The 115343-nt window shown below is 69.1% G+C and carries 101 protein-coding genes and 2 pseudogenes (2 of these 103 running past the window's edge); 36 read left to right on the forward strand and 67 right to left on the reverse strand.

Going from position 1 to position 115343, the window contains the following annotated elements; translation table 11 throughout:
• On the reverse strand, positions 1–51 hold the 5' portion of the coding sequence (gene leuS, locus EV141_RS01435) for a leucine--tRNA ligase (RefSeq protein WP_130484192.1). It extends 2547 nt beyond the left edge of the window; the window shows 51 of its 2598 coding nt (coding positions 1–51); it begins with the start codon at positions 49–51; its stop codon lies beyond the left edge, outside the window.
• 84 nt (positions 52–135) lie between these two features.
• Positions 136–1611: an anthranilate synthase component I family protein gene (locus EV141_RS01440; RefSeq protein ID WP_130484193.1), complete on the reverse strand. Its 1476-nt coding sequence runs from the start codon at positions 1609–1611 to the stop codon at positions 136–138.
• Between the two features lie 12 nt (positions 1612–1623).
• Here EV141_RS01440 and EV141_RS01445 point away from each other — a divergent pair, with 12 nt between their 5' ends.
• From EV141_RS01445 to EV141_RS01460, 4 genes are all read left to right on the forward strand, one after another.
• A complete protein-coding gene (locus EV141_RS01445; RefSeq protein WP_130484194.1) occupies positions 1624–2475 on the forward strand; it encodes an aminotransferase class IV in 852 nt (283 codons plus the stop codon).
• Between the two features lie 109 nt (positions 2476–2584).
• A complete protein-coding gene (locus tag EV141_RS12285) occupies positions 2585–4384 on the forward strand; it encodes a DUF2510 domain-containing protein (RefSeq protein ID WP_198675484.1) in 1800 nt (599 codons plus the stop codon).
• A gap of 294 nt (positions 4385–4678) precedes the next feature.
• On the forward strand, positions 4679–5533 hold the full coding sequence (locus EV141_RS01455) for a DUF2510 domain-containing protein (RefSeq protein WP_130484195.1): 855 nt from the start codon (positions 4679–4681) through the stop codon (positions 5531–5533).
• A gap of 106 nt (positions 5534–5639) precedes the next feature.
• Positions 5640–5951: a tryptophan synthase subunit alpha gene (locus tag EV141_RS01460; RefSeq protein ID WP_130484196.1), complete on the forward strand. Its 312-nt coding sequence runs from the start codon at positions 5640–5642 to the stop codon at positions 5949–5951.
• A 27-nt stretch (positions 5952–5978) separates the two neighbouring features.
• On the opposite strand, the gene EV141_RS01465 is transcribed toward EV141_RS01460, so the two are convergent.
• On the reverse strand, positions 5979–8561 hold the full coding sequence (locus EV141_RS01465) for a DEAD/DEAH box helicase (protein WP_130484830.1): 2583 nt from the start codon (positions 8559–8561) through the stop codon (positions 5979–5981).
• Between the two features lie 90 nt (positions 8562–8651).
• Between EV141_RS01465 and EV141_RS01470 the strand changes: the two genes are divergently transcribed.
• The 3 genes from EV141_RS01470 to EV141_RS01480 all read left to right on the forward strand — a co-directional run bounded on the left by EV141_RS01470 (position 8652) and on the right by EV141_RS01480 (position 9763).
• Positions 8652–9071, forward strand: coding sequence for a hypothetical protein (locus EV141_RS01470; protein ID WP_130484197.1), 420 nt, complete (start codon positions 8652–8654; stop codon positions 9069–9071).
• Between the two features lie 94 nt (positions 9072–9165).
• Entirely contained in the window at positions 9166–9528 is a 363-nt protein-coding gene (locus EV141_RS01475) for a hypothetical protein (protein ID WP_130484198.1), read from the forward strand.
• Positions 9521–9763: a hypothetical protein gene (locus EV141_RS01480; protein ID WP_130484199.1), complete on the forward strand. Its 243-nt coding sequence runs from the start codon at positions 9521–9523 to the stop codon at positions 9761–9763. Before EV141_RS01475 ends, EV141_RS01480 begins: the two co-directional genes overlap by 8 nt.
• A 62-nt stretch (positions 9764–9825) precedes the next feature.
• Here the strand turns inward: EV141_RS01480 and EV141_RS01485 are convergent, their stop codons facing one another.
• Positions 9826–10668 carry a CPBP family intramembrane glutamic endopeptidase gene (locus tag EV141_RS01485; protein WP_130484200.1) on the reverse strand — a complete coding sequence of 281 codons (843 nt, stop codon included), beginning with the start codon at positions 10666–10668 and terminating at the stop codon, positions 9826–9828.
• A gap of 151 nt (positions 10669–10819) precedes the next feature.
• Between EV141_RS01485 and EV141_RS12475 the strand changes: the two are divergent.
• From EV141_RS12475 to EV141_RS01505, 5 genes and pseudogenes are all read left to right on the forward strand, one after another.
• Positions 10820–10927, forward strand: a pseudogene (locus EV141_RS12475) (DUF2510 domain-containing protein); the annotation flags it as partial.
• 582 nt (positions 10928–11509) lie between these two features.
• The gene (locus EV141_RS12390) at positions 11510–12469 is read left to right on the forward strand and encodes a hypothetical protein (RefSeq protein WP_241969059.1); all 960 of its coding nucleotides are present in this window, start codon (positions 11510–11512) and stop codon (positions 12467–12469) included.
• Entirely contained in the window at positions 12466–13530 is a 1065-nt protein-coding gene (locus tag EV141_RS01495) for a hypothetical protein (RefSeq protein ID WP_130484202.1), read from the forward strand. Before EV141_RS12390 ends, EV141_RS01495 begins: the two co-directional genes overlap by 4 nt.
• A gap of 9 nt (positions 13531–13539) precedes the next feature.
• Positions 13540–15066 carry a phytoene desaturase family protein gene (locus EV141_RS01500; RefSeq protein ID WP_130484203.1) on the forward strand — a complete coding sequence of 509 codons (1527 nt, stop codon included), beginning with the start codon at positions 13540–13542 and terminating at the stop codon, positions 15064–15066.
• Complete coding sequence (locus EV141_RS01505; RefSeq protein ID WP_130484204.1) at positions 15066–15554, forward strand: SRPBCC family protein; 489 nt, start codon at positions 15066–15068, stop codon at positions 15552–15554. Before EV141_RS01500 ends, EV141_RS01505 begins: the two co-directional genes overlap by 1 nt.
• Positions 15555–15633: 79 nt before the next feature.
• Here the strand turns inward: EV141_RS01505 and EV141_RS01510 are convergent, their stop codons facing one another.
• Entirely contained in the window at positions 15634–16443 is an 810-nt protein-coding gene (locus EV141_RS01510; RefSeq protein WP_130484205.1) for an esterase/lipase family protein, read from the reverse strand.
• A 46-nt stretch (positions 16444–16489) separates the two neighbouring features.
• Positions 16490–20158 carry a TM0106 family RecB-like putative nuclease gene (locus EV141_RS01515; protein WP_130484206.1) on the reverse strand — a complete coding sequence of 1223 codons (3669 nt, stop codon included), beginning with the start codon at positions 20156–20158 and terminating at the stop codon, positions 16490–16492.
• Positions 20159–20449: 291 nt separating this feature from the next.
• Here EV141_RS01515 and EV141_RS01520 point away from each other — a divergent pair, with 291 nt between their 5' ends.
• The gene (locus tag EV141_RS01520; protein WP_130484207.1) at positions 20450–21451 is read left to right on the forward strand and encodes a carbohydrate kinase family protein; all 1002 of its coding nucleotides are present in this window, start codon (positions 20450–20452) and stop codon (positions 21449–21451) included.
• On the opposite strand, the gene EV141_RS01525 is transcribed toward EV141_RS01520, so the two are convergent.
• On the reverse strand, positions 21448–22212 hold the full coding sequence (locus tag EV141_RS01525) for a DarT ssDNA thymidine ADP-ribosyltransferase family protein (protein ID WP_130484208.1): 765 nt from the start codon (positions 22210–22212) through the stop codon (positions 21448–21450). The two genes, EV141_RS01520 and EV141_RS01525, sit on opposite strands and share 4 nt — an antisense overlap.
• A gap of 141 nt (positions 22213–22353) precedes the next feature.
• Between EV141_RS01525 and EV141_RS01530 the strand changes: the two genes are divergently transcribed.
• Both EV141_RS01530 and EV141_RS01535 read left to right on the forward strand, forming a co-directional pair.
• Positions 22354–23259, forward strand: a complete 906-nt coding sequence (locus tag EV141_RS01530) for a DUF429 domain-containing protein (RefSeq protein ID WP_198675485.1) — start codon at positions 22354–22356, stop codon at positions 23257–23259.
• Between the two features lie 22 nt (positions 23260–23281).
• The gene (locus tag EV141_RS01535) at positions 23282–24457 is read left to right on the forward strand and encodes a DUF4190 domain-containing protein (protein WP_130484210.1); all 1176 of its coding nucleotides are present in this window, start codon (positions 23282–23284) and stop codon (positions 24455–24457) included.
• Between the two features lie 87 nt (positions 24458–24544).
• On the opposite strand, the gene EV141_RS01540 is transcribed toward EV141_RS01535, so the two are convergent.
• From EV141_RS01540 to EV141_RS01555, 4 genes are all read right to left on the reverse strand, one after another.
• Positions 24545–24904: a hypothetical protein gene (locus tag EV141_RS01540; protein WP_130484211.1), complete on the reverse strand. Its 360-nt coding sequence runs from the start codon at positions 24902–24904 to the stop codon at positions 24545–24547.
• On the reverse strand, positions 24904–25347 hold the full coding sequence (locus EV141_RS01545) for a hypothetical protein (RefSeq protein ID WP_130484212.1): 444 nt from the start codon (positions 25345–25347) through the stop codon (positions 24904–24906). Before EV141_RS01545 ends, EV141_RS01540 begins: the two co-directional genes overlap by 1 nt.
• An 87-nt stretch (positions 25348–25434) precedes the next feature.
• Positions 25435–26364 (reverse strand): hypothetical protein, encoded by a 930-nt coding sequence (locus EV141_RS01550; protein ID WP_130484213.1) that lies wholly within the window; start codon positions 26362–26364, stop codon positions 25435–25437.
• A 187-nt stretch (positions 26365–26551) separates the two neighbouring features.
• Complete coding sequence (locus EV141_RS01555) at positions 26552–27481, reverse strand: J domain-containing protein (RefSeq protein WP_130484214.1); 930 nt, start codon at positions 27479–27481, stop codon at positions 26552–26554.
• A 31-nt stretch (positions 27482–27512) separates the two neighbouring features.
• On the opposite strand from EV141_RS01555, the gene EV141_RS01560 reads away from it, so the two are divergent.
• Positions 27513–29756 (forward strand): S9 family peptidase, encoded by a 2244-nt coding sequence (locus tag EV141_RS01560; protein WP_375880258.1) that lies wholly within the window; start codon positions 27513–27515, stop codon positions 29754–29756.
• On the opposite strand, the gene EV141_RS01565 is transcribed toward EV141_RS01560, so the two are convergent.
• The 3 genes from EV141_RS01565 to EV141_RS01575 form a co-directional block, all read right to left on the reverse strand.
• The gene (locus EV141_RS01565) at positions 29665–31185 is read right to left on the reverse strand and encodes a hypothetical protein (RefSeq protein WP_130484216.1); all 1521 of its coding nucleotides are present in this window, start codon (positions 31183–31185) and stop codon (positions 29665–29667) included. The genes EV141_RS01560 and EV141_RS01565 overlap by 92 nt on opposite strands.
• A gap of 124 nt (positions 31186–31309) precedes the next feature.
• Entirely contained in the window at positions 31310–32242 is a 933-nt protein-coding gene (locus tag EV141_RS01570) for an aldo/keto reductase (RefSeq protein WP_130484217.1), read from the reverse strand.
• 50 nt (positions 32243–32292) lie between these two features.
• A complete protein-coding gene (locus tag EV141_RS01575) occupies positions 32293–32793 on the reverse strand; it encodes an 8-oxo-dGTP diphosphatase (RefSeq protein ID WP_130484218.1) in 501 nt (166 codons plus the stop codon).
• An 84-nt stretch (positions 32794–32877) separates the two neighbouring features.
• Between EV141_RS01575 and EV141_RS01580 the strand changes: the two genes are divergently transcribed.
• Positions 32878–33576, forward strand: coding sequence for a Pr6Pr family membrane protein (locus EV141_RS01580; RefSeq protein ID WP_130484219.1), 699 nt, complete (start codon positions 32878–32880; stop codon positions 33574–33576).
• Here the strand turns inward: EV141_RS01580 and EV141_RS01585 are convergent.
• The 4 genes from EV141_RS01585 to EV141_RS01600 all read right to left on the reverse strand — a co-directional run bounded on the left by EV141_RS01585 (position 33540) and on the right by EV141_RS01600 (position 37852).
• Complete coding sequence (locus EV141_RS01585) at positions 33540–34385, reverse strand: GntR family transcriptional regulator (protein WP_130484220.1); 846 nt, start codon at positions 34383–34385, stop codon at positions 33540–33542. The two genes, EV141_RS01580 and EV141_RS01585, sit on opposite strands and share 37 nt — an antisense overlap.
• Before the next feature lie 36 nt (positions 34386–34421).
• Entirely contained in the window at positions 34422–35471 is a 1050-nt protein-coding gene (pdxA, locus tag EV141_RS01590; RefSeq protein WP_130484221.1) for a 4-hydroxythreonine-4-phosphate dehydrogenase PdxA, read from the reverse strand.
• The gene (locus EV141_RS01595; RefSeq protein ID WP_130484222.1) at positions 35468–36694 is read right to left on the reverse strand and encodes a four-carbon acid sugar kinase family protein; all 1227 of its coding nucleotides are present in this window, start codon (positions 36692–36694) and stop codon (positions 35468–35470) included. Before EV141_RS01595 ends, pdxA begins: the two co-directional genes overlap by 4 nt.
• Positions 36695–36793: 99 nt before the next feature.
• On the reverse strand, positions 36794–37852 hold the full coding sequence (locus EV141_RS01600) for a 2-keto-3-deoxygluconate permease (RefSeq protein ID WP_130484223.1): 1059 nt from the start codon (positions 37850–37852) through the stop codon (positions 36794–36796).
• A gap of 135 nt (positions 37853–37987) precedes the next feature.
• On the opposite strand from EV141_RS01600, the gene EV141_RS01605 reads away from it, so the two are divergent.
• Together EV141_RS01605 and EV141_RS01610 are read left to right on the forward strand one after the other, a co-directional pair.
• A complete protein-coding gene (locus tag EV141_RS01605) occupies positions 37988–38893 on the forward strand; it encodes an aminotransferase class IV (RefSeq protein ID WP_130484224.1) in 906 nt (301 codons plus the stop codon).
• Between the two features lie 78 nt (positions 38894–38971).
• A complete protein-coding gene (locus EV141_RS01610) occupies positions 38972–40279 on the forward strand; it encodes a maltokinase N-terminal cap-like domain-containing protein (RefSeq protein WP_130484225.1) in 1308 nt (435 codons plus the stop codon).
• Between the two features lie 1037 nt (positions 40280–41316).
• On the opposite strand, the gene EV141_RS01615 is transcribed toward EV141_RS01610, so the two are convergent.
• The gene (locus tag EV141_RS01615; RefSeq protein WP_130484226.1) at positions 41317–43446 is read right to left on the reverse strand and encodes a DEAD/DEAH box helicase; all 2130 of its coding nucleotides are present in this window, start codon (positions 43444–43446) and stop codon (positions 41317–41319) included.
• Positions 43447–43675: 229 nt separating this feature from the next.
• Here EV141_RS01615 and mmuM point away from each other — a divergent pair, with 229 nt between their 5' ends.
• The gene (mmuM, locus tag EV141_RS01620; protein WP_130484227.1) at positions 43676–44557 is read left to right on the forward strand and encodes a homocysteine S-methyltransferase; all 882 of its coding nucleotides are present in this window, start codon (positions 43676–43678) and stop codon (positions 44555–44557) included.
• 97 nt (positions 44558–44654) lie between these two features.
• Here the strand turns inward: mmuM and EV141_RS01625 are convergent, their stop codons facing one another.
• The 4 genes from EV141_RS01625 to EV141_RS12210 all read right to left on the reverse strand — a co-directional run bounded on the left by EV141_RS01625 (position 44655) and on the right by EV141_RS12210 (position 49027).
• Complete coding sequence (locus EV141_RS01625) at positions 44655–45401, reverse strand: amino acid ABC transporter ATP-binding protein (protein WP_130484228.1); 747 nt, start codon at positions 45399–45401, stop codon at positions 44655–44657.
• Positions 45398–46258, reverse strand: a complete 861-nt coding sequence (locus EV141_RS01630) for an amino acid ABC transporter permease (protein ID WP_130484229.1) — start codon at positions 46256–46258, stop codon at positions 45398–45400. Before EV141_RS01630 ends, EV141_RS01625 begins: the two co-directional genes overlap by 4 nt.
• Positions 46258–47136 (reverse strand): ABC transporter substrate-binding protein, encoded by an 879-nt coding sequence (locus EV141_RS01635; RefSeq protein WP_311768259.1) that lies wholly within the window; start codon positions 47134–47136, stop codon positions 46258–46260. Before EV141_RS01635 ends, EV141_RS01630 begins: the two co-directional genes overlap by 1 nt.
• Before the next feature lie 85 nt (positions 47137–47221).
• The gene (locus tag EV141_RS12210) at positions 47222–49027 is read right to left on the reverse strand and encodes a DUF2207 domain-containing protein (protein WP_157985476.1); all 1806 of its coding nucleotides are present in this window, start codon (positions 49025–49027) and stop codon (positions 47222–47224) included.
• Between EV141_RS12210 and EV141_RS01645 the strand changes: the two genes are divergently transcribed.
• Positions 49026–50489 carry a M20/M25/M40 family metallo-hydrolase gene (locus EV141_RS01645; protein ID WP_241968936.1) on the forward strand — a complete coding sequence of 488 codons (1464 nt, stop codon included), beginning with the start codon at positions 49026–49028 and terminating at the stop codon, positions 50487–50489. The two genes, EV141_RS12210 and EV141_RS01645, sit on opposite strands and share 2 nt — an antisense overlap.
• Positions 50490–50505: 16 nt before the next feature.
• Here the strand turns inward: EV141_RS01645 and EV141_RS01650 are convergent, their stop codons facing one another.
• From EV141_RS01650 to EV141_RS01660, 3 genes are read right to left on the reverse strand one after another with little or no spacing between them, the layout of a single operon-like run.
• The gene (locus EV141_RS01650; protein WP_130484231.1) at positions 50506–51423 is read right to left on the reverse strand and encodes a glycerophosphodiester phosphodiesterase; all 918 of its coding nucleotides are present in this window, start codon (positions 51421–51423) and stop codon (positions 50506–50508) included.
• 50 nt (positions 51424–51473) lie between these two features.
• Positions 51474–52448 (reverse strand): CAP domain-containing protein, encoded by a 975-nt coding sequence (locus EV141_RS01655; protein ID WP_185740136.1) that lies wholly within the window; start codon positions 52446–52448, stop codon positions 51474–51476.
• A gap of 7 nt (positions 52449–52455) precedes the next feature.
• Complete coding sequence (locus EV141_RS01660) at positions 52456–53958, reverse strand: SDR family oxidoreductase (protein ID WP_130484233.1); 1503 nt, start codon at positions 53956–53958, stop codon at positions 52456–52458.
• An 83-nt stretch (positions 53959–54041) separates the two neighbouring features.
• Here EV141_RS01660 and EV141_RS01665 point away from each other — a divergent pair, with 83 nt between their 5' ends.
• Together EV141_RS01665 and EV141_RS12215 are read left to right on the forward strand one after the other, a co-directional pair.
• Positions 54042–54914 (forward strand): HhH-GPD family protein, encoded by an 873-nt coding sequence (locus tag EV141_RS01665; RefSeq protein ID WP_241968938.1) that lies wholly within the window; start codon positions 54042–54044, stop codon positions 54912–54914.
• Between the two features lie 98 nt (positions 54915–55012).
• Positions 55013–55183 (forward strand): hypothetical protein, encoded by a 171-nt coding sequence (locus tag EV141_RS12215; RefSeq protein WP_157985477.1) that lies wholly within the window; start codon positions 55013–55015, stop codon positions 55181–55183.
• 3 nt (positions 55184–55186) lie between these two features.
• Here the strand turns inward: EV141_RS12215 and rbfA are convergent, their stop codons facing one another.
• The 4 genes from rbfA to nusA all read right to left on the reverse strand — a co-directional run bounded on the left by rbfA (position 55187) and on the right by nusA (position 59791).
• Positions 55187–55621 (reverse strand): 30S ribosome-binding factor RbfA, encoded by a 435-nt coding sequence (rbfA, locus tag EV141_RS01670; RefSeq protein WP_130484234.1) that lies wholly within the window; start codon positions 55619–55621, stop codon positions 55187–55189.
• A 103-nt stretch (positions 55622–55724) separates the two neighbouring features.
• Complete coding sequence (infB, locus tag EV141_RS01675; protein WP_130484235.1) at positions 55725–58418, reverse strand: translation initiation factor IF-2; 2694 nt, start codon at positions 58416–58418, stop codon at positions 55725–55727.
• Between the two features lie 75 nt (positions 58419–58493).
• Complete coding sequence (locus tag EV141_RS01680; protein WP_130484236.1) at positions 58494–58781, reverse strand: YlxR family protein; 288 nt, start codon at positions 58779–58781, stop codon at positions 58494–58496.
• A gap of 11 nt (positions 58782–58792) precedes the next feature.
• Complete coding sequence (nusA, locus tag EV141_RS01685; protein ID WP_130484237.1) at positions 58793–59791, reverse strand: transcription termination factor NusA; 999 nt, start codon at positions 59789–59791, stop codon at positions 58793–58795.
• A gap of 116 nt (positions 59792–59907) precedes the next feature.
• Here nusA and EV141_RS01690 point away from each other — a divergent pair, with 116 nt between their 5' ends.
• Positions 59908–61395 carry an alanine/glycine:cation symporter family protein gene (locus EV141_RS01690; protein ID WP_130484238.1) on the forward strand — a complete coding sequence of 496 codons (1488 nt, stop codon included), beginning with the start codon at positions 59908–59910 and terminating at the stop codon, positions 61393–61395.
• On the opposite strand, the gene EV141_RS01695 is transcribed toward EV141_RS01690, so the two are convergent.
• The 4 genes from EV141_RS01695 to EV141_RS01710 form a co-directional block, all read right to left on the reverse strand.
• On the reverse strand, positions 61392–63164 hold the full coding sequence (locus tag EV141_RS01695) for a proline--tRNA ligase (protein WP_130484239.1): 1773 nt from the start codon (positions 63162–63164) through the stop codon (positions 61392–61394). The genes EV141_RS01690 and EV141_RS01695 overlap by 4 nt on opposite strands.
• 217 nt (positions 63165–63381) lie before the next feature.
• Positions 63382–64530 carry a flavodoxin-dependent (E)-4-hydroxy-3-methylbut-2-enyl-diphosphate synthase gene (gene ispG, locus EV141_RS01700; protein ID WP_185740137.1) on the reverse strand — a complete coding sequence of 383 codons (1149 nt, stop codon included), beginning with the start codon at positions 64528–64530 and terminating at the stop codon, positions 63382–63384.
• A gap of 91 nt (positions 64531–64621) precedes the next feature.
• Positions 64622–65293 (reverse strand): CoA transferase subunit B, encoded by a 672-nt coding sequence (locus tag EV141_RS01705; RefSeq protein WP_130484241.1) that lies wholly within the window; start codon positions 65291–65293, stop codon positions 64622–64624.
• A 2-nt stretch (positions 65294–65295) separates the two neighbouring features.
• The gene (locus EV141_RS01710; protein WP_130484242.1) at positions 65296–66078 is read right to left on the reverse strand and encodes a CoA transferase subunit A; all 783 of its coding nucleotides are present in this window, start codon (positions 66076–66078) and stop codon (positions 65296–65298) included.
• A gap of 148 nt (positions 66079–66226) precedes the next feature.
• Here EV141_RS01710 and EV141_RS01715 point away from each other — a divergent pair, with 148 nt between their 5' ends.
• On the forward strand, positions 66227–67411 hold the full coding sequence (locus EV141_RS01715; RefSeq protein ID WP_130484243.1) for an acetyl-CoA C-acyltransferase: 1185 nt from the start codon (positions 66227–66229) through the stop codon (positions 67409–67411).
• Positions 67412–67425: 14 nt separating this feature from the next.
• Here EV141_RS01715 and EV141_RS01720 read toward each other — a convergent pair whose 3' ends face one another.
• Positions 67426–68760, reverse strand: a complete 1335-nt coding sequence (locus tag EV141_RS01720) for a M50 family metallopeptidase (protein ID WP_241968939.1) — start codon at positions 68758–68760, stop codon at positions 67426–67428.
• Between the two features lie 34 nt (positions 68761–68794).
• Between EV141_RS01720 and EV141_RS01725 the strand changes: the two genes are divergently transcribed.
• Both EV141_RS01725 and EV141_RS01730 read left to right on the forward strand, forming a co-directional pair.
• Complete coding sequence (locus tag EV141_RS01725; RefSeq protein WP_130484245.1) at positions 68795–70117, forward strand: serine/threonine-protein kinase; 1323 nt, start codon at positions 68795–68797, stop codon at positions 70115–70117.
• Positions 70114–70626, forward strand: coding sequence for a hypothetical protein (locus EV141_RS01730; protein WP_130484246.1), 513 nt, complete (start codon positions 70114–70116; stop codon positions 70624–70626). Before EV141_RS01725 ends, EV141_RS01730 begins: the two co-directional genes overlap by 4 nt.
• On the opposite strand, the gene dxr is transcribed toward EV141_RS01730, so the two are convergent.
• From dxr to EV141_RS01745, 3 genes are all read right to left on the reverse strand, one after another.
• Positions 70623–71699, reverse strand: coding sequence for a 1-deoxy-D-xylulose-5-phosphate reductoisomerase (dxr, locus tag EV141_RS01735; RefSeq protein WP_130484247.1), 1077 nt, complete (start codon positions 71697–71699; stop codon positions 70623–70625). The two genes, EV141_RS01730 and dxr, sit on opposite strands and share 4 nt — an antisense overlap.
• Positions 71700–71741: 42 nt before the next feature.
• Complete coding sequence (locus tag EV141_RS01740; RefSeq protein WP_130484248.1) at positions 71742–72734, reverse strand: FKBP-type peptidyl-prolyl cis-trans isomerase; 993 nt, start codon at positions 72732–72734, stop codon at positions 71742–71744.
• 101 nt (positions 72735–72835) lie between these two features.
• On the reverse strand, positions 72836–73306 hold the full coding sequence (locus tag EV141_RS01745) for an OsmC family protein (RefSeq protein ID WP_130484249.1): 471 nt from the start codon (positions 73304–73306) through the stop codon (positions 72836–72838).
• A 49-nt stretch (positions 73307–73355) separates the two neighbouring features.
• On the opposite strand from EV141_RS01745, the gene EV141_RS01750 reads away from it, so the two are divergent.
• Complete coding sequence (locus EV141_RS01750; RefSeq protein WP_130484250.1) at positions 73356–74369, forward strand: asparaginase; 1014 nt, start codon at positions 73356–73358, stop codon at positions 74367–74369.
• A 33-nt stretch (positions 74370–74402) separates the two neighbouring features.
• Here EV141_RS01750 and EV141_RS01755 read toward each other — a convergent pair whose 3' ends face one another.
• From EV141_RS01755 to EV141_RS01770, 4 genes are read right to left on the reverse strand one after another with little or no spacing between them, the layout of a single operon-like run.
• Positions 74403–75137 (reverse strand): ABC transporter permease, encoded by a 735-nt coding sequence (locus EV141_RS01755; protein ID WP_130484833.1) that lies wholly within the window; start codon positions 75135–75137, stop codon positions 74403–74405.
• Between the two features lie 56 nt (positions 75138–75193).
• Positions 75194–76108 (reverse strand): ABC transporter permease, encoded by a 915-nt coding sequence (locus EV141_RS01760; protein WP_130484251.1) that lies wholly within the window; start codon positions 76106–76108, stop codon positions 75194–75196.
• Positions 76109–76111: 3 nt separating this feature from the next.
• On the reverse strand, positions 76112–77335 hold the full coding sequence (locus EV141_RS01765) for an ABC transporter ATP-binding protein (RefSeq protein ID WP_130484252.1): 1224 nt from the start codon (positions 77333–77335) through the stop codon (positions 76112–76114).
• A gap of 45 nt (positions 77336–77380) precedes the next feature.
• The gene (locus EV141_RS01770; RefSeq protein WP_130484253.1) at positions 77381–78586 is read right to left on the reverse strand and encodes an ABC transporter substrate-binding protein; all 1206 of its coding nucleotides are present in this window, start codon (positions 78584–78586) and stop codon (positions 77381–77383) included.
• Positions 78587–78842: 256 nt separating this feature from the next.
• Here EV141_RS01770 and ald point away from each other — a divergent pair, with 256 nt between their 5' ends.
• On the forward strand, positions 78843–79958 hold the full coding sequence (gene ald, locus EV141_RS01775) for an alanine dehydrogenase (RefSeq protein ID WP_130484254.1): 1116 nt from the start codon (positions 78843–78845) through the stop codon (positions 79956–79958).
• A gap of 38 nt (positions 79959–79996) precedes the next feature.
• On the opposite strand, the gene EV141_RS01780 is transcribed toward ald, so the two are convergent.
• From EV141_RS01780 to EV141_RS01830, 11 genes and pseudogenes are all read right to left on the reverse strand, one after another.
• A complete protein-coding gene (locus tag EV141_RS01780; RefSeq protein WP_157985478.1) occupies positions 79997–82603 on the reverse strand; it encodes an FtsK/SpoIIIE domain-containing protein in 2607 nt (868 codons plus the stop codon).
• 90 nt (positions 82604–82693) lie between these two features.
• Entirely contained in the window at positions 82694–83164 is a 471-nt protein-coding gene (locus EV141_RS12395) for an FHA domain-containing protein (RefSeq protein ID WP_157985479.1), read from the reverse strand.
• Between the two features lie 126 nt (positions 83165–83290).
• Positions 83291–83500, reverse strand: a pseudogene (locus EV141_RS12480) (double zinc ribbon domain-containing protein); the annotation flags it as partial.
• On the reverse strand, positions 83497–85827 hold the full coding sequence (locus EV141_RS01795) for a transglutaminaseTgpA domain-containing protein (RefSeq protein WP_130484258.1): 2331 nt from the start codon (positions 85825–85827) through the stop codon (positions 83497–83499). The gene EV141_RS01795 and the pseudogene EV141_RS12480, both read right to left, overlap by 4 nt.
• Positions 85824–87203, reverse strand: coding sequence for a DUF58 domain-containing protein (locus EV141_RS01800; RefSeq protein ID WP_130484259.1), 1380 nt, complete (start codon positions 87201–87203; stop codon positions 85824–85826). The genes EV141_RS01795 and EV141_RS01800 overlap by 4 nt, the downstream gene beginning before the upstream one ends.
• A complete protein-coding gene (locus tag EV141_RS01805; RefSeq protein ID WP_130484260.1) occupies positions 87200–88168 on the reverse strand; it encodes an AAA family ATPase in 969 nt (322 codons plus the stop codon). The genes EV141_RS01800 and EV141_RS01805 overlap by 4 nt, the downstream gene beginning before the upstream one ends.
• Before the next feature lie 40 nt (positions 88169–88208).
• Positions 88209–94097, reverse strand: coding sequence for an Ig-like domain-containing protein (locus EV141_RS01810; RefSeq protein ID WP_130484261.1), 5889 nt, complete (start codon positions 94095–94097; stop codon positions 88209–88211).
• A 49-nt stretch (positions 94098–94146) separates the two neighbouring features.
• A complete protein-coding gene (locus EV141_RS01815; protein ID WP_130484262.1) occupies positions 94147–95556 on the reverse strand; it encodes a serine/threonine-protein kinase in 1410 nt (469 codons plus the stop codon).
• 39 nt (positions 95557–95595) lie between these two features.
• Positions 95596–96396 (reverse strand): PP2C family protein-serine/threonine phosphatase, encoded by an 801-nt coding sequence (locus EV141_RS01820; RefSeq protein ID WP_130484263.1) that lies wholly within the window; start codon positions 96394–96396, stop codon positions 95596–95598.
• Complete coding sequence (locus EV141_RS01825; protein WP_130484264.1) at positions 96393–96995, reverse strand: FHA domain-containing protein; 603 nt, start codon at positions 96993–96995, stop codon at positions 96393–96395. The genes EV141_RS01820 and EV141_RS01825 overlap by 4 nt, the downstream gene beginning before the upstream one ends.
• 20 nt (positions 96996–97015) lie before the next feature.
• A complete protein-coding gene (locus tag EV141_RS01830; RefSeq protein WP_130484265.1) occupies positions 97016–98455 on the reverse strand; it encodes a gamma-aminobutyraldehyde dehydrogenase in 1440 nt (479 codons plus the stop codon).
• A gap of 123 nt (positions 98456–98578) precedes the next feature.
• On the opposite strand from EV141_RS01830, the gene EV141_RS01835 reads away from it, so the two are divergent.
• The 5 genes from EV141_RS01835 (at position 98579) to EV141_RS01855 (ending at position 102918) form a co-directional block, all read left to right on the forward strand.
• Entirely contained in the window at positions 98579–99046 is a 468-nt protein-coding gene (locus tag EV141_RS01835) for an Lrp/AsnC family transcriptional regulator (protein ID WP_130484266.1), read from the forward strand.
• The gene (locus tag EV141_RS01840; protein ID WP_130484267.1) at positions 99043–100533 is read left to right on the forward strand and encodes an aspartate aminotransferase family protein; all 1491 of its coding nucleotides are present in this window, start codon (positions 99043–99045) and stop codon (positions 100531–100533) included. Before EV141_RS01835 ends, EV141_RS01840 begins: the two co-directional genes overlap by 4 nt.
• Before the next feature lie 98 nt (positions 100534–100631).
• Complete coding sequence (locus EV141_RS01845; protein WP_130484268.1) at positions 100632–101180, forward strand: TspO/MBR family protein; 549 nt, start codon at positions 100632–100634, stop codon at positions 101178–101180.
• A gap of 115 nt (positions 101181–101295) precedes the next feature.
• Positions 101296–101835, forward strand: coding sequence for a TspO/MBR family protein (locus EV141_RS01850; RefSeq protein ID WP_130484269.1), 540 nt, complete (start codon positions 101296–101298; stop codon positions 101833–101835).
• An 87-nt stretch (positions 101836–101922) separates the two neighbouring features.
• Positions 101923–102918, forward strand: a complete 996-nt coding sequence (locus EV141_RS01855) for a hypothetical protein (RefSeq protein ID WP_130484270.1) — start codon at positions 101923–101925, stop codon at positions 102916–102918.
• A gap of 18 nt (positions 102919–102936) precedes the next feature.
• Here EV141_RS01855 and EV141_RS01860 read toward each other — a convergent pair whose 3' ends face one another.
• Positions 102937–103905, reverse strand: a complete 969-nt coding sequence (locus EV141_RS01860) for an aldo/keto reductase (RefSeq protein ID WP_130484271.1) — start codon at positions 103903–103905, stop codon at positions 102937–102939.
• 96 nt (positions 103906–104001) lie between these two features.
• On the opposite strand from EV141_RS01860, the gene EV141_RS01865 reads away from it, so the two are divergent.
• Positions 104002–104631 (forward strand): DNA-3-methyladenine glycosylase I, encoded by a 630-nt coding sequence (locus tag EV141_RS01865; RefSeq protein WP_130484272.1) that lies wholly within the window; start codon positions 104002–104004, stop codon positions 104629–104631.
• On the opposite strand, the gene EV141_RS01870 is transcribed toward EV141_RS01865, so the two are convergent.
• The 13 genes from EV141_RS01870 to EV141_RS01930 form a co-directional block, all read right to left on the reverse strand.
• On the reverse strand, positions 104628–105398 hold the full coding sequence (locus tag EV141_RS01870) for a YaaA family protein (protein WP_130484273.1): 771 nt from the start codon (positions 105396–105398) through the stop codon (positions 104628–104630). The genes EV141_RS01865 and EV141_RS01870 overlap by 4 nt on opposite strands.
• On the reverse strand, positions 105395–105904 hold the full coding sequence (locus EV141_RS01875; RefSeq protein WP_241968942.1) for a P-loop nucleotide/nucleoside kinase family protein: 510 nt from the start codon (positions 105902–105904) through the stop codon (positions 105395–105397). Before EV141_RS01875 ends, EV141_RS01870 begins: the two co-directional genes overlap by 4 nt.
• An 18-nt stretch (positions 105905–105922) precedes the next feature.
• Positions 105923–106183, reverse strand: coding sequence for a F0F1 ATP synthase subunit epsilon (locus EV141_RS01880; RefSeq protein ID WP_130484275.1), 261 nt, complete (start codon positions 106181–106183; stop codon positions 105923–105925).
• A 2-nt stretch (positions 106184–106185) separates the two neighbouring features.
• On the reverse strand, positions 106186–107649 hold the full coding sequence (gene atpD, locus EV141_RS01885; RefSeq protein WP_130484276.1) for a F0F1 ATP synthase subunit beta: 1464 nt from the start codon (positions 107647–107649) through the stop codon (positions 106186–106188).
• Positions 107650–107673: 24 nt separating this feature from the next.
• A complete protein-coding gene (locus EV141_RS01890) occupies positions 107674–108576 on the reverse strand; it encodes a F0F1 ATP synthase subunit gamma (protein ID WP_130484277.1) in 903 nt (300 codons plus the stop codon).
• 43 nt (positions 108577–108619) lie between these two features.
• Complete coding sequence (atpA, locus tag EV141_RS01895) at positions 108620–110254, reverse strand: F0F1 ATP synthase subunit alpha (RefSeq protein WP_130484278.1); 1635 nt, start codon at positions 110252–110254, stop codon at positions 108620–108622.
• 55 nt (positions 110255–110309) lie between these two features.
• The gene (locus tag EV141_RS01900) at positions 110310–111095 is read right to left on the reverse strand and encodes a F0F1 ATP synthase subunit delta (RefSeq protein WP_130484279.1); all 786 of its coding nucleotides are present in this window, start codon (positions 111093–111095) and stop codon (positions 110310–110312) included.
• Positions 111096–111641, reverse strand: coding sequence for a F0F1 ATP synthase subunit B (locus EV141_RS01905; protein ID WP_130484280.1), 546 nt, complete (start codon positions 111639–111641; stop codon positions 111096–111098).
• A gap of 9 nt (positions 111642–111650) precedes the next feature.
• Entirely contained in the window at positions 111651–111881 is a 231-nt protein-coding gene (gene atpE, locus EV141_RS01910; RefSeq protein WP_100823046.1) for an ATP synthase F0 subunit C, read from the reverse strand.
• Between the two features lie 52 nt (positions 111882–111933).
• On the reverse strand, positions 111934–112773 hold the full coding sequence (gene atpB, locus EV141_RS01915; RefSeq protein WP_241968945.1) for a F0F1 ATP synthase subunit A: 840 nt from the start codon (positions 112771–112773) through the stop codon (positions 111934–111936).
• An 84-nt stretch (positions 112774–112857) separates the two neighbouring features.
• A complete protein-coding gene (locus EV141_RS01920; protein WP_130484282.1) occupies positions 112858–113295 on the reverse strand; it encodes a Cg1360 family ATP-synthase-associated protein in 438 nt (145 codons plus the stop codon).
• On the reverse strand, positions 113292–114536 hold the full coding sequence (locus EV141_RS01925) for an MraY family glycosyltransferase (RefSeq protein ID WP_130484283.1): 1245 nt from the start codon (positions 114534–114536) through the stop codon (positions 113292–113294). The genes EV141_RS01920 and EV141_RS01925 overlap by 4 nt, the downstream gene beginning before the upstream one ends.
• A complete protein-coding gene (locus EV141_RS01930; RefSeq protein WP_130484284.1) occupies positions 114533–115210 on the reverse strand; it encodes an L-threonylcarbamoyladenylate synthase in 678 nt (225 codons plus the stop codon). Before EV141_RS01930 ends, EV141_RS01925 begins: the two co-directional genes overlap by 4 nt.
• Before the next feature lie 83 nt (positions 115211–115293).
• Here EV141_RS01930 and EV141_RS01935 point away from each other — a divergent pair, with 83 nt between their 5' ends.
• A protein-coding gene (locus EV141_RS01935; protein ID WP_241968947.1) for an HAD-IA family hydrolase crosses the window boundary here: on the forward strand, positions 115294–115343 show its start. It continues 565 nt past the right edge of the window; the window shows 50 of its 615 coding nt (coding positions 1–50); it begins with the start codon at positions 115294–115296; its stop codon lies beyond the right edge, outside the window.

The raw sequence follows: 115343 nt of genomic DNA on the forward strand, positions 1-115343 counted from the left end.
GTACTCGTTCTCGTTCTCGATGCTGTCGCTCACGGGGCTCTCAATCGCGATGGGTGGCGGTCGGGCCGTGCGCCGCGCGCAGGCGGTTCGCGTCGCGGGATGCGCGGTGCGCGCCCCGCTCGATGGCCCGGTCTGTCAGATTACCCGGCTGGCCGGGGCGTCCGCCCCGCGCGCCGCCTCGTCGACGCCCAGGGCGGCCAGAAGCGCCGCCGCCTTGACGTGCATCTCGGCGACCTCGCGCTCGGGCACGCTCAGCGCGGTGATGCCGCCCCCGGCGCCGACCGTCGCGACGCCGTCGGCGACGACAATCGAGCGGATCACCATGGCGAGATCCGCGTCGCCGCTCGCGCCGAGCATCCCGAATGCGCCGGAATAGATGCCGCGCGGCGCCGCCTCGAACGTCGACAACAGCTCGACGGCGCGGCGTTTGGGGGCGCCCGTCATCGACCCGGCGGGGAAGGTCGCCTCGACCGCGTCGAGGGCGTCGAGCCCGGGCCGCAGGCGGCCGCTGACCGTGGAGACGAGCTGGTGCACGTGCCGGTAGCTCTCAACCTCGTGCAGGCCGGTGACCGTGACCGAGCCGATCGCGCACACCCGCTGCAGGTCGTTGCGCATGAGGTCGACGATCATGAGGTTCTCGGCGCGCTCCTTCTCGTCGGCGGCGAGCTCACGCGCGAGGGCGGCGTCGCGCTCGCTGTCGGAGTCACGGCGGCGGGTTCCTTTGATCGGCCGGGTAGTGACGACGCCGTCGCGGACGGTCAGGAAGGTTTCGGGGCTCGCCGACACAAGCGACACGCCCCCCAGGGTGATGAGTGCGCCGTGGTGGGCGGGGCTCGAGGCGCGCACCCGGCGGTACAGGGTGACGGGGTCGTCGACGGTCTCGACGGTCGCCTGGGTCGTGAGGCAGAGCTGGTACGCGTCGCCCTCGCGAATCGCGGCGAGACACTGGCGCACCAGCTCGGCGTAGTGCTCGTCGGTGTCGCGCCAGCGGACCATGCCGGCCGTGCGAGCCGTGCGGGCCGGTTCAGCCGCCTCGGCCGTCACCCCGCGGCGTTCATCCCGCGCATCCTCACCCGCCGCGGGCTCGACCGCATCGATGGCGGCCCGCATCCGCGCCACCCAGTCTGCGACGTCGTCGTCCTTGCCCACAGCGACGAGCTCGGCCAGCCCCGTCGCGTGGTCGACGACGAGAGCGGAATCGACGAGCATCCAGGATGCGCGGTGCGCGTCGGGCACGGACGGCACCGGCGCCCCCATGGTCTCGTCGCGCAGCTCGTAGCCGAACCACCCGATCAGCCCGAGCGGGGAGGGCAATTGCTCGTCAGTGCGTGCGCGCAGCGCGTCGAGCGCCGCCCGCGCGTCGATGAGCACGCTGCCCCGCCGCAGCTCGACGGCGCGACCCACGGCGAGCACGCTGCGCCCCGCCGTCGCCGCACGCCCCGAGTCGAGCCAGGCGAGGCCCCAGTCATTCCGTGTCACGCTGCCGCGAGCGTCCCCGCCGAGCGCGAAAGCGTGTGGCTCGGCGTGCACGCGCGCCGCCAGAGCCTCGAGCGCACCGAGAGGGCCGAGAGCGATGCGCTGCACGCGCAGCCGTCCGCCTCCTGCCGCCATACGCTGAAGTGTATGGGCGTCCCTCCCCCGCCACCCGGTGTCACGCTGAGCTGGCGCCCCGACGCGGCCGGCACCGATGCGGCGTTCACCGAGCTCAGCTGGTGCGACCCGTCGGTCGGCGAGGTTCTCGTCGCCGACTCGTTTCGCGTCGTCGGCGGTCGTGCCCGCGGTATCGAGCATCACCTCGCCCGGTTTCTGAGCGGCGCCGCGGCGCTGCGCGATCGCGGGGCCGAGGTGCGCTCGGCAGGCAGTGCAACGGTCGACCTCGAGGCGTTCGTGGCCGACGCGCGCGCGGCGATCGCGGCGAGCAGCCACGCGCATCCGAGCACCGCCGTGTTTCCCCGCATCGAACTGCGCGAACGGGGCGATGCGCGGCTGCTCATGCGCCCGAGCCCGCCGCTCTCGTCCAGCGCGGTGCTGGCGACGGCGTCCCACGACCCGCGGCGCGTACCCACCGTCAAGGGCCCCGATCTCGAACGACTCGCCTCCCTGCGCACCGCCGCGCAGGCGCTCGGTGCCGACGAGGCTGTGATCCTGGATGCGCGGGGTCGCGTCATCGAGGGCGCCTACAGCGCGCTGCTGTGGTCGCGCGGCGGGCGGCTGTACGCCGTGGGCACCGACGCGGCGCGAATTCCGAGCGTGACGGAACGGATCGTTGGCGACGCACTGCGCGCATCCGGTGACGAGCTCGCGAGCGCCCACCCGACTCTCGACGAACTCAGCGGTGCCGCGATCTGGGTGCTCAGTGCCCTGCACGGGGCGCGGGCCGTGGCCGCGTGGGTCGACGGGCCGCCCGTTGCGCGCGACCCGGACCGTGATGCGTGGCTGCGCGACGCCCTGGCGCAGGCACTGGCCCCCGTTTAGGGGGTTCCCGCACTGGGGGGACCCCGCCGTCTATCCCTCGCGGGTCCTCGACCCTAGACTGCGGGAAGCCGGTCGGGGGATCGGCACTCGAACTCGGGGGCGATAGATCGTGGCGGACGACGAATACGGGCGCGTGCCGGCTGGCTGGTACCCCGATCCTTTGGGCCTGCCGCAGCTGCGCTGGTGGGACAACCACGCGTGGACGGAGCACGTCTCTGACGCGCGCCAACCGATGGTGCCGACCGACACCACGGCCCCCACCACCTTTGCCGACGACGACCTTCCGCGCCGCCGCGACCGCCGCGAGGCCTCAGCCCAGAGCGCTGCCGACCCGGTCGACGTGACACCCACCGAACAGCCCTCAGCGCAGGTGCTGCGCGAACTCGCCCCGCCCGTCGTCGAGACGCAGGTCAGCGCGGAAGACGCCGCCCGCGAGGCCGCCGCGGCTCGGCAAGCTGCCGAGCAGGCCGCCCGCGAGGCCGCCGAAGAAGCGGCCCGCGCCGCCGCACGCGAGCAGGCCGCGCGGGAGGCCGCGGACCGCGCCGCTCGTGAGGCAGAAGAGCGCGCGCGCCAGGAAGCCGCCGAGCGTGCCGAAGCGGCTCGCCGCGAGGCCGAGCGCCTCGTCGCCGAGCGCGCAGAGGCCGAACGACTCGCCGCCGAGGGTGCCGAAGCAGAGCGCGTCGCCGCCGAACGCCTCGCCGAAGAGGAGCGAGCGCGCTCCATGCAGCCACCCTCGGCATTCCCACTCGGAACCCCGGGAGCCGACAACGCTCCCCCGCAGGCGACGCGACCCGCCGCCAACGCCGCAGACGCGTTCGCCGCCGCCCAATTTTCTGACCCGGTGCGCGACACCGATGCCGCCGGTGGCGGCACCGTCTCGCCCGCCGCGTCGCCCTGGGTGCCGCTCAACCGCGAAGAAGCGACGGCCGAGCCGCGCTCGGCGCGCTCGAGCGTCAACTCGGCGTCGAGCCAGGCCAGCGTTGCCTCGGCCGCATCGTTCGACCCGAATGCTCCCGCCACGTCGGCCAGCTCGTGGAACTCAGCTCCGGTCGCCTCCGGTTTCGGGTCGGCCCCGAGATACGGCGCCTCGCGCCCCTCGGCTCCGGGGTTCGGCTCGGCGCCCGGATATGGCAGCGCACCGGGCTACGGCTCGGCGTCGGCGCCCGGCTACGGCTCGGCGTCAGCCCCCGGTTTCGGCAGTGCCCCCGGAGCGCCGGCGTACGCCGCTGCGGCCGGTGACGCGCCCGTCTCGGCGGGCCGACGCGGAATGCTCGCCACCGGCGCCCCCGCGGGCGTTGCGAGCCTGCACACCGTTGAGGCCTGGGCCATCGCGCTGTTGCCGATGCTGCAATTGCTGCTGAGCCTGCTAGTTGTCTCGGCGTTCGCCACGGGGCCGAGCCTCGCCATCATGGCGGGAATCTGGCTGGGCCCCCTGCCGATCGTGGTGGTACTCGCACTGCTCGACGCGCGCCACCTCACCCGTCTCGGTCTCGACCGGCCCGCAAGCCCCTGGTGGTCGCTCGCCGGCCCGATCGTTTACCTGATCGTGCGCGCGATCCGCATCAGCCGCATTTCGGGCGTCGGATTCGGCCCCGTCGCTGTCTGGCTGCTGCTCAGCGGTCTCATGGGAGCATCCGTCATCGCCGTTCCCGGTCTCGTCATCGCAGCCCTGCCCGGACTGTTCTCGGCGCAGGCCGACCAGATCATCGAATCCTCCAGCCGCTCGATTGGTGCCAACCTCGACGCCACGTGCCCGGCCACGCCGCCGCTCTTCATCGGCCAACAGCTGCGCTGCCCGGCCGTCAACGCGGCCGGTGAACCGTACGTCGTCACCGTCAGCCTCCAGCGCGCCAACGGCTGGATCACCTGGCAGGTCGACGACTGGGGCGTCTTCGGCTTCAGCCGCTAACGACCGACCGCACGCGTGTGCCCGCACGTTCGCAAACCGACAACCGAAAACCGCGGAAAGTGGCCGAAATCCCCACCCGGTCGCACACTTAAGGCATCACCAACGAGCAACTGAATATCGAAGGAAACCGCGTCGTCATCGACACCGAATAGCTCGGTGACACACGGTTTTCGGTCACACAAACCCGAACACGTGTGACCACAACCGACAGCCGGGGGGCTGGCGGTACACCGGCAGCCGGGGGGCTGACGGAACACAGAACCCGGTCGGGGGACCGGGGTCACGGGGGAAGAAATGACAACGACGGCAGTTCGGGTGCCGGCCGGCTGGTACGCCGATCCGCTCAGTGCGGACGCGACCGGCCAGCCGACGCACCGTCGCTGGTGGGACGGCCAGGGCTGGTCTCACCACACGGCGCTGATGAGCGAGACGCCCGCCGAGCTGCGATCGGCCTGGAGCGCCAGCGCTCCGGAGAGCCCCGACGTATCGCCCGCGAGCGTCGAGGCCCTGCGCCTCAGCGCGAGCTACACGGCTATCGCCCGCCAGGAGGCGGCGAAGGTCGCCGAACAGATGCCTCTGCACGTGGGCAGCCCGGTCACCGGCACCGTCGGCGCCGTTGCGCCGGCTCGCACCGTCGCGCAGGCAGCGTCAGCCGAGCGGGCTCATGAGATCGGCGTCGTCGCCGATCTCGAAGCCCTGTGGAACGAGACGCCAAGCCGCCAGCACGGCCAGCACCGCGCGGAGCGCCCGACCATTCACACCGCCTCGCTGTGGCTGATCGCGACGATGCCGATCACCCAGCTCCTGCTGTTGCACTGGGTCCGCGACCTCGCCGCGACCACAGCAACCCCGCAGTACTCGATCCTGCTCGCTCTCGTCCTCCCGTTTGTGCTTTACGGGGCGCTCGCCAGTCAGGACGCCCGCCAGCTGTCGGCGGCCGGTCACCTCACGACCCCACCCTGGATTGTCGCCGTCATCATGCCTGCGGTGTACCTCGGAGCCCGCGGTCTTCACCTTCAGCGCACCGTGGGTGCGAACCCGTGGCCGGCGCTGCTCGTGTGGGGTCTGCTGCAGGGCATTGTGTTGACCGTCGCCGCCGTGATCGACCCCTTGTGGGTTCAGGGAGTCCTCGCCCTCATCGGCCTCTAGACCGGCGACGCGGCTGTCCCCCCTTTAGCCGCGCTTCCGCGGACCGCCGGTGGGAAGCGGGCCCGCGTTCCACCGGCGGTCCATTCTCGCCGCGTACCCTCGTGGGGTGACTTCTGACGATCACCCCCGCGGCGCAAGCCTGGAGGTGCTGCGCGCCGAAGCTGCCGACGAGCTGAGCACCGTCGTGCACGCCAGGGCCCGCGATGGCGAAGACCCGTGGGACTTCATGAGCGAGCTGCCGACCGTCGACGAGCTCGTCGTCTGGATGCTGCGTGCCGAACGCATCGAGGCTGACGGTGGCCGCCGCCCCTCCCCCGAAACCGACTACCGGATGCTGCGCCAGATCGCGCTGCGCTACCCGCCGCTCACGACCACCGTGTGGAGCATGATCGGCCGCATCGAGCGCCGCGCCAGCTAGCGGCTCGGCACGGGCTCGACCTCGGGCCTAGAGCCGGGTCAGGCCTGTCACCGTCAGCACGGCGACGCCCTCCTCGGCGCTCGCCATCAGGTCGACCGTCGCGTCAATGCCCCAGTCGTGGTGACCGGCCGGGTCGTCGATGACCTGCCGAACGCGCCAGCGGCCCCGCGCATCCTCGCCGTCGTCGGTAACCGGATGCTCGTCGATCGTGACGAGCGACACCGACCGGGCCGCCCCGTCAATGCCGATCGCGTCGTGCTCGGCGTAGTACGCGTCGAGCGCCTCGGGCCAGCCGGCGTCGGGGTCGAGGGCGACGAGTTCGTCGTCGGCCTCGCGCGCCGCCAGCTGCACGCGGCGGAAGAGTTCGTTGCGCACGAGCACCGTGAAGGCGCGGCGGTTTGTCGTGACGTCCGGCGGGGGCGGCGGCGTGACCGGTTCGGATGCGCGGGGCGCGCTGTCGAGGCCGCTCGCGGCCGCGGTCATCGCCTCCCATTCGTCTTGCAGGCTCGAGTCGACCTGGCGCACAAGTTCGCGCAGCCACTCGATGAGGTCGCCGAGCTCGTCGGTGATCGCCTCGGGCGGCACCGTTTGCCGCAGCGCCCGGTCGGCGTCGCTCAGGTAGCGCAGCAGCAGTCCCTCGCTGCGGGCGAGCTGGTACTGGCTCACGTATTCGGCGAAGGTGAGGGCCCGCTCGTACATGTCGCGCACGACCGACTTGGGGCGCAGCTCGACGTCGCGTATCCAGGGCTGCACGGCGGCGTAGCCCTCGAAGGCTTCGGTGAGCAGCTCGTCGAGCGGCTTCGGGTGCGTGACCTCCTCGAGGCGCTCCATGCGCTCGTCGTACTCGATACCGTCGGCCTTCATCTGCGCCACGGCCTCGCCGCGCGCACGGAACTGCTGCTGCGACAGCACGGCCCGCGGGTCGTCGAGCGTCGCCTCGATGACGCTCACCACGTCGAGCGCGTAGTGGCCGGTGCCGAGCAGGCCGTTGGCGGAGCCGGTGTCGTCGCGACGGAAGCCGACCGTGTCTGCCGGGTCGAGCATCCCAATCACCGACAGCGCGAAGGGGCTGAGCGGCTGATTCAGCGCGAAGTTCGGCTGCAGGTCGACCGTCAGCCGCACCTCGGGTGAGGCATCACCGACACGCACGATCTCGACGACGCCCGAGCGCACGAGCGTCTTCGCTATGCCGAGGGCGCGGAGCACCAGCTCGCGCTGGCGGTGCGGCGGCTCGTGATTCTCGGTGAGCAGAGCGCGGGTGCGGCCGACCACGTCGCCGCCGCGGGCGATCAAGTTGATGAGCATCGCGGCCGACACCTGCATGCGGCTCTCGAGCGGCTCGGGCTCGGCGGAAACGAGGCGCTCGAACGTCTTTTCCGTCCAGACGACGCTGCCGGCGGCCGGCGACTTCTTCGGCGACTTCTTGACCTTCTTGCCGCTCGCCCCCGCCTTCTGCGCCTTCGCATCGGCGATGGCGTTCTCGACGTCGTGCTCGGGAGCCTGCACAACCACGAAGCCCTCGTCGTCGTACCCGGCGCGGCCCGCGCGCCCCGCGATCTGGTGAAACTCACGGGCGGTCAGGTGACGCATCTTCTCGCCGTCGAACTTCGACAGGGCGGTAAGCAACACCGTGCGAATCGGCACGTTGATGCCCACCCCGAGCGTGTCGGTGCCGCAGATGACCTTCAAGAGGCCCTTCTGGGCGAGCACCTCGACGAGGCGGCGGTACTTCGGCAGCATGCCCGCGTGGTGCACCCCGATTCCCGAGCGCACCAGGCGACTGAGGGTCTGCCCGAACCCGGTGGTGAAGCGGAAGTCGCCGAGCTCGCGCGCGATCTCTTCACGCTGCTCACGAGTGATGACCTTGATGCTCGACAGGGCCTGCGCACGCTCCATGGCGGCGGCCTGACTGAAGTGCACGACGTAGACGGGCGCGCGGCGCTCTTCGAGCAGCGTCTCGACCGTCTCGTGCACCGGGGTGCGCACGTACTCATACGACAGCGGGATCGGCCGATCGGTGTGGGTCACCTCGCTGACCGGATGCCCGGTGCGCTTCTCGAGGTCGCTCGCGATCGCGCTCACGTCGCCGAGCGTCGCGCTCATCAGCAAAAACCGCGTCTCGGTGAGTTCCAGCAGCGGCACCTGCCACGCCCACCCGCGGTCGCTGTCGGCGTAGTAGTGGAACTCGTCCATCACAACGTGGCCGACATCGAGCTCAGTGCCCTGCCGCAGCGCCTGATTCGCGAGAATCTCGGCCGTGCAGCAGATGATGGGGGCGTCGCCGTTGACGGCGCTGTCGCCCGTCACCATGCCCACGTTCTCGGCGCCAAAGATGTCGACGAGTTGGAAGAACTTCTCGCTCACGAGCGCCTTGATGGGTGCCGTGTAGTAGCTGCGGCGGCCCTGCGCGAGGGCGACGGCGTGCGCGGCGACCGCGACGAGACTCTTGCCGCTTCCGGTCGGGGTGGCGAGCACGACGTGCGCGCCGGCGACGAGTTCGAAGATCGCCTCCTCCTGCGCCGGGTACAGCGGCCGTCCGGTCAACGCCGCCCAGTTCGCGATCGCGTCGAACGCGGCACCGGCCTCGTAGGGCGTGGGCATGGTCGACATCAGGGCAGGCACTCCCCCAGTCTGTCAGCGCGGCCGGTGAGTAGTTCCTGCTCATGGCGGGGCGCGGGGCGCCCCGCGCACGATGAGCGCATGACAGCACTTCTCTTCCCCCGCACCGCCCCCACTGCCCGCACCGTTCGCCGTCGCATCGGCGTCGCGGGCATTCTGCCCGTCGCCGCGCTCCTCGTGATCGCGGGATGCGCATCCCCCGAATCAACGTCGAATACCGATGACGACGCCCCGGCCACCGACACCTCGACCGACGTCGGCACGGGCGCCGGCGCGGGCGAGGACACCCCCGCCGAGGAGCCGGAAACCGAGGAGGGCGAGGCCGTGATCGAGGGGGCCGAGCTCGTCACCGACGACTTCGTGCTCGCCACGACGCTCGACGAGGCCGCCGAAATCGGCAACTGTCAGATCGCGTACGGCGTGCTCGACGCATCCGGGGTTGACATCACGATCGTGGACGACGACAGCACGATCGACTGCACGGCGCTCATCGAGGGCTAAGCGGTCGCCCGCGGTCGATGATCCTTCGACGCGCGCGGCTCGTCTCCTGTCAACCCCTTGGCGGGAGCCGCGCGAAGCGCGTTGTGTAGAGGCCATGAGCGACTACCGAAGCAACCAGACCGCGGCGGGCGAGGAGCCCACCGACATTCACGACGCATCAGAGCTGGCGGCGCGACAGCAGCAGGAGGCTGAGCGCACGCATGCCGAGAAGATTGCCGCGACAAATACCGCGGCCGGTGACACCGGCTCGGCGGACGCGGACGGCGACGCGACCGACCTCGAGGCCGTTCCGACCGCGGGCCGCGAGACGCTGGACGAGCCGAACGCTCCGCGCAACAACGACGACCGCACGCAACCGCTTGGCGCGCCGTCTGCGCCTGACGGTGACGAGCATCCGCACCGTGGCGACGACGAGACGAAGCGCACGTCCGACCGCTTGGGTGGCGGCCATGAGTGAGCGGCACGTCGACGAGGGCGAGCAGAACACGGGCGGCGACTACCGCGACGGAGTCTTGGGCGGCGGCTCGATCGGCGGCGCCATCGGTGCGGCGGCACAGGACGCGGCCACGGGGATCCCCACCCGCGAGGAGGACGAGGCGATTCGCGAGGAGACGGAGTACCGCGATGCTCAGACGACGGACGAGGTCGACGACGACGCGGATACGTCGGGCGACGGCCAGCAGCACGACTGAGCACGCGTAAGGCGTGCCAGCCGCGTCTCCGGTGACTCGCGGAACCTGCCCGCGAGTGTCCCTTACGACCCGGGCGCGTCGATCAGGAAGATCGGCAGGGCGCCCGGGTTGTGCGCGTGCACGATCGCGAGGAAGACGACGAGGTCGAACAGCAGGTGCACGATGATGACGTACGTCAGCGACTTCGTGCGGTGGAAGATCCAGCCCTGCAGCATCGCGAACGGGATCGTCATGAGCGGGCCCCAGGCCTGGTAGCCCAGCTCCCACAGGAAGCTCACGAAGATGATCGACTGCAGGATGTTCGCCACGAGTACCGGGAAGTGGCGCAGCAAGAGCACGTAACAGGTGCAGATAAAGAACAGCTCGTCCCAGATGCCGACCGCATTCACGCCCACGAACAGGCGCGCAACCTCGCTCGCCTCGTCGACCTTCGGCCAGTTCAGGTACGCGCCCGAGCTGATGAAGTAAAACGGCAGGATCAGCCAGCCGAGAAACGGCACGGCGAACAGGTACGACTTCTCCCACGGCTGCCACTTCTGGCCGCTGCGCCACGGGAATCGAATGACGCGCCGCTTCAGCACGACGCGATCGAGCACGAAGGGCACGGCCACCGCGAGGCTCAAGACGAAGCCGAGCAGGAAGAAGTTTGGCCACGAGATGTCGGCCTTCACGCTCACCGTGCTGACAACGATGAGGCCCGCAGCGATGATGCCGAGGTCGCGCATCAGCTCGCGGTCGACGACGAAGGCGACGATGAGCCCGATGACGAGCCACGGGTAACCGATGAGGCGATTCTCGAAGCCAAAGAGCGGTATCGCGCTCGTCGCGACAATGGCGGCGGGCAACAGTTTCATGCTGAGGGCGGGAAGCGAGCCCGTCGGGGCGATCGGGGCGGCGGCGGGCATGGCACCCATCGTCCCACCCCGCCGCTCGCACGTCGTCCTCCGCGAACGTATTCACGGGATCGAGCGTTGCTCGACCTCGTCCCCCATCCGGGGGATTCACGCGGGCGAGGCCCGACTTTAGACTGAGCCAACATTGCTCAGGGGGCTGGCCATGACAGAGGCGACACCGACAGCGGGGTGGTACGACGACCCCACCGACCCGCGGATGGCGCGCTGGTGGGACGGCACGTCGTGGTCCGACCATGTCCAACCGCACCCCACACCTCCCTCCGGCGAGGCGGCTGCCGACATACTCGACGCCACTCGGGGTCGCGAACCCGACGCTGCGCCGGGCTGGTACGTGGCCGACGGCGGTTCCGATACCCCGTCACGCCGTGCATCCGACGCCGTCATGCACGTTTCTGCCTCGAGCCCGTCGAGCGCGGTGGCACCATCCCTCGTCGCGACCGTAGCGCCCACCGAAGCGACCACCTTCGCACCCACCCCGGGTGCCCCGTTTACCAATCCCTTTGCGGCCGCGTCTACGGCGTCGGACGCGCCGCTGACACGCCGCGAGAAGAGGATGCGAGAGTCGGCCGAGTCTGCAACGTCGGCCGAGTCCGCGACGTCAGCAGAGTCTGCAACGTCGGCGGCGTCTCCGGCGTCAGCCGAATCGGTGCATTCCGTGCCATCGGCAGAGTCATTCCGACCCGCAACCTCAGCGCCGACAGCGACAACGCCAGCTGCGCCCGCAATCCCGGTCACCGCGACGGAGGAGCCCACGACGTTTATTCCTCGGGATCCGGCGCCGGGCGCGGGCGACCCGACGCCATTCGCTCCACCCATCTTCGCGCCGTACCGCGTGGGCGCTGATGCTGACGCGCCCCACGATCCGCCCGAGCCGACGCCTGGTGCTGACGCCGCGCCCGACCCGAAGATGTGGTCAACGTCGCGCTTCGCGCCCACCCCCGCCTCGGTCAGCGTTCCCGACGGGCCACGATTGGCGCCTCCCTTCAGCCGCTCGACGAGCGAGTCAGGGTCCGACTTCGCTCAGCCGGGCGCTCCCGGCTGGAATGCTCCCGGCTCCTTCGCGGTGCCGTCGTCGGCGGCTGAACTCGCCAGCGCAGATTACGCGCCCATGCAGCGCGGTGGAACGACCGCAACTCTTCGCGCAACGCGGTCAGGAACAATCGGTGGCTGGTTCGTCGCACTGACCCCCCTTCTCAGCGCTGCGGCCATTGTCGGACTCGTTTTCGCCGTTGAGTGGAGCCTGCGAACGGGGTCGCTTGCATCAGTGTGGGCCGATCCATTCACCTCCGCGATGGTCTTCGGTGGGACCGGTGTGATCCTTGCGCTCCTCATCATCATGGCGGTGGTGTCCGACCGCAGGCGCCTGGAATCGCTGGGTCACCGCACTCGCGCCTCCGGGTGGTGGATCCTGTTGGGTGCGCTGCCGTACTTGATTGCGCGAACCGTGCGAACACGCCGGGAGGCTGGCCGCGGGCAGGCTCCACTCGTTGTGCACCTCATCATTGGTGCACTCGTCGCGACAGGCCTGACCGTTGCGCCCTTCGTTCTTCCCCGCGAGGCGTCTGTCGCACAAATGCGCGCGGTCGAAGCAACGATCACCAACGACCTCACGGCTCAGGGACTTGAGCTGTCGGTCATCTGCCCAGACACGGCCGATGCTCGCGTCGGTTCCCGCTTCGTGTGCACGGCAAGCGATGAGTCGGGGGACATCGTCGGCCTCATCGACACCCGATGGTCGGGCATCGACGGCAGCGTGATCTACAGCCTCGACGCGGGTTCCCCCGGCGAGTGACCGGCCCGCTCACCGTCGTTGCCGTCGTCGCCTGCCCGGGTAACGGCGCGACGTCGCTGGCCGCGGAAATGTCGTTACGGGCAGCCCGGGATGCCTTGCCGAGTGGTGTGGAGTTCCCCACGGATGCGAGCTGGTTTGGAGCGTTTCCCGACTCCATCACGGTGCATCCCGAACTCGTCGAGTTGTCGGGAGGTGTCCGCGCCGACGACGGTCATACTGAGCCGGGGGAAGAATCGACTCCCCGCGTGCACGTTGCGCAGGCGGGCGACACACCGGCGGCCATGCGGCCGCGACCTTCGCAGTCTCGCCCGGTCGTGCGGGACCGGCTGCGACGTGTTGCTGACGACGCTCGCGAGCGCGGCACTCACACACTCGTCTTCGTCGTGCCCCAGAGCGCGTGGTCAGCAGATCCGAATGGACTGCGCCGCGAGCTCGCTCGCGTCGCCGACCACGTCACGATCGTGCTTGCAGCCGATGTGCTCGAGCGGGTGCTCGCGCGCGCTCTCGCTCGCGCCGCGCTCGAAGACGTGCGGCGCGGAAATCCGATGCGATCGCGGTCGGCCCGCACGGCCCTCGCCACGGGAAATTGGATCGCGACGATCGACTCGGCGGCCGCATACGACCGCTGGCTCGACCCGGAGTCTTCGGGGACTGTGCGCACCGTACTGGCGGTGTGTACCCCACCAACCGCGGCCGCCCTGCTCCGGATAATCGGACACACCAGCAGTTACGGGGACCCGGAGCCTGATCCTGCCAGCCCCGCTCTCGACGATACGACGAGAACGCCGCGAGTATCCCCACCGCCGTCGCGGTCTGAACTCGATCAGCTCGCGGAACTGCAGCGGCTCGCCAAGAACGCCCTCTTGCCCCGCACTCGCCGCGAGCGCCGCGCCGAGCTCGACCGCGCGCTCATCGCTGTCGGTCGCGCCGGGCTCGACGGTGCGAGCGCAGACGAGCCGTTCACTTTCACCGAAGCGGAACGGCACCTCATTCGTCGACGCCTGCCCCAAGCCTCTGAGTTCGGTGCGCAACCCTGGCGAGCGGACGACGCCCCTCACTAGCGTTGAGGCATGACTCCGTCGAGCGCGCGCACCGATGGCCACACCGCGATCGTCGTCGGCTCGGGGCCGAACGGCCTCGCCGGCGCCGTGTTGCTGGCGCGCGCCGGCCTGCGGGTGACGGTCTACGAGCAGTCCGACACGATCGGCGGCGGCGCCCGCACGGGTGAGCTGACGCTGCCGGGCTTTCGGCACGACCTGGGCAGCGCCGTGCATCCCCTCGCCGTCGCCTCCGGCTTCTTCCGCAAGTTCGAGCTGTCGAAGCGCATCGAGCTGATCACGCCCGAGATTTCGTACGCGCATCCGCTCGATGACCGACCCGCGGGCATCGCGTACCGCAGCCTCGACGACACGGCCGACCGCCTCGACGAGACGGGCGTCCCGCTGCCCGGCGGCGGTTTTGCCCGCGGCGATGGCAACGCGTGGCACGCCCTGTTCGCGCCGCTCGTCGAGCAGGCGCAGCGCGTGGCGCAGTTCACGGGGTCGCCACTGCTGCGCATCCCGGCGCATCCGCTGACCGCCGCGATGTTCGGCGTGCGCGCGCTTGAGCAGGGCACCCCGCTCTGGGATGCGCGCTGGCGCGACGCCGTCGCCCCCGCCCTGTTTGCGGGCGTGGCGGCGCACTCGGTGCGCCCGATGCCGAGCCTCGCCACGGCGGGCACCGCGCTGGCGTTGGCGACGGCCGCGCATGCGGGCGGCTGGCCGATTCCGCGCGGCGGTTCGCAGGCGATCGTGGATGCTCTGCTCGCCGACCTGCTCGCCCACGGCGGCGAGGTGGTCGCCTCGCACCCGGTGCGCTCGCTGTCGCAGCTGCCGCCCGCCGACATCGTCTTGCTTGATGTCGTGCCGCGCGCGTTCGTCGACATGGCGGGTGACTCGGTTCCGTCGTGGTTCCGGTCTCGGATGCTCGACTACCGTCACGGCGACGGCGTCGCGAAGGTCGATTTCGCGCTCTCGGGCCCGGTGCCGTGGCGCGACCCCGAGCTGCGCGGTGCCCCGACCCTGCACCTGGGGGGCACGCGCGACGAGATCGCGGCGACCGAGCGGGAGATTGCCTCGGGTCGGCACTCGGACAACCCGTATGTGCTCGTCTCGCAGCCGTCGGTCGTTGACGATTCGCGCGCCCCCGACGGTCAACACGTGCTCTGGACCTACACGCACGTGCCGCGCGGTTCGACGGTCGATCAGACCGAGGCGATCACGAGGCAGGTCGAGCGGTTCGCGCCGGGATTCCGCGACGTGATTCGCGCATCCGCCTCGCGAACGGCCGCCGAGATGGAGGGGCAGAACCCGAACTACGTCGGCGGCGACATCGCGATGGGTGCGGCGACGCTGTGGCAGTTGGCGGCGCGGCCGACGCTGTCGATTGACCCGTGGCGCACGCCGCTTCCCGGGGTGTATTTGTGCTCGTCGGCGACGCCGCCAGGGCCGGGCGTGCACGGGCTCGCCGGAGCGTACGCGGCCCGCAGCGCACTGAAGACCGTCTTCGGGATGTCGGCGCTGCCGCACCTCGGACTGACCGAGGGGAGCACCACCTGATGGCGACCACGACGCGACTGTTTCGCTGCCCGCCCGAGGCCGTCTTCGGGGTGCTCGCCGACGGCTGGACCTACCCCGTCTGGGTAGTGGGGGCCTCCCGCATGCGCCACGTCGACGAGGAGTGGCCGGAGCCGGGCTCGCGCATCGCGCACTCGGTCGGAATTTGGCCGGCGGTCATCGACGACGAGACGGTGGTCGTTGAATGGGACGCCCCCCGGCGGGCGCTGCTGCACGCGAAGGGCTGGCCGATCGGCGAGGCGCGGGTACTGCTGGAGGTGCGCCCGCACGCTGAGGGCTGCGTGGTGAGGATTCACGAGTGGCCCGTGAAGGGTCCGTTTCAGTTCGTGCCGAAGGCGCTGTTCGACCCACCCGTGCACTTTCGCAACCGTGAGGCACTGCGCCGGCTCGCGTACCTGGCCGAGGGGCAGTGGGAGAACCACGAGACCGAGGAGCGCTCGGAGCCTGAGGAGCGCGGCGCAAGCGAGTGAGTGCGGGCTGCGGGCCTGCGGCCAACGCGCAGGGGCGTGAGTGGTTTCCGCCGGTGGCGGCGATCGCGGCTCGGGCTGCCTACTCTGCTGTAGGAATCCCTACACCCGGGTAGCTGACGGCGGTGCGGCGCGGCACTCCCCCGCCGGTGCGGCCCAGTTCGCGCACGCGGGCGACGATGAGCTCGACGACCTGCGGGTGGGCGAGCACCCGAAAGTGCCCAACGAGGGGCAGCGGGATGCGCGTGGCTGCGGCGGGCGCAGAATCGCGGGGCACGTACTGATCGATGGCGCTGTCGATGGCGGTGATGCGCGCATCCACCGCGTTTTCGGCGGCGAGCAGGCCGATGACGGGGCGGCGGGGTTCGAATTCGCGCCACGCGCCGAGGCCGTAGCGGGCGAGTTCGCTGCCGCGCCACGGGGTGTTGACGGCGATGAGGTGGCCGACGCGGCGGCGGCCGGGGAGGTCGGCGTCGGGGGTCATGCGCGCGTCGTGCAGCATGACGTGCTTGCCGACAAGCCCGCCCTTTGAATGGGCGACGAGGATCGCGTCGGTGAGTCCGTGCGCGACGAGGTACTGGTAGACGAGCTTCGCGGTGGCGGGGATGGGGCGGCCGTTGAGGCCGATGTCGCCGATGACGTGCACAGGATGCCCGGCGGCGGCCAGCGCCCGGATGATGCGTTCGAGGTAGTGCCAGCTTTCGAAGATGCCGGGGAGGATGACGACGGGGCGGCCGCGGCTGCCGGGCGGGGTTCCTTCGCCGGGGAGCGGCGCGCGGCGGTGCACGGTGGCGGTGAGGCGGCGGCCAAGCACGTAGGCGTAGTCGGCGGCGATGCCCGCGACGACGCGTGGCAGCCCCGGGCGGCAGGGTCGGTCGCTGCGGGCGGGCATCCGTCCACGCTAGCGCGGTCGGCTGAGCGCGTTCGGGTGATCGCTCTCAGTCGATGAGTCGGAGGAACGCGCTGAGTTCGGCGAGCCCGTCGGCGGTGTGCGGCAGGTGGTCGGCGATGGCGGGCGAGTGCACGATGTGCGCGGCCCACTGCGCGCGCGAGATGGCGACGTTGAGCCGGTTGCGGTTGAGCAGGAAGTCGAGACCGCGGGGCGCATCAACGGCGCTGGACGCGGCGAGGCTGACGATCGCGATGACGGCTTCTTGGCCCTGGAACTTGTCGACGGTTCCGACGCGCGTCGCGGTGTAGCCGGCAGCGTCGAGGGCGTCGCGCACGGTCTGCACGTGCCCGTTATAGGGGGTGACGACAATGACGTCGGCGGCGGTGAGCGGGCGCGGGCGCGGGGCGTCGCCCCGCGCGACCCGACGATCAGTCGGGTCGGTCCACCCGAGCCCGACCACTGCGTCGACGAGTGCGACGACGGCCGCCGCCTCTTCGGTCGAGTCGGTGGCGTTTCCGTGGTGTTCGACGGCGTGGGCGTGGATGCCGGGGGCGAGACCGTCGAGGTGGCGCGTGGCGGCGCTCGGGTGGGCGTGCAGTTGCCCCTCGTATGAGAGCGCGCTGACGTGGCGTGCGAGGGCGGGATGCACGCGGCGCGTTTCGGCGAGGAAGTAGCCGTATTCGGCGGGCAGCACGTCGTGCCCGGCGGTGAGGTAGCCGAGCGCGGAGCCGTCAATGGGTTCGGGGTGCGTGCCCTGGCTGACTTGGGGCAGCTGCTGCGGGTCGCCGAGCAGCAGCAGGTTTCGGGAGCTGACGCTGGCGGCGATGGTGGCTGCGAGGGAGTATTGACCGGCTTCGTCGACGACGAGCAGGTCGAGGCTGTCGCGTTCGACTCGGGCGGGGTTGGCGAAGTCCCACGCGGTGCCGCCGATGACGTACCCTTCGGTCTTCGTGGCCGCCCAGGGGGCGAGTTGGTCGGCTTTGCCGAGAACTGTCCAGCGCGCTTCGGCGTAGTGGGCGGGGTCGGCGCCGTTCTTGGGGGCCTTGGCAACCTGGCGGCCGTCGAGCCCAGCCGAGACGACAGCGTCGAGCACGTGTTCGACGGTGGCGTGGCCTTGGGCGACGACGCCGACGCGCCAGCCGTCCTCGGCGACGAGGCGGGCGATGACGCGCGAGCCGAGGTAGGTCTTGCCCGTGCCGGGCGGGCCCTGCACGGCGAGGTAGCTGCGATCGAGGTGGAGCAGGCTCTGGGTGACGGCGGTGATGCGGTCGGGTTCGCCGTCGATGTCGACGACGGGCGCGAGCCCGCCCTCGACGACGACCCCGGGATCGCCGGGAGCGCTGTCACGCACGCGCGGTGAGCGGCGCAACAGCAGGTCGACGACGGCGTTGCGCGGGAGCTCGGGGTGGGCGGCGACGAGCGCGGCTCCCCACTCGTGGATGGCATCGACCTGCTTGCCAGCCTCGGGCGGTGGGGCGGGGGTTAGCGCGATGGGTAGGGCGTCGTATTCGGTGATGGGCTCGCCGGTGTGGGGGTCGGTGGCGAGCGTTTCGGTGACCACGATGTGGTCGTCGCCCACGGCCTCGAGCGTGATCTGGCGGGCGGGCCGTGTGAGCGGGTCGCGCGGGTTGAGCGGTAGCGGGCTGGGGTGCTCGTATGCGGCGTATGGCCCGGCACGGCCGCCGGGTGCGGGCCTGCTGCCGGGCGCCCATTCGCCGCCGAGCCGCAGCTGCCGGCGCAGGGTGCGCTGACGGCCGGCCTTGCCCCACTCGGTGAGCTGCACGCCGCGGTCGGGGTCGACGAGGAAGACGTCGCGGGTGTCGGCCCACTCATCCAGCGGGCTCGCGAGCCGATCGAAGTGCGCCCACCAGAAGGTCTTGCGTTCGCGGCGGTGGTAGTCGATGGCGGCAGCCGCGTAGGCGTAGAGCCGCTGCTCGGCGGTGCGGTCGGGCTCGAGAGCGACGCTGCCGTCGGGGTTCGCGGCGAGGCGGGTGAGCTCGTCGTGCAGCGGCGATGTCTCGACGACGCGGTCGTTTCCATCGCCGTCGATGTCGAGCTGGGGATCAGCCCCCGCGTCAGGGTCAGCGTCGACGTCTCCCCCTTGATCGACGCTGCCGTCGGGTCGCTGGGGTCGCTCTCCCCCGCCGCGCGGGTACGCGCGCAACCATTCTTCGAGCTTGCGCGTGCTGACGCAGTCGACCTCGTTGTACTTGCCGATTGCATCAAGGATCTGCTGCGCCTCGGCGTGCTCGCCCGCGAGGCGGAGTTCGCGGGCCCGAACGTATTCGGCGACGGAGTCGTCGCCCGCGCTCACGGCGGCGCCGAGGCGCGATTCGGGCCAGTACAGCGGTTCAAGTTTCTTGATCGAGTAGCTGGTGCTGCCGACCCGCAGGGCGCGCTTGACGACGGCGTAGAGGTCGACGAGCACGCCGTCGCGCAGCAACCGGTCGACGACGACTTCGCCGACGCCGTGTCGGGCGGCGAGGCTGCGCAGGTGGGTGCGCTCGTAGGGCGCGTAGTGGTAGATGTGCAGCTCGGGGTGGGCGGCGAGGCGCCGTTCGATCTCGTCGAGGAATGCGATGAGGGCGGCCCGCTCGTCGGCGAAGGTGTGCGCCCAGTACGGGGTGAAGGTGTCGTCGCGGTCGGTCACGCCGAAGAGGTAGTCGATGCCCCACCAGCCGGTGCCGTCTTCGGTGTAGAGCGGGTCGCCCTCGAAGTCGAAGTACAGGTCTCCGGGGCTCGGCGCGGGCAGGGCGTCGAGCGCCCTCGCGTCGATGAGTTCAACGGGCGGCACGGGGTCGCCCGCTGCCGCCCGCAGCTGCAGGGCCGCCTGCGCCCGCAACCCGTCGACCGTGCGCTGCGGGATACCGGCAACCGCCCCGGCGTGTGTCGCCAGGTCGGTCATGGTCGTGATGCCCGCTTCGGCGAGTTTCTGCCACTGCCCGCCCCGCAGCCCGTAGGTCCGCCACACGTCGTCGTGCTCGGCGATGGCGTCGGCGCACCACACGCATTTTCCGCAGTGTGCGAGGCTGGGGGCGCGCCAGGCGACCACGTTGCCGGCGGATGCGCGGTCGCGCAGGAGGGCGTGCATCCGTTCGCGTTGGCGGCGGTGAACCGGCGCAATGTCGGCGAGGCGGTGGATGCTGTACCGCCCGTCTCCGAGGATCAGCGCGGTTTCGTCGTCAACGGCTATGCCCAGCCGCGCGAGCTGTTCGGCGTATGCCGCGAGCTGCATGAGGGCGGTGACTTTGGCGCGACGCGCCAGCTTTGAGTCGAGCACGCGGTAGACGCCGTCGCCGCGGTGCTGCAGGAAGTCGGCGTAGCCGACGAAGCCGAGGCCGATTCCGGGGGCGACGTCGGGCCCGTGAGTGGGGTCGAAGAAGGTGGCCTGCACGACCATGTCGGTGCGGGAATGCAGCGCGTCGATCGTCGCACCCTGCGCGGTGAGCAGCCCGTCGATGCCGCGCGCGGGCCGGTCGATTTCGACGAGTGACCCCTCGGCACGGAAGGCGTCGATGAGTCGCGCCTCGTGCGCGTGCCCCATCTCGATCGTTCGCTGGTTCATGAGATCCAGCTCTTCGTCGAGTGCCTCAATGCGACCGAGCAGCGCGTCGACGCGGCGCCCGAAGCCGAACTCGCACTCGGCGGCGGCATTGAGGTCGCTGGCGGAGGTGACGAGCAGTCGCGAGCCGTCGGCACGATCGATCAGGTACATGCGCTCACGCTATCGGCGAGCACCGACGCGGTTACTCACGGCCGTCTCCGCCCGAGCCATTGCCACTCGCTCGCCGGAGAAACTCCCGAAGGTCAGGTACCTCGCACCGCCAAGACGCCTGATGCTGCAACAAGAAAAGTTTCGCGCCGCGACCCGGCCCGCCACGCACCACACCCCCCAAACTCGGGGAGGCGCGAAAAGTTTTCACCTCGTACTCTGAAGCAACGATCCACTTGTGAGGGACGCTCCGAAGAGAGAGCGAAAGAGGTTGATCGACACCTGGGGGGTGATATGAGCACGCCGGCCACGCGCGCCCTGCGCGCACTCGTCATTGGCGAATCACTGATCGACGTCATCATCGACGGCGAGCAGAAGAACGAGCGCCCGGGCGGCAGCCCCATGAACGTCGCCATCGGCCTCGCACGGCAGGGCGTCGACGTCGCCTTCGTCACCGACCTCGCCCGCGACCACCTCGCCGACCAGATCGAGCTGCGCCTCGTGAAGGAGGGCATCGACGTCTACTCGCCGCTGCGCTCCGGGCGCACGAGCGTCGCCATCGCCACCCTCAACGCCCACGGCGACGCCAGCTACCAATTCGACATCACCTGGAACCTCGAGCACTCCGACATGCCAGAGAACGGCCTCGCCGACTTCCTGCACTTCGGGTCTCTCGCCACGCGCATCCAGCCCGGAGCCGATCACGTCGACGCCCTCATCGACAAATTCCGGCCCAATGCGCTCGTCAGCTACGACCCCAACATCCGGCCACGGCTCGACCTCGACCGTGACGACGCTCGCGAACGGGTCGACCGGCACGCCGCCCTCGCAGACATCGTCAAGGCCAGCATCGACGACCTGCTGTACCTGCACCCCACGCACGGGCTCGCCGACGCCCGCCCTGACGACGCCATCGTCGATCGGATGCGCAATGCGGCCATCGACTGCTGGCTCGCGTCAGGCAGCGCCCTCGTCGCCATCACCGACGGCGAGAACGGCGTCACCCTCGCGACCGAGCATCACCGCGTGCACATCCCGGCGAACCCGGTCAGCGTCGTCGACACGGTCGGTGCCGGAGACGCCTACATGGCCGGCCTGATCAGCGGCATCGACGTGCTCGGGCTGCGCCGCCAAGCGCACCGCGATGACCTCGCCGCGCTCGACGTCTCGAGCCTGCGCCGCATCGGCTGCTGGGCACAGCGCACCGCAGAACTCACGATCGGCCGCGTCGGAGCCGAGCCGCCCACCTCGCTCGAACTGCTCGAGCAACGTGAGGGCGCTCCCCGCGTCGCCTAGGTCAGTTCAGCGGGCACGAACCACGGCGGGTAGACGACCACCTTCGCCCCGACGCCCGCCTCTGCGAGCAGCGCGCGCACCTCGGCGCGGCGCTTCTCGTTCGCGACGGCGACAAGCGCGACCGTGTCCAGCTCGACCTCGCCGGGCACAAGGGCCTCGGCCACCTCGAGTACGGCCGGATCCCCTGCGGCGCGCGCGAGCATCCGTCGCACCGTGTCGGGAGTCGACAGGGTCGTGACCATCGCCGCCGCGTCACCGTCGGTGACGACGAGGCGGTCCATCACCGAGGCAACCGGGATGCCCAACACGACGAAGTCGGTCACGGTCACCTCGCGCGCGCGGTCGCTCCAGGTCGGGCCAAGCGCACCCGACTGCACCTCGGCCCACCAGGTGGCCTGCGGGGTGAGCGAGAAGGCGACGCAGTCGGCGACGGCCGCGTCGCCCGTCGCCTGGGCGGTGCTGCGCAGTTCGTCGGTGATGTCGCTACCCAGCTTCACCGCGGGCTCGGCGGCCGACGACGGCTTAATCGCGCCGTCGCCCAGGATGCCCGCCAGGTTGTCGACGTGCGTCACGTGGAAGATGCGCTGCGGCAGGTTCAGCGAACGCGCGGCGGGCGTGCGCCCCTGTGCGTCGGGTTGCGGCGAGCGCAGCGACGCCGGCTTCGACATGCGACGCGGAGCGGCGGCCTTCTTCTCGGGCTCCGGCGCGGGGAAGCAGCTGGCGCACATCCCCGGTTCGAAGCCGTGAATGCACTCGTCCATACGCGTTACTCCCTCATCGTCGCCGGGCTTGTGGCCCGACTTTCTAGGCTACGCCACGCCCGCGCGTTGGCGGACCGCGCAAAACACTCACCCGGCGTGCTGAGGGCCAGAGTGCCCAGCAGACGCGCCTAGGCTCTGAACGTGGCGCTTTCCCTCGGCATCGACCTCGCGTGGGGTCTCGGCGCGACGAAGCCGCCCAACGAAACCGGGCTGTGTGCGCTCGACGCGAGCGGGCGCATCCTCGACGCCGGCTGGGCGCGCGGGCCGGCAGCGGTCGACGAATGGGTCGGGGCGGTGCTCGCCGAGTACCGGCCGAGCACGGGCGAAACCAACAGCACCGTCGTCATCGCGATCGACGCGCCCCTCATCGTGCCGAACGCGAGCGGCATGCGCGAGTGCGAACGCGAGGTCGCGCGCGGGTACGGACGCTGGAAGGTCGGCGCGAACGCCAGCAACCAGGCGCTCGCCAGCAAGGCAGGCGAGGTGCTGCTCGAGCTCCTCGAGCGGCGCGGGGTCGCGTACACCGACGGCACAGCGCCCGTCGCACCGGGCGGCGCGGTCGCCTTCGAGTGCTACCCGTACACGACCCTCGTCGGCTGCCCCGAGTTCGGCTATGACGTCGAACGCCCCCGGTACAAGCGCCTCAACACGACGATTCCCGGCGCCGAGGCCCGCGAACGCCGCGCCGCCGCCACCGACGACCTCATCCACCGCACCCTGCACCTGCGCGCCGCCGATCCACCCCTCGATCTCGCGAGCCACCCAGCCACCGCCGAGCTCGCCACCACGCCGACGCCCGTGCGTGGCGAGGCGGCCCGCAAGCACCGCGAAGACCTGCTCGACGCCGCCCTCTGCGCCTGGACGGCGGCCCTCTGGCACCGCCATGGCAGCGCCCGCACGCAGTCGCTCGGCACCCGTGACCCCGCCACCATCGACGTGGATGCCCGCGGTCGCGTCGCCGCCATCGTCGCGCCCTATCGAGGCGCCCAATTCCGCGGCGACGCGCCAGCAGTCCGCCACCCCGATCGGGGGATCGGCGAAAACTGAGGAATGCAATATCGTTCAGCCCATGACCGATCAGCAGCCCCCGAACACCCCCGGCGACGACACCCCCACTGACCCGCCGACGCCGCCCGCTCCCCCGGTGCCGCCCGAGCCCGCAGCGACACCGCCCGCGCCGCCGGCTCCGCCCGCCACGCCTGCTCCTCCGGCACCGCCTGCAGCACCGGAGGGCTCCGCACCCGCCGTGCCGCCCGCACCGCCCGGTGACGTCACCCCGCCGGCACCTCCGGCCGCGGGCTCGACGCCCGACTTCCCCGCCGGCGAGCCGGCACCGGCCGCACCGAACCCGTACGCGGCCTACGTCCCACCCGGCACGGCCACCGCATCGGCACCTGCACCCGGGCGCGGTCTCGCGATCGCCGCCCTGATCGTCGGCATTCTCGCCCTGCTGGGTTTTTGGATTCCGTTCGTCAACGTCATCTCGCTGGTCATGGCGATCGTCGGCCTGATTCTCGGCATCGTGGCGCTGCGCAAGTACCTGAGCGGCAAGGGGCTGCCACTGTCTGCCGTCATCGTCAACGCCGTCGCGCTGCTGCTGTCGGGCATCTTCGTCGCGCTCTACACGGTGGGGTTCCTGGCCGTGCTCAACTCGAGCACGCCGTTCCCGCCGAGCGGCTTCCCGCCCGCCACGATCGAGTCCGACGATCCGATCTTCGGCGACGGAGACGGCGACGCGGGGGGCGACGACCTCGGCCCGGGAAGCGTGGAAGACGTCATCTCCCTCCCCACCTCCGGCCCCGGCTCACTGGCTGAACCGCTGGCGATCGGCGAGACCGTGGTCATCACCGACGGCGGCGAAGGCCTGTGGGAGGTGGCCCTGTCGGCGGTCGAACTTGACGGCTCCGCGGCGGTCGCCGCCGCGAGCGACTCGAACGAGGCCCCTCCCGCCGGCTACCAGTACGGCGTGCTCACGCTGAGCATCACGAACATCAGCGGCGGCGAACTCGACCCGTGGTACGCCATTGAGGCTGGTTTTCAGCCGAGCGCCGACCGGTTCTCGTCGCAGTTCGACGTGAACGTTGTCGACCCGGCACCGTCGCTATTCGACGTTGGCATCATCGGCGACGGCGAGACGACCACCGCCAACACGGCCGTCCTCATCCCGAGTGAGGGCGCCGCAGATGGGGCGTGGATCATCTACAGCTACTGGGATCTCACCGGCTTCGCGTTCGAGGCGCAGTAAGCGCAACAGACGCACAGGCGCAACAGACGCACAGGCAAAGCGCGCGCTGCAAACGCACCACGCGCATCCGCCGCGATCAGACGCGCCTTACGCGTCGGGCCCGTCGCCTGCCTCTTCGGCAGCGCGGCGGGCCTCTTCTTCGCGGCGCGTCAGCTCGTGATCGACGCCGCGCAGCGACATGGCCAACGCGAGCACCCGCTCGTCGTCGACCTCGACCTTCGAGGCCTTGAAGCGTTCGCGCAGCAGCTCTTCCGCCGTGTGGCGGTGGCCCTGCGAGAGATCGAGGCGCACCTGGTCGACGATGCCGGCGACCTTCTGCCGCACCGAAGCATCCGACCAGCCCTTCATGACGGGCGAGTCTTGCGACGACACGGCCAGCACCCGCTCGCGGTGGGGGTTGGCGTACAGGTCGCTGCGCAACCCCTCGTTCGATAGGTCGAGCACCATTAGCGCGTCCCCTCTCCGACGGCATCGGCCGCCTTCTCTGCTTCTTCCGCCTCGAGCCGCTCGCGCGCGTGCCGCGCGTAGTCGACGGGGGCGAGTTCTTCGACGAGGGCGTCAATCTGCTCGTCGGTCAATTCGATGCGGGATGCCTTCAGGCGCTCCCGTAGCAGCTGGTCGGCTTCGAGGTGGTGACCGATCGAGAGGTCGTACTGCACCTGCTGCATGAGACCGTCAACCTTTTCGATGACGGTGGCGCTGACGGCGCCATCAAGAACGGGGCCCGCCGAAATGGGCGCGGTCGGCGGCGATGCCGAGGCGCTGCGCTCGTGCACGACCATGATTTCGCCGGTCGGGTCGTCGCTTGACCAATCGGTCGTGAACGCGTCGTCGCCGCTCGTGGTGCCTGCAGGGCCCTGTGCGGGCCGCTTCTTCGTCAGCCATGCCATGCCCGAAAGGGTGCGCGCGTTACCGGCGCGTGGGCTGGAGGTGACCCCGCGTGTTGCTGTCAGCCAGGTGGCAGAACGCTGTGTGCGCTACCCCTCGCCGGGGCCGGAACCGTCGACGTCTGGCGACCTCGGCGCGGAACCCGAACCCCAGTCGATGCCGCCGATGGTTCCGGGTATCGCGGTGCGACCCCGCGCGGCGACAACGGTCGTGCGTGCCGCCAGGAAGCGCGCGGTCAGCACCTCGGTGATCGCGTGCGGGGGCGTGTCACCGAGCGCCTCGCGCGTGACGGGAACCAGCGCCGCGATGCGCGTGAGCGTCTCGTCGAAGTAGTGCTGACGGAGGTTGTAGGCGTCCATGTGGTCGCGAATCACCATCGATCCGAGCGATGCGAAGGCGGCGAGCCCGGCGGGCAGCCACAGCACGTGCTCGCGCTGACCGGCCCACGCGTCGGGATACGCAAACGCGACTCCCCTCCAGTAGTGGAGGAACAGAGTCGCAAGAAGCTCACACCCGCGCTCAACCTTGTCGCGCGCGTGAGTGTGGGCCGAGTCGAACGTGGCCTGGGTGACGAGTTCAGCGGGAAGGCATCGCTCCTCGACATCCGCCGATTCGGCCAGCATGCGAGCGATTACGCCCCGAAAGGCTGCATAGGTGATCCGCTTGCTGCCGCCCGCCGTTTTCGGCGTTCGCGTCCCCGGCATTCCCCCCACGAGGCTTGCCGGCACATGAACGGTGTCGGCGAACGGCGAGCCCGACAGGATGAGCCGCTCGACAATCCACTCAAGCCGTCCATCGCGGTCACACAACGGATGCTCCACGCGAAAAACAGGCTCACCGGCGAATCGCGCGCCCGCCGGTGGCGCCTGGTCGATGAGCAACGGCCGCAACGCTACGCCTGACACGCTCGGTGTCACCGCGTCGACGACGGTGCCGTCACGGTCGATGTCAGCGTCGGCGGCAGGAGGCGAGCTCGGCGACGGGATCGATTCGTGCTTTCGGGTAAACAGTGAGGGCACGGAGGCTCCCATCGGGTTCTGTCGGGTTCGGGCGTGGCGCGGGCACGCCAGCGAGACGCGGGTACGTCACATGTTGGTACATCAAAGCGATGCGGGTGCATCGCTGGCGGTGGGTGATCGCCTGGGCAGAGCATGACACAGTCGGGGCGCCCGCCCCACCCCCGCAAAGTGGGGGCGACACCCGGGCTCAGTACACGTAACGGACGGCCTGCTGAATGCGGGTGCGCACCTCGAAGAGGTCGGTGCCGCCCACCCCGACGCCGGGCAGCCCCGAGCGAATCAGGTTGACGAGGCGCGAACGCTCGACGAGCATCCCCTGCGCTCCGCGGATCGATTTCAGCTCGGTGAGCGACGCGGGCGCGTGCTCGTCGTCAACGACGACGACAAGCGCCGAGAAACGCACCTTCGCCGCCCGGGCGATGACCTTTGCCCGCACCGACAGGTCGTGCAGAGGCCGCTCCCCCGGCTCGAGGCCCTCGCCGATGAGTTCGCCGCGCTTGACCTTCACCGGCGCACCCCAGTCTTCGCTCAGGACCGCCCAGAGCCCGGTCGGCCCGAGCACGATGTGGTCGATCTTGTCGAGCGGGCCTGAGCCCGCGAGCACGTCGTGCCAGAGGGTGAAGCCGATGCCGAGGCTGAACAGGGCTCCCGCGGTCTTCTCCTCGGCGACGGCGGCGGCCAAGAGGTGCCGAATCTCGCGCGGCGCGCTGCGCACGAGCTGCGCGTCGTACGGGTCGGGAATCTCGACGCCGCGCCCCACCCACTCGCGCATGACGTCGAGGTAGCGCTCGCGAAAGTATCCGCCCGGATGCCCATGGCTCGTCGCACTCGGACGGCTGTCGCCGCGAGAACGCGCGCCGCCTCCGGCCGAGTGCGCCCACGCGGCGCCGCCCCCACTGCCACTGTCGCTGCCGGTGTCGTAGGCCGCGCGGGCCGACGGCGTTCCGATGCGCTGCCATGCCTGCTGCACGCGGTCGAACTCGGCGCTCGAGCCGCCCGTGTCGGGGTGCGCCTCGCGCAGCCGCCGGCGGTACGCCTTCTTCAGCTCGTCATCGCTCGCAGTCGGCGCGACGCCGAGGACCTCGTACGGGTTCGACGCGAGGGGTGAGTCTGCCATGGCGGGAAAAGCCTACGCTTTGAGGGTGAGCATTCCCCCACCGGCAGCCAAGCGCATCCACGTCACCCGAACACACCACGGCGACACCGTCACCGACCACTACGAATGGATGCGCGACAAGACATCCGAGGACGTTCTCGCGCACCTGCGCGCCGAGAACGCGTACGCGGATGCGCGGATGGAGCACCTGGGGCCGCTGCGGGAGCAGATCGTGGCCGAGATTCGTTCGCGCACGCAGGAGACCGACATGGGGATCCCCGTACGCGAGGGCGACTGGTGGTACTACGGGCGCACCGTCGAGGGGCAGCAGTACGGCATCCAGTGCCGCGTGGCCGCGCGGCCCATCGACCCGGCCGACCCGACCGACCCCGTGGCGTGGACTCCGCCGGCGCCGCTGAAAGACCCCGCGCAGCCGCGCGAGGGCGAGCAGGTGATCCTCGACGCGAACGTCGAGGCCGAGGGGCACGACTTCTTCTCGCTCGGCACGTTCGACATTTCTGACGACGGGCGCCTCCTGCTGTTCGGCGTCGACACTGAGGGCGACGAGCGCTACACGCTGCGCATCCGCAACCTCGAGACCGGCGAGCAGCTGGCCGACGAAATTCGTGAGACGTCGTCTGGCGCGTTCTTTGACTCATCGGGCCGGTACGTCTTCTACTCGACCGTCGACGATTCGTGGCGCCCCGACACCGTGTGGCGGCACGAGGTCGGCACGGAGCCGGCCACCGACGTGCAGGTGTTTCACGAGCCCGACGACTCGTACTGGGTCGGGGCGGGGCGCACCCGCAGCGGGCGGTATCTCGTCATCGGCGCATCCTCATCGGTGACGAGCGAGACGCGCGTGCTCGACGCCTCCAACCCGACGGGCGAGTTTCAACTTCTCTGGCCGCGCGAGCAGGGCGTCGAGTACGACGCCGACCACGCGGTGATCGGCGGACGCGACTGGTGGCTCATCACGCACAACAAGAACGCCCCCGACTTCACCGTCGTCGCTGTGCCGGTGGATGACCCGCAGGCCAACCCCGTCACGGTGATTGCGCACGAGCCGGGGCGCCGCGTCGAGGGCGTCGACGCGTTCGCGCGGTTCCTCGTGTTCGACTACCGGAAGGACGGCCTGCCGAAGACCGCGGTCGCCCGCCTCGACGGCGGCGAGGGCCTCGACGGCCTGCGCTGGCAGCAGCTCACACCCCCGACCGCCGCGCGCGGCGAGGGCCTGTTGTCGATCGGCGCCTGCGGCAACCCCGAGTGGCGGCAGCCGACCCTGCGCATCGGCTACACGAGCTTCATCGAGCCCGCGACCGTCGCCTCCTACGATGTGGCGGCGGGCTTCTACACGATCCTGAAGCGGCAGCCGGTGCTCGGCGGGTACGCCTCGGCCGACTACGCCGAGAAGCGCGACTGGGCAACGGCGGCCGACGGCACACGGGTGCCGATCTCGCTCGTCTGGAAGCGCGGGCTCGTGCCCGCGCTCGACGGCCTCGCCCCCTCCGACGATGCCCGCCCCGAGCCCAGCCCCCCCGAGCTCAGCCCGCTCGAGCTGTACGGCTACGGCTCGTACGAGGCAAGCATGGACCCGGGCTTCTCGATCCCGCGTCTGTCGCTGCTCGACCGCGGCGTCGTGTTCGCCATCGCCCACGTGCGCGGCGGCGGCGAGCTCGGGCGCGACTGGTACGAGAAGGGCAAGTTCGGCCACAAGAAGAACACCTTCACCGACTTCATCGCGGCCGCACAGCACCTCGTCGACACCGGCGTCACGGCCCCCGACCGCATGGTCGCCGAGGGCGGCAGCGCGGGCGGCCTGCTGATGGGCGCCGTCGCGAACATGGCGCCCGAGTTGTTCGCCGGCATCCTTGCCGACGTGCCGTTCGTTGATCCGCTGACGAGCATCCTCGACCCGTCGCTGCCGCTCACGGTCATCGAGTGGGACGAGTGGGGCAACCCGCTCGACGACGCCGAGGCGTACCACTACATCAAGAGCTACGCGCCGTACGAGAACGTGACCGATCAGCGCTACCCGCGCATCCTCGCGGTGACGAGCCTGAACGACACGCGCGTGCTCTACGTCGAGCCGGCGAAGTGGGTGGCGCGACTGCGCGAGGTCGGGGCCGACGCGATTCTGCGCTGCGAGATGGAGGCCGGGCACGGCGGCGTGTCGGGCCGCTACTCGGCCTGGAACCAGCGCGCTATCGAACTCGCGTGGCTGCTCGACGTGCTGGGAAAGGCTGACGCGCTGGGGACGGCTGACGGTGATGGAGGGACTGACGCGACGCCCTGATCGCGGCGGCGCCCGTCGCCAACAGGGCAACAGCAAGAGCGCCCAGGATGCTCGCGGCGAGCGGGTCGGCGCCGGTCGGCGGCAGCTCGGGAGCAGCCGCGAACGCGGTGACGTCACCGGTGCCGTCTGCGACGAGCGGCGCATCGGCCGCCGTCACGGTGATCGGGATGCTCGCATCGCCCACCGTAATGACGTGCTCGCCGGGCGGCACCGTCGTCGGCACGAGCAGCGTGGCGCTGAACGCACCCCTGACGTCGGTGGTGGCGGTGCCGAGCAGCACCGGGTCAGAGTTAAGGATCACCGGGTAGTCGCGCTCGGGGTCGAAGCCTGAGCCCGTCAGGGTGAGCGAGGCGCCGGCCTGCACGCTCGTCGCGCCGAGCGCGATCGCCGGCGCGGGCGCATCGACGACATCAGGTTCGGGCACCGTGTAGGTGATAGACGCGAAGCCATCGCCCACGTTGTCGCGCAGCTCGACGACCTCGGCGCCGTCGACCAGGTAGCCAGAGCCACCGCCCCCACCACCACTCGCAAGCACGACCTGGACGACGTCGGCGGGTTCGCCACGGGTCGTGCCGGCGGCTTCGGCACCGTGCCCGCCGCCGTAGTAGCCCGATCCACCGCCTCCCAGGGTCGACAGCCCGGGAACCGCGCCGAGTCCGGGCCGAATGATCGACGCATCAACGCGGGCGGGGTTCACACCGGGCGGCACGCCGAGGCTCACGACCTGAACGTCCTCGAGCTCGAGATCGCCCGTAACGAACGAAATGGTGTCCGCACTCGCGCCGGGTGCTGTCGCGGTCGCGCCGAACCCGACGAAGGAGTAGCCCGGCGCCGGCTGCACGCTCGTGCCGTCCATCCCGTCGGCGCCCTCCGCCGCGAGCGAGAAGCCGCCCGCGCCACCCGGGCCACAGACGGCGAGAATTGCCGTGTCGATGCATCGGCTGCCGGCACCGCCACCACCGGCGACCGCGAGCACATCGGACGCCGACGCGAGAACCGACGCCCCGCCGCCCCGCATCGTTTCGGTGGCAAAAGTCGGTCCTCCGATGACGGCGCCGCTGCCAAACGTGCCCGCTGCGCCCACCAGAAGCGACAGCGCCGCACCAGGGTCGACGGGCACGGTCGCCGTGAGCCATCCGCCGGCACCGCCCGGCGACAGAGCCGGAGGAATCTCGTAGCTGGCGCCCGACCCGGCGGCCAATTCGACCGTGACCTCCGTGACGCCGGCAGGCACGACCCACTCGTACTCCTCGCCGTCGGCGCGGAAGGGAAACTCGACGGTGAGAGTATCGCCCGGGTTCGCGTAGACCCCGAAGTCATCGGAGCCGGGCAGGGCAAGCGCGGGTGTCGCGGCGAACGCGAGCGGCGCAAGAAGTGCGGTGAGGCCCACCGCGGCGCGACTGTGGGCGCGGCGGGTCGTCGGTGACATGGGTTCGACTCTATGCAGAGGCATCGACCGATTTCCACTGTTGCGTATCCCTCGACTATCGAGATCGACAGTCCTGGGTAAGGCTCACAACGGAAAAGCGCCGTGAAGGGTGCGAAATCCGCATTCAGGCGAGCGCGGCGAGTTCCTCGTCGGTGAGCACAAGATCGAACGACTCAACGAGTGCGGCCAGCTGCTCGGTCGAGCGGGCGCTCGCGATCGGGGCGCCGACCGTGGGCTGCTGGCGCAACCAGGCGAGTGCGACGGCGGTCATGGATGCTCCGCGCGCATCCGCGACGCCGGTGAGCGCCTCAAGAACGCGCATCGCCCGCTCGTCGTCGAGCAGCTTCGTCGCGTTGCCGGCGCGCGGCGAGTCGACCGCGTCGCCGCCGGCCCGATACTTGCCGGTCAAAAAGCCGCCCTGCAGGGCGCCGTAGGGCAGCTGCACGATTCCCAGGTCGGCGACCGTGGGGGCGAGCGCCGTTTCGTAGTCGCGGCGCACGAGGTTGTAGCCGTCCTGGGCGACGGTGAAGCCGACCACACCGTGGGCGGCCGCGACCGTGACCGCGCTGCGCAGACGCTCACCCGTGAAGTTCGAGGCCCCGAGCTGTCGCACGCGACCGTCGGCCACGAGCTCGGCAAAGGCCGTCACCACCTCGTCTTGCGGCACCGCGTCGTCGTCGCGGTGCGCGTAGTAGAGGTCGATGTAGTCGGTCTGCAGTCGCTCGAGAGACTCGTCGAGGGCAGCGCGGATGTTCTCGGGCGCGAGACCCTTGCGATCGCTCTTCATCGACACCTTCGTCGCGATGCTGATCGTCGAGCGCATGCCCGGGCGCGCGGCGAGCCACTCGCCGAGCACGGTCTCTGACTCGCCGCCGCTGTGGCCGTCTGCCCACTCGGAGTAGACGTCGGCGGTGTCGATGGCCGTGCCGCCCGCCTCGACGAAGGCGTCGAGGACGGCGAAGCTCGCGTCGCGGTCGGCCGTCCAGCCGAACACGTTGCCGCCGAGCACGAGCGGGCCGAAAGCAGTCTGGTTCTGGATGTTGTCAGAAAGCGTCACGAGGGGAAACCGTAGACCGGCTGACTGAGAGCGGGATGCGCGCTGACTGTTCAGCTCCGCGCGGCCACGCCCCACTGCACGCTGACGACCCGATCGCCCGCGCCGAAGGCGAGCGTTGCCCGCACGAACTCCCCCGCGAGCGCCCGCGGCAGCCAGAGTGCGGCGTCGGCCCACATGCGCTCCAGCGGTATCGCGTCGAGATCGAACCACTCGGGTGCGAGTTCGTCGCTCGCGGTCGGCTCGCCCGCGAAAGTGTCGCAGCGGTAGGCGTGCGAGAACTGCGACCAGCGCGGCTCATCGACGAAGGGGTAGGCGATCTCGCCGATCGGCACCAGCGCGTCGGGTTCGACGACCACACCGATCTCTTCCGCCACCTCGCGCACGGCGGCCTCGCGAGGCGACTCCCCGGGCTCGAGCTTGCCGCCCGGCCCGACGAGCCGCCCGACGCCCAAGCCGGTTAGCTTGCGGCCGAGCAACACCTGCCGCTGCGGTCGCCCGGCGACGTCGACTGTGCGGGTCAAGTAGACCACCGCCACGTCGAACATCGCCATGATCGAAGCCTAGGCGGCGCGAATTTCTGTGCACGCGCACAGCGCGCCCCGTTCGCCCGGCCCGCGCTTGCTAGCCTCAGCGTCGTGACAGTGACGTCCGCGCCCGAGGGGCGCACCGCATCCCCCGCCCCCGTGACCACCCTGCGGCGCATCGCCGGCGTCGTCTCGCTGCTGGCGAGCGCGACGGTGCTCGCCGCCCTCATCACGCAGATCACCGACCAGGTGTCGGTCGGCCGCTTCGAGCCGACCGAGTACTTCGCGTTCTTCACGATCCAGACGGCGATGATCAACATCGTCGTGCTCGCGGTCGGCGGCGTCATGGCGCTGAGGAGCGAGCGCGACACGCGCCTGTATACGGCGATCCGCGCATCCGTCTTCTCGTACGCGATCGTGACGGGCGTCGTGTACAACCTGCTGTTGCGCGACGTGCCGAACTCCGACGGGTACGTGGGGCCGTGGTGGCCGAACGAGGCGCTACACGTCTGGATTCCCATCTACATCGCCGTCGATTGGATGCTCGCCTCCGGTCGCGCGCGCATCGCCTGGTCGGCCATGTGGCTCGCCGTCTCGTACCCGCTGATCTGGGTGGGGGTCACGATGCTGCGCGGCGCTGCTGACGGCTGGTACCCGTACCCGTTCTTGGAGCCCTTCGGCCCGAACGGCGTGGTCGGGGTGGTCGCCCACGTCGTCGGGATCGCGGCGTTCATCATCGGCTTGACGGCCATCGCGGTCGTCATCAACTACGTTCAGACGCGGTCGTCGAGCACCTCTGCCGCACGCTGAATCAGGGCGCGGGCCTCGGCGAGACGGGCGTCAGACGCGCCATCCGACGACATGCCACGTCGGGCGTCAAGGTCGAACGCGATCAAATCCCCGCGGTGCCAGGTGGCGAAGTGCTCGATGAAGCGGCCATCCTCCGACTCGGTGACCCCTTCGAGCAGCAAGAGCGGTGCGCCAGTGTGCACGCCGAGTAGCCCCGCAAGGGTGAGGTCGGCGGCGACCGCGCGCACGGTGCGCCGGCCGCCCGCAATGCGCAACCCGAATCGATCGCTCAGAACGGCGTGCAGCGAGGCGTCACGCAGATCATCGGCCGTCAGCTCGCCCGCCAGCGCGGTGGGCAACCACGTGCGGATAAACGCGGTCGGTGTCCCGTCGAGTGACCTGAGCCGCTCGAGCCGCACGGCGAGTTGCCCTCCCAATTCGGGGATAGGCCTCGGCGCCACCTCCGTGCTCATCGAGAGGATGTCGGTGCGGAGCTCCGAGCCCGCCTCGCGCATTTGCGCGTACAGCCCCGACGAGTCATTCACGATGCGGTGCCGCTGCCGCTCGGGGGCGACCACCGAGCCGCGGCCGCGGCCGCGCACGACCAACCCCTCGGTGACGAGAGTGGCCATCGCCTGACGTGCGACGGAGCGCGAGACCCCGTACTTCTCTTGTAGATGGGCCTCGGTCGGCAACACCTCGCCGGGCAACAAATCGCGGTCGCGAATCTGATCGCGCAGATAGCGCGCGAGTTGCGCGTGTAAGGGCTCGCGCGACTGAGGGTCGAGACCCCGCGAGGTCGGGCGCGTCGAGTGGGCGGCCTCCGTCATGCGGTCAGCCTACGGAAGGGCGCTCTCCGACGCCGGTCAGGCCTGCAGCGCGTCGGCACTCGCTTGTGCCGCCTGCCAGACCTGGTCCCATCCCGGCGCAAGCTCCGCCGCGCGCTCCAGCGCGAGGACGAGCGAGCCCTCCCGGGCGATCCCCTGTCCGGCGATATCGAACGCTGTTCCGTGGTCGACAGAGACGCGCACCACGGGCAGGCCGACGGTGATGTTCACGCCGTCGTCGCCGTACACCGCCTTGAAGGGCGCGTGTCCCTGGTCGTGGTAGCACGCGACCACGAAGTTCCACTTGCCACGAACCGCCTGCGGAATCAGTGCATCCGCCGCGATCGGACCGTGGGCGGGAATTCCCGCCGCGACCGCACGCTCAACCGCGGGCCGCAGGATCTCATCGTCTTGGTGACCGAACAGCCCGTTCTCGCCGGCGTGCGGGTTAAGGCCAGCGACCCCGATGGGCTCCGATTCCCGACCACTGGCGCTCGCGTAGGCGTGCACGAGGCTCAAGACGCCGTCCACGCGCTCGGGGGTGATGCCGGCGATGGCGTCGCTCAACGAGACGTGGGTCGTGAGGTGGAAGATCGACAACGCGCCCGCTGAGAGAACGAGCGAATAGTTCTTCACCCCAAACTCGTGGGCCAGCAGCTCGGTGTGGCCGGGGAAGGCGTGCCCGCCGAGGTGCATCGCCGCCTTATTGAGCGGGGGCGTGACGATCGCGTCAACGGAACCCTCCTTGGCGAGCCGGCAGGCCTCGACAACAAAGCGGTATGCCCCGTCCCCCGCGGCCGCTGAGAGCTCGCCGAGCGGAACATCCGACAGGTCGGGTCCGGTTTGCAGCACCTCGATCAGCGTCGGGTCGTTCGTCGCGTCATCGGGGTGAGCGATCGTGACGACCGCATCCGGGTCGAGCCCCACGGTCTCGACGCCTCGGCGCAACACACCGACGTCGCCCACCACGATCGGCGCCAGTTTTGCGCGCAGCTCGGGGTGCGATAGCAGCGCCCTCGCGATGATCTCGGGGCCGATTCCGGCAGCGTCACCGAGGGTGACGGCAAGGCGAGGGGTCGTACGGCTCACGGGGTGTCCTCCTTCACGGACGGGGATGCGGTGGGCGCTGCGAGCGCGCCGGTGTGTTCGAGAATGCGCAGCAGTGCGTCAGGCTCACCGAAGCCGCCTGCCTTCGTCCAAACGGGGAGTCCGTCGTGCGGGCCGCCCACAATCGTCATGAGCGGGGCGCCCTCAACCGCCGCGTCGAGCACGGCGAGTGCAACGGCTCCCAGCCGTCGTAAGACAGCGCGTGCACCGTCGCCACCGACGAGTCCGACGACGGCAGGGTGCTCGCGCTCAATAATCGAAACGGTGACCGCGGCAAGGGCATCCGCCACCGCGGCAGCGGCCGAACCGTCTCCCTCGGCAACGCGATCCTGCGGGGTGCGGATGAGAGTGATTGGGGCGGGCGGAACCCCGCCATCGCCCTCAGCCTGGGGCGTCGTGCCGCCAAGGTCGGCACCCGAGGGAGTCACGACGCGCACCTGGTCGGGCGCGAACGATGTGAGCGCATCGGCCTGGGCGTGTGAGACGGGGTTCAGCGACGACAGCAGAATCACGCTGCGACCGGAGGGTCGCGGCGCATCCACGACATCGCGGTCGCCGGGCAGATGCCGGGCCAGCGATTCGGCAAACCCGGCTGAGCCCACAACGATGACGCGCTCACCGAGCTCGGCGAGGCGAATGGCGAATTGATCGAGTTGCGCGGGGCTGCGCGCGTCAAGAACGAGAATCTCACCGGGAGCAGCGCTCCCGACTTCGTCAATGGTCGCTGATCGCGCATTCGGGATGCGCGCCACCAGTGAGCTCTCGGTGACCGGCGTCACCGGGTCGGTTCCGATGGCGGTGCGGTGCACGGGAATGCCCGCCACGCGCACCTCTCCGGCCTCGACCGTGCGTGCCATCGCCGGATACGCAGGGCACACCACGGCGACCGCATCGGGGTACCGCCGCTGCCAGGCACCCAAAGCACCCGTCACCTGTGCCGCGATGCTGCCTCGGGCCGTCGAATCGATCTTGAGGTAGAGGCGAGTGGGGTTCAGCCGCTCGATTGCGGCCTCGGTAGCGGCCGCAGCCGGCCCCTCCGCGAGGGGGCGCGCATCCGAACTGACCGCAACGACCTGTCCGGTGAGCGTCGCGTCCTCGTCAAGGGCGATGCGCGCATCCCACCCGCGCGTGCCGAATTGCACGGCGGTGTCGTTCGCACCGGTGAGGTCGTCGGCGACGATCCCGATGTGGATCGACGAGGTCATGTCGGTGGTCCTTCCGATGATCAGGGGTGAGGGCGCGGGACGTGCGCCACCCGAAGGCGCACGTCCCGCACGGGATCGCTATCGCAGAGGTCTCGTGCGCTAGAGGCGCGGACCGTCGGCCTCCTTAGCCTGCTCGGCCTCGTCAGCAGATGACGCGTCACCAACCTCGGCCACCACCTCATCATCCGGCGAGTTCAGCGCGCCGTGCCGCTTGAGCACGAACGCCGCGATCAGCGGCGCGAGAATCGCCGTGATCAGAACCGATGCGGCGACCTGCGCGGTCGCCACCTCGACATACGGCGCGAACGTGGGGTCGATGCCGCCGACGATCGCGGGCGTCGCGATCGCGTTACCCGCCGTGGTTCCGGCCGCGAAGCCGAGTCCGCTCTTGATGCCGCGGCGCAGGATGTACCGGTAACCGAGGTACACGAGGAACCCGGTGAACGGTGCCACGATCAGGCCGACCACGATGCCCTGCACGCCACCGGTCACCACGTTGCCGAGGTTGATGCCGGTTCCGAGCGCGAAGGCGAAGAACGGGATCACGATGTTCGGCACGGGAACGAGGATGCTCTTCCACTTGGGGTCGAGGTTGCCGACGATCATGCCGAGCACGAACGGGATGATCGCAGCGACAAGCGCCAGGGTCGGAATCGAGGCAAGGCCCGAAACTCCGAGGAAGAGCAGGGACAGGAACGGCCCGTCGTTGACCGCCGAGGCCATGTAGGCGCCGCGGTCGCGGCTGTCGCCGTACTTGCCCGTAAACGCCAGCCACAGACCGCCGTTGCTGTTGTCGACGGCGACGAGCAGCGCCAGGATCGACACTCCGAGAATGCCGTCGAGACCGACGATCATGCCGAGCGCGATCACGATGCCGGCCGGGATCAGCGACTTCGTGAGCAGGATCACGCCTGCGTGCGCCAGCACGGGACCGGTATTGCGCACCGAGACCTGCGTGCCGGTCGCGAAGATGAGCAGAGCAATCAGGGGAAGAGCGCTGTTCTGGAACAGCGCCGTCGTGAAGCTTCCGATCTCGAGCGCCGGCGAGAAAAACGTGCCGAAGATCGAGCCGAGGATGAGCGGGATGAGCATGAGTCCGCCCGGAACTCGATTCATTCCGTCGAACAACGGAACGCGAACGCGGGATTCAGCTGCCATGGTGAATCCGTCTCCTTTGGGGTGGGTCGGGGGGTACGCCATTCGGACCCCTATGTCCGTACATTGAGTCATACCTTTGCAGCAGATCCATAGACATGTCAAGCGGCTACGGCGGCGCGCTGGAATGATCAGACCATGACCGCGCCCGAGCACCTCGCCCTCATCACGCACCGGCCTGATGGCGTCGCCGTCGGCTTTCAACAGGTCGACGCGACGCGCCCGCACATCAGCGTGCTCGACGCCGGCCCGGTGCGCGGCGACGGCATCTTCGAGACGTTCAGCGTGGCGAACGGCAACCCGCAAGCGCTCGAGCGGCACCTGGAGCGCTTTGTCGCCTCAGCGCGCGCCCTCGACCTGCCCGAGCCGAGCCTCGCCGTCTGGCGTGACGCGATCTTTGCGGTCTCGGCCCACTTCGCCGATGTTGACGAGGCGTGGCTGAAGACGGCCCTCACACGCGGCGTCGAGGCGGGTCCGTCCGCGTCGGGCAGCGCCCCCGAGGGCACGGCGCCGACCGGCTGGGTCTACGCGACCGAATCGCCCGACTTCACGGCGGCCCGCACCGTGGGCGTGCGCGTGGTCGCGCTCGACCGGGGGCTGCGCAGCGACATCGCCCAGTCGAGCCCGTGGCTGCTCGCTGGCGCGAAGACCCTCTCGTACGCGGTGAACCGTGCGGCGCAGCGCGAGGCCGCCCGGCGGGGTGCCGATGACGTTGTCTTCGTCTCGAGCGACGGGCTGCTGCTCGAGGGCCCGACCTCGACGCTCATCGTCCGGCAGGGCCAGCGGCTCATCACTCCCCCGCCGTCCCTCGGTATCCTCGCCGGCACGACGCAGGCCGACCTGTTCGAGGCGGCGCCCCTGTGGGGGCTGACGCCCGCGATCGAGCCGATGCGGGCATCCGAGCTCGCGTCAGCGGACGCCGCGTGGCTCGTGTCGAGCGTGCGCCACGCCGCACCGATTCGGGCGGTCGATGGCGCACCGCTCACGGTCGACGCTGAGCTGAGCGAGCGCATGAATGCGTTCCTGCGGGGGCGTCGCGCCTAACTCTCGGGCGAGGTGACCCTGTGCAGACACGCAGAATCTCTGCCCATGTGAGAAAGACCCGGCGATAGGGTCGAACGCATGGACAGCACGATGGAGTGTCTCACCGACTGGATGACACGCCAGCGTTGGTACGCCGGCAAGGGTCGCGTGCCGAACCTCGTCGAGGTCACCCGCGAGCAGTGGCCGTCGGAGGATCCAGACGCCCGCGTCATCGTGTTCATCGTGCGCGACCTCGCGAACAACCCTCCCTCGCTCTACCACGTGCCCGTCGTGGTGCGGCAGACCGTGCCGAAGGGTGCGGGCCCCGCCCTGATCGGCAAGAACGCTGACGGCGAGTACCTGTTCGACGGCGCGCACGACCCCGCGTACACGACCGCCCTGCTGCGTCGGATGCACGTGCACCGTCAGGATCGCACCGCGCGCGTGCACGGAGGCGAGCAGTCGAACACCTCGATCATTTTCGATCGCGGCGGCGAGGCGCCGGTCGTGGCCAAAGTTTTTCGGCTGGTTCACGCCGGCGAGAACCCCGACGTCACCCTGCCCTCGGCCTTGACCTCGCGCGGCTACCGGCAGGTGCCACGCATGCTCGGCTCGGTCACCGGCTTCTGGGATGACCCGCACGAGCCGAGTCGCTCGTTTTCGGGTCACCTCGCGTTCGCGCAGGAGTTCATGCGCGACGTCGTCGACGGCTGGGAGCTGGCGCTGGAGCGCGCCGCGGCCGGTGACCCCTTTGTCGCGGAGGCTGCGGCGCTCGGGCAGGTGACGGCGCGCATCCACCAGGGTCTCGCCGAGGCGTTGCCGGTGCGCCCCGCGACGCTGGGCGACATCGTGGGCTTCGTCGCCGGCTGGCATCAGCGGCTGGCGGTCGCCAGCTCGGATGTGCCGGCCTTACGCGCCCTGCGCCCCGCCATCGAGGCGGTGTACGACCGCGCCCAGGATGCCCCCTGGCCGGCCCTACAGCGCGTGCACGGCGACTACCACCTGGGTCAGGTGCTGCACCGCTCGGGCGGAGAGTGGGTCGTCGTCGACTTTGAGGGCGAGCCGTTGCGCCCCCTCGACGAGCGCACGCGGGTCGATTCGCCGCTGCGCGACGTCGCCGGCATGCTGCGCTCGTTCGACTACGTCACGGGGGCACGCCTCAACACGGCCCCCGACGAGGATGCGCGTGCCGCCGTCGATCGCGCCTGGTCGCGTCGCGTCCGCGAGGCGTTCCTCGACGCGTACGTCGCCGAATCGGGGTCAATCCTCGACGACTACCGCGCGCTGCTCGACGCCTTCGAGCTCGACAAGGCCGTCTACGAGGCCATGTACGAGGCGCGCAACCGCCCGGCATGGTTGCCCATCCCGATGGATGCGGTGCGCGCGCTGGTCGCGCAGGTCGCGTAAGCGCGCCCTCATCGCGCCGGTCGCGTGAGCGCGCACTGGTCGCGCTGGTCGCGCTGGTCGCACTGGTCACGTAAGCGAACGAACGTTGCGCGGGTCGCGCACGCCAACTGATCGCGCCGGTTGCGCCGGTTGCGCCGGCCTCGCAGGCTCCGCACCTCGCGCAGCTCGCTGACAACGCGCGGGATGAGGGCGCCGCGAGATGATTCGCTCATGCTGCATTGCCTACTCCGGTGTAGGGATTCCTACACCGCAGTAGCGTCAGCGAGGGTGGGATGAGTTCTCGTGGCGAGTGGCATGAGTTCTCGTGGCGGCGGTGGGATGACATCTCGTGGCGGGCGTGGCAGACGTGGCGGCGAGAGTGGTGGCAGTCAGCGACCGCCCTCCTCACGCGTGGCGAAGAGCGAAAAGGTTTCCCCCGGGCAGCGGTGGCGCGCACCGGCTTGGTGAATATCGGCGATGATCGCCGCATGTGGAGCCCGGCCAGCATCGCGCAGCTTCTGTATGAGCTGGGTGGCATTGCCTCTGCCGCGGAACTGCGCGCACATGGCCTCAGCGCTCAGGACCTTCGCCTCGCGCACGATTACGGGTCACTTCGCCGCGTGCGTCGGGGCTGGTACGCGCACCCCCAGCTCGCGGCACCCGTCATTCAGGCGTGGGCGTGGGGCGGCGTGCTGAGCTGCCACTCAGCGATCGAATTCGGGGACGACATCTATCGCGCCGACAGTTCACTCACCCTGCCCCTCCACGTGTGCGTGCCCGTCAACTCGCCGATCCCGAGCCGGCCACTCAGCGCCCGCTCAACAGTGCCCGTCGTCCTCCACTGGGAGACACTGCCCGAACACGCAGACCAGCCACGGCGCGGCCACCCACGTCAGATCGTTGCAAGTACCCACACGGCAGCCCGGCACGCATCGCGATGCGACCGCACTCACGAACCCCGCTACCGACTCACCTACTCACGAGTGCGTCGAACAGCGTCACCCGGTTGGCTCGACTGAACCGCGGACCGTGCCCGACCGCCAGCTTCGCGGCGCGGCCTACTTGCCGCTGAGCGCGTCGGTGAGCAGCGAGATGAGCGCCTGCAGCTGCACCGTGCCCTCGGCCGCGACCTCCTCGTCCGAACCGTCGAGCGCGCGCGCCGCGAGGCCCGCCTTCGCATCGATCAGGTCGGCGATGCGCGCGTCGATGGTCTGCGCGGCCAGGATGCGCCACGCCGTCACCGGCATGTCCTGGCCGATGCGGTGCACGCGGTCGATCGCCTGCGTCTGCTCAGCCGAGGTCCACGACAGCTCCGCCAGCACCACGTTCGACGCGGCCTGCAGGTTGAGGCCCACACCCGCCGCGGTCAACGAACACACGATGACGGCCACGTCCTCGTCGTTCGTGAACGCGTCGATCGCCTCCTGGCGCGCCTTCGGAGACTGGTCACCGCGAACGCTGACCGCGCGGAGGCCCGCCTGCGCGAAATGCTGCTCGGCAGCATCCATGACATCGATGTGCTTGGCAAAGAAGACGACCTTGCCGACGTTGCGCGCCAGCTGGGCCGTGTAGTCGGCCGCCAGCACCGCCTTCGCGGTACCGATCTGGCGCACCATCGTGAAGACGTTGTCGCCCGACGATGACTGCCGCGACTCCTCCAGCTCGGCAGCGGCGACGAGCCGCACGAGCTCGGCGTCGACCCCCACGGGCGGGACCTCGCGGTTCTCGGCCGCGCGACGGTAGCGCGCGACCAGGCGCGCCACGAGCGCGCGCTCGCTCGCCCGAATCGACCGCCCGAACTCGTCGTCCAACTCGACCGGAATGTCGGCGATGCGGCGTGCCGGAATGTCGGCCGCGACATCCACCTTCTTGCGCCGCACGATGCCCATGTCGATGACCGACTTGCGAGCCTCGGCGAAGAATCCTTGGTCAGCGGGCGTCAGCCCGGTCGACTCGAGGCGGTTCATCAGCTCTCCGAGTGGCTTCTTGTCGTCGATCCAGCCGAGGAACTTCCAGATCATGCGGAAGTCTTCGATCTGGTTGATCAGCGGAGTTCCGGTGAGCGCCATCATGAGCGCCTTCGGGTGCAGCACGCGGATGTTCGCGGCGAGCGACTGCACGTGACGCGAGCGCTGCGAGGTGGCGTTCTTGATGAAGTGCGCCTCGTCAACGACCATGCCCTTGAAGCCGAAGCGGCCGAGCCAGCCGACGTGTCGGTCGAGGATCTCGTAGTTGACGATGATCACGTCGGCGAACGCATCGAGGGTGTCGCCGTCGCCGTGCACGACCGTCGCGGTGCGCTGCGGAATCCAGCGTTCCACCTCGCGGGCCCAGTTGGTCTTGACGACGTTCGGCACCACCACGAGCAGCGGGAAGGCCTTAGCGACGTTCGCCGCCATAAGTGCCTGCGCCGTCTTTCCGAGACCCGGCTCGTCGGCGAGCAGGAAGCTGCGGTGGCCGGCACGCACCGACTCGATGAGGCGCGCCTGGTGGCGCATCAGCGGGAGGCCACCGGGCGTCGCGAGCGAGGCCGCCTCGGGCAGCTCCATCGTCGCGGCCTGGCCGCCGGCACCGTACTCGAACGAACGGAACAGCGGCTCGATCAGCTCCCAGTTGGCGAGCCGCGTCGAACTGGGCTTCGGCGGCGGGGTCAGCGCCGACAGATCGGGGGCGAGGAAGGGGTTCGCCAGCTGCGCCTGCTTGACGCTCGGCGGAACAACCTGCTTCGCCGCCTCCGGCGCCAGCTGAATGGGCTCGGACACGATCAGCAGTTCGTCGGGCTCCAGCTCGGCACCCGAGGCGAGCAACATGTCACGACGCAGCGCCTTCGCGGCGTCCGACACCTTCGCCTCAGGAGCCAGCAGCGCGATGAGCGAGGTGTCGCGCGCGGCCGTCTTTGCCATGATGCCGGCAAGGCCGTCCAGGCGCTTCAGCACCTCGGCCCGCTCGGAGTCGGGCACCTCGTGGTCGTCCTTGACCCGGGCGCGCTCTTCGCGCACGAGCAGCGCGGCGACCTGGAACTTCGTGCGGTTCGAGGGGCTTACCTTGCCGCGGCCGGCCGCGTTCTCGACCTCGCGCACGGCGCGCGCGAGGATCGGGATGATGCCCTCTTCGTCGAGCGGCCGTCGGCGACGACGCCCGGCCGTTCCGCGGGAATTCTGCTTGCTGCGCTGGCCGGTCTGGGCCATGACCCTCCTCGGGTGCTGACAGGTAACGTCTCGCGGCGTGACTGCCCGACCGCGAGGGTGACGCGTCGCCCCGCGGTGCCGCCGGGGCGAGATGCACGCGGGGTCTGACCCGGCCGAGAACGGCTGGTGACCTGTCGTGCGCAACCCAGTCTAGTGCACCGGCGGCCGATCGTGACGAATCGTGGCGTCTCGGCGCGCGACGCGACGCCGCCTGCTGCACCATGGTGTCGTGGCCCTTTTCGACCCCACCACCCCCGTCGTGCTCGATGGCGGACTCGGCAGTCACCTCGAGCAGACCGGGCACGACCTCAGCGGTGAACTGTGGAGCGCGAGACTGCTGCGCGACGCCCCCGACGCGATCGTCGCCGCCCACCGCGACTACTTCGCCGCCGGGGCCGAGGTCGCCATCACGGCCTCCTACCAACTCTCCTATTCGGGGATGCACGCGGCCGGTCATTCTGACGAGCTCACGACCGCGCTCCTCGCCGAGAGCGTCGCGCTGGCCGCGCGCGCCCGAGACGACGAGCGCCCGGGCGGTGTGGTCGCCGCTTCAATCGGACCGTACGGCGCAGCCCGCGCCGACGGATCGGAATACCGCGGCGACTACGAGCTCGACCGTGCAGGTCTTTCGGCATGGCACGAGCGCCGCTTCGCGGAGCTCGCCAGCTCGGGTGCCGATCTGCTCGCGATCGAGACGATTCCGTCGCGCGACGAGTCACTCGCGCTGCTCGAGCTGCTGAAGGGTTCGGGCGCGACGGCGTGGCTGTCGTTCACCGTGGCAGACGGGCGCCTGCGCACGGGCGGTGACCTGGCCGAAGCCTTCGCCGACGCCGACCGGGTCGACGAGGTCGTCGCCGTCGGCATCAACTGCTCGCACCCCGACGAGGTCGACGGGGCGATCCGGGCGGCCCGCACCGTGACCGACAAGCCGATCGTGGTCTACCCGAACAGTGGCGAGCACTGGAACCGCGTGACTCGCCGTTGGGAGGGCGACCCCGGTTTCGACGCCGCGCAGGTGACGCGCTGGCGCGAGGCGGGAGCGTCGATCATCGGCGGCTGCTGCCGGGTCGGCCCGCGCGAGATTGCGGCGATCGCGGCCGCGCTGCGCTGAGCGGGTGCACTGAGCTGGTCCACTGGGCAGGCGCACTGAACAGCAGCACGAAGCAGGCGCCCGGCGCCCAACAGGGAGGCGAGCCCCGCCGAGGCCTTTAACTCGGGCCGAGGAAGCGCGAGAGGAACGCCCGCGTGCGCTCTTCGCGCGGCCGCTGGAACACCTCGGCGGCCGGCCCCTCTTCGACGATCACTCCCCCGTCGAGAAACACGACCCGGTCGGCGACGTCGCGCGCGAACGCCATCTCGTGCGTCGCCATCACGATCGTCGTTCCCTCGGTCGAGAGGTCGCGCACGAGGTCGAGCACTTCGGCGACGAGCTCGGGGTCGAGGGCCGAGGTGATCTCGTCGAGCAGCAGCAGTTCGGGGTTCGTCGCGATCGCGCGCACGATGGCGACGCGCTGCTGCTGACCGCCCGACAGCCGGTCGGGGTACTCGCGCGCCTTGTCGGCGAGCCCCACCCTGTCGAGCAGCTCGAGGGCGCGCGCCTCCGCAGCGGCGCGCGGCACCTTCAACACCTTGCGCGAGGCGAGCGTCACGTTGTCGATCACGCGGATGTGCGGAAACAGATTGAACTGCTGAAACACGGTGCCGATGCGGGCGCGGATGCGGTCGGCCGGCACCCGAGGATCGCTGATGTCGGTCTCGCGCAGCCAGATCTGCCCGTCGTCGATGCGCTCGAGCAGGGTGATGCACCGCAGGAGGGTCGACTTGCCGGAGCCGCTCGCCCCAATCAGCGCGACGACGTCGTGCTCGCCGACCGTGAGGTCGACGCCGCCGAGCACCTCGGTGTCGCCGAAGCGCTTGCGCACCCCGTCGAGGCGCAGCACGGGGCCCGCGGTCATACGAGCGTGCCGATCTGCTCGCGCGCGCGCAGCCGCGCGGTGTACCAGTCGGTGAGGCGGATCATCGGCAGCGCGAGCAGAACGAACAGCAAGCCGGCGAGCACGTACGGCGTGAAGTTGAAGTTGGCGGCCGTCTCGATCTGAGCGGCCCGCACCGCGTCGACGACGCCGAGCACCGAGATCAGCCCGACGTCTTTCTGCATGGCGACGAAGTCGTTCATGAGGGCCGGGGTGACCTTGCGCACCGCCTGGGGCAGCACGACGATGCGCATGGTCTGGCCGTGGTTCAGCCCGAGCGACCGGGCCGCGAGGCGCTGCGAGGGGTGCACGGCCTCAATGCCGGCCCGGAACACCTCGCTGACGTACGCCGAGTAGGTCAGGATGAGCGCGATCGTGCCCCAGAACTGCGCCGAGTTGCGGGGGAACAGTTCGAGCCCCGGAAGGCCGAAGCCGACGAGGAACAGCACGATGATCAGCGGGATGCCGCGGAACAGATCGGTGTAGGCGGCGGCGAGGGCGCGCAGCGGAAACCACACGGGGCCCCGCAGCGTGCGCACCGTTGCGATGAGCACGCTCAGCACGAGCACACCGATGACGGCGAAGAACAGCACCTGCACGTTGACCCACAGGCCGGCGATCACCCGCGGCCAGGCCTCGATCGCCGTCTCGATATCGAAGAAGCTCTGTTGCACGCGCGACCAGCCGGGCGTGTTGATGACGGTCAGCCACACGACAACCGCGAACACAATCGTCGAGATCAGCGACACGAGCACCGAGCGGGTGTTCTGCTGCCGGCGGTATGCGCGCCGGTCGAGCTCGACCGCGCTGACGGGCGGTCGACGGGATGCGGCGGGCACTACGGCAGGATAGGCGCGCCCGCGTCAGCGCCGAGCCACTCGTCGGCGATCTCGGCAAGGCGGCCGCTGTCACGCAGGCGGTCGACCGCGGCCGTTACCTCGTCGGTCAGCGGGCTGTCTTTGGCGAGCACGAGGCCCCACTCGTCGCTGATGCCGGCGTCGGCGGGCAACTGCCCGAGCAGCACTCCCCCGTCGAGCACCACGCCGGTGAGGAAGAACGCCGTCGGCAGGTCGACGACGATCGCATCGACCTGGCCGTTCTGCAGGGCGAGCACGGCGTCGTCGTTGGTGTTGAACGCCTGGGCACCGGCTGCCGGGGCGATCTGCTGCTCGATCGCGGTGAAGCTGGTCGTGCCGGTCGCGGCGCCGATCAGGAAGTCTTCGAGCTCGGCGAGGGATCCGGCCGAGGCGGCCGCCGACGACTCGAGGGTCACCACGGCCTGCGGCGTCGCGTAGTACGGGCTCGAGAAGTCGACGTTCTCGGCGCGCTCTTCGGTGATGGTGTACTGCTGCAGGTTGACGTCGAAGGTCTTGGGGCCGGGCTGAATGGCCGCCTCGAAGCTCGTGCGCACCCACTCGACGTCGTCGGCGGCGAAGCCCAGCTCCTCGGCGACGGCGTAGGCGACGGCCGCCTCGAAGCCTTCGCCGCTCTCGGGGGTGTCATCGATGACGTAGGGGAAGTACGCCGGCTCTCCGGTGGCGATCGTGAGCTTTCCCTCGGTCACGTAACCGCTGGCGGCGTCATCAGCGGCGCCGTCCTCCGAGGCGGGCGACGCGCATCCGGCCATGAGCAGCGCGGATGCGGCGAGAACGGCAAGAGCAGAACGACGGATGCGCGGGGTCACGATGGCCTCCAGGTGCGGTGAATGGGTGAACACATTGTGAACCGCCCGCCCCGCTTCGCGCCGCTCGCGGGTCGATTTGTTACGCCAGCGACCGCGACAAGGCCCGCAGCGGCGCGCGCTAGACGCCGCCGCCCCCTCCGCCACCCCCGCCGCCGCCGGAGGAACCGCCGCCCGACGAGCCGCCCGACGAGCTGGTGCCCGAGTAACTCGACGACATCGTCGACGACACCGAGCCGACTCCCGCCGCGAACGCCGCGGCCGAGAACGGGCGCGTGCCCCGGTACCAACTCGGTGAATCCCCCTCGGGGTAGAAGGTGCCGAGCTGCTCGGCCCACTCCTTCTCGTGACCGAACAACACAGCCCAGGGCAGCAGGCGTTCCGTCAGGCGCAGCCGCTGCGAGCGATCGGTGACGTCGACGGGTTCGCGCAGGGCCCCCTCGGGCGATTGCAGCACGCGCATGCGATCGGCCTCGGCCAATTGGATGTACTCGTCGAGGCCCTCGAGGTGGTCATGAATCTCGGCCCCCGCGACGGTGAGCGGCCGCCTACTCAAGACGCCCGTCGTCACGATCGCCGCGACGACACACAGGGCGACCCCGATGAACGCCCAGCCGGGATCGCGGCCTTCTTCTGTCAGGTCGACCCAGAACACGAAGGAGGCGCCCGCCGCGGCGAAACCGCCGATCGACAGCAACACGGCGTGGCGCGCCGGCACCGTTCGGCGCCAGTGACGCTTCCGCTCAATGTCTCCGGACACCTCGCTCAGCCACCGCGCCAGCGTCGTGTTGAGCGTCGTCGACTGAGCCGAGAGCATGTGCGTCGACCCGGGCTCGAGCGTCACGCCGAAGAAGAACTGCATGAGACGCAGCTCGTAGTCGCTCGCCCCGAGAATCGAGACGAGTTCGAGCCGCCAGCTCGAACGACCGCGGCCGGTGTCCTGTTCGACGATGCGGATGCGCCCCTGCACGGCAAGGTCGATGATCTCGCTCGCGATCGCGCGTTTGCGCCGGTGCAGCAAGAGCGCCGCCTCGACAAGATCCACCCCCTCAGGGGGGACGTACTCGGCCACGATGACGGGCCGGCCGGGTGCGTCGCGGAAGCGGGTGACGCGCAGCCACAGGGCGCGCGCGACGACGACGAGGGCCGACAGGACGGCGGCCATGAGCATCCAGAAGAAGATGCTCGCCGTCGGCGAGCGGTCGTACAGGGTGAAGGTGCCCGGCGTGAAGCCGATCGCGACCGTGACATTTTCGTACGGCCCCAGGGCGCGCGTGGACGAGACGGTGACCACGTCGCCGTCGATCGCGATGTCGCAGCGCTCGGTCGAGCCGGCGACGCCCTGATAGCAGAAGGCACCGCCGGTCAGCGCGTCGGCGAGCCCCTCGCCCAGTTGCACCGTGCCCGTGACAGAGCCGAAGGGCTGGGCCCAGTCGGTGCCGTTGAGGTTCCAGTAGGACTCTTCGGCGTTCGTGCTCGTGAAGGCATCGACCGTGTCGCGCTGCGTGTAGGTGATCACGTACGTCTGCACGCCACGCACGAACTGGCCCTCGGGAACCGCGGACACCACGCTCGTCACCGAATCGCTCGACTCGACCTCGAACGGCCGCGGTGTGCCCGACTCATCGGTGACGCTGATCACCTCAAGGCCGGTGGGCCTGCCCTGGTAGCTCGCCGGCAGCGTGCGTCGAATGCCGCGGTTCTGGTCGAACTCGGGAAAGCGCGCCACGAGCGTCTCGACCGTGGTGAGGGTGGCGCGGCCCTCGGCGTCGCGATCGAGCGTGTACTCGACGTCAAACGAGTCGAAGGTGAAGTTGTCGACGTTCGCGTGGGCTGCCGGGGCGCTGCCGGGTGCCGCGCCCAGCGGGGCGGCCACGCCGATGAGCACTGCACCGACTGCGGCGACGAGTGCAACCATGGGGCGCATGACCTCGACGGTATCGGCATCGGGCGCGTTCGACGAGGGGTCGAATGACGCAGTCGCGGCCCGGCACTCGGCGGCTGCCGGTGCGGCTGCAGCCCATATCGACGTGGACGCTCGCGCCGTCGAGCGCCTGGCCGCACTCGTGCGGATCCCGACGATCTCGCGGCACCCCGACGGCCCGGGCCCGCGCCGCGACCCCGAACCATTCGAGCGCTTCATTGAGGCCCTGCCGACCCTGTATCCGCGCGTGCACGAGCAGCTCACCCGCGAGCGGGTGGGCGAGGCGGCCCTGCTGTACTGCTGGCCGGGAAGCGACCCCGACGGCGCAACCACCCCCACCGTGCTCATGGCGCACTACGACGTGGTGCCCGCCACCGACGACGGCTGGACCCACCCACCGTTCGCCGCCGTCATCACCAACAGCGGACCGGACGGCGGCGACGACGCCGTCATGTGGGGTCGCGGCACGATCGACGACAAAGGATGCGCGGCCGCCATTTTCGAGGCGATCGACCGCCTGATCGCGGCCGGCTTCACCCCCCAGCGCGACGTGCTCGTCAGCCTCGGCGACGACGAGGAGGTCACCGGCCGCGGCGCGCAGGCGGTCGTCGCGCTGCTGCGTTCGCGCGGCATTCGCCCGAGCCTCGTGCTCGACGAGGGTGGGGCGATCGTCTCGGGCGCCTTCCCGGGCGTCGACGAACCGTACGCCGTCGTCGGCGTCACCGAGAAGGGCATCACGACGCTGCGGCTCGTCGTCGAGCACCAGGGTGGGCACGCCGCGAGCCCCCCGCCGCTCGCCGCCACCGAGCGCCTCGCGCGGGCGTTGCTGCGCCTCAACCGTCGACCCGCGCGCGCCCGGCTCGACCCCACGACGCGCACAATGATCGCGACCCTCGGCGCGCGAGCCCGCCAGCCGCTGCGCAGCGTCTTCACCCGAGCGGGCCTCTTTGCCCCGCTGCTCGTGCGCGTCTTCCTGCGCACGAGCGCCGAGACCCGGGCGCTGGTGCGCACCACGCGGGCGGTCACCGAGCTGCGGGCCGGGCACGCCGCGAACGCGCTGCCCGAGCGGGCCGAAGCCACGATCAACATGCGCATCGCGCCGGGGACGAGCGTCGCCGAGGCGGTCGACGAGGTGCGCAGCGCCATCCGCGATGAGGCCGTTGAGATCGACGTGCTCGAACCGAGCGAACCCTCGCCCGTGTCACCCGCTTCCGGTGCCGGCTGGGACGCGATCGTTCAGGCGGTGCGTGACGTGCATCCGAATCTGCTGGTCACCCCGTACGTCATGATGCAGGCGAGCGACAGCCGCTTCTTCACCACGATCAGCGATCACGTCTACCGGTTCGCGCCGTTTCGGATGTCGGCGGCCGAGCGCGCTTGTCTGCACGCGAAAGACGAGCGCATTCGCCTCTCCGCGTACCTCGAGGGCGTGCGCGTCTACGAGGCGCTGGTCCGTCAGCGTTGACACGACGCGCGGCGGCTCACCAGCCGCGCTCGTCGATCCACGTCGTCCAGTGGCTCATGCCCCGCGGGTCGTCGGTGACGATCGCGTCCACGCCCGCGGCCCGTGCCTGCTGCCAGTAGGTGTCGGAGTTGAGCGTGTACACGATCACGGTGACGCCCGCCTGCTGCAACTGGGCGACGATGCGCGGTGACAGCTCGACCGAGCGCATGCTCGTGACCACGAGGGTGGCGTTGTAGGCCGCCACAAGCCCGAGGGGCGAGGCCGGCAGCACACGCATGGTGAGGGCACGCTGCAGCCCCGGCGCGAGGCGCTCGAGGGCCAGCATCGTGCGGGCTTCGAAGCTCGCGACGACGGTGCGGTCCCCCATGCCGAGTTCGTCGATGACCGCGAGCACAGGCGCAATCTCGTCCGCCGTCCACGTGCCCTTGAATTCGACGAGCGCGGTGGTGTCGACACCGACGAACGCCGACAGCGCTTCTTCCGCGGTGGGCACCGGCGTGCCGCGCCACGCGTCGCCGAACCACGATCCGGCATCAAGCTGGCGCACCTCGTCGAGTGTCATCGCGGTGATCGGCCCCTCGCCGTCGGTCGTGCGGTCAACCGTGTCGTCGTGCATGAGCACCGCGTGCCCGTCGCGGGTGGGCTGCAGGTCGAATTCGACGATGTCAGCGCCGCCATTGATCGCTGCGCGAATGGCCGGAAGCGTATTCTCGGGCGCGGCCACCGGGTCACCGCGGTGGGCGGCGGTGAGCGGTACGCCGTTGTTGAGCGCCTGGGCGTACGCGGGGACGGCGGCGTAGGCCGTCGCGGCCGTGTAGTCGATGCCGAAGACCCCGACGAGGGCGACGGTCGCGGCGATGGCGCTCGAGACGCGGCGCGGGGAATAGCGGTGACCCTGCCACAGTCGGCGCTCGGGCGATCGAGGTCGGAACACGGGCCACCTCCCTCATCTCGGGCCTTCGCGACGCTGCGAAGACCTCGAGACTACCCGAGCCCGTTACCGTTTCGTGACCTGAATCGCTGTCGCACAGTGTTCGCGATGGCCCCTCTTCGGGGGACGCCGAGGGCGAGCGCGGCCGTGAGGGCGAGCAGCGCGGCGGCAACAATTGCGGCGACGGCGGCCACCGATCCGGCGAGATCGCGCGGCGTCAGGGCGACACCGTCGGCGGCCAAACGGATGCTCGCCGCGGCCGCATCGGAATCGCGCGTCTGCCCCGCGCCCGCACCCGCATCCTCATCGTCCGTGGGCTGCGGCGTGCGCCCGGTGGCCGCACGCCCCTCGTCATCCGCGGCGTCGTCGCCGCTCGGCTCGCGGCTCGGCGGCGGGGTGTCGGCGGAAGCGTCCTCAGCCGCGGAAGCGTCGTCGGCGGCGGGCGCGGGCACCTCGGCCGCGGGCGCCGGTTCCGCGGGCGGCGGTGGCGGCGGCGGCGGGGGCGCGGGGGCGGGCGCCGGAGCAGGGGCGGGAGGGGGCGGCGGCGCGGGGGCCGGCACGCTTCCGCCGTATTTCGCAAACACCTGCACGCCCCAGGTCGACCCATTGGCCTGCACGAAGGCGATGCCGACGTCGGTGTAGTCGCCGAGCATGTTGGCTTTGTGGCCGGCAGAGTTCCACCACGCGTCGTACATCGCGGCACCGCTCGCCTGGCCGCGTGCCACGTTCTCTCCGGCCCTCGTCCAGCCGGCCGGGATCTGCGTCGAGTAGTTCGGGTTGTGCGACATCACGCCCGAGGCGGCCATCTGGTTCGCCCAGTTCAGCGCCACCTGGTCGAGCGAGGGGTTGCGCGCCAGCGGCCCGAGCCCGGCGCCCGCACGCCCCTGGTTCATCAGCGAGTGGATCGTCCCCGACTCGCTCGCGTGCGCGGCGGGCGCGACGGCGGGGGCGAGAACGGGCACCACGACGAGCGCCGCCGCCATGACAACCCCCGCGAGCGACGCCCACACCCCCCGTGCGGCGACCACGATGCAATTATGCGGATGCGCGCGCGTTTTCGCGAGCATCCTCGCGTTCTCGACGGGCGATCGCCTCCGCGCGGCGCGCCATGCCCGTCGCCATGCCGGGGAAGATCACCCCGTGGAAGGGGATGATCGAGCCCCAGTACAGCCGGCCGCCGAGCCCCGACGGAAAGAAGATCGCGCGCTGCAGCAGGTGCGAACCACCGCCCTGACGCGGGCTCACCGTGAACTCGAGCCACGCTCGGCCCGGCAGCTTCATTTCGGCCCGCAGGCGCAGAAACTCTCCGCGGTCGAGGCGCTCCACGCGCCAGAAGTCGAGCGCGTCGCCGGGCGCGAGCCGCTCGGGGTCGCGGCGCCCGCGCCGAAGGCCCACTCCCCCAACCAGCTTGTCGAGCCAGCCGCGCGCCGCCCACGCGACGGGCAGCGAGTACCAACCGTTGTCGCCGCCGATGCCCTCGACGACGCGCCAGAGGTGCTCGGGGCTCGCCTCACAGTCGGCCTCGCGCCGGTCGACGTACACGGTTGCGCCACTCCACTCGGGGTCGCTTGGCAGCGGGTCGGCCGGCGCGTCGGCGACGGCCCCGTTGCGCCAGCTCGTCTCGATCTCGCCCTCGCGCATCTTTGCCAGCGCGTAGCGCACGGCCTGGCGGTAGCCGGTCAAACCACCCTCGGGCGCCGGAATGTACTGCTCGATGTCGTGCTCGCTGCAGACCGCGTCGTACTGCAGGCTTGAGATGATCGGCACCGCAAGCGACCGCGGAATCGGCGTGACGAGGTTCACCCACTGGCTCGCGAGGTACGGGGTGAGCACCGGCAGGCTCGCGATCGGCCGCTGCTTGAGACCCGCCTCCACCGCGTAGCCGTTCATCATCTGGCCGTAGCGCAGCACGTCGGGCCCGCCGATGTCGAAGGCGCGGTTCACCTCGGGCGCGAGGCTCGCCGCCCCGATCAGGTAGTGCAGCACGTCGCGCACGGCGATGGGCTGGATGAAGTTGCGCACCCACTTGGGTGCCGGCATGTACGGCAGCACCTCGGTGAGGTGGCGGATCATCTCGAAGCTGGCCGAGCCCGAGCCGATGACGACGCCGGCCTGTAGCGCGACCGTCGGCACGCCGCTGCCGAGCAGAATGTCGCCGACCTCCTTGCGGCTGCGCAGGTGCCGCGACAGCGGCCCGTCGGGGTGCAGCCCGCCCAGGTACACGATGCGCTTCACGCCGGCGTCGTGTGCCTCGCGGGCGACGGTGCGGGCGATGCGCTCTTCCGTCACCTCGAAGTCGGGCCCCGAGCTCATCGAGTGCACGAGGTAATACAGCACGTCGACGCCCTCAAGCGCGGCCCGCACGTCGCTGGCCCGCTGCAGGTCGCCGGCGGCGACCTCGACATCGGCCGACCACGGCACGTCGCGCAAGCGGTCGGGGTCGCGCACGAACACGCGCACCTCGTGTCCGGCCTCGACGAGACGGGGAACGAGTCGGCCGCCGATGTACCCGGTCGCGCCGGTAACGAGGATGCGCATGGGCGAACGCTAGGGAAGCATCCTGAACGCGCCCCGCGCATCCGTCGGTCAGATGGCCTCCATCACCCTTCTAGGCTGATCGCGTGGAGTTGAGCTCGACGATCGCCGCCTGGTACCGCGAGAACGCCCGCGACCTGCCGTGGCGCCGGCCCGGCTTCAGCCCGTGGGGCGTGCTCGTGAGCGAGATCATGCTGCAGCAGACGCCCGTCGCGCGCGTGATTCCCCGGCTCGAACAGTGGCTCGCGCGCTGGCCGACCCCCGACGCGCTGGCCGCCGACTCCCCCGCCGAGGCCGTGCGCGCCTGGGACCGCCTCGGCTACCCGCGCCGCGCCCTGAACCTGCACGCGGCCGCCACCGCGATCGCCGAGCGACACGACGGCGAGGTGCCGGCCGACGTCGACGCACTGCTCGCCCTCCCCGGCATCGGCGACTACACGGCGCGCGCCGTCGCCTGCTTCGCCTTCCGGATGCCCGTTCCGGTCGTCGACGTCAACACCCGTCGCGTGATCGCACGCGCCGTGCACGGCCAGGGCGCGGCGGGCCCCGCCCGCACCCGCCCCGACCTCGCCGCCATGGCGGCGCTCCTGCCCGACGGCGACGCCGAGACCGCGCACGACGTCAATGCAGGAGCCATGGAGCTCGGCCAAACGATCTGCACCGCCCGCGCCCCGGAGTGCGACGCCTGCCCGATCGCCGAGCTCTGCGCCTGGCGCGCGGCCGGCTACCCCGTGTACGACGGCCCGCTCGCCCCGCGTCAGGCGCGGTTCGAGGGCAGCGACCGCCAGGTGCGGGGCATCATCATGCGCGCGTTGCGCAGCGCAGAGAGCGTCAGCCACGACGAGGTCGAGACCCTCTGGCCCGACGCCGTGCAGCGCGAGCGCGCGCTCGCGGGCCTCCTCGCGGACGGACTCGCGGTCGGCGACCCCGAGACGGGCTACCGCCTCCCGGGAGCCTGAGTGCACCCCGACCGACAGCGACGCGCGAAGGGCGCGCGAGCATCCAGATTTATGCGCGAGAATGAAGCCGTCCCCCACCGGCACGAAGGAGTCACCCGATGAGCATGGACGCGACGCACACCGGCCGCGAGCCGAAGCCCGGCCTGATCGAGAAGGCGGGCATCGCCCTGTTCGCAGCCATCGCCGGCCTGTCGATCGTTGCCGGCGTGATTCTCATCGGCATCTCGATCTTCAATACCGGGTCGATCGACCTCGGCGGCCACTCCTAACGACTACTCGTCGTCGAGCTCGCGGGGCTTGACGTAGGGGTCTTCGTCGCCCGCGTACTGCGCGGCCTTCGCCTCTTCCTCGGTGCGAGCATCGCGCTCGCGTGCCTCGCGCAACAGGTTCTCGATCGCGGCGGCGTTCTCGGGCACGCCATCGGCAATGAACTCGAGCGTCGGGGTGAGCCGCGTGTTGAGGTTTTTGCCCACCTCGGTGCGAAGCATTCCCGTCGCGGCCTTCAACGCTGCGGCCGAGTCGGCACGCTCGTCGTCGGTGCCGTAGACCGTGTAGAAGATGCTGGCGTGCTGCAGGTCGCCCGTCACGCGTACCTCGGTGATGGTAACGAAGCCGAGACGCGGGTCGCGCAGGCCGCGCTCCAGACGCGTGGCGATGACCTCGTGGATGCGGTCGGCGACCTTGCGGGCGCGGGGGTTCTCACTCATGGCGTCTCACCTTTCGGAGGGGTTCTGCTGCGGTGCGGTGTGGAACGGGCCCCGACCGTCGTGCGGATGCACGTGGCCGGGGCCCCTCGACAAGCTCGCGGAATTAATCCCGCGGCTTCTCCTTCATTTCGATCGTCTCGATCTCGTCGCCGATCTGGATGTCGTTGAACTTGCCGAGGCCGATACCCGCTTCGAAGTCGGTCTTGACCTCGGTCACGTCGTCCTTGAAGCGACGCAGCGACTCGATGGCCAGGTTGTCGCCCACGACGACACCCTCGCGGATGACGCGCGCCTTCGCGTTGCGCGTGATCGTGCCGCTGCGCACGATGACACCGGCGATGTTGCCGAACTTCGAGGAACGGAACACCTCGCGAATCTCGGCGACACCCGACTGCACCTCTTCGAACTCGGGCTTCAGCATGCCCTTCAGCGAGCTCTCGATCTCCTCGAGTGCCGAGTAGATCACCGAGTAGAAGCGAATGTCGACGCCCTCACGCTGGGCGCGCTCGCGCGCCTTCGTGTCGGGTCGCACGTTGAAGCCCACGATGATCGCGTTGTCGATCGTCGCGAGGTTCACGTCGCTCTCGGTCACCGCACCGACACCGCGGTGGATGATGCGCAGCTGCACGCTGTCGTCGACCTCGATCTTGAGCAGCGCCTCTTCCAGGGCCTCAACGGCACCGGAGACGTCACCCTTGATGATGAGGTTGAGCGACTCGACCTTGCCGTCTTCGAGGGCCTTCGTGAAGTCCTCGAGGCTGATGCGCTTGCGCGCCTTCGCCAGCATGGCGTTGCGCTCGGCAGCCTCACGCTTCTCAGCGATCTGGCGGGCCGTGCGGTCGTCGTCGGTCACGATGAACGTGTCACCGGCGCGCGGAACGCTCGACAGACCCTGCACCTGAACGGGGCGCGACGGGTAGGCCTCAGCCACTCGCTCGCCGTTCTCGTCGGTCATGGCGCGAACGCGGCCGTACGCGGTACCCGCGACGATCGCGTCGCCCACGCGCAGGGTTCCGGCCTGAATCAGCACCGTTGCCACGGCACCGCGACCCTTGTCGAGCTTCGCCTCGATAGCCGAGCCGCGAGCAAGACGGTTGGGGTTCGCGCGCAAATCGAGGCCGGCATCCGCCGTGAGGAGAACGGCATCGAGGAGCTCGGTGATGCCCTTCTTCTGCAGGGCCGACACGTCGATGAACATGACGTCGCCGCCGTACTCTTCCGCGACAAGCCCGTACTCGGTGAGCTGCTGGCGCACCTTGGCCGGGTTTGCACCCTCTTTATCGACCTTGTTGACGGCGACGACGATCGGCACGCCCGCGGCCTGGGCGTGGTTCAACGCCTCCACCGTCTGGGGCATGATGCCGTCGTCTGCGGCGACCACCAGGATCGCGACGTCGGTCACCTGCGCACCACGCGCACGCATGGCGGTGAACGCCTCGTGACCCGGGGTGTCAATGAAGGTGATCGCACGTTCGATCTCTTCGTGCTCGGTCCAGACCTGGTACGCACCAATGTGCTGCGTGATGCCGCCGGCCTCGCCCGCGACGACGTTCGCCTCGCGAATGGCGTCGAGCAGCTTGGTCTTACCGTGGTCGACGTGGCCCATGACGGTAACCACGGGCGGGCGAATGACGAGGTCGTCCTCGTCGTCCACCTCGTCGAGGTCGATGTCGAAGGCCTCGAGGAGCTCCTTGTCCTCGTCCTCCGGCGACACGATCTCGATCTTCCAGCCGAGCTCTTCGCCGAGCACCTCGAAGGTCGCGCCGTCGAGTGACTCGGTAGCGGTCGCCATCTCACCGAGGTGGAACAGCACCGTCACGAGGTTGCCGGGAGGGCAGCTCATGCCGGTCGCGTTTTCCAGCTTGTCGGCGAAGTCGGTGATGGATGCGCCCTGGCGCAGTCGGATCGTCGTCTTGCCGTCGCCGCGGGGAACGCTGACGCCGCCTACCGACGGGGCCTCCCGCATTTCAAACTCTTGCCGCTTCGTCCGCTTCGACTTGCGGGCGCGGCTCTTGCCACCACCGCGACCGAAGGCACCAGCGGTACCGCCACCGGGGCCGCGACCGCGACCACCGCCGCGGAAACCGCCGCCACCACCCGCGGGAGCGCCGCCACCCGGACGGAATCCGGGCGAACCCGGAGCGGGACGTGCGCCACCGCCCTGACGGGTCTGGAAGGGAGCGCTGCCCCGACCAGGAGCACCCTGGCGGGGTGCACCGGGACGCGGAGCACCGGGGCGCGGAGCGCCGGGACGCGGCGGGCGCGGAATCGCCCCACCGGCACCGCCGGGTCGGGGCATGCCCTGCGAGGACGAGAACGGGTTGTTGCCCGGGCGGGGCGTGCCGGGGCGCGCCATTCCCTGGGTCGAACTGAAGGGGTTGTTGCCGGGGCGCGGCGTGCCGGGCGCTGCCGGCTTGGATGCGCCGGGCTTCTCGCTGGCCGCGTCAGCCGCAGCCGCGGGTGCAGCGGCCGGTTCTTCCGCAGGCGCTGCCGGGGCGGCGGGTGCGGCGGGCTCTTCGGCGGCGGGCGCCTCGGGTGCCGGAGCCGGCGCGGGCGCAGGCTTGGGGGCGGCCTTGGCGGCAGGCTTCGCCGCGGGCGCGGCCGCGGCGTCGGCGTCGGCGACGGGCTTCGCACCGTCGGCCTCGAGGGCAGCGCGAAGCTTGCGAGCCACGGGCGGCTCGATCGTCGACGACGGGCCCTTGACGAATTCGCCGAGAGCCTTCAGCTTCTCTAGCGCTTCTTTACTCGATACTCCGAACTCGCTGGCGATTTCGTGTACGCGTGGTTTTCCAGCCACTTTTCTCCTGTCTGGGCCCGCACCCGGACAGGGTGGGACCACTAATGGTGGACGGGTCTCATTTCGAGCCGCTCATCAGTTGTCCATGTGCCGATCAGCCTGTTCTCTCGAGGATCCGGAGGATCCGTACAGTGCCAGAAGCCCTGCCGCATCGAGCGGCGCGGAGACCCTCAGCGCTCGGGCAAAAGCCCGGCGCGTGGTCGCCGCCTCGATGCAGACGCGGGTGCCGTGCACCCACGCGCCCCGGCCAGGAAGACTGGCCTGAGCGTCTACGGCGAGCTCACCGCCACGCGCGACACACCGAACAAGTTCGGAGCGAGGTGCGCGCTGGCGACAGCCGACGCAGGTTCTGACGGGTTCCATCCTAGCGCGCGTTACTCATCCATGACGCTGTCGGGCTGAATGTCGATTTTTGCGCCCGTTAACTTTGCGGCGAGGCGGGCGTTCTGGCCCTCTTTCCCGATCGCGAGTGACAGCTGGTAGTCGGGAACGAGCGCCCGAACCGCCTTCGTGTCGGGGTTGATGACGAAGGCGTCCGTCACCTTGGCGGGCGACAGCGCGCTCTTGACGAAGGTGGCGAGGTCGTCCGAGTAGTCGACGATGTCGATCTTCTCGGTGCCGAGCTCCTCCGTGACCGATCGAACGCGCTGCCCGAGCTCCCCGATGCAGGCGCCCTTCGCGTTCACGCCGGGCTCCGTGGCGCGCACGGCGATCTTCGTGCGGTGCCCCGCCTCGCGCGCGAGCGACACGATCTCGACGACACCCGAGGCGATCTCGGGCACGTGCAGGGCAAACAGACGTCGCACGAGTGAGGGGTGGGTGCGGCTGACGGTGATCGACGGCCCCTTCAGGCCCTTCGACACGCTCGTCACGTAGACCCGGATGCGCGCGCCGTGCGGGTACTGCTCGCCCGGCACCTGCTCCTCGGGCGGAAGAATCGCCTCAACCGTGCCGAGGTCGATGTGCACCATACGCGGGTTGGGGCCCTGCTGAATCACGCCGGCGACGATGTCGCCCTCGCGGCCCTTGAACTCACCGAGCACGCGATCGTCGCCGATGTCGCGCAGGCGCTGGTTGATGACCTGCTTGGCGGCGAACGCCGCGATGCGGCCGAAGTCGTCGGGGCTGTCGGGGGCCTCCCCGATCAGATTGCCCTCGTCGTCGTACTCGGGCACGTACACGGTGATGTGGCCGGTCTTGCGATCGAGTTCGACGCGGGGCTGAGGCTCGTCGTCGTCGCTGCGCCGGTCGTCGCTGTCGGTGTGCTTCAGGTAGGCGGTCAGCACCGCCTGCTCAATGATCTGCACGAGCTCATCGAACGGGATCTCCCGCTCGCGCTCCATCATCCTCAGGACGGCCAGGTCGATGTCCACGGTCGGTACCTCCGCTATTCGGTTGCGATCCCGGATGCAGGACGTCGCGTCCGGGGAAAGACAACGCTACTAGACGGCTCACGACAGCGTCGCCGCGCGAGCCCTAAGGTGGCGTCATGAACGATGCCAGCGCTGCCGTCGAAGACACCATCGCCGCCGTCGGGACCACCTACTGGTCGTGGGTCGTGTTGCCCGTCGTCATCGGCCTCGGCCTCTACTTCACGATCCGCACCGGTGTCGTGCAGTTCCGGCTGATCCCGGCCATGTTCCGCACCCTGACCGACGTCACGCCACGCGACGCGCACGGCAAGCCTCAATCCATCTCGGCGTTCCAGGCGTTCACGGTGTCGGCAGCGAGCCGGGTCGGGGTGGGCAACATCGCCGGCGTGGCGACGGCGATCGCGACGGGCGGCCCTGGCGCGATCTTCTGGATGTGGACGATGGCGTTCATCGGCGGTGCCAGCTCGTTCGTCGAGTCAACCCTCGGCCAGGCGTACAAGACCAAAGACACCGACGGATTCCGCGGCGGGCCGGCGTACTACATCACGAAAGGTTTGCGGGCGCGCTGGGCCGGCATCCTCTTTGCCATCGTGCTGATCATCGTTTTCCCGTTTGCCTTCTCGAGCCTCCAGGCGAACACGATCGTCGGTGCCGTGAGCGGCGCCGTCGGCGACGACGCCCCCGCGAACCTTCCCCTCATTCTCGGTGTCGTCATCGTGGCGCTGACGGGCCTCGTGATTTTCGGTGGCATCCGCCGCATCGCCCACGTAACCCAGTCCCTCGTGCCTGCCATGGCCCTCGTCTACCTCGTGATCGGCATCGTGATCGTGGCCCTCAACATCGATCAGCTCGGAAACGTGTTCGGACAGATCTACGCGGGCGCCTTCGGGTTCCAGGCGATCGCGGGCGGCGCACTCGGCACGATCATCCTGATCGGCGTGCAGCGCGGCATGTTTTCGAACGAAGCGGGCCTCGGTTCGGCCCCCAACGCCGGCGCGTCAGCGGCGGTCACCCACCCCGTGAAACAGGGGCTCGTGCAGACCCTCGGGGTCTACTTCGACACCTTCCTGGTGTGCTCGATCACCGCGTTCATCATCCTGTCGGCGAACCCCGATCTCGAGGGGGCCGATCGCGGCGTTGACCTCACGCAGAGCGCGGTCGTGTCGAGCCTCGGCGAGTGGGCGGGCGTGCTGCTGGCCGTCGTCATCTTCATGCTCGCGTTCAGCTCGATTCTCGGCAACTACTTTTACGGCGAATCGAACCTCGAGTTCATCACCGAAAATCGAACCGCGTTGATCGTCTACCGCGTCCTCGTCATGCTGGCGGTCTTCGGCGGGGCGCTCGCTTCCGCGAGCTTGATCTGGACGACTGCCGACCAACTCATGGGTGTGATGGCGCTCATCAACCTGGTCGCGATCGGACTGCTCAGCCCCGTGGCGTTCAAGCTGCTGAAGAACTACCAGCAGCAGCGCGCCGAGGGCAAGGACCCGGTGTTCACCCGCGACCAGCTGCCCGAGGTGCACGGCATCGAGCAGTGGCAGGACGCCGACAGTGTCACCGGACCGGTACCGCTCGTGCGGCACCGCACAGATCGGGAGCGTTAGTCAGCGTTGCGGAGCGCGCCCAGCACCTCGTGTAGCGCGATCTCCGTGCGCACGCCCGTGCGGCGGTCCCAGAATTCGACGCGACCCTCGGCAGCGCTGCGGCCGACAATGACGATCAGCGGCACGCCGATGAGCTCGGCGTCGCCGAACTTCACGCCCGGTGACACCTTGGGGCGGTCGTCGAAGAGCGTGTCGTAGCCGGCACCGTCGAGCTCACTGACGAGCGTCTCGGCGATCTCGTACACGGCCGCGTCTTTACCCGTGGCGACGACGTGCACGTCGAAGGGCGCAACCGAGCGCGGCCAGATGAGCCCGCGCTCGTCGTTGTTGCCCTCGGCGATCGCCGCGAGGATGCGTGTGACGCCGATGCCATACGAGCCCATGGTGACAGTGACGAGCTTGCCGTTCTCGTCGAGCACCTTCAGTTCGAGCGCCTCGGCGTACTTGCGCCCGAGCTGGAAGACGTGTCCGATTTCCATGCCGCGGGCAAGCTCGACCGGCCCCGAGCCGTCGGGTGCCGGGTCGCCAGCGCGCACCTCGGCGATGTCGACCACGCCGTCGGCGACGAAGTCGCGGCCCGCGACCAGGTGGAACACGTGCTTCTCGTGTGCGTTGGCGCCCGTGACCCATGCGGTGCCATCCACGACGCGCGGGTCGACCAGGAAGCGGATACCGGTGACCGAGCCGTCGAGGCCGAGCACGGGGCCCGAGTCGCTCCAGGGGCCGATGTAGCCCTTGACGAGCCCCGGGTGCTTCGCGAAGTCCTCATCGGTGGCGGCCTCGACCGCGGCGGGGGCGAACACGACCTCGGCGCGCTTCATGTCGACATCGCGATCGCCCGGCAGTCCGACGATGACGAGCTCTGAGGTGCCATCCAGGTGGGTGAGCCGCAGCACGACGTTCTTCAGAGTGTCGGCGGCCTCCCACGCACGATCGTCTCGCGCGTGCCGCTCGTTCGCGAGGGCGACCAGCGTGGCGATCGTCGGCGTGTCGGGTGAGTCGAACACGACGGGAGCCGGCTGCCCCTCGATGGGCAGGGGCTCGGGTCGAGGGGTGCGGTACGCCTCCACATTGGCGGCGTAGCCGCCCGCCGAGCGCACGAAGGTGTCCTCGCCAATGGCGGTCGGGTGCAGAAACTCCTCGCTCCGCGAGCCGCCCATCGCACCCGCATCGGCCTGCACGATGACGTACTCCATGCCGAGACGCGTGAAGATGCGCTCGTAGGCGTCGCGCTGGGCTTGGTACGAGGCATCCAGACCCGCATCGGTGTAGTCGAAGGAGTACGCGTCCTTCATCGAAAACTCGCGGCCGCGCAAGAGGCCGGCACGGGGTCGCGCCTCATCGCGGTACTTGTCTTGGATCTGGAAGATCGTGAGCGGCAGGTCTTTGTACGACGAGTACAGGTCCTTCACGAGCAGCGTGAAGACCTCCTCGTGCGTCGGCGCGAGCAGATAGTCGGCGCCCTTGCGGTCCTGGAGGCGGAAGATGCCGTCGCCGTACTCGGTCCAGCGGCCCGTCGCCTCGTAGGGGTCGCGGGGCAAGAGCGCCGGGAAGTGCACCTCTTGGGCGCCCGCCGCCGCCATTTCTTCCCGGATGATCGCCTCCAGCTTCCGGCGCACGCGCAGCCCCAGCGGCAACCAGGCGAACACGCCCGGGGCTTGGCGGCGGATGTAGCCGGCGCGCACGAGCAAGCGGTGGCTTGCCACTTCGGCGTCGGCCGGATCCTCGCGGAGGGTGCGGACGAAGAGCTGGCTCAGACGAGTGGTCACGAGGATCCAGCGTAGCGGCGAGATTTCCCGCGCCACGACGGCCCGTGCGGTGGAATTCGAGATGGATTCGCGTCAGAATGAGCGGAGGGCCTGCGAGCGACGGCAAGGGGGGCTTGTTGCGCTCGCAGGCCCGCTCGAAAACTATCGCGGCGGGGCGTGCGCGATTCAGTCCCCTATCGGGGGGCGTACGGCCGCTGGCGGCAGCTCGACGCGGATGCTACGAGGTGACGACCTGGGGCTCGCCGACCGGGGCGTCCGGCATCTCGGCGGCCAGGCGGTTCGCCTCCTCGATCAGGGTCTGCACGATCTCGGATTCGGGAACCGTCTTGATGACCTCGCCCTTGACGAAGATCTGACCCTTGCCATTGCCGGACGCGACGCCCAGGTCGGCCTCGCGCGCCTCACCGGGGCCATTGACGACGCAGCCCATGACGGCGACGCGCAGCGGCACGGTCATGCCCTCGAGCCCCTTGGTCACGTCTTCGGCGAGCGTGTAGACGTCGACCTGCGCGCGGCCGCACGAGGGGCACGACACGATCTCGAGCTTGCGCTCGCGCAGGTTCAGGCTTTCGAGAATCTTCAGGCCGACCTTGATCTCTTCAGCCGGCGGCGCCGACAGCGAGACGCGAATCGTGTCGCCGATGCCCTCGCTCAACAGGATGCCGAAGGCCGTCGCGCTCTTGATGGTGCCCTGGAAGGCGGGGCCGGCCTCGGTGACGCCGAGGTGCAGCGGCCAGTCGCCGCGCTCAGCGAGCTGGCGGTACGCCTTCACCATGACGATCGGGTCGTTGTGCTTGACCGAGATCTTGAAGTCGTGGAAGTCGTGCTCTTCGAACAGGCTCGCCTCCCACACGGCGCTCTCGACGAGCGCCTCGGCGGTCGGCTTGCCGTACTTCTGCAACAGGCGCGGGTCGAGCGAGCCGGCATTGACGCCGATACGGATGCTGACGCCCGCCTCCTTCGCCCGCTTCGCAATCTCGCCGACCTGGTCGTCGAATTTGCGAATGTTGCCGGGGTTCACGCGCACGGCGGCGCAGCCAGCGTCGATCGCCTGGTAGACGTACTTCGGCTGGAAGTGAATGTCGGCGATGACCGGAATCTGGCTCTTCTTGGCGATGATGTGCAGCACATCCGCGTCGTCTTGGCTCGGCACCGCGACGCGCACGATGTCACAACCCGTGGCCGTGAGCTCGGCGATCTGCTGCAGCGTGCCGTTGATGTCGGTCGTCGGCGTCGTCGTCATCGACTGCACGCTGACGGGGTGGTCGCTGCCGACCATGACCTTGCCGACCTTGATCTGGCGGGTCTTGCGGCGAGGAGCGAGAACCTCGGGAACCTTGGGCATTCCGAGATTGACTGCAGGCACGAGAACTCGACTTTCGGGTGCAACGAGGGCGGCGCCTCGCACCGCCGGTCAGGACGGTGCCCAGACTAGAGCACCGTCCTGACCGAGAGGTTCAGGCCCCGCCGGAAGTTTCGGCAGGGCCGAGCAGGCGCGCGGAGATGCGCAGGGGCGGCTCGGTTGCGGCCCTCACCTCGTCGACGCTGACCCCGGGGGCCAGCTCGATCAGCTCGAGACCGTCGTCGGTCACATCAATCACACAGAGGTCGGTGATGATGCGGTCGACGACGCCCCGACCCGTGAGCGGCAGCGAGCATGTGCTCACGATCTTCGGCGAGCCGTCCTTCGCCACGTGCTCCATGAGCACGATGACGCGGCCCGCGCCGTGCACCAGATCCATCGCACCGCCCGGCCCCTTCACCATTTTTCCGGGGATCATCCAGTTCGCGAGGTCACCGGCCTCGGAGACCTGCATGGCCCCGAGAATCGCGGCGTCGATCTTGCCGCCGCGAATCATGCCAAAGCTGGTAGACGAGTCGAAGAAGGCGGCGCCCGGAAGCACCGTCACGGTTTCCTTTCCGGCGTTGATCAGATCGGGATCAACCGCGTCCTCCGCCGGGTACGGGCCAACGCCGAGGATGCCGTTCTCGCTCTGCAGAACGACGGTCACGCCATCCGGAACGTAATTGGGCACGAGAGTCGGCAGGCCGATGCCGAGGTTCACGTAGGAGCCGTCGGCCAGTTCACGGGCGGCGCGGGCCGCCATCTCGGTGCGGGTCAGGGCCATGATCAGTTCCCCTCCCCCTCGGTGCGAATAGTTCGCCGCTCGATGCGCTTCTCAATACCCGTGCCCACCTCGACGACGCGGTCGACGAAAACGCCGGGCAGGTGAACCGCGTCGGGGTCGAGCACGCCGGGTTCGACGAGTTCTTCGACTTGGGCGACGCACACGCGGCCCGCCATGGCGGCGAGCGGCGAGAAGTTGCGCGCCGAGCGCGCGAAGACGAGGTTGCCGTGCCGGTCGCCGCGGGCGGCGTGCACGAGCGAGTAGTCGGTCGTGATGGCCTCCTCACGCACGAACTCGCGCTCGACGCCGCGCACGCTGAAGCGCTCGACGGGCTTGGCGGGCGAGGCGACGGCGACGGTACCGTCGGCGTTGTAGCGGCGCGGGAGCCCGCCCTCCGCCACCTGTGTGCCCACACCCGTCTGCGTGTAGAAGGCGGCGATTCCCGAGCCGCCCGCGCGCAGCTTTTCGGCGAGCGTGCCCTGCGGCGTCAGCTCGACCTCGAGCTCACCCGAGAGAAACTGCCGCTCAAACTCCTTGTTTTCTCCGACGTACGACGACGTCATCTTCGCGATGCGCCGGGCGGCAAGCAGAATGCCGAGGCCCCAATCGTCGACTCCACAGTTGTTGCTGACGATCTTCAGCTCGCGCGCGCCCTGGGCGAGCAGCGCCTCGATCAGATGCATGGGGTTGCCGCACAGCCCGAAGCCGCCGACGGCGAGGCTCGCGCCATCGGGAATGTCGGCGACAGCCTCGGCGGCTGTCGACACGGTCTTATCAATCGTCATTCCGGTCTCCTTGTGGGATCCACTGACGAGTGAGCGCGGAGTCGGCGCTGACTCGCTCCCCGATGGGGATAGCCCCAAACTAGCGCGATGTCGCCGGTAGGGTCGATGCCACTCACCTCCCCCACTGACTCCCCACGAACGGAGCATCATGGCCGACAACGCCGTCGTCATCATCGCCGCCGCCCGCACCCCACAGGGTCGCTCCCGCGGTAGCTTCGCCCGCCTCGGAGCCGTCGCTCTCGGAACGCACGCGGCGCGCGCCGCGCTCGAGCGCAGCGGACTGCCGCTCGACGCCATCCAGGCCGCGATCATGGGCCAGGTCTTGCCGGCCGGATGCGGGCAGAACCCCGCCCGCCAGGTCGCCCTCGGCGCCGGAATTCACGCATCGGTCGCCACGTCGAGCGTGAACTCGGTGTGCCTATCGGGCGCACGCGCCGTTGCTGACGCGGCGCGGCTCGTGCGCCTCGGCGACGCGGATGCGGTGCTCGCGGGCGGCATGGAATCGATGACGAACGCGCCCCACCTGCTTCCCGGCGTGCGCATGGGCTGGGTGTACGGCACCCAGAGCGCTCTCGACCACGTTGCTCACGACGGGCTGACCGACGCCGCCGACGGCATCTCGATGGGCGAGAGCACCGAACGTCACGTCGGGCACCTCGGCATCAGCCGTCGCGAGCAGGACGAGGTCGCCGCGGCGTCTCACCAGCGCGCGGCAGCGGCAGCGGCCGACGGCCGCCTCGCCGCGGAAATCGCCCCGGTCGAGCTCTCGGCGCGGGGCGGCTCGACAGTGGTGGACACCGACGAAGGGGTGCGCGCCGACGCGACCGCCGAGACCCTCGCAGGCCTGCGCCCCGCTTTCACCGCCGACGGAACGATTACGGCCGGAAACGCCTCACCGCTCAGCGACGGCGCCTCCGCCGTGGTCGTCGCCCGCGAAGACTGGGCGCGGGCCCAGGGTGCTCCGATCCTCGCCCGCATCGTGGGCTGGGGCGAGGTCGCCGGCCCCGACAACTCTCTCCACAGCCAGCCCTCGCGCGCCATCATGGCCGCACTCGACCGCGTCGGCTGGGCGATCGACAGCCTTGACCATATCGAGATCAATGAGGCTTTCGCCGCGGTGTCGATCCAGTCCACGCGCGACCTCGGCGTCGACCCGGCGATCGTCAACCCCGACGGCGGCGCGATCGCCCTCGGGCACCCGATCGGCGCATCCGGTGCCCGCCTCGTCGCACACGCCGCGCACGCCATCAACGAGGGGCGTGCCACGCGCGCTGCGATCTCGCTGTGCGGCGGCGGCGGGCAGGGCCAGTCGCTGCTGCTCGAGTCGGTCTGAGCGATGACGGCGCGCTACGGGGCGAACAGCCGCACAGGGTTGACGATGTCGGCGTAGATCAAGAGGGCGCTCATTGCGCCCAAGATGATCACGACGACGAGCGTGATGGGCACGAGCTTCGCCGTGTCGAGGGGGCCCGGGTCTGGCCGGCCGAACAGCTTCGCGAAGAAGCGCCGCACCTTCTCGAACAGGGCGCCAGCAACGTGTCCCCCGTCGAGCGGCAGCAGCGGAATCAGGTTAAAGACGAAGAGGGCAACGTTCAGGGCGGCAAGGACGCCGACGAGAGCAGACACCCGCTCGACGACGGGAATCGTGTCGAGGCTCGCGATCTCGCCCGCGATGCGGCCGACGCCGACGACGCTGATGGGCCCGTTCGGGTCGCGCTCTTCGGCGCCAAACGCCGCCTCGGCGACGTCGATCATGCGCTGTGGCAGGTTCAGGATGATCTGCACGACCGCGTCGATGTTGTCACCGACCGCGGGCAGCACCTCGTCCGCGGGCTGCTGAACCGTCTCGTAGGCGGGCGCAATGCCGGCGAAACCGACCTCCTCGGTGAGCGGCGCACCGGAGGCGTCCTCGACGATCTCGCCACGTTCATCCACCACGAAACGCTCGGTGAGCAACGGGGTGAGCCGAAGACTCACCTCCTCGCCGTCGCGCTCGACCACGATGGGGATGGTTCGCCCGGCGGCCGGTCGGATCGCCGCCGAGACGTCGTCCCACTCGGTAATGACGCGGCCGTCGATCGACAGCACACGGTCACCGGGAAGAAGCCCCGCCTCATTGCCGGGGGCGTCGGGCGTATCAGGGCCGCACTCCTGCTGCTCACTCGTCGCCGGAACAACGCACTCGTTGATGCTGCCGAGCGTCGTGGACGGCTGCGCGATACCGAATCCCATCAGCAACACGGCGTACAGGACGACGGCGATCACGAGGTTCATGAACGGCCCGCCGAGCATGATGATGATGCGCTTCCAGACGGGCAGCAGGTAGAAGGTGCGCTTCTCGTCGCCATCCGGAATCGTGTCGGCGGACGCCGCGCGCGCATCCTGCACCAGCGTCTGAAAAAAGCCGGTGGTCGAGTAGCGCTCGTGCGACTCCCCCTTGGCCGGCGGATACATGCCCGCCATCGAGATGTAGCCGCCGAGCGGGATCCACTTGAACCCGTACTCGGTCTCGCCGCGACGCGTCGACCAGATGGTCTTGCCGAAGCCGATCATGAACTGCCCCACCCGCACGCCGAAGGCCTTTGCGGGCACGAAGTGACCGAGCTCGTGCAGCGCAATCGAGACGACGAGGCCGACAACGATGACGAGAACGCCAAGGATGTACAGCAGGACGGACTCCACGGGGTCACTGTAACGGTGAGTACCATGGCGTCTCATGACCGCCACGTCCGATCACGTCGCCGGTCCTGACCTCGCTCCCGGCAGCGTGCTCGGCGACCGCTATCGCATCGACGCCGAAATCGGCACGGGGGGTATGTCGAGCGTCTACGCGTCGACCGATCTGCAGCTCGGGCGCCCCGTTGCGCTCAAGGTTTTTCGCGCGGAGTTGGCCGCGGGCGACGGTATGAGCCGGCACCGCGACGAGGTCGACCTGCTCGCCTCGCTCAACCATCCCGCCCTCGTCACCCTGTTTGATGCGGTCAACGATGTCCCCGTGCCGGGCGGCGCAGCGCTCGTGCTCGAGCTCGTGGACGGCGACGACCTTGGCCGCATGCTCGAGGACGGGCGCATGCCGAGCGACCAGGTGGCAGTCATCGGCGCCACGATCGCCGAGGGGCTCGCCTACATCCACGATCGCGGCATCATTCACCGCGACGTGAAGCCGGGCAACATCCTCGTTCCGCTCACCGCTGAGGGCGAAACCGCTCCGCGCGCGAAACTGGTCGACTTCGGCATCGCCCGGCTCATTGACGCCGACGGTAAGACCGGTACGGGCGCCGTGCTGGGCACCGTGCACTATTTGAGCCCCGAGCAGGCTCTCGGCTCACAGGTCGGGCCTCCGAGCGACGTGTATTCGCTCGGTCTCGTGCTGCTGGAGGCCCTCACGGGGAGACGCGCGTTCGACGGAACCGGCATTGAGGCGGCCGCGGCCCGAGTGAGCCGCGACCCGAACCTGCCGACCGATCTGCACGTCGGCTGGGCGTCCCTCATTGGGCGGATGACCGTCCGCGAGCCCGACGAACGGCCGAGTGCGCTCGACGTCGCGCGCGAACTGCGCGTGCTCGCCGAGGTGCCCGCGATGCCCATTGAGGATGCCGCGACGGCGCCGGTCGCGGTCGTCACGACCGCGGGCCTCGGCGCGGGCGACGACGACTCATCCGCACCGGACGCGACGGCGGCCCTCGACAGTGCCGCCCCGACGGCTGCCACCACACCCCTGCCGTCCCCCGCCGGAGGCAAGGGTCGGGAGCACCACGACACGGACGGCGCCACGCGCGTATTGCCAGCCGTGCCCGACCCGAGCGTTCTCGCCCCGCCCGACGCCTCCGCGCGTCCCCCGCGCCGACTCGCGCGCGGCGCGCTGATTGCCGCCGCGATGATCGTGCTCTTCGTGGTCGGATTTGCGGGGTTCGCGACCCTCGCCGCGCTCACCCAGCCCGCCGGTGCCGAGGGCGCCGGTGAGGGCGTCAGCTACCCGGCCGTCGAGGGCGGGCTGGGCGAACAGCTCGAGAGACTGCAGCGGAGCGTGGCACCGTGAGCGCGCGCACAGCAGTGGGCCCGGCTCGCCGACGCACTGTCATCGGCGCTGTCGTCGCAGCAGCCCTGTTACTCGGCGGCTGCGCGAACGCGCCCGCGTATGACCCTGACACGGCCGAGCAATTGCAACAACAGGTGCTCGATGTGACGACCGCGAGCGCGGAAGGCGCCTACGACGTGGCGCGCACGGGCCTTCTCGAATTGGAGGCAGACGCGCGCGACGCGCACGCGCGCGGCCTCATCACCGCCGAGCGGCTCGACAGCATCCTCGCCGCGATCGTGCTCGTGACCGCGTCCCTCGACGCCGAAATCGCCGCGGTCGAACAGGCCGAAGCGGAACGTCTGGCCGCCGAAGAGGCCGCGCGGGCCGCCGAAGAGGCCGCGCGGGCCGCCGAGGAGGCGCGCCAGGCCGCGGAGCAGCAGGAAGCCGCCGAGCGCGAGCAGCGCGGCAACGATAACCGCGGTGGTGAGGGTCGCGGCGGCCGTGGCCGTGACGACGACGGCGACTAAGACGCGATAAGCGCGTCGGCTTCCCGACGCGCCCACAGCTCGGCCTCGAGCACGCCGTCGAGCGTCATCGGGTGCGCGTCGTGTCGCTCAACGACCCTCTCGACCGTGTCGAGAATGTCGAGGTAGCCAATTCGGCCGTCATGGAACGCGTGCACCGCCTGCTCGTTGGCGGCATTAAACACGGCCGGGTAGGTCGCACCGGCCTCGCCGACGCGCTTGGCGAGCCGCACAGCCGGGAACGCGTCGTCATCGAGCGGCTCAAAGGTCCAGGTGCTCGCGCTCGTCCAGTCGAGGGGGGCGCCCACCCCCGCGACCCGGTGCGGCCAGTCAAGGCCGAGCGAGATCGGCAGCCGCATGTCGGGCGGCGAGCACTGCGCGATCGTCGAGCCGTCGACGAACTCGACCATTGAGTGCACGATCGACTGCGGGTGGACCGTTACGTCGATGCGCTCGTAGGGCACGTCAAAAAGCAGGTGCGCCTCGATGACCTCGAGCCCCTTGTTGACGAGGGTCGACGAGTTGGTGGTGATGACCCGCCCCATGTCCCACGTGGGGTGCGCCAGCGCCTCCGTCGGCGTCACACCACGCAGCGACTCACGCGTGCGGCCGCGAAAGGGCCCGCCGCTCGCCGTGAGCACGAGTCGGCGCACCTCGTGCGCCTCGCCCGCGAGCAGGGCCTGCGCGATGGCCGAGTGCTCGCTGTCAACCGGCACGATTTGCCCGGGATGCGCGCGCTCGGTCACGAGGGAACCCCCGACGATCAGGCTCTCTTTATTCGCGAGCGCCAGCGTGCGCCCCTCCTCGAGGGCGGCGAGAGTGGGGGCGAGGCCGACGGAGCCGGTGATGCCGTTCAGCACCACGTCGCACGCGACCGAGCGCACGAGTTGTGCGGCTTCCTCCGCACCGAGCGCGACATGCTCGACGCCGACCGCGGCGGCCTGCTGCTGGACAAGCTCGCGGTTACGGCCGGCAGCGAGGCCGACGACACGAAAACGGTCGGCGTTCGCGGCGACCACCTCGAGCGCCTGCACGCCGATGGAACCGGTCGAGCCGAGAATGATCACGTCACGCATGGGACCATCCTGCCCGACCGGCACCGAGCATCCTGACCGGGACTAGCCGGCCGTGCCGAGGATGTCGACGACGAAGACAATCGTGTCGTCAGGGCCGATGCCGCCGTCGGGCGTGCCGCCCTGCGGGCCGTAGCCGAGCTCCGGCGGAATGACGGCGATGATCTGCGAGCCGACGCTCGAGCCGACCAGCGCGTCACGGAAGCCCGGGATCACGCCACCCGTCGGGAACTGCGCGGGCTGGCCGCGCTCCCAGCTCGAGTCGAAGACCTCGCCGGTGTTCCAGTTGATGCCGGTGTAGTGCACGGTGACCGTCGCGGTCTCGGAGACCTCGTCGCCGTCGCCCTGAATCAGCACGGCCTCCTGGTACTCGGCCGGAGGCGCGGCGTCGGGGATGGTGATGGTCGGGGCGCCGTTCTCGTCGAGCTCAACGGTCGGGAAGCCCTCCGGCGCGTCCTGCGCGTCGCCCTCGGCCCGTGCGAGCGGCTCGGGGAGGATGCGCACGATGTCGGCGACAAACACGAGCGGCTGGTCGGCCTCGAGGCCGAAGTCAGGAGCGCCCGCCTCACCGAACGCGTCGACCGGCGGGATGACGCCGACGACGCGGCTTCCCTCCGTCGCGCAGGCGATGGCCTTCGACAGGCCGGCGAGCACGGGGGATGCCGAGTCGACGAGAAGCTGAACGGTCTGCTCGCCCGTGAACGTCGATTCAATCTCTTCGCCCGAGTCGCCGTTCAGAATCGCGTACGACAGGTCGACGACGTCGCCCTCGGCGACCTCCTCGCCCTCACCCTCCGACAGCACGGTGACCTCGGTCGTCTCGGGCGCCAGGGTGTCGGTGACGTCGACGGTCGGCGCGCTGCCGAACTCGCCGGTGACGCTCACCGCGTCGCTTGAGGGGCCCGCGGTGGCGCACTCCGACGCGGTGGGCTGTGACGCGTCATCCGGGGCGGTCTCGTCGGCCTGCGGCGTGCACGCGGCGAGCCCGACGAGCAGGCCGGCGGCCACGAGGCTGGAAACTAGCGGGAAACGGCGCACGGGTGTCCTCTACGGGGTTCGGCGGCGGGCACGGAAGCTCCCAGTCTGCCACCGCCGCGTTGGAAACTGCTCCACGGGCAGATCGCCCGCCGCCCACTGGGTCAGCCCGCGAGCACCGTGCGCGGCTCGTGCCGCACGGGAAACGCGACCGAGTTCGCGATGAAACACAGCTCGGCGGCGCGCGCGTGCAAGGCGTCAGCCACCTCGGGTGAGCCCGCGGCGATCGTGACGACCGGTCGCAGGACCGCCTCGACCAGGGCTCCCGAGCTATCGGCGCGGGTTTCCAGCGTGCCCGAGGCTGCGTCAACGTAGCCGGTGACCACGACGCCGGCGTCGGCGGCGACGTGCAGGTAGCTGAGCATGTGGCACTGGGCGAGCGCCGCGATCACCAACTCTTCCGGGTTCCAGCGATCGGCGTCACCGTGAAAAGTGCGGTCGGACGACCCGTCAATCGCGTGACGCTTCCCGTCCGCCCGGATGCTGTGGTCGCGCCCATAAGACCGGTACGACGCGGTGCCCTCGCCCCGATCCCCCGTCCAGGTCACGGTGACGGCGTAGCCGTGCTCGCGCATGCGTCTCCCCCTCTGACCGCCGCGGCGCGGCAGTACGCTCGATTTCATCATGAATGAGCCCGTAACCGCGTCGCCCTCTCTCGAACCACTCGATGTGGCAGGCTGCGCCGAGCTCGCCGTGATCGAACGCTCGGGCGTCATCGAGTCACGCCACATGGGGGCGGCCGCCGTGGTCACGGCGACGGGTGAGCGTCTGCTGACCGTCGGCGATGTCGACGCCACGATCTTTCCGCGGTCGACGCTCAAACCGCTGCAGGCCATCGCCCTGCTGGAGGCGGGCGCCACGTTTGCCGACGACGAGCTGGTCCTCGCGACCGCCAGCCACTGCGGATCGCCCGACCACCTCGCCGTGGTCGAGCGCATGTTGGCCGCCGACGGCCACTCCCCCGACGCCCTGCAGTGCCCGGCCGACTGGCCGCTCGGTGCCGCGGAGCGCGCGGCCAGGCGCGCGTCGGGGCTCGGCCCCGCGCCACTGGCGATGAACTGCTCGGGCAAACACGCAGGGTTCCTCCGCGCGGCTGACGCGCTTCGAGCGGCGGGCGATGCGAGCGCCGAGCCGTCCCGTTATCTCGACCCCGCGCATCCCCTGCAACGCCGCATCACGGCCACGATCGAACGGATGCTCGGCGAAGCGATCAGGCACACGGGCGTTGACGGGTGCGGAGCCCCGATGCACGCCGCCTCCCTCGCTGCCCTGGCGAGGGCGATCGCGCGCGTCGCGTCGGCCGAAAGTCCGGAGGCCGCGCAGCTCATGCGGGCTGTGGCGGCCGAGCCGTGGGCGATTGATGGCCAAGGCCGGGCCAACACTCGCGTCATCGAGGCGCTCGGCGGAATCGCCAAGATCGGCGCCGAAGGCCTCGTCGTCATCGGCCTGCCCGGCGGCATCGCTGTTGCGGTGAAGGTGCTCGATGGCGGGATGCGCGCCACGACCCCTGTCGCGCTCGAGCTGCTGAGCCGCGTGGGCGCCGTCGACCCGGCTGTCGTCGCGCAGCTGCGCGCAGAACTCGACCCCGTCATCACCGGCGGCGCGGACGTCGTCGGCGGTCTGATCGTGACCGCGTGACGACGCCCGCGCGCCGAGTGATGTAGCTGCCGCTTAGGCGTTGGCCCGCTGACGGCGGCGAATGGCCGCCCCGACCTGCGCGATGATCACGAGCAGGATCGCCAACAGGAATACGGCAGAGGCAATGACGTTCGCCTCGGCAGGGATGCCGCGGGCGGCCGCCGTGTAGATGAAGCTCGGGAACGTGACCTCGGCACCACGGTTGAAGTTCGTGATGATGAAGTCGTCGAAGCTGAGCGCGAACGACAGCAGCGCCGCCGCGATGATGCCGGGCAGCAGCAGCGGGAAGGTGACCCGCCAGAACACCTGCTGCGGCGAGCCGTACAGGTCGCGACCGGCCTCCTCGAGCGCCGGGTCGAGCCCCGCAACGCGGGCCCGAACCGTGACGATCACGAAGCTGATGCAGAACAGGGCGTGCGCGATGATGACCGTGCCCAGCCCCTTCGGCACGCCCGCCTGCAGGAACTGCGCGGCAAGACCCGCACCCAAGACAACCTCGGGCGTGGTCAGCGGCAGGAAGATCAGCAGCGTCGTCGTGTTGCGGAACCGGAACCGGTACCGCACGAGCGCGATCGCGATCATCGTGCCCAGCACGGTGGCGATGAAGGTCGCCGACACCGCGATCAGGATCGAGTTGCCGAAGGCCTGACACACGTCTTGTGCGTCGCAGACGTTCAGCCAGTTGTCGAAGGTGAAACCGCGCCAGATGATGTTCGTGCGTCGCGAGTCATTGAACGAGAACACGATCGTGTAGACGATCGGGATCATCAGAAAGACGAGAGCGATCCCCGAGTAGACCCAGATCGCGTACTTTCCGAAGCCTCTCACAGCAGATCCTCCGTCCCGCTGCGCTTCACGTAGATGGCAACCAGCACCAAAATCACGGCCATCAGCACGATCGACAGAGCGGCCGCGGCCGGGTAGTTCTGCAAGACGAGGAAGTTCGCCTCGATGACCGTGCCGATCATCGCCGTCTCGGTCGAGCCGAGGAAGTCGCGGGAGGCGTTGATGTAGTCGCCCGACGCGGGGATGAACGTCAGTAGCGTGCCCGAGATCACCCCGGGCGCCGCGAGCGGCAGCGTCACGGTGCGGAAGACGGTCGCCGGATTGGCATACAGATCGCCACCCGCCTCAACGAGACGCAGGTCGAGACGCTCCAACGTCGCGTAGATCGGCAGCGTCATGAACGGAATGAAGTTGTACGTCAGACCGAACACCACCGAAAAGGCGGTTCCCGTAATCGACTCGCCAGGGCCGAGGAGTCCGATCGCGTTGGCCAGGCCCGCCACGGGGCCTTCAATCGCGAAAATCTGCTTCCAGGCGAGGGTGCGCAGCAGGAACGAGATGAAGAACGGGGCGATGACGAGCACCAGGGCGAGTGCCTGCAGCAGCGGGAAGCGGCGCAGGGTGATGCCGATGAAATACGCGAGGGGGAACCCGATCAGCAGCGCGAACAGGCTCGCGAGCGCCGCGTAACCGAACGCTCGAGCCGCCTGCACACCGTAGGTCTCGAGCACGAAGACGTAGTTCTGCCAGTTGAGAGCCTGACGATACTCACCGAAGAAACCGCCGGGCACGGGCTCTTGCAGGCTGGTCAAGACCAGCGAGATCAGGGGCGTGACGAAGAAGAGGACAAGGAAGAGGACGCCGGGAAGCAGAAGGAAGAGCGCGATCGGCGAACGCTTACGCGCTGACTCATCGACCTTCTGCTCGGCGGCGGAGAACGCGGTGAAGGCCATGCGTTAGCCCTCCTCGAGCTCCGCCTTGAGCTGCGCGCGGCGGCGCGTCGCGATCGACGTCGTGGGGGTGTCGTCCACAAAGCGCGGCGCGTCATGTTCGACATCGCCCTCGTCAGCGAGCCCGAAGGTGTGCTCTGCCGACCAGCTCAGCCACACTTCGTCGCCGTCTCGGTGCATGCGCGAGATGCTCGTGTTCTGCTCGAACACCGTGATCGTCGAGTGCCCGGGGAGCGCGATCTCGTATTGCGTGCTCACACCGCTGAACGACACATCGGTGATCCGGCCGGGGCCCAGGATGTTCGTGCCGGCCGACTCGGCAACAGCGCCTGTTGACAGGGTCACCTTTTCGGGCCGCACGCCCACCGTGATCGTGCCGCTGTGGCGCGCGGCGCGGTCTTTCGGGACCACAATGGGCGCACCCTGACTGTCGACCGTGACGCTCTCGGCGTTAGACGACACGACCTCGCCAGTGAAGAGATTCGACTGACCGAGGAAGGTGGCCACGAACGCCGTGCGCGGCAGCTCGTACAGCTCTTGAGGAGCACCCATCTGCTCGATCTTGCCCTTGTTCATCACGGCGACGGTGTCGGCCATGGTCATGGCCTCCTCCTGGTCGTGGGTGACGTGCAGGAAGGTCAGTCCCACCTCCGACTGGATGTCCTTCAGCTCAACCTGCATCTGACGCCGCAGTTTCAGGTCGAGGGCCCCGAGGGGCTCGTCGAGCAGCAGCAGCGCGGGTCGGTTGACGACCGCGCGCGCAAGCGCTACGCGCTGCTGCTGCCCACCCGAGAGTTGCGACGGGCGTCGACTTGACACGTGGTCGAGCTCGACCAGCTGGAGCGCCGCGTGCGCCAGCTTCTGGGCGTCCTTCACCCCGCGACGCTTGAGCCCGAACGCGACGTTCTCGATGATCGTCATGTGCGGGAACAGTGCGTAGCTCTGAAACACCGTGTTGACCGGGCGCTGGTACGCCTTGGTGTCTGTCACGTCCTTGCCGCCGATCAGAATCCGTCCGTCGGTCGGTTCCTCGAGCCCCGCGATGAGGCGCAGGGTCGTCGTCTTGCCGCAGCCGGACGGGCCGAGGAGGGCGAAAAATGAACCGGCCGGGATCGTGAGATCCAGATCGTCGATGGCCGTGAATCCGGGGAAGCGCTTCGTGATGCCGACGAGTTCGAGGTCGGCACCCGCTTCCGCGAACTCTCGGGGCGAAACAGCACTGTTCGACACCGTGGTGTGCTCCTTGGGGTGATGATCGGGCGGCGACTGCCGGCGCTACGCGCCGAGCAGCACCGACTGGAAGGCGGCCTGGAACTCGTTTTCCTCCTGGGCGGTAAGGCCGCGGAAGATTGCCGTGTTCGCGAGCGTCTCCTCGTTCGGGAAGATGAGCTGGTTCTCGGCGAGCTCGGGGTCGATGGCCTCCATCGCCTCGCGTGCTCCCTCGACGGGCGTGATGTAGTTCACCCACGCGGCGACCTCGGCGGCCACCTCCGGCTCGTAGTAGTAGTTGATGAGCTGTTCCACGTTGGCCTTGCGCGGCGAGCCGATGGGAACGAGGAAGTTGTCAGCCCAGAGCGTGCCGCCGGCCTCGGGGATCGCGAACTTCCACTTCTCGTAGCCCGCTTCGAAGTTCAGCAGCGTGATGTCACCCGACCACGCGATCGCGGCCAGGGTGTCCTCGTTGACGAGGTCCTCGGTGTAGGCGTTGCCGCGAACGTTGCGGATCTGTCCGCCCGTGACCTGCTCGCGGAAGATGTCGAGCGCGGCGTTGAACTCGTCAGCGCTGAAGTCGCCCGAAATGTCGACGCCGTTGTTCAGCATGATCAGGCCGATCGTGTCGCGCATCTCCGACAGCACGCCGACGCGACCCGTGAGCTCAGACGACCAGAGGTCGTCGACGCTGCGCAGTTCGCCCACCTGCTCGGTGTTCCAGGCGATGCCGGCGAAGCCACCCTGCCAGGGCAGCGAGAAGCGGCGACCCGGGTCGAATTCGGGGTTCTGGAGGTCGGGCGACAGGTTGGCCGCGTTCGGGATGTTGTCCTTGTTGAGCTCCTGCGTATAGCCGAGCTGGATCCAGCGGGCAACCATCCAGTCGGTGAGGCAGACCGTGTCGGCCCCGATGTCTTGGCCGAGCGCGAGCTGGTCGCGCACCGTGGCGTAGTAGGAGTTGTTGTCGTCAACCGTGATGTTGTAGTTGACCGTGATGCCGGTCTGCTCCTGGAAGGCCTCGAGGGTCGGGTAGCCGCCCTCTTCGTCCTCGTCGATGTAGAAGGGCCAGTTCGCCCAGTTGATCGTCGGGTCCGACTCGGAGATGTCCTCGGCGGCCTCGACCGCTCCACCACCGGTCGAGCAAGCGGCAAGGGCAAGCGCCGTGGCTCCGGCGCCGGTGCCCGCGAGCATCGTTCGGCGACTCAACTGGGCCCGTTTGGCCTGCGCAATCAAACGGCGGACCATCGGGTCTTCGGGAAGCGGACGGTTCATGGCGCTGCTCCTTTGGTCGTTCAGGTACGTCACTGTCCTGGCGGCTGTGGTGAGACTGATACTGACACACGGGCTACGCGTATCGCACCCCGTCATGCTCGATTCGTCCATTCTGAAACATAAATTTCACGAAATCAGCACTTCCAGGCGAAAATGGGTGCGGAATCCATCGTCAAACAGCGCTACAGTGGTGCCGCAGCGCGGCGTGGCGCCTCGGCGTTCCCGCGCGCATCCGCACCCCTGATGAGGAGTTCCGATGAGAATCGCCGTCCCTGCCGAGGTCAAGAACAACGAGTTCCGCGTCGCGATTACGCCCGCGGGCGTGCACGATCTCGTCGCCAACGGACACGAGGTGCTCGTGCAATCCAGTGCTGGCACCGGGTCGTCTATTCCCGACGAGGCCTACGCGGCGCAGGGAGCGCAGATCGTTCCGGACGCCGCGACCGCCTGGGGCGAGGCCGAGCTGTTGCTGAAGGTGAAGGAACCGATCGCCTCCGAGTACGGCTACTTCCGCGACGACCTTGTGCTCTTCACCTACCTGCACTTGGCAGCAGAAGAGGCGCTCACCCGCGCACTGCTTGAGGCACGTGTGACCGCCATCGCCTACGAGACGGTTCAGCTCCCCAGCCGCGCGCTCCCGCTTCTGGCCCCCATGAGCGAGGTTGCCGGGCGCCTGTCCGTCATCGTCGGCGCCAACGCGATGATGCGACCGAACGGCGGGCAGGGGCTGCTTGTTCCTGGCGTGCCGGGAACACACCCGGCGAACGTTGTTGTTCTGGGCGGCGGCGTTGCCGGCACGAACGCCGTGGCGATGGCCGTGGGCCTCGGCGCCGATGTCACCGTGCTCGACACGAACCTGCAGCGACTGCGCGAACTGGACGCTCTGTACGCCGGCCGCGTGAAGACCATCGCGTCAAACGGCTACGAGATCGATAAGGCCGTCGTGGCCGCCGACCTCGCCATCGGTTCGGTGCTCGTGCCGGGAGCCAAGGCCCCGAAGCTCGTGAGCAACGAGCTCGTCTCACGCATGAAGCCTGGCAGCGTGTTGGTGGACATCGCGGTCGACCAGGGCGGTTGCTTCGCGGACACGCGCCCCACGACGCACGCCGAGCCGACCTTCACGGTGCACGACAGCATCTTCTACTGCGTCGCCAACATGCCGGGTGCGGTGCCCGCGACGTCCACGTACGCGCTGACGAACGCCACTCTCCCCTACGTCCGCGCCATCGCGAACCACGGATGGCAGGCCGCGCTGCGCGCCGACGCCGCCCTTGCTCTGGGACTCAACACACACGCGGGCGAGGCAACAAACGCGGCGGTCGGTGAGGCTCACGGGCTCGCGTCGATGTCTCTCGCTGACGCGCTGGCGTAACCGGCTCGCGACGCACTCACTGGTGCGAGGCGTCACTCTCACGAGGGTTCAGGTGGCGTGAGACTCGGCCAACGACCGCGCTCAAGCCGCGGCGAGGTTGCTTGACCGGGGTCGACGAGCCAGACCTCTCCCCGTGCGATCGGAGGCGCCTCGATGCGCGCCCCGAGGAGGGCCCGAGCGTCTGCGGCATCGAGCGCATCGAGAACGATGAGCGCGGTTCGCCGCAGTTCGGCGAAGAGCCCCCACGCTCGCTGCCAGTCGTCGGGGTGACCGACGATGATCCCTGTCTCGGTGTGGGGCGCGACCGCACGCCCGGGGTCGAGAGCAACCACGGGCCGATCGGCGGCCACGGAGGCGAGCGCGGACAACACCTGGTGGGGGCGGCTTGAGACGACCGCGAGCACGCCCGGGCTATCGAGCGGTGACCGAACGGGCACCGAGACGGGTTCACCCATCCACGGGGAATGGGGCGCTGCCGGGGACGCCACGATCGCGGTGGTCGTGGCGAGCGCTCGGGGGCTTGCGCTGAACACCTGCACCACGCTGCCGTGCCACCACCCGCGACCAGCGGGGAGGCGGACATCGTGATGACCGCGCGGTGCGCCAGCCGCCGCGTGGTCATCGGCGTCGAGGGCGCGCAACGCGAGGCGGGCACCAACGCGACCGCTCGCCCACCGTGCCGATGACGAGGCCGTACCGAGATCGACGGCGATTGCCCCGCGGCGTTCGCGCACGCCGCGAGCCGCATCATCGAGGCGCGCGAGCAGCGTCGCAGCGTGATCGTGCGGCGCTGTCTCGAGCATCGCACCGAGCCCATCGATCACGACCAGAGGGCGAGCGTCGGGGGCGCACGCAGAGTCAAGTCGTTCAAGCGTGTGGACAGCGTCGACCAGGTTGTCGGGAACCTTCACGACCGCCCACCCTGCCGCGCGCCCCGCAGCCGCCACACTGGCCAACGCTGTACTGCGGCCGCTGCCAGGGCAGCCCGTAATCCCGAGCATTCCATCGCGGGCCGGGCGCCAGAGGGCGGGCGCCCAGCGTTGAGACGCAACGTCGTCCACGAGTCCCCATACGAGCTCATCGTCGTCGGGGCCGCTGCCGCAGGTCGCGACGGCCGCCGGGTCGTCGCGACTGATCGACACGGGAAGGGGCTCCGACCACGGCGATGAGGTGTCGGCCTGATCGGAGAGGTAGCGCCTCGTTTGCTCTCCGACCGCGGCGATGTCCGCGTCGGCGACGAGCGCGGTCTGCACCGCGTGCACCGCTCCGTCGCGCATCACCACCGCCCGCCCGCGCGGCGCTTTATCGAGACCGACGACGGGCTGACCGAGCAGTGCGCGAGCGTCCGCCCCATCTGTTGTGCGAAACAGCACGCGGATACCGCAATTCACCGTGATCTGATCGTGCACAACACCGCCCGGGCGCTGAGTGCACAACACCAGATGCATACCGAGCGATCGCCCGCGCGCCGACAAATCGGCGAAAACCGGAGTCAGCTCGGGGTGGTTCTGCAGGAGCGCCGCGTACTCGTCGACCACGATGAGCAAGCGCGTGAGCTCTGATGGCATGTCGGCGATGTCGCGCGCGTGACTCGCGGCGAGCACGGTCTCCCGCCGGCGAATTTCGGCCCGTAGGCTGCCCAACGCCCGGTCGGCCAGTGCTGCGTCGAGGTCGGTGATCAGCCCGACAGAGGTGGGCAGGGCGTGCAGATCAGAGAAGGTTGCGCCGCCCTTGAAATCGACGAACAGCACCCGCCAATGTTCGGCCCGACGAGCTGCAGCGAGCGACAGAGCGCGCAGAAACTCGCTCTTACCGCTGCCCGAGGCGCCGCCCACGACGATGTGCGGACCCTCGGCCACGACATCGAGGTGAAAGGGGCCATCCGCGGTCCGGCCGATGGGCAGGCTGGGGCCGTTGCTGACCGGCAACTCAGCGAACGTGCAGTGCATTGGCGGCATGGCGGCCGCCTGACGGGAGCGGTGGGCGCGGTATTCAGCGGCGAACGGCAACACCGCGTCTGCGGTGTGCCGGGTGCCGTCGGCCGTCTCGATGGTGAGGTGCGCAAGCTGCGACACCGTCACGGTCGTCACACCTCGTTGCGGTGGCTCGGCCTGACCAATCTCTTCCGTACACCACTCGCGCAGTCGTTCGGCGATTGGACCCGAGCCGACGATGACGAGCGGTGCCCGCGGGACGGTGACGGGCATCCGCGGATTCGTCGCGGCAAGAGACGCCAACTGCGCGCGCCGTGCGCCGACCGCATCGGTGACCGGTGGCGGCGCGTCACGGAGGACGCCGCTCGGCCCGGGTGCCGCACCCACGACCAACGCGTCGTCTGATGCGTGTGCGGCCACGAACGCGTGCAGGCTTTCGTCCGCGTGCGACTGCTCGAGCTGCTCGAGGAATGTCGCGCACTCGCGAGCGAATCTCTCGCTGTCGCGGCGCGAATCGCGTCGGGCTGTTCGACGACTCTCAATGCTCGACGCAATGGCGATGATGGGGCTGAGAGCGGCAAAGACGAGCACGTACGGCGATCGGATGATGAGCCCGATCACCACGGCCGCCACGAGCGGTGCGATCACCGCGATGACCGGAAACGGCGGGCGCGGACGCTCGGGAGGAGGCTCAGGCAGGCGCAACGTCACCCGCGCAGTGCACCAGACAATGTGCCCTCGACCCGCCCCGCCCGTGGTGCCCGCGGACGGCGAGGTTGACGGGCCGATGGGGAGGAGCGGTCAGCCGATGATGACGAACTGGTCGCCCATGTCGACTCGGGTGCCACGCGCCACGTGGTAGCGCCGACCTGGCTCACAGTAGCGCGGCAGCTGACCCGGCTCGCGCACAACCGTTCCGTTGCCAGAGTGCCGATCACTCACCCAGAACGCGTCGCCGTCGAAGCCGAACTCGAGGTGGGTTTTCGACACCGAGCGCGTCGGGTCAGACACGATCACGACGTGGTCGACGACTTCATCCGGCTCCGGTCGAGGATTTCGGCCGAGCAGCCCAGACCCCAGAACCGTCACGCTGTCGCCCGTGCTGAACTGCAGGACAACAGGGCGCCGCTCGGGGCTCGGCACCGCGTCCCCCCCACGCGCGGCGACCGGCTCCGGTGCCGACTCGGGCGATGGCACCTGCCGCGCATCTGCCGGAGCGCTCGTCACCTCCGAGCCGCCCTCGCGCGGGAGGGGGAAAAATCCAAATCCCACGGGGGCTAGTGCGGGGAGGGCCGGTTCCGGCGTCGTGGGTTCCGCCGCGACGGGTTCCGGCAACGCGGGTTCCGGCAACGCGGGTTCCGGCGCGACGGGCGTGCTGAGCGACGCACCGCATTCGCCGCAGAATCGGTCATCTGGGTGGGGGCGGGTGCCGCACACCACGCACGGCAGCAGCTCGGCGACTGGCCCCGGAGCAGCACTCGTACCCGTGCTCGCCGTCGGGGGCGGAACGATCGCCGGCGGCGCAGCCGCCACCGCCACGGAACGGCCGCAGCGCCCGCAAAACTGTGCGACGGGCGCGAGGGGTGCTCCGCAGTGCTCGCAGGTCATGACTGCGCCTTCCTCCGGCGACGACGCCGGACCCGGTCAGGATATCGACGCAGCGAGCGCGTGGATACGGCGGCGCGCAGACGCTCGCTGCGCGTCGCCCCCGCCCGGAATGCGTCGCGCGCACCGTCCACGGCCGCCCAGACCCGCCCCGCGTCGTCGGCGCTGGGCTCGTCGGGCGCGTAGACCGCGCGGTCCGCGACACGCGCGAGGACGAGCATCGGCGCCCGTCCGCTCGCGAGGGCGCGCTCGCGGCGGGTTCCCGTGGGTGGAAGCTCGATTCCCTGGTCGACCGCATCGTCGGTCGCCTGCATCCATCCGGCCAGGATACGCGTGGCCGGGTCGCGCGCGCGACGACGGCGTCGACGCCTCGCCGCTTTTCGCGCGACGATCACGAGGATGGGCGCGGCGAGAAGCGCGACGAGTGCGAGCATCCCGCCCACGATCTGGAGAACGAGCAGGAGCAGCGGGTCGAGTCCGCTCGGCGGCTGCTCGTCGAGTTCGATGTCAGGCGGCGCCTGCTCATCAGGCGGCGGCACGTCTTCGAGCGGGGGCTGCACCGCCGGCTGCGGACGCGTCACCGGCGTTGTCTCATTCGACTCCGGGGGCGGCACGTCGCGCCGCGGCGGCACTACGTCGATCGGAACCCAGCCCGCACGGGCGGTCCCGACTTCGACCCACGCGGTGAGGTCCCGCTCGCGGAACGCGTCGGGATCGCTCGGCGGGACTCCCCCGTCGTCTCGCTGGCTGTCGACGAAGCCCAGCACGATGCGCGACGGGAACCCCAGCTCGCGCGCCGCGAGCGCCGCAACCGCCGCGAACTGTTCCGCGTCACCGACCAGCGCGGGCTCGCCCAGCAGCGCATCCAAACGCTCGAGCGAGTGGCCCGGCCTGCTGGGTGGCTCGTCGTCGTCGACGCCGTGCGAGAGGTAGCCGTCGGCGGCCAGGCGATCGATGACGGCCTCGAGCCGCTCGCCGGGCGCGTCGAGACCCGCCGTAGTGTCGGCGAGCCAGTCGCCCAGGGTTTCCGGCACCGCGACGATCGCCGGAACGGGCTGGGCGCCCGGCGTCAGCACGCTGAGCTCGGCGCCGCCGGTGGTGTCCGTCACGAAATCGAGTGCGTACGTGAGTCCCTCCTCGGCCCCGCCCACGACCACGGCGCTGTCGGTCACGTCATTGTGCGCAACACGGTCGCGCACACTCGCCCCGTCGTCTCCCGCCACTCGAATGTCGACGAGTTCGCCGATCGTCGGCAACCAGGGGCCAAAACTGCGAGCGAGCGTGATGTCGACGCGACGACGCTGCTCCTCCTGCGCGACATCGCGTCGCGCGGGAACGCGCGCAAACCGCCCCGATGCGCTGTCGACGCTGTCGCTGCCGACGGCAAAGACAACACCGTCGTAGCTGTCGAGAACAGCAACGCGCACGCGGTCACCCTCGGCACGTCCCTCCACGACGATCGCCGTCTCGTCAGCGACCGCCGGGATGAAGGATGCGCGGTAGGCACCGAGCGGGCTCGGCGCGTCTAACGGGTTGAAGGGCTGCTCGACGACCGAGCGGACCACAATGCGATCATCCGGCGGGGGCAAAACGGCGATTAGGCCGGCCCCTGTACCACCGGCTACGAGCACGATGGTCGCGGCCGCCACGAACTGCCGAACCGCGCCGCCGCGCCCGCGATCAGCACTGCCGGCGAGCGCGTCAGCACGTTCATGGCGACGCCACACCGCCAACCAGAGCAGCAGCACGAGAAGAAGCCCGAGGGTCGTGCTGATGGGCCAGCGCACCTCGTCAGGACCGAGAGCGAGTACCAGCGGGTAGCTGATTGCCGGGATCGCGACCGCGAGCGCGCGGCGCCGGGCGCGCAGCGCGATGGCGACCGTCGCTGAGGCGCCGACAAGGAGGGTGACGAAGGCGGGAACGAGCAGGGACTGGTAATCGCCAACCGGAAGGTCGATCGTGACGAGACGGCGCCAGCCAAAAGCGATCGCCGCCGCAAGTTCCGTGAGGCCGTCCGGCTCGGGCAGCACCCCATAGACGGTGCGATCGGGCACGGCGAGCGGCACGCCCAGCACCGCGATGGCCGCCGTCACGGCGAGCATGAGCCCCCACGCTGGCCACCGCAGCGCCGATGCGGTGACCGCGAGCGCGCATCCGACGGGTATTACCACCGCGGCCATGATCACGAACGCGTCGTCGCGGTAGACGGGCCACCATGCGACAGCGATCACCGCCCACGCGGCTAGGGAGAAGATCAGGATGCTCGTCAGGACGGCCGGACGCGGAAGCGCGCGGGCTCGAGGTGCGCGGGGCGGGCGGGTGGCGCTCATGCGTCATCCGCTCCGCGCATGGCCCGCCGCAGGTCGCCGAGCGAGCCGATCGTGACGACGGTGATACCGGCGAGGCGACGACGGCCGGGAACCACGGTCGGGTCGCACTGCACCACGAGCACCTCGACCGCGGCGGGGAAGGCCGCCGCCGCCGTCCGCAGCCGTCGCGGAGCAACGGTCGACCCCACGACGAGCATCGCCACCGAGACCCCCGACACCGCGTCGGCAGCGAGCCGGGCCGCGTCAACGAGGCCGAGCGCTGCGGGGCCGTGCTCGACGACCGCCAGTTCGTCGAGCAGTCGATTGGGGGTGAGTGTCGGAAGCGGGCGCACGGCCACAACCGCGCGTTTGGCGAATTCGGGCGTGATGGCGCTCACGAAGACCGACAGATCGCGGGCATCGCGAATGGCGCGTGCGCCCAGGCTGCCCGCGGCACTCACGGCCAGCTCGAACTCGGCGTCTGAGCCGAAGTCGACGCTCGCGATGCTGAGCACCAGCAGCATGGTGCTGCGTCGGGTTTGCTCAAACTGCCGCACCATGAAGGTGCCGGTCTTGGCGCTCGACTTCCAGTGAATATGGCGACGATCGTCGCCCGCGCGGTACTCCCGCAGGGCGTGGAAGGCCAGATCGCTGGTCGTGAGGTCGCGGGTCGGCTGTCCCTCCAGATCACGAATGAGCCCCGTCGACGTTGACGGCACGTCGATGGTGGCGGGGTGCACGATGAACTGGGCGGCGTCAGCCCACTGGTGCTCACGCCGAACGATTCCGACCGGGTCGGCTCTGACGGTGCGCACCGGTCCGACCGTGAGGCGGCCGCGGCGGTCGGTGGGCAGAGCAATGGTCGGCTCGACGCGGCCACCTGGCGGCACCCCCGGAACGGCGATCGGCAGGATGCGCTCGCCGACCGGGAGGTCAACAACTGTCCCGAACGAGCGACGAGCGGTCGGGTTGTCGACGACCAGCCGCGCCTCGGCAGGGTCACCGACCGCGACACGAACCGGTGGGGGCACGAGGCGGAAACGCAATCGGATGCGCCCAATCAGGTAGGCGACCGCAACGAGGGTCAGCGCGATGCCCATCGTGCCGGCCACGATCAGTTCTGACCAGCCGAGCACGTAGCCCACGGCCAGGGCGAGCGGCGCGACAACGATGACGGTCCACCCGAGCGGTGTGATGACGGTCGATGCGGCATCCCAGGCCCGGCGCACGGCGCGCCCCAGCGCGGTGCCGGCGCGGACCGTTCCGACGACGAGGTCGGCCGAGAGTCCGGTGCGTCCGCCGACGATGCGGGTGCGCGCGGTGGTGACGCCGGTGCCGACGGTTGTCTCACCGTGATCGCGCGTACTCTGCGTGCGGCCCGGCCCGGTGGTGGTCACACGGCGACCCGATCGCTCGGAGGTGCGGTCTCGAGCACGACCTGCGCGATGACGGCCGACGGGGTGACACCATCAAATTCAGCCTCGGGGTCGAGCACGAGTCGGTGGGCGAGCACGGGCTCAGCGAGGGCCTTGACGTCGTCCGGAACAACGTAGTGCCGGCCATCGAGAGCCGCGAAGGTCTTCGCGCACCGCACGAGCGCGAGTGCGCCACGCACACTGGCACCGAGCCGCACATCCGCGTGCTCCCGCGTCGCCTCGACCAGCCGAGCAACGTAGTCACTGATCACCGGGTCAACGTGAACGCTGCGTGCTGCGTCAATCATGTCGCGCACCGTTTCGAGTTCGACGACAGCGTCGAGCACAGCCGCGCGCGGACTCGCCGCGCCCGAGAGGATGCGCACGGTCGACCCATGATCGGGGTAGCCGATCGCGGTGCGAATCAAGAAGCGGTCGAGCTGCGCCTCCGGCAAGCGGTACGTGCCCGCCTGCTCGATGGGGTTTTGGGTGGCGATCACGAGGAACGGCGCCTCGACAGGGTGACGAATACCGTCAACGGTGACGTAGCCCTCCTCCATCACCTCCAGCAGCGCCGACTGCGTTTTGGGGCTTGCGCGGTTGATTTCGTCGGCCAGCACGATGGTGGCGAAGACGGGCCCCGGGTGAAAGGTGAACTCGCCCGAGCGCTGGTCGTACACCGTAATGCCGGTGATGTCGCCGGGCAGCAGATCGGGCGTGAATTGCACGCGTTGCGTGGTGCCCCGCACGCTTTCGGCGAGGGCCCGCGCGAGCGAGGTTTTGCCCGTCCCCGGGACATCCTCGAGCAGCAGGTGACCCTCGCTGAGCATCGCCGTGAGGCCGAGACGCACGACGTAGGCCTTCCCGAGAAGCACGGTCTCGACGTTCGCCACAATCCGGTCGGCGATGTCGGCGAACCAGCGTGCCTGCTCGGGGGTCATCGTCATGACGGAAACCTTTCGTTGGCGAGTGTCGAGGCTGCACAGATCACGGTCGGTAGACCCGTTCGAACACCGTTCCTCCCACCGTAATGCGCACCTCGAGGCGGGGGTCGCTGGAGGGCGGCGCGCCGATCGTGCAGTTGCCCCCGGTGCTCGAGGGCGGCACCGGCCCGTCGTCGTTGCGGCAGAGGTACTCGACGTTGGCGTAGCCCGGGTGCGCGCCGCGCGCGTCTGGGCTTGTCCACGTCAGTGGTGTCCACGTGATGTCAGCCACGCGTTCCGGCGGCGTCTCACCACTCACCGTGAAGGTGGGACGCACGTCGATCGCGACCGCGACCGGCACGTCAACCGAGGTCGACCACTCACCGCAGAGCGCCGCCGACCCGTCGCGACAGACCTGAACCTGCACACTCCGCAGCGTGCCGTACGTGCCATCGGTCACGAACACGGGCAGGGCTGCCGGGGCGGATGCGATGCCCGACTCGCCGAATCGGTAGCGGATGAAGGGGGTCGCCTCCCCCGCCCGCGCGGTACCGACCGCGTCGATGCGCGCCTCAAAGCGTCCCTCAGCGACGACGATCGCGTCGGGCGCAAAGGTGACGGAGGTGACGCGGGCCGGCCGTGTGACCGTCTGCGCGGTCACGTCAACGCTCGCCGTGCATCCCTGACCGTTGTGCGCGTACACGACAACCCGGTAGCTGCGGTCTCCGGCGAGCCCGGAAAGGGTCGCGCTGGTGCGATCGGCGGGGTACGCGGTGGCTCCTGCGGGCGGCGAGAGCGTCGGCGAACCAGCGTCGACTCCCGACACGGTGCAGCTGGGGGCCTCACCGCCCCCGTCGGTAAACCACACGAAGTAGCGGTCGATCGCTCGACCATTGGCCCCGAAGGCTCCGGCCCAGTCGACTCGCAACTCCTGAGCATTCGGGTCATCGCTGGGCGTCGTCTGCACGGCACTGGGTGCGGCAACGCGCAGGGGCGGGCCCGCCGGCGTGCCCGTGGTCTCCGCGCTATTCCACGTGGTCAGGGGCGAGAAGGCATCGTTTCGCGCACTCACACTCACCCCGTAGGCGGTGCCGTTCTGCAGGGCACCGGCATCAACGACGGGAAGGGCGTACGCGGTTCCTGCTGGGTCATTTGCCGACACCTCAAGCTCGCGTGTGACCGGACCCACCGTGACGACGTAGCGCCGAATCGGCGAGGCTCCCGCCGGCTGAGTGGGCTTTTCCCACGTGACACGAAGACCGCCGTCGAGCGGCGTACGAGAAACCGCCACGGGCGCCGGCGGGACGAGGTCTGACCACACAGAATCGCTCAGTGTCGTCGGGGCACTCGCACCTTGGGCGTTGATCGCGGCGACCGCGATGCGCACGCGGTTGTCTGGCCCGTTCCCGGTCGTCGGCACCGTACACGGCGAACTCGCGCAGGCAACCGTCGCCGTCACCGCCCCGTCACTCACCCGGGTCACCGTCGCGTCGAAGCGCTGAATGGGCGCGTTGTTTGACGCCCCCGGCTGCCAAGCAATAGTCAGCGTGCGGTCGCCAAACTCTTGCACGCGCAACCCGCTGACAGGGTCGGGAACGTCTTGCACCGAAATGCGGATGCTGCCCCAGACCAGGCGACTAGGGTCGCCCGTCGCATCGGCGACCTGGTACTCGAGGAGGCTGTCGCCGGGCTGGGCACTGTTGGCCACGGTCACCGAGACCGCCTGCCCGTCATCGGTGGGACGTATCTGTACGCCAGCCGGAATAGAGGCACTGTCGAGGCCGCGAATCGCCACGACGCGCAGCGGCTCGAGCGGGAACGGGTTCGTCGCCTGGTCGTTGGTGAGTACGTCGACGACGGTGGTTTCCCCTCGCGGGGCGATCGCCGCATCCTCAATCGGGCGCGCGAGCGGTCGCGTCGACGGCACTACCGTGACGTCGATTCGACCGGACGTTCCCTCGGCGGCGTCGTCTCGCACCCCCACGGCGGCCCCGAATCGCGTGCCGCGCGGGGTGCTCGCTGCCACGCTCACCGTCGCCCTCTGGCCGCTGATCGCGATATCAAGGCCCGCCGGGAGGGCGCTTTCCAGGGCGTACGCCAGCTCGTCGATGTCGTCGGGGTACGGGTACGAGGTGATGCGCACCAGGTCGAGTTCGCGGCTCGTTCCCGGTTCGAGCTCGATGGTGGCACCGACGAGTACGGGAGGCTGGTTCTCTCGTGCCGTGACCTCGATGGGCAGCACGATTGTCGCGACGCGCCCCTCAGGGTCGTTTGCCGTGACACCGTCGGTCACCTCGAAGCTGATCGACGCCGGCCCGAAGTAGAGGTCGGCCGAACGGAAGCGCAGCGTCTGCTCGTCAACCACGAGCGCGCTGCCGTCGGCGTTGCTCGCCCGCACGGTCGCGGTATCGGTGAGCCGTACCTGTCGCCCGCCGACCGCCAACACGTAGTCGTTGATCGGGATGGTCACGGTCTCTTCGCTGACAACCTGGATGCGCGGTGCGCGGCGATCGAGCTGCGGAAGCGCATCCGCGGTGCCAGGAATCCAGATGAACGCCGTTCCGGTCACGGAGGGGTCGGCCGGATGGCTGAGGGAGAACGGCACAATCTGACGCCGTTCGCCCACTGTGACCCGGATTCGACCGTCAGCCAGCACTGTGGCACCCGTGCTGTATCCGGGCACGACCCGCACGGCGAGTTCATCGGCCGAGCCCTCGGCGAAGAACGCCCGAGCGAGCACATCGACGTCGACGGTGTCGCGTTCCAGAATGTCGGCGAGCGTCAGCACGACGTCACGCGCGATCGGCGGCTGCAGCGGGGCATCGGTCACCACGCTGACGGTGACGAAGGCCTGCGATGCTCCCCCGAAGTCGTTCGTGATCGTGTAGATGGCGCCGTAGATCCCGGGTTCTGCCGGCGGCGCTAGGCGGACGAAGCCGCCATCGACGACCTCGGCGATCATTCGCGGGTCGCCGCTTTCGACGCTCGTGACACGCAACGCACCGCCGCCCGGATCGCTGTCATTGTCGAGCACCGGCACGGTGACGACACCGCCGGGGCGCACCACGACCTGGTCGTCATTCGCCACCGGGTTACGAGCGCCCTCGAGGCGCGGGCTGATGCCAACGCGAATCGTTCCAGACGCGCGGGCGCCCAGGGCATCGACCACGGTGTAGCGGAACTCGTCGGTGCCTGCCGCGTATTCACCCGCCTGGTAATCGACGTAGTCGAGTCCGCTGTCGATCACGGTCCCCCGCTCGGGCGCGGTCTCCTGACCGACGAGCTGCACCGAGTCGCCATCCGGGTCCATGTCGGCGACGGGAATCCGGATGCGCACCGTCTCACCGGCAATCACTCGGGCTGTGATGGTGCGGGGCACGGGCGGCGAGTTGGTGGCCTCATCCGCCTCCCGGACGCTGATCCTCACGGTCGCCTGCGCCCGTTCGACCCCGAGCGGGCCCAACACTTCATACACCGCGGTGAAGTCGCCCGGTCGCTCGGGCGCGAGGTATCGCAGCGTGTCCCCGCTGACGAAGAGCAGGCCGTCATTTCCGCCGAGGCCGCGGACCAGATCGGGGGCCAGCGTGATGGGCTCGTCGTCGGGATGCTCGTCGTTCTCGAGCACCGGAATCGTCACCGCATCCCCGACCCGCACGGTCACCGTGTCATCCACCGCGATCGGGGGCTGCAGGGTCTCCGGACGCGGAATCTCGATGACCGTGATGGTGCCCTCGGCATCGGCGTAGCCGTTCGAGATGCGATAGCTCAGGGCGACGGGACCGTCCAGGGGCCGTGTCAGGGTGATGCGTGCATCCCGCTGGTCGAGCACCTCCGCGCGAATTCCGCTGTCGGCGGGAACGTCGGTGATGCCGGTGACGACGAGTACGCCGCCCGCCGGATCGATGTCGGTGGATGCGACCGGCACCACGGCGCTCGACAGGGAACGCACGAACGCCGTCTTGGGCACCGTGACGGGCGCGGCCAGCTCCGGCGGAGCCGTGACATCGATACGCACAACGCCGGTGGCGCTCTGGTCGCCGTCACTCACGACGTACTCGACGTAGTGGGTGCGCACCTCATCGGAGCTGAAGCGGAAGAAGCCACGCTCGAGGCGCGGGGTGATGAGCGCCCCCGCCCGCTCGGGGACCGACACGAGGCGCACTGTTCCACTTCCGCCGCGCACGTAGCGCAACGGTTCGACCCGCGCCTCTTCGCCCGCAACCACCTGCACCGCGAACGGCTCAGCGATGATCGGCACCTGCCCGAGGGGGCGAACGGTGACCGCCAGCTCTCCGACGCCCGCCAATGAACCGTCAGAGACGGTCAGCGCAACGGTACGTATCTCGCCGGCACCCCCCAGCTCAGAGACGGTGACGCGACCGTCAGGGCGGGCAACAACCTGGTCGGGTGCCGCGACCGTCGCATCGGCCAGGTACAGCGGGTCGCCGTCGGGGTCGACCCATTCGCCCAGCACGTTCGCCGTCACTCGGCCCCCCTCGGCCACGGTCGTGCGGGCGGGTCGCACCTGGGTGGGGGCGCCGTTCTCTTCCGGCTGGCGCACCGTGACGACCACGGTCGCCGTGTCCGAGCCGCCTCGGCCGTCGGTGATGGTGTAGTCGAAGGCCAGCACGCCGGCGGCGTCGGGCGGAAGCGTGAGCTGTACTTTTTGACCGCTGTCGACAATGTCGAGGCGCGCCTCATCGTCGGGGCCCAGCTCTGTCGTTTCGGAGACCACGAGCACGTCACCGTTGGGGTCACGATCGTTCAGCAGAACCGGAAGGATCGTCGATCGACCGGGCCGCGCGCCGAAAGCGTCATCTTCGGCGATCGGCGGCTGCTGCACCCGGTCAAGCTCCGGAGGGACATCCAGCGTTTCGGCCTGTTCCTCCCGCTCGTCCTCCTCCTCCGCGATGAGGTCATCCCAATTGGCGATGAGCGCACCGCTGCCGCGCACATCCCACACATTCCCCGTCGCACGATCGTTGAGGACCACCCGATCGTCTCGCACGACGAAGTCGAGACCCTCCCCCGGGAGAAGCCCGGGAAGGGTCGCGAAGGCCGGTTCCGTGCACGAGCGCCACGCGGTGCCGTCTGTCCACGCCGCGATGATGCAGCCGTCGACGACGACCGGGGCGATGGGGTCGCCCGCGCGGTCGGCAACGAGTTCGCGCACCTCACCCGCTGCGTCGATCGACAGCAAGCTCGTGGGCGTCGCGACGATCAACGAGTCCGCCTCGTCCGAGGCGTGCGCGAGCACCGCGTCACCCTCCGCGAGCCAGGGGCTGAGGTCGATGGGATCGCCGTCGCGCAGCACGCGTTCGCCATCCGGATCGAGGACCCACCACTGGCCGGCCGCAATCGTGATGTCGAGGCGGCCGGTCGATGCGGGTTCGATGGGCCAGCTCTGTTCGACTCGGTCCAGGCGGCCGGGCGCAAGGCGATGCACCTCGCCCGTCGCCGGGGACGCGATGGCGAGCCCGTAGCGGTCGGTCGCCCGCACGGCCGAGTCTGGCCCAAAGGACAGGGGCGCGACCGAGGCAACGTCAAAGTCATCAAACAGAACCCATGGCACCGTCCACAGGTCACCCGTATCCGCCGTGTGCACGACCACCGTCTGGCCGACGAGCCGCACGTCGGGCTCGATGGGCGGCAGGGGAACCGTGAAGTCGACGGTCGCGCGCGCAGCGTCCAGCACTTCCGCTTGCGCATTCAGACGGTCGAGCACCATGACGTCGCTGCCGTGGTGACGCACCTCGAGCTCAGATCCCTCACCCACGACGACCGCGTCCAGCGCGCCGATCTGCAGGTTCGCGCGTGCGGCCGATTGCCGCTCACCGTTGACGACCCAGACGGAGCCGTCGTTGAGCTGGGCGCGCTGCACGTCAAAGCCTGGGTGCAGAATCGCGAGTGTTGAGACGACCGCCGCGATGAGGGTGCCGCTGACGGCGCTCACCCACGCGGATCGTCGGTGGGATGCGCGCTGCGCGGCGGCGAGGACCATCTCAGTTCCCACCCGTCATCGCGCATTTTTCGGCGCTCGCCGGGCCGGTACGCCCCTCACGGGCGACGCGCACCGTCACGCAGACCTGTTGGCCGGGCTCGGCGACGACCGCAAATTCGGTTGCGCGCTGCACGGCGGGGGGCTGACCGTCAACGCTGACCCGGTACGTGTCGCCCGCGGCGATCCCGGGATCTTGCCAGCGGAACGTGACCTCCTCGCCCGCCACCTCTGCTTCCACGTCGGTGACCCGTGGCAACGACCCGTCTTCTCCGGTGACAGCCCACCACGTGGCCGTTGCCCCGAGACCCACCACGGCCAACGCGACCACGACGAGCACCGCGGCGATGACTCGCGATCGGTGACCCTCATGCCGCGCGGCGCGGGCTTCCGTGCCGAGGGTTCCGGCAGACACGGTCGCCTCGGTATCGACGGGGCTGCGACGGCGGCGACGTGGCCCCCGCCCGGTGGGCGTCCGCGGCGACACGGCGCGCACCACCGTGCGGTCGGCGGGGTCGCCGGCGATTGCCCTCGCCCAGTCGTCGAGGGCAATATCGGCGTGAGTCGGAGCGAGGCCCAGCTCGGCCTCGACGCGCTGCAGGTCGCGCACCAGTTCCAGCGCGGTCTGCTGCCGTCGCCCGGGGTCGCGGCTCATGGCGCGACGCAGCACCGCCTCGAGAGAGGCCGGCGCATCCTGCCGATCAAGCGCGGGCAGTCGCGATCGGGTGATGCGCGCAATCAGTTCGCGGGTGCCGTTCTGCCCGCCGGGCTGCTCAAAGGGTGAGCGACCGGCGAGAAGCGTGTACAGCGTTGCCCCCAGGGCCCACACTTCGCTGCCGATCGTGCCGGTTGTTTCGTCGAGCAGCACTTCCGGCGCCGACCACGGGACGGACATTCCCACCGTGTCCCCCACGCTCGGCGCGGCGCCGAGGCTCGCGGCGATGCCAAAGTCGCTCAGCACCGGATGCCCGAACGCGGTGGTCAAAATATTGGACGGCTTGATGTCGCGGTGAAGAACACCCTGCCGATGCGCCGTCTCAATGGCACTGCCGATCTGCACGCCTATGCGCAGCACCTCCGTGACCGGGATCGTCTCGCGGCGAAAACGATCGGCTAAGTGAGCACCACACAGCTCCATGACGAGATAGGGGCGACCGTCGGCGCTGATGGAGGCCTGGTACACCGTCAAAATGCCGGGATGCGATGACAGCTGCGCCATAAGGTTGGCTTCGGCCTGGAACATGCGCCGCACGCTGTCGGTGACCACGTCGGCGAGCATGACCTTGACGGCCACTTGGCGCCTCGGCATGTTCTGTTCGTACAGAAACACGTCGGCGAAGCCACCCGTGCCGAGCAGGCGGATATGGGTGAAGCCGGGCAGGACCGGCGGCACTGACGGCCGACGTTGCACCACGAGACCCCCCTCCCGGCGTGATCGCGCCCAGTCTAGGAGCTATGCACCAGCCGTGGCTTCCGGGGCGCGCACCACATCGATCACAATCAGGGTGACGTTGTCTCGGCCACCCTGCGAAAGCGCGGCGTCGAGCAATGCGTTCGCCGTCTCTCGCGCGCTCAGCCGGGCGGCGAGGTGCAGGCGCAAGCGCTCGTGCGACACCTCTTTCGTGAGACCGTCGGAGCACAGCAGCAGACGCAAGCCGGTCGTGATCGGAAGATCCAGAAAGTCGATGTCCGGCTCGAGCGAGAATCCCACGGCGCGCGTGATGACGTTCGCTTCGGGATGCGCCTCCGCCTCCTCCGCGCTGATCTGCCCAGCCGTCACCATCTCTTGGACGAGCGAGTGGTCGGTCGTGATCTGACGCAGCTCATTACCGCTGAACGCGTAGACGCGTGAGTCACCGACGTTGAACACCGTCAGGTGCGCCGAGCCGGCGTCGTCAGCGGTGAGGGCCGCGCCGGTCACCGTCGTACCGATTCCGCGATCCTCCTCGTCGAGGTCGTGAATGTCCCAGGTCGCGCTGTGCAGCGCATCGATGATGTCGTCGCGGGTGACAAAGTCGCCGCGCGCCGCCGCCTGGAGCCGTCGCACGACGGCGTCGCTCGCGCGATCGCCGTGTGAATGGCCGCCCATCCCGTCGGCGACGGCGAACAAAGGCACGTCGGCGAGGTAGCTGTCTTCGTTGTGCGCCCGGCGATAGCCGACGTGCGTGACGCCGTGCCACGACAGTTCGACGGCCCCGGTCCGACCCGGCAGCCCGACAATATGGCGCACGGTACTGCGGCCGATGGCGGTCACGGGTGCTCCTCGGGCGGGCTCGGGTTCGGGTGGAATTCGATGACGATGCCATCGCCCAGGTCGACGGCGGCGTCGGGGAGGACGACGCACGACTCTCCCGGTCGGAGCCGGCGTGGCGGCCCGGACGCCCAGTGTACGACGAGCCCGTTGGTCGATCCCGCGTCGGTGACGACGAGGGAGTCGCCGAGCTGCTCGATGCGTGCGTGCGTTGACGAGACCCCGCGGCGATCGCGCGGCACGATCAGCTTGCGCGGTTCGACAGGGCCGGCCACGCGCGCGGTTGCGGGCGAGCGGCCCACCAGCACGGGGCGGTCGAGCGGCACGGATGTCGCGGAATTGCGCACCACGAGCATCCATTCGATGCGATCGGGCGCGTTCGCGACCGGCGCGTCGTCGTCAGGCCATTCGACGGATGCGCGTGTCGCGCGCCGCGCGGACGCCGGCAAACGACGCAGCACCTCATCGACGGCCGATGCGACCGGCCGCGGCGCCGTGTCAGACGACGGCTCGACGAGCCGAATCACCGTGTCTTCGACATCCGAGCGGTCGACGGATTCTCGGGCGTCGCCCGTCGCGTCGCTGCTTCGGCTGTCGGACATGTCGTCACGGTACCGCGCGCTCAGCCCTCACCGAGGTAGCTCATCACGTGCTTGATCCGCGTGTAGTCCTCGAAACCGTAATGGGACAGGTCTTTGCCGTACCCGGAGTGCTTAAAGCCCCCGTGCGGCATGTCGGAAACGAAGGGAATGTGGGTGTTGATCCACACGCAGCCGAAGTCGAGGTCGCGGCTGAACCGCATCGCTCGGGCGTGGCGGTCGGTCCAGACGGACGCCGCGAGCGCGTAGCGCACACCGTTCGCCAGCTCGAGCGCTTCCTCCTCGGTGCGGAAGGTCTGCACGGTCAGCACCGGGCCAAAGATCTCCTCCTGCACGGCCTCGTCGTCCTGCTGCATCCTCGTGACGATGGTTGCCTCGTAGAAGTAGCCGCGATCGCCCTGACGACGGCCGCCGGTCACGATGTCGGCGTGCGCGGGCAGGCGGTCGACAACACCCGCCACCCTCGACAGCTGGTCGGCATTGTTCAGCGCGCCGTACAGGATGCCGTCGTCATGAGGGGCCCCGGTTCGTCCGTGGCTCTGAGCGCGCGCCGCAAGCGCAGCGACAACCTCGTCGTGCACAGACTCGTGGACGATAACCCGCGTGGCAGCGGTGCAGTCTTGGCCGCCGTTGAAGTAGGCGGCGAGCACGAGGCCCTCAGCCACCTTCTGGGGGTCGGCGTCGGGGAACACGATGGCGGGGGCCTTCCCGCCGAGTTCGAGGTGTACGCGCTTCAGGTCGTCAGCCGCCGCGCGGGCGACCTGCATTCCGGCGCGCACCGATCCGGTGATGGCCACCATCTGCGGGGTCGGGTGCTGCAGCAGGGCGGCGCCCGTCGACCGGTCACCGGTGACCACGTTGAGCACGCCGGCGGGAAGGTGCTCCGCCGCCAGGCGCCCCAACAGCAGCGTCGACTGCGGAGTGGTGTCTGACGGTTTCAGCACCACGGTGTTTCCCGCGGCAATTGCCGGCGCAATCTTCCACACCGCCATGTTGAGCGGATAGTTCCAGGGGGTGACCTGCCCGATCACGCCAATCGGCTCGCGCCGAATGAAGGAGGTGTGGCCCGCGAGGTACTCGCCGGCCGAGCGTCCGTCGAGGTCTCGAGCGGCGCCGGCGAAGAATCTCAGCTGGTCGACCGACTGATCGATCTCGTCGGCAACGAGTGTTGCCCGGGGCTTGCCGGTGTCTTCTGACTCCAGGTCAGCGAACTCGTCGGCGTGCGCCTCCATGGCGTCAGCGAGGCGGAAGAGGGCGAGCTGGCGCTCAGCGGGGGTCGTTCGCCCCCAGCTGCGGAATGCGCGATCGGCGGCGTCGTACGCACGATCGATCTCCGCGGGGGTCGAGATGGGCGCGTGTGCGTACACCTCTTCGGTGGCGGGGTTAATCAGGGCAATGGCCTCGTCGGCACCACTGTCGACTTCAGCTCCGTCGATGATGGGGCGCAGTGTGGTCTCACTCATACGGGCACGATACCCGCGTGGCACGCATGAATCCAGCGCTCCGACGACGGAATCCGTCGCAGTTATCCCCAGCTTGATTCGGAATCGCTTGCTAAAGGCTGCTCGCACTGTCAGAATCGGGACATGTCAGGACGCCCGAAGCCTCTGCAACTCGACGACGTCTCGAAGGCGATCGTCGAACAGCTGCAGACCGACGGCCGACGCTCGTACGCCGAAATCGGCAAAGCGGTCGGGCTCAGCGAAGCCGCCGTCCGTCAGCGCGTGCAGAAGCTCACCGACGCGGGCGTCATGCAGGTGGTGGCCGTTACCGACCCCATGCAACTGGGCTTCTACCGCCAGGCGATGATTGGGGTGCGCGTGACCGGCGACACGACGAGCGTTGCCGAAACTCTCGCGAAGATCCCCGCCGTCGACTACGTCGTTCTCACGGCCGGCAGCTTCGACATCCTCGCCGAGGTTGTGTGCGAGAACGACGACGACCTGATCACGCTCTTGAACACGCGCATCCGCGGTATTGAGGGTGTCGCCAGCACCGAGACCTTTGTCTATCTACGACTGCAGAAGCAGTTCTACAACTGGGGAACACGATGAGTATCTTCACGCGCAGCAAGAAGAAGTCAGCCTCGAAGGATGCGCGCACCGCGCACCACGAGGACAGCCACGCGATCGTCGCCGAGAGCGCCCTGGACGGGGCTATCGCGGCAAGCGAGCACGCCGATTTGCAGCAGAAGGCGAAAGACCACCTCTGGATGCACTTCGCCCGCCAGTCGGGAATGGAGTCGGGAAACGGCGTGCCGATCATCGTGCGCGGCGAGGGGCACCACATCTACGACGCGCAGGGGCGCAAGTACATCGACGGCCTTTCTGGGCTGTTCGTTGTTCAGGTGGGCCACGGTCGCGAGCGTCTGGCGGAGGCGGCTCGCAAGCAGGCCGAAGAGCTCGCGTTCTTCCCACTGTGGTCATACGCGCACCCCACCGCGATCGAGTTGGCCGACAAGCTGGCCGACTACGCGCCGGGTGACCTGAACCGCGTGTTCTTCACCACGGGCGGCGGCGAAGCCGTCGAGTCGGCCTGGAAGCTGGCGAAGCAGTTCTTCAAGCTCACGGGCAAGCCCATGAAGCACAAGGTCATCTCCCGAGCTGTCGCGTATCACGGCACCCCGCAGGGTGCCCTCGCGATCACGGGTATCCCCGGCATGAAAGAGATGTTCGAGCCGCTGACGCCCGGTGGCTTCCGCGTGCCCAACACGAACTACTACCGAGCCGACGAAATGGGCTTCCACGGCTCGCTCGAAGAGTTCGGACAGTGGGCGGCGAACCGCATCGAAGAGGCCATCCTCTTTGAGGGCCCCGACACGGTCGCTGCCGTCTTCCTCGAGCCCGTGCAGAACTCGGGCGGCTGCTTCCCGCCGCCCCCCGGCTACTTCGCCCGGGTGCGCGAGATCTGCGACAAGTACGACGTGCTGCTCGTCAGCGACGAGGTCATCTGCGCCTACGGTCGCATCGGCGAGATGTTCGCCTGCACGGCCCTCGGCTACGTGCCCGACATCATCACGAGCGCCAAGGGACTCACGAGCGGCTACTCGCCGCTCGGCGCGATGATCGTCTCCGACCGCATTTACGAGCCCTTCAAGCACGGCCAGACGGCGTTCTACCACGGCTACACCTTCGCCGGTCACCCGGTGTCGGCGGCCGTGGCCCTCGAGAACATCGCGATCATGGAGGAAGAGAACATCCTCGAGCACGTGCGCGAGAACTCGCCGAAGTTCCGTGCCGCTCTCGAGCGCCTGCTCGACCTGCCGATCGTCGGCGACGTGCGCGGCGAGGGCTACTTCTTCGGCATCGAACTCGTCAAGAACAAAGAGACGAAAGAGACCTTCAACGCTGACGAATCCGAGCGCTTGCTGCGCGGGTTCCTGTCGAAGGCTCTGTTCGACGCTGGGCTGTACTGCCGTGCCGACGACCGCGGAGACCCCGTCATTCAGCTGGCACCGCCGCTGACGATCGGTCCGAAGGAGTTCGACGAGATCGAGTCGATCCTGCGCGCCGTGTTGACCGAAGCATCCAACCGGCTGTAACTGGCCAGCCGAGCGACGGGCCCGCGCGCGTGTATCGCGTTCGGGCCCGTCGCGTCTAGCCCTCGAGTCACGGGCGCGTTGTGCACCATACTCGCCCCATGAGCACAATCGTCGCGCCCCCGGTGCCCGAAACGCGAGCACGCGCTGGCGCCCCCCGGCCCGGGGAATGGCTCGTGCTCGGGGTGCTTCTCGCCGTGAACGCCGGAATCGCCGCGTTCGGCTCCGCCGTCTCCCGGGAGCACATCGACGGGTGGTATGCCTCCGTTCCCGCACCCATCTGGGTGCCCGAGAACTGGGTGTTCGGCGCGGTGTGGTCGACCCTCTACGTGCTGATCTCGGTCGCCGCCTGGCTGGTCTGGCGGGAGCGTCGCCGCCGCCGGGTCTCGACGGCTCTCACGGCTTATGTCGTGCAGATGGTGCTGAACAGCCTCTGGTCGCCCGTGTTTTTCGCCCTCTACCCGGCGATCGGTTCGCTTGCGACGTGGCTGGCACTTGGCATCCACATGCTGTTGCTGCTGTCGCTTGTGGTCATGATGAGCGAGTTTTGGCAGGTCCGACGCACCGCGAGCATCCTCGTTGCCCCGTATGCCCTCTGGGTGATCTACGCAGCCTCCCTGACGGTCGCGTACGCCGTCGTTCTTCCCTGAGCCTGATCCCGCACCGCCTGACGGAAGGCTCTTCTCGTCGTCCGCGAGGGTGACGCGCAGACGACGTGGAGGCTCCTTTCGTACGCTCGCATGCGTGCCGACGGAGGGAGGGACCATGGCGAACGTCGCGCAGCAGCACACGACACGCGTGGGCTTGCGCCCTCCGCGCGCCCGCTCCGTAGGGGTGCTGACCCTTTTGGTCGCACTCGCTCTAGTCACCGCCGGTGCTGGTGCCCTCATCGCCCAGCCAGCCTTCGACGGCTGGTACGGCATGACGGCGAAGCCGATGTGGGCCCCCCACGAGACCGTTTTTGTTCCCGTGTGGGTGGCTGGGTACCTCATGATGGCGATCGCTGGCTGGCTGATCTGGCGACGTCCCGAGTCGACCGAGCGCTCGATCGCTCTCAAGCTGTACGCAGGGCAGTTTGCCCTCACGGCGCTCTGGGCGCCCGCATTTTTCGGCCTCGGCGTGACCGGCGCAAGCGGCCCATGGCTGGCCTTGGCGGTTCTGGTGGTGCTCGACATCGTGATGCTGGCGACGATCTTCCGCGTATGGGAGGTCCACCGCGGCGCAGCGCTGCTGATCGTTCCCGCGTTCGTGTGGGCGCTGTTTGTGACGACACTCAATTCGGCGGTCGCCGTCCTCGCGATGTAGCGGCTGTTCGGACAGTAGCGTGACGGTATGAGCTCGGCCCCGCCCCCTGCGCGTTCACGCGCACGTCGTATTGGGCGAGCCGCACTCATGGGGTGCGCGGCCGTCGCAATCGCCGCGCAGCTCGTGGTGCTCGGCGCGGTCGGATGGGCCACAGCGAACCCCCGCGCCGTCATCGACCACTGGACGGTGGCCCGCTTCACGCCGTCAGGGGAGGTTCAGTCGCTCGCCGATCGTGCGGGCATGAGCGAGCAGGGTCGCTTCGTCTTCTACGCGAGTCGGCCCGCCGTGCTCAGCGATCGTGACTTCGCTGACTCGTGTACCAACGACGAGCCGGGCATCGGGGTGTTGGGCTGCTTCACGCGGCCGGAGGGCCGCATCTACCTTTTCCCGATCGCCTCCCCTGAACTCGAGGGCTTGCAAGCCGTTGTTGCCGCACACGAGATGCTGCACGCGGTGTGGGACCGCATGGCCGACGACGAGCGCGCTGCTCTTGCCGAGCCGCTCGAGGAGGCGTTCGCGGCGCTCGGACCAGACCACGAGCTCGTCGAACGCATCGCCCTCTATGAAGAATCCGATCCGCAATCGCGCATTCCCGAGCTCTACGCGATTCTCGGCTCAGAGGTCCCCACACTCCCCGCCGTACTGGAGGCGCACTACGCGGGCTGGTTCAGCGAGCGCGACGCCGTGACAACGCTCTATGCGAGCTCGACGAGCGTCTTTCGTGAACTGGATGCGCGGCTCGCCTCCCTGCAGGAGGAGATCGCAACGCTGGGGGCCCGCATCGAGGCCGAGCGAACCACCTTTGCCGCCACCTCTGAGCAGCTCGCCGCCGACATCGACGACTTCAACACGCGGGCGGACACCCCTGGCGCCTTCGACACGGTCGACGCCTTCGACGCGGAGCGCGCCGAGATTCTCGCCCGTCAGGCAGCCCTCGAGGAGGCGCGCACCGCGCTCAATGCCGCGATCGACGACTACAACGCGCTGCTCGTCGAACTGGAGGACCTCAACGGCGAGGCCGCCGCCCTCAACCGAGCCATTAACGTCGTCCCCGAACCGTTGCCCACCGAGGACGCCGGCTGAGCCACGAGCGCGTGAGTGTCACGAGCGCGGGAAGATGTCGTCAATCTCGTCGAGGTCGCGGGCCGACGGTGTCCACGCTGACGCCGCCGCGGCGTTCTGGGCGACCTGCTCGATCGAGGTCGCTCCCGCGATGACCGAGCCCATGGCGGGGCGGCTGAGCATCCAGCCGATCGTCGCCTCGAGCATCCCGACGCCGCGATCGGCGCAGAAGGCGGCGTAGCGTTCCATGGCGTCCCACGGCGCGTTCTCGACGAGGTGCGGGCGCTGGCGCATGATGCGCGAGTCTGAGGGGCCGCCGTCGCGCGTGAACTTCCCGGTGAAGAGGCCGTTGTACAGCGGGAACCAGGGCAGGAATCCGACGCCGTATCGGTCGGCGACCGGCAACAACTCGTCTTCCGCGCCACGCGTCAGCAGGTTGAACTCGTTTTGCGCCGAGATGAATCGCGGGTGGCCGTGCAGCTGCGCGATGAGCTCGGCCTCGACGAGCTGCCACGCGCTGAAGTTGGAGTGGCCGATGTAGCGGATCTTGCCCTCGTCGATGAGTTCGTCAAGCGCCGCGAGCGTCTCCTCGATCGGCGTGAGCGGGTCGGGGGTGTGTAGTTGGTAGAGGTCGATCCAGTCGGTCTTCAGGCGCGTGAGACTCTGTTCGACGGCGAGGCGCACGTAGCGGCGCGAACCGCGCGCCCCCCAGTGCGGAATCGGGCTCTCGTAGTCGGTGTGGCCGAACTTGGTCGCCAGCACAATCTCGTCGCGACGGCCGGCGAGGGCGAGTCCCATCATCTCTTCGCTGCGCCCGTACGCGTAGCCGTAGATGTCGGCGGTGTCGAACAGGGTGATTCCGTGGTCGATCGCCGCGTGCATGACACGGGCGGCGCCCGCCTGCTCCTCGGTCGCCGTGCCGGGCCGGCCGAAGTTGTTGCAGCCGATGCCGACGCTCGAGACGCGAAGGCCAGAGTCACCGAGAGAGCGATAGGTCATGTCCGTCATGCCTCCCATCCTCCCAGCCTCGGGCACATCGCGATGCGTCCCCCGGTGGCTCATGGATGCCCGTGGCCGTCGGAGCGGCCGGGTAGCGTTCCCGACATGCCCGACTCCCCCGCATCCGCCACCACTGCCGCTGCCGCCATCTCGCCCTCCACTCGTGTCGGCCCCGACGGCCGCGCCCGCTGCGCCTGGGTCGGCGACGTCGATGAGCTCCGCGCCTACCACGACGACGAGTGGGGCCACCCCGTGCGCGGCGACGAGGCGCTCTTCGAACGCATCGCGCTCGAGGGCTTCCAATCGGGGCTCTCGTGGCTCACGATCTTGCGCCGGCGGGAGCACTTTCGGGCCGCGTTCGCCCAGTTCGACCCGTCGGCGGTCGCCGCGTTCACCGAGGCCGACGTCCAGCGCCTCCTCGACGATGCCGGCATCATCCGCAATCGCCGCAAGATCGAGGCCACCATTGCCAACGCCCGAGCGCTCGTGGCGTGGCAGGCTGAGCACCCTCACGGCCTCGATGCCCTGGTGTGGTCCTTCGCCCCCGAGCCGTCAGCGCGGCAGCGCCCGGTGACCCTGGCCGATGTGCCCGCCGCAACCGACGCGTCGCGAGCGCTCGCGGCCGCCCTGCGCGAACGCGGCTTCCGCTTCGTCGGCCCGACCACGATGTACGCGCTCATGCAGGCCACGGGCGTCGTCGACGACCACGTCGCCGGGTGCTGGCGCGCCGCCTAGAGCTGCGGCACGACGAGCTGCAGTTCGGTGTCGCTGACACGGCGCAGATCCCAGCCCAGCTCGCGAGCATGCGCACACAGTGCGTCGATCGACGCGGGAACCTCGCCTGATTCGAGCAGATCCCGCACGAACAAGCCTTTCCCGCGCTTGTTGAAGTGGTTCAACGCCCGCACGGTTCCGTCGTCGTTCTGGGCGACAACCGCCACTGACACCGCCTCACGCCCGAGGTCCTCTGTCGGCAGCGGGCCGAGGGCCGAATAGCTCGCCGACCGCAGGTCGACGAGCGACTCTCCCGCGCGCCCGAGAGCAGCAGTGGAGGGCGTGGCCCACAGCGCCTTCAGCCGCAGGCCGGGCAAGCTCGAGTCGGCCGAGAGCCGATACGCCGGAATGTCGTCGAGGGCACCGATCGGGCCGAACAGAGCCGACTGCATGAGCACTGAGCGCCCGGCACGGGCGCGCGCGGCCATACTCAGCGTGGCGGCGTCCAGCGCGTCGTACAGCACCCCCGTATACCGGTCGATGGCGGGCATCACGGGCGCCGTGGCCAGCGCACGGTTGCGCGCCATCTCGATGGGTGCCTGCCGGTGCCCGACTTTGAGAGCACGAGCAATGGCCTCATCGTCGGAATTGGCGAGCAGGGCGGCCAGCGCCTCGCGGACGCGGGCGCGCGCATCCGCCAATTCGGGGAACCGGTACGTCGCGGTGGCTCCACGGCTGGCTCCCCCGTCGCGCTTCGTCTCGGACGGGGGCAGAAGCAGCAGTGTCATGAGCGCAAAAACGTCACAGCAGTATCGACGAGGGTGGGGAGGGGCTCGATCGTGTCGAGCACCAGCCGCGGACGCTGTTCGGCGAGCCCCGACCACGGCGCGTACTCGTCGAGGGACTGTTCGACGGCGTACCAGCTCGGCTCCGCGATATGCGCGAGGTCGCGCCGTCGCTGCTCGAGTCGCGCACGGTGAACGTCGCGATCGCTGCACACGACCTCGATGAAGCGCACCTCCACCCCGTACCGGTCGGCGAGCAGAATCCATTGCTCGCGCGCGGGCTGCACCGCGTTGACGGCGTCCACGATCAGGCTCTGCCGTGAGCGCAACACCGCCTCCGCGATGCGTTCGGCAACGAGGTAGGCCGCCAGGCCCGTCGGTTGGCCGGCATCAATACCCGCCGACAGAATCGCCGATTCGATCGGATCAACCGAGACGACCGGCATCGCCAGGCGCGCCGCTACCTGCTCGGCCACGGCCGACTTCCCCGAGCCGGGGAGGCCGGCCATGGCGACAATCACGAAGAGCTAGAGGATTTCAGCCAGGCCCGCGACGATCGTCACGGTGTTGTTCTCGACAGAGAGGAATCCGTCTTCGGCGCGGGCGACAATGGGCGACCCCGAGACCGGGGTGATGCGCACCTCGCCCTGACCGAGAATGCCGAGCACGGGCTCATGCCCCGGCAGGATTCCGATATCACCCTCGGTCGTGCGCGCGGAGATCTGCTTCGCCGCGCCCGACCACACTTCGCGGTCGGCGGCGACGACGCTGACGGAGAGCTCTGCCACGATTACTCGTTCTCCGCCTGGATCTGGGCCCACTTCTCTTCGACGTCGCTGATCGAGCCGACGTTGAAGAACGCCTGCTCGGCCACGTGGTCGAATTCACCCTTGGCGATGGCGTCGAACGACTCGATGGTGTCCTTCAGCGGAACCGTCGAGCCCTCAACACCGGTGAACTTCTTCGCCATGTAGGTGTTCTGCGAGAGGAACTGCTGGATACGGCGGGCGCGCGACACCGTGATCTTGTCTTCTTCGCTCAGCTCGTCGACACCGAGGATCGCGATGATCTCTTGCAGCTCCTTGTTCTTCTGGAGGATTTGCTTGACCGTCGTCGCGACGCGGTAGTGGTCCTCACCGATGTAGAGCGGGTCGAGGATGCGGCTGGTCGAGGTGAGCGGGTCGACCGCGGGGTACAGACCCTTCGACGCGATCTCGCGGCTGAGCTCGGTCGTCGCGTCGAGGTGCGCGAAGGTCGTGGCGGGCGCCGGGTCGGTGTAGTCGTCAGCAGGAACATAGATGGCCTGCAGCGACGTGATCGAGTGACCACGCGTCGACGTGATGCGCTCCTGGAGGATACCCATCTCGTCGGCGAGGTTCGGCTGGTAACCCACGGCCGACGGCATACGACCGAGCAGCGTGGAGACCTCGGAACCGGCCTGCGTGAAGCGGAAGATGTTATCGATGAAGAGCAGAACGTCTTGCTTCTGCACGTCACGGAAGTACTCGGCCATGGTCAGGGCCGACAGCGCGACGCGCAGACGCGTGCCCGGGGGCTCGTCCATCTGGCCGAAGACCAGGGCGGTCTTGTCGAAGACGCCGGCCTCCTCCATCTCTTGGATGAGGTCGTTGCCCTCGCGAGTACGTTCACCCACACCGGCGAACACCGACACACCACCGTGGTCTTGCGCCACGCGCTGAATCATCTCCTGGATGAGGACCGTCTTGCCGACGCCCGCACCACCGAAGAGGCCAATCTTTCCACCCTGAACGTAGGGGGTCAGCAGGTCGATGACCTTGATGCCGGTCTCGAAGAGCTGCGTCTTCGACTCGAGCTGGTCGAATGCCGGGGGCTTGCGGTGGATCGGCCAGCGCTCGGTGACCTCGATGGTCTGGCCGGGCGCGGCGTTGAGCACCTCGCCGATGACGTTGAAGACCTTGCCCTTGGTGACGTCGCCGACGGGCACCGAGATCGCGGCGCCGGTGTCGCGCACCTCCTGGCCACGAACAAGACCGTCCGTCGGCTTCAGAGCGATCGCGCGAATCAGGTCGTCGCCGAGGTGCTGGGCCACCTCGAGCGTCAGCGTCGTGGTCTCGTCACCGATCGTGATGTCGGTCTGCAGGGCGTTGTAGATACCGGGAATCGCATCGTGCGGAAACTCGATGTCGACGACCGGGCCGGTGACGCGTGCAACGCGTCCGACACCGGCGACAGCGGCCTTTTCGGCCGGCTTCTTCGTGGTTGCGGTAGCCATGGGTGTGTGTCCCTTTTCTTGTGGTTACTTCGCGGATACCAGGGCGTCGGCGCCGCCCACGATCTCGGAAATCTGCTGAGTGATCTCGGCCTGACGCGCGTTGTTCGCCAGTCGGGTGTAGTCAAGGATGAGCTTGTCGGCGTTGTCGCTCGCCGACTTCATCGCCTTCTGACGCGCGGCGTGCTCAGACGCAGCCGACTGCAGCATGGCGTTGAAGATTCGGCTTTCGATGTACACCGGAAGCAGGGCGTCAAGCACGCTGTCGGCTTCGGGCTCGAATTCGTAGAGCGGCAGGAGCTCAGTCTCGCCGGGCTCGTCCACACCATCGACAATCTCAAGCGGCAGGACGCGGACGATCTCGGGAACCTGCGAGACGAGATTCACGAAACGGTTGTAGACGACGTGAATCTCGTCGACGCCACCGGCCCTGTCTCCGCTTTCGAGGAACGCCTCGACCAGCGTGTCCGCGATGTCCTTCGCGGTCTCAAACTGCGGCTGGTCTGTTCCGCCGGTCCACTCCCGAGCGGCCGCACGACGACGGAAAGCGAAGTACTGCACCGCCTTGCGACCGACGAGGTAGTGAACCACCTCTTTACCTTCGCCCTCGAGCCGCGTGCGCAACTCTGCCGCCTCGCGAATCACCTGCGAACTGAACGCGCCGGCGAGTCCGCGGTCGGACGTGAAAATCACGACCGCAGCCCGCTTCGGCTGCTCGCGCTCCGTGGTCAGCACGTGGTCGACGTTGGAATACGTCGCCACAGCCGACACGGCGCGTGTCACGGCCCGCGCGTACGGCGTTGAGGCCGCCATGCGGGCCTGCGCCTTCTGAATACGCGAGGCCGAGATCAGCTCCATTGCCCGAGTGATCTTCTTCGTCGTCTGGGCAGAGCGGATCTTCTGCCGGTAGACCCGGAGTTGCGCTCCCATGAGTGTCGTCTTTCCTTAGGTGTGGACGTCGAGTAGAGGCTCGTCAGCGCTTGCGGCGGACGATCTTCTCCTGATTGATGTCCTCTGCCTCGGTCTCGTCGAACTCTTCGTGGCCCGCTTGCACGCCGCCGGCGCTGCCGCCCACGAACTCGGTCACGAAGGCGTCGACCGCCTTCTCGAGCTCGGCCTCGGTCGCGTCGTCCAGCACGTTGCTGTCGGCGAGCGTCGTGAGAATCGACGTGTTGCGACGCAGGTGGTCGATCAGCTCGCGCTCGAACTTCAGCACGTCGTCGACCGCGATCGAGTCGAGCTTGCCCTTTGTGCCGGCCCAGATCGAGACAACCTGCTCTTCGACGGGGTACGGCGAGTACTGCGGCTGCTTGAGCAGCTCGGTCAGGCGCGCACCACGGGCGAGCTGACGGCGGCTGGCCGCGTCGAGGTCGGACGCGAACATCGCGAACGCCTCGAGCGAGCGGTATTGGGCCAGCTCAAGCTTGAGCGTTCCCGACACCTTCTTGATGCTCTTGACCTGAGCGTCACCACCCACGCGCGACACCGAGATACCGACGTCAACCGCGGGTCGCTGGTTGGCGTTGAAGAGGTCGGACTGCAGGAAGATCTGGCCGTCGGTGATCGAGATCACGTTGGTGGGGATGTACGCCGAGACGTCGTTGGCCTTCGTCTCGATGATGGGGAGACCCGTCATCGATCCGGCCCCGAGTTCGTCGGAGAGCTTCGCGCAACGCTCGAGCAGACGCGAGTGCAAGTAGAAGACGTCACCCGGGTAGGCCTCACGCCCCGGCGGGCGGCGGAGCAGCAGCGACACGGCGCGGTAGGCCTCGGCTTGCTTCGACAGGTCATCGAAGATGATCAGAACGTGCTTGCCGCCGTACATCCAGTGCTGGCCGATCGCCGAGCCGGTGTAGGGCGCCAGGTACTTGAAGCCGGCGGGGTCGGATGCGGGGGCCGCGACGATGGTCGTGTACGCCATCGCACCGGCCTCTTCGAGCGCGCCCTTGACGGCGGCGATCGTCGAGCCCTTCTGGCCGACGGCGACGTAGATGCAGCGAACCTGCTTCGTGACGTCGCCCGACTCCCAGTTGGCCTTCTGGTTGATGATCGTGTCGATTGCGATCGCGGTCTTGCCGGTCTGGCGGTCACCGATGATGAGCTGGCGCTGGCCGCGACCGACGGGGATCATGGCGTCGATGGCCTTGATGCCTGTCTGCATCGGCTCGTGCACGCTCTTGCGCTGCATGACGCCCGGAGCTTGTAGCTCGAGCGCACGGCGACCCTCGTCAGCGATGTCACCGAGACCGTCGATGGGCGCACCCAGCGGGTCGACGACGCGACCCAGGTAACCGTCGCCCACCGGCACGGAGAGGACCTCACCGGTACGGGTGACCTCCATGCCCTCGACGATGCCGGTGAACTCACCGAGCACGACGACACCGATCTCGTTCTCGTCGAGGTTCTGGGCGAGGCCCAGGGTGCCGTCCGAGAAACGGATGAGCTCGTTCGCCATGACGCTCGGAAGACCCGCAACGTGGGCGATGCCGTCGGCGGCGTCCACAACTCGGCCGACCTCAGTCGCGGCGACCGCGCTGGGCTCATACGAGTTCGCGAAGTCCTTCAGGGCACTGCGGATCTCGTCCGGGCTGATCGAAAGTTCTGCCATGTCTTTTCCTTCGTCGTCGCGCCCGGCTTCCGGGTCGCTGAATGATGAGCCGGCGCTACCGCGCCAGCTGAAGCGTGAGATCGGTCAGTCGAGCCGCGATGCTGCCGTCGATGACGTCATAGCCCACCTGAACACGCGCCCCGCCAACCACAGCGGGATCAACAATCTGGACGAGGAGGTGCTCTCGTCCGTACCGTTCGCAAACGGTCGACTCAATCGCCGCGACCTGAGTGGCGCTGAGCGGCTTTGCAACAGTGACCGTGGCAATCCCGCGTCCGGCCTGATCGGCTACGAGCTCCGTCGCCGTGCGCACGAGCTCACCAATGCGACGGCCTCGCGGCGCGCGCACGAGGTGGCCCATGATGACGCGCGTCTCCTCGTGTGCCTGTCCGGCGAGCAGCGAATCGATGAGGGCTCCGCGCCTCTCCGAGGTGCCCCGTGTTCCGCTGAGGGCGAGCTCGAGTTCAGCGTTGCTCACAACGAGCGAACCGACCGCGTGCAATTCCCGTGCGACGGACTCCGCATCAGCAGACGCTGCCGCCACGACACGAATCCCGAGCTCCTCGATACCGGCGACGAGGTCACGCGCCGACGACCAGGTCTGAGCGAGAGCCGCATCGAGAATTGCGCGAGCCGACGTGCTCAGTTCGCCGAACACGCGGTCACGCATCGTTGCCGCGGCAGGAGAATCTTCGGCAACCAAAGCAGACTGCAGAGCGGGCGCGGCGTGAATGGTCCGAGCCGCAGCGAGTAGCTGCTCCCCCGCGGCGCGGTCGGCACCGGGTGTCGCCGACACCGCGTGGCGAGAAGCCTCCAGCGCGTTACGCGTCGCTGATCCCATCTATTTCGCCGCCTTCTCGCCCGCTTCGAGATCGGCGAGGAACCGGTCCACGATTGCGGTGGACTTCGCGTCGTCGGCAAGAGTTTCGCCGACGACAGTTCCCGCGAGCTGGATAGCGAGGGTGCCGACCTCTGACCGGAGCGAAACGAGGGCAGCCTGACGCTCCGCCTCGATCTGCTGCTGGGCAGTAGCGGTGATTCGCGTTGCCTCGGCCCGCGCTTGCTGCTTCAGGTCGGCGAGAATTGCCTGGCCATCAGCGCGGGCCTGCTCGCGGATGCGACCGGCTTCGGCACGAGCGTCAGCGAGCAGCGAGTTGTACTCCTCAAGCTGCGCGGACGCCTCTGCCTGAGCGGCCTCAGCCTTGGCGATGCCACCCTCAATGAGCTCCGCACGCTCGTCCAAGATCGTGCGGAACCGCGGCATGACCCAGAAGAAGAAGAACGCAAGAATCAGCGCGAACGGAACCGCTGACCAAATGATGTCGTAGGCGGGCGGCAGGAAGATTGCGGCTCCTGCCTCCGTCACGATCGACGAGCTCGACAGCATGGCCCCGCCTTACTGGAAGATGAAGAAGGTGGCAACGCCGATGAAGGCGAGGAGCTCGGCGAACGCGATGCCGAGGAACATCGTCACCTGAAGACGGCCAGCCATCTCGGGCTGACGTGCCATGGCTTCGACGGTCTTGCCGGCAACAATGCCCACACCGATGCCGGGGCCGATGGCGGCGAGGCCGTACCCAACGGTGGCGATGTTGCCGGTGATCTGAGCGAGGATCGTGGAGTCCACGTGTGTTTCCTTCCGGTATGGTCGCGGCGCCGGTCGGCGACGCGATCAGGGGTTAGTGGTGTTCGGACGCAGCTTGCTGGATGTAGACCGCGGTAAGCAGTGTGAAGACGTACGCCTGCAGGACCGCGATCAGCAGCTCGAAGAGGGTGATCACGATTCCGCCGGTGAGGGTCAATGCGCCGAAGGCGGCGGCCGGACCCGAGACCGAAACGAAAAAGAAGTTTGTCGAGGAGAACGCCAGCACAAGAAGCAGGTGCCCGACCATCATGTTGAGCAGGAGTCGCAGCGCGAGGGACACCGGGCGCATGATGAAGATGTTGATGAGCTCAACCGGTGCCAGCAGGATGTACAGCGGCCACGGCACGCCCGGCGGGAACAGAGCGTTCTTGATGAATGCCCAGCCGCCGACCTCACGGATACCCGCGTATATGAAGGCGACGTACGACACCAGAGCCATCGTGAGAGGCATTCCCACGAGAGACGTGCCGGCGATGTTCGCGAACGGAACAATGCCGGTGATGTTCATTGCGAGGATCGCGAAGAAGAGCGACGCGAGCAAGGGCAGGAATTTGCGGCCCAGACGTTCGCCAAGGATCTGCTCCGCGATTTGAACACGCACAAAGTCGAGTGCCATTTCGGCGACGCCCTGGCCACGTCCTGGCACAAGGCGCGTCTTCCGCAGCGCCAGGTACATGAGAACAACCATGATCGTCAGCGCGATCAAGCGCACCATGATGATGCGGTTGATCTCGAACGGAGTGCCTTCGAAGAACAGGGCGGGCAAGCCGACGAACTCATCAATGCCGGGGGCTTTGAATTCGCCGTCTTCGCCGGCGAAGGGTCGCAGGAGAGCAGCAGTGACGAGGGCGGAAGTAGACAGCGCAGTCTCCAAGATCAGGGCGTCGGTCAGATCAGAACGTGAGGTGATCGGCGGGGGTGACCGAGGCCAACCCTATCAAGCCGAAGGGCGTCGAGGCTAATCGGCAACGGCCCCCGGCAAGGGCGGCTCCGTGTAGGGGATTCGTGATCGCAAAACCGCGACGACGTCTGCGCCGACCGAACCGACCGCTGCGGAAATGAGGCAGACGAAGAGCACGACCGGATCAAGCCCTTCGACCGTACGAAACACCGCGGTAAACACGATGAAGCCGACGAGCTTGAGCAACCAGGCACCCATGATGATGACGAAGAAGAGGGGGCTCGACGGGTCATCCTTGGTGCTGCGCACGGCGATGAGCACACTGAGCGCCGTAATCCCGACAAAGAGAAAGCCAACGGCGGCTCCGATGAGTGCTGCGAGGAGTCCGGGGAGGTCGGCGACCAGGGCGCCAACGACGCTGCCGACGATCGCGATCAGGAAGCTGACCACACCGCCGTATACGAGCGAGAGCTTCAGTGTGCGTTCCACGTTCATGTGGGTCGGGTCTCCTTCGTAGGCTGAGCGATCGGGGCATCGCGGGGGTCGGGTTCCCGATCGATCGCGGGCGCTGCCGCGTCGAGCGGGTCGTAGCGGGCGAGATTTTCGTCGGGATACGGGTCGCGCTGCGCAGCGGATTCGACGCGCTTGCGACGACTGAGCGGTGCGAGGGTGACGATCGCGCACACGATCAAGCCGCCGGCGATGCCCCCAACCGCGAGACGCCAGTCTACAAACATAAACGCAAGGGTTCCGATGGCGATAACGGCTGTCCACGCGTAAAAAATCAGGACGGCGTGGAAGTGGGAATGGCCCATGTCGAGCAGGCGGTGGTGCAGGTGCATGCGATCGGCGCTGAACGGGCTCTTGCCGGCCCGAAGGCGGCGCAACACCGCAAGCCCAAAGTCGAGCAGAGGCACGATCAACACGGCGAACGGCAGGGTAAGGGGGATGAATGCCGGAAGGAATTGAGAGGTGCCGATCGAGGCCGGTTCAATCTGCCCCGTGACGGTGACCGTCGAGACGGCCATGAGCATTCCGATGACGAGTGCTCCCCCATCGCCCATGAAGATCTTCGCGGGGTGCCAGTTGAACGGCAAGAAGCCAAGGGTTGCCCCGAGCAGCACCGCCATGATCATGGAGGCGAGGTTGAACGCCGACTGCGATGTCGTGATCGCGAGGATGTAGCTGTAGGCGAAGAACACTCCGCCGGCGATCAGGGTGACTCCGGCGACGAGCCCGTCGAGACCGTCGATGAAGTTGACGGCGTTCATCACGAGCACGACCGCGAGGATCGTGATGATCAGCGACTGCGTGGGCGATAGAACGCTGATGCCCTCCCCCGGGCCGACCGGCAGCGACACAATCTGCACCCCTGACCACGCGAGGAACCCCGCGATCAGCAGTTGACCGGCGAGCTTGGTGATCCAGTCGAGGTCGAGGAAGTCGTCGACCACGCCGATCGCGAGCATGATGAGAGCCGCCGCAGCGATGGCAATGACGGGCCAGGGATCGGTGAAGATCGGCGCAAACCAGCTGATCTGCGAGGCAGCCAGCGTTCCGATGAGGACGCCCGTCACGATGGCGATGCCGCCGAGACGCGGGGTGGGTCGGGTGTGGACATCGCGGTCGCGGATGCCCGGGTACAGCTTGAAACGGCGGCTCAACAACACCAGCGCCCAGGCGCCGAGGAAGCTGACGACGGCCGCGATCACCGCGACGAGCGCGAGAAATCTCACGCGAAGCGCTCCGCGCCGACGACGCGGGCGATCTCGTCGTCGGGGATGACGCCGTGGCGGAGGATACGCAGGCGCCCCTCGGCAAGGTCAAGGCTCGTCGCATCGACGATCGTGGAGCCGTTGTCGCGGCCGTCGCTCGCCTCGACACCGCGAGGACCAGCGTCGAGGTACACGGCAACGCGGTCGCCAAGCATCTCCTGCGCCTCGGCGCAGCTCAGAGCCGCGGGCCGGCCACTGATGTTTGCGCTCGACACCGCCAGCGGACCGGTGTCGGCCAGCAGATTGAGGGCAACACGGTCGTCGGGCATGCGCAGGGCGACCGTGCCCCGGGTCTCGCCCAGGTCCCACGCCAGCGACTCGCGGGCCTGAACGACGACGGTCAGACCGCCCGGCCAGAACTCGCGCACCAGTGCGGCGACCTCGTCGGGAACGTGCTCGGCCAGCGCGGTGAGGGTGGGGATACCCGGAATCAGCACGGGCGGCGGTGCGTCGCGGCCGCGCTCTTTCGCGTCGAGGAGGCGCTGGACGGCCTCGGGCCGAAACGCGTCGGATGCGATGCCGTACACGGTGTCGGTGGGCATCACAACGAGCTCGCCTCGCCCAATGGCGCCGCGGGCCGCGCGGAGGCCGTCGAGCAACTCGGACTCGACACTGCAGTCGAAAACGCTGGTCATGATGCTCCCATCGTAGTCGGGCAGACTGGGCAGACTGCGGCGGATCCGCCCCCGCAGCTCACCCCCGAAAGGACCCGATCAGCGTGCTGTTCCTGTTCGACATGGACGACGTGCTCTGCGACTACGACTGGCG

The organism is Microcella putealis (genome assembly GCF_004216575.1).
Lineage (GTDB): Bacteria > Actinomycetota > Actinomycetes > Actinomycetales > Microbacteriaceae > Microcella > Microcella putealis.

Bases quoted from the DNA above. Each gene is read 5' to 3' on its own strand.
- EV141_RS01440 (WP_130484193.1), bottom strand. From the start codon at position 1,611: ATGGCGGCAGGAGGCGGACGGCTGCGCGTGCAGCGCATCGCTCTCGGC.
- EV141_RS01445 (WP_130484194.1), top strand. From the start codon at position 1,624: ATGGGCGTCCCTCCCCCGCCACCCGGTGTCACGCTGAGCTGGCGCCCC.
- EV141_RS01455 (WP_130484195.1), top strand. From the start codon at position 4,679: ATGACAACGACGGCAGTTCGGGTGCCGGCCGGCTGGTACGCCGATCCG.
- EV141_RS01465 (WP_130484830.1), bottom strand. From the start codon at position 8,561: ATGTCGACCATGCCCACGCCCTACGAGGCCGGTGCCGCGTTCGACGCG.
- EV141_RS01470 (WP_130484197.1), top strand. From the start codon at position 8,652: ATGACAGCACTTCTCTTCCCCCGCACCGCCCCCACTGCCCGCACCGTT.
- EV141_RS01475 (WP_130484198.1), top strand. From the start codon at position 9,166: ATGAGCGACTACCGAAGCAACCAGACCGCGGCGGGCGAGGAGCCCACC.
- EV141_RS01480 (WP_130484199.1), top strand. From the start codon at position 9,521: ATGAGTGAGCGGCACGTCGACGAGGGCGAGCAGAACACGGGCGGCGAC.
- EV141_RS01485 (WP_130484200.1), bottom strand. From the start codon at position 10,668: ATGCCCGCCGCCGCCCCGATCGCCCCGACGGGCTCGCTTCCCGCCCTC.
- EV141_RS01500 (WP_130484203.1), top strand. From the start codon at position 13,540: ATGACTCCGTCGAGCGCGCGCACCGATGGCCACACCGCGATCGTCGTC.
- EV141_RS01505 (WP_130484204.1), top strand. From the start codon at position 15,066: ATGGCGACCACGACGCGACTGTTTCGCTGCCCGCCCGAGGCCGTCTTC.
- EV141_RS01510 (WP_130484205.1), bottom strand. From the start codon at position 16,443: ATGCCCGCCCGCAGCGACCGACCCTGCCGCCCGGGGCTGCCACGCGTC.
- EV141_RS01515 (WP_130484206.1), bottom strand. From the start codon at position 20,158: ATGTACCTGATCGATCGTGCCGACGGCTCGCGACTGCTCGTCACCTCC.
- EV141_RS01520 (WP_130484207.1), top strand. From the start codon at position 20,450: ATGAGCACGCCGGCCACGCGCGCCCTGCGCGCACTCGTCATTGGCGAA.
- EV141_RS01525 (WP_130484208.1), bottom strand. From the start codon at position 22,212: ATGGACGAGTGCATTCACGGCTTCGAACCGGGGATGTGCGCCAGCTGC.
- EV141_RS01535 (WP_130484210.1), top strand. From the start codon at position 23,282: ATGACCGATCAGCAGCCCCCGAACACCCCCGGCGACGACACCCCCACT.
- EV141_RS01540 (WP_130484211.1), bottom strand. From the start codon at position 24,904: ATGGTGCTCGACCTATCGAACGAGGGGTTGCGCAGCGACCTGTACGCC.
- EV141_RS01545 (WP_130484212.1), bottom strand. From the start codon at position 25,347: ATGGCATGGCTGACGAAGAAGCGGCCCGCACAGGGCCCTGCAGGCACC.
- EV141_RS01555 (WP_130484214.1), bottom strand. From the start codon at position 27,481: ATGGCAGACTCACCCCTCGCGTCGAACCCGTACGAGGTCCTCGGCGTC.
- EV141_RS01565 (WP_130484216.1), bottom strand. From the start codon at position 31,185: ATGTCACCGACGACCCGCCGCGCCCACAGTCGCGCCGCGGTGGGCCTC.
- EV141_RS01575 (WP_130484218.1), bottom strand. From the start codon at position 32,793: ATGGCGATGTTCGACGTGGCGGTGGTCTACTTGACCCGCACAGTCGAC.
- EV141_RS01585 (WP_130484220.1), bottom strand. From the start codon at position 34,385: ATGACGGAGGCCGCCCACTCGACGCGCCCGACCTCGCGGGGTCTCGAC.
- EV141_RS01595 (WP_130484222.1), bottom strand. From the start codon at position 36,694: ATGACCTCGTCGATCCACATCGGGATCGTCGCCGACGACCTCACCGGT.
- EV141_RS01600 (WP_130484223.1), bottom strand. From the start codon at position 37,852: ATGGCAGCTGAATCCCGCGTTCGCGTTCCGTTGTTCGACGGAATGAAT.
- EV141_RS01605 (WP_130484224.1), top strand. From the start codon at position 37,988: ATGACCGCGCCCGAGCACCTCGCCCTCATCACGCACCGGCCTGATGGC.
- EV141_RS01610 (WP_130484225.1), top strand. From the start codon at position 38,972: ATGGACAGCACGATGGAGTGTCTCACCGACTGGATGACACGCCAGCGT.
- EV141_RS01615 (WP_130484226.1), bottom strand. From the start codon at position 43,446: ATGGCCCAGACCGGCCAGCGCAGCAAGCAGAATTCCCGCGGAACGGCC.
- EV141_RS01625 (WP_130484228.1), bottom strand. From the start codon at position 45,401: ATGACCGCGGGCCCCGTGCTGCGCCTCGACGGGGTGCGCAAGCGCTTC.
- EV141_RS01645 (WP_241968936.1), top strand. From the start codon at position 49,026: ATGACCTCGACGGTATCGGCATCGGGCGCGTTCGACGAGGGGTCGAAT.
- EV141_RS12210 (WP_157985476.1), bottom strand. From the start codon at position 49,027: ATGCGCCCCATGGTTGCACTCGTCGCCGCAGTCGGTGCAGTGCTCATC.
- EV141_RS01660 (WP_130484233.1), bottom strand. From the start codon at position 53,958: ATGCGCATCCTCGTTACCGGCGCGACCGGGTACATCGGCGGCCGACTC.
- EV141_RS12215 (WP_157985477.1), top strand. From the start codon at position 55,013: ATGAGCATGGACGCGACGCACACCGGCCGCGAGCCGAAGCCCGGCCTG.
- rbfA (WP_130484234.1), bottom strand. From the start codon at position 55,621: ATGAGTGAGAACCCCCGCGCCCGCAAGGTCGCCGACCGCATCCACGAG.
- EV141_RS01680 (WP_130484236.1), bottom strand. From the start codon at position 58,781: ATGGAACCCGTCAGAACCTGCGTCGGCTGTCGCCAGCGCGCACCTCGC.
- EV141_RS01690 (WP_130484238.1), top strand. From the start codon at position 59,908: ATGAACGATGCCAGCGCTGCCGTCGAAGACACCATCGCCGCCGTCGGG.
- EV141_RS01705 (WP_130484241.1), bottom strand. From the start codon at position 65,293: ATGGCCCTGACCCGCACCGAGATGGCGGCCCGCGCCGCCCGTGAACTG.
- EV141_RS01710 (WP_130484242.1), bottom strand. From the start codon at position 66,078: ATGACGATTGATAAGACCGTGTCGACAGCCGCCGAGGCTGTCGCCGAC.
- EV141_RS01715 (WP_130484243.1), top strand. From the start codon at position 66,227: ATGGCCGACAACGCCGTCGTCATCATCGCCGCCGCCCGCACCCCACAG.
- EV141_RS01725 (WP_130484245.1), top strand. From the start codon at position 68,795: ATGACCGCCACGTCCGATCACGTCGCCGGTCCTGACCTCGCTCCCGGC.
- dxr (WP_130484247.1), bottom strand. From the start codon at position 71,699: ATGCGTGACGTGATCATTCTCGGCTCGACCGGTTCCATCGGCGTGCAG.
- EV141_RS01745 (WP_130484249.1), bottom strand. From the start codon at position 73,306: ATGCGCGAGCACGGCTACGCCGTCACCGTGACCTGGACGGGGGATCGG.
- EV141_RS01750 (WP_130484250.1), top strand. From the start codon at position 73,356: ATGAATGAGCCCGTAACCGCGTCGCCCTCTCTCGAACCACTCGATGTG.
- EV141_RS01755 (WP_130484833.1), bottom strand. From the start codon at position 75,137: ATGATCCCGATCGTCTACACGATCGTGTTCTCGTTCAATGACTCGCGA.
- EV141_RS01760 (WP_130484251.1), bottom strand. From the start codon at position 76,108: ATGGCCTTCACCGCGTTCTCCGCCGCCGAGCAGAAGGTCGATGAGTCA.
- EV141_RS01770 (WP_130484253.1), bottom strand. From the start codon at position 78,586: ATGAACCGTCCGCTTCCCGAAGACCCGATGGTCCGCCGTTTGATTGCG.
- ald (WP_130484254.1), top strand. From the start codon at position 78,843: ATGAGAATCGCCGTCCCTGCCGAGGTCAAGAACAACGAGTTCCGCGTC.
- EV141_RS01795 (WP_130484258.1), bottom strand. From the start codon at position 85,827: ATGAGCGCCACCCGCCCGCCCCGCGCACCTCGAGCCCGCGCGCTTCCG.
- EV141_RS01805 (WP_130484260.1), bottom strand. From the start codon at position 88,168: ATGACGATGACCCCCGAGCAGGCACGCTGGTTCGCCGACATCGCCGAC.
- EV141_RS01825 (WP_130484264.1), bottom strand. From the start codon at position 96,995: ATGTCCGACAGCCGAAGCAGCGACGCGACGGGCGACGCCCGAGAATCC.
- EV141_RS01830 (WP_130484265.1), bottom strand. From the start codon at position 98,455: ATGAGTGAGACCACACTGCGCCCCATCATCGACGGAGCTGAAGTCGAC.
- EV141_RS01835 (WP_130484266.1), top strand. From the start codon at position 98,579: ATGTCAGGACGCCCGAAGCCTCTGCAACTCGACGACGTCTCGAAGGCG.
- EV141_RS01840 (WP_130484267.1), top strand. From the start codon at position 99,043: ATGAGTATCTTCACGCGCAGCAAGAAGAAGTCAGCCTCGAAGGATGCG.
- EV141_RS01845 (WP_130484268.1), top strand. From the start codon at position 100,632: ATGAGCACAATCGTCGCGCCCCCGGTGCCCGAAACGCGAGCACGCGCT.
- EV141_RS01850 (WP_130484269.1), top strand. From the start codon at position 101,296: ATGGCGAACGTCGCGCAGCAGCACACGACACGCGTGGGCTTGCGCCCT.
- EV141_RS01855 (WP_130484270.1), top strand. From the start codon at position 101,923: ATGGGGTGCGCGGCCGTCGCAATCGCCGCGCAGCTCGTGGTGCTCGGC.
- EV141_RS01860 (WP_130484271.1), bottom strand. From the start codon at position 103,905: ATGACGGACATGACCTATCGCTCTCTCGGTGACTCTGGCCTTCGCGTC.
- EV141_RS01865 (WP_130484272.1), top strand. From the start codon at position 104,002: ATGCCCGACTCCCCCGCATCCGCCACCACTGCCGCTGCCGCCATCTCG.
- EV141_RS01870 (WP_130484273.1), bottom strand. From the start codon at position 105,398: ATGACACTGCTGCTTCTGCCCCCGTCCGAGACGAAGCGCGACGGGGGA.
- EV141_RS01875 (WP_241968942.1), bottom strand. From the start codon at position 105,904: ATGGCCGGCCTCCCCGGCTCGGGGAAGTCGGCCGTGGCCGAGCAGGTA.
- atpD (WP_130484276.1), bottom strand. From the start codon at position 107,649: ATGGCTACCGCAACCACGAAGAAGCCGGCCGAAAAGGCCGCTGTCGCC.
- EV141_RS01890 (WP_130484277.1), bottom strand. From the start codon at position 108,576: ATGGGAGCGCAACTCCGGGTCTACCGGCAGAAGATCCGCTCTGCCCAG.
- atpA (WP_130484278.1), bottom strand. From the start codon at position 110,254: ATGGCAGAACTTTCGATCAGCCCGGACGAGATCCGCAGTGCCCTGAAG.
- EV141_RS01900 (WP_130484279.1), bottom strand. From the start codon at position 111,095: ATGGGATCAGCGACGCGTAACGCGCTGGAGGCTTCTCGCCACGCGGTG.
- EV141_RS01905 (WP_130484280.1), bottom strand. From the start codon at position 111,641: ATGCTGTCGAGCTCGTCGATCGTGACGGAGGCAGGAGCCGCAATCTTC.
- EV141_RS01920 (WP_130484282.1), bottom strand. From the start codon at position 113,295: ATGAACGTGGAACGCACACTGAAGCTCTCGCTCGTATACGGCGGTGTG.
- EV141_RS01930 (WP_130484284.1), bottom strand. From the start codon at position 115,210: ATGACCAGCGTTTTCGACTGCAGTGTCGAGTCCGAGTTGCTCGACGGC.